This window comes from Cytophaga aurantiaca DSM 3654 (assembly GCF_000379725.1).
Classification (GTDB): domain Bacteria; phylum Bacteroidota; class Bacteroidia; order Cytophagales; family Cytophagaceae; genus Cytophaga; species Cytophaga aurantiaca.
In genome coordinates this window covers 1-115,343 of record NZ_KB903654.1, presented here as the reverse complement: position 1 = coordinate 115,343, position 115,343 = coordinate 1, and the positions used below count along the sequence as shown (strand labels likewise).

Here is a 115,343-nt window from a genome sequence, read left to right as displayed (position 1 = left end):
GACAGATAATTCACATTCTACGGGTCTAGGTTTGGCTATTGTTAAAACTATTTGTCAGTTATACGGTTTTCATATTTCATATTCCTATAAAGAAAGTACACATTCACTTATAATATTTTTTTAGAAATTCCAGAAATCTTACAACATTACGGTTTATTCTTGTGTATCAATTCACTTAAAATGTTATAATTATGAAAAAGATCACATTAATAACTGCTTTATTAATATCAGTATGGTCAGTACAAGCGCAAAAGATTGAACCGCAAAATGTCCCTGCATCGGTAACCCAAAGTTTTAATAAACTTTTTCCGGATGTGGTAAGTGTAAAATGGGAGCTGGAAGAAGACAATTATGAAGCGAAGTACAAGAAGAATGATATTAAATTTGAAGCTATTTTTTCAAGTACTGGAACACTCATTCAAACAGAAAAAAGTTTAAGTTCTCCGAATGACCTTCCTTTACCTGTGTTGAATGCATTGAAGAAAAATTTTTCTGGATTTACATACAAAGATGCTGAAATGGTAACTGCCGCAGATGGTGAAGTACTTTATGAGGTAGAAGCGGAAAATGCTTCTATTACTTATGAACTGTTGTATGATGCCAATGGCAATATTGTAAAGAAAGAATCTATTGAAGAGAATGGGAAGAAAAACAAATGATAAATAGCAGGATAAATAAAATGTGGAGCTAAAAGTTACGTTAACTCCACATTTTATTCTGTTATTCCAGAAATATTACAGAATCTGAATAAAGATTGCATGTATGTTAAGCTAAAAAGATTAAAAATAAAAAATGTTATTTTATCATTTAACAATGATAAGTATTGTACAAGCCCAAAGCATATAAAATAAAGATATTCCCAAATCCATAGTTGCCACCTTTTCAAAATTATATCCTCAAGTAAAAAACTCAGATGTTAAATGGAAGCTGGATAAGGGTAATTACAAAGCTGAAAACTGGCTTGCCACAGAAATAGAAATAACGCATAAAGATTTACCACAGCCAATAAAAGATTCTCTTAAAACAGATGAATTTAAAGATTGGAAAGTAACGGAAATTGAACAAGTAGAAAATGTTCAGCATAAGATACTATATGAATTAAATATGTTGAAAGACGGTAAAGAAAATGAGATCACTTACGATCCGAACGAAAATTTTATAAGTAAAGAAGAATAATAATTACAAGTTGTTTATTAGTAGTCGTTTTTAGTTACAAAGTAGTATTATGCTTTTAAAACAAACTGTCCTTAGCTGTATTTTATGGATGTCTACACTAGCATGTATGGCACAAAATGATTTGAGCTATTATATAAATCAAGCTGTATTAAATAGTCCATTAATACAGGATAATCAAAACCTTAGTGATGCAGCTAAGGCAGAAGCTGAAAGGCTAAAGGCATTTTATACCAAACCACAGATTACTCTAACTGCAAATTATTTGTTTGCTCCTGTTATTTCATCTGACAATGGTAAGAATGAATTGATTTTGAATCCTAGCGATCCGGTAAAATATAATGGTTACGATATGGCAGCCAGTAATGGTGGGGCGTATCAGGGATTACTCAACGTCAATCAGCCAGTTTTAAATGGTATAAGGGGACGTACAGCTTCCGAGCAGATATTAGTTACTTCAAAGATAAACGAAAATGCTATACGGCTTACTGCACACGATATAGAAAAATTTGTAACCGATCAATATATTCTTTGCATACAAGATTTGAAGCAAATGAATTATTTGAAAAGTTTAATAGCAATAGTGGAAGACCAAAAAAATATGATCTCAAAGTTGGCTGCTAATGGTATAGCAAAACAATCTGATCTAAGCTTAATTACAATTGAATACCAAACCCAGTTCAATGCATGGAATACATTCAATGCTACTTACCGCAGGGATTTAATGGATTTGAATATACTCTGTGGCATCAACGATACTTCTTATGTAATTCTGCCTGAAATAAACCTGAGTTTGAAACAAGAAGAAATTGCGTCTTCCGCTTTTACAGAAAGGTTCAGATTGGATAGCCTCAACCTGAGAGCAACACAAAAAATGTTTGACTTGAAATATAAGCCTCAACTAAACCTGTATGCAAATACTGGTTTAAACGGAGTGTATATCCCTTCTGCTCCCAATCGCTTTGGTGCAAGTGCTGGCGTAAGTTTTACTATGTTTTTGTATGATGGTAAACAACGAACAATTAATAATAAAAGAACAGAAATACTTATTCGTTCTACAGAATCCTATAAGAATATTTTCATTATCCAGAATACCGTTAGGAAAAGTAAAGCACTTACAGAAATACGGATGCTGGAAGAAAGAATGACAATCACCGAAGCTCAGTTAGAAGAATATAAAAAGCTGATGGATTATTATAGGCAGGAAGTTCGCAACGGCCAGCTTTCAGTTGTTATTTATATAAATGTTTTGAAGAGTCTGGCATTACTGCAACGTGATTATGTACTCATGCAGGCTAACAAACAACTTTTAATCAATACATATAATTATTGGAACTGGTAATGAATTATAATATGGATAGTATCAAAAAAGGTGTTTTATATATGAGTTTTTTGTGGTGTGGAATGACCATAATATCTTGTAAACACGAAGTGGATAGCACTGTAGAGAAATCTACACCCGGAGTTCCTGTGAATGTTGTTGCTGTTTCTAAAGGCAATATTGGAGAGGAGGTAACGTTGATGGCTACTTCAATTTATCTGAAGCGCAATCTTCTTACAGCACCTGTTCCTTCATTTATAATTGATGTAAGGATAAAGCTTGGAGATAAAGTGAATAAGAATGATGTACTGTATGTATTGGAAACTAAAGAAGCAAGAGCTTTTGGTGGTAATTATATTGGCACAGACAGCACATTGAGGGATTTTGGAAGGATTGTGATAAAAGCTCCTTCAGATGGTATTATAAGCACTCTTGACAAACAACAAATTGGTGATTATGTATTGGAAGGAAATCCGCTTTGCACGATAGCCGAAAGCCGGAATTTAGCATTCCAGATTAATGTTCCTTACGAATATGTTCATTTGCTCAAAAAAGATAGCTATTGCAGCATTCTTCTTCCCGACAATAAAGAGCTGAAAGCACGTATTGTAGCTCCTTTGACCAGTATGAATGTATTGGCACAAACGCAGACGTATCTTGCCAAACCAATAGAGACACTCTTTCTTCCTGAAAATCTGATCGCTTCTGTAAAGCTTACTACACGGGAGAAGAAGGGCGCTCAGTTATTACCTAATGCCTGTTTATTGAGCGACGAAGTAATGAAGAATTTTTGGGTGATGAAACTTATCAATGATAGTATAGCCGTAAAAGTAGTTGTGCAGCCAGGAATTAAAAACGACAAATATACAGAAATTGTTTCTCCTCAATTTATTACAGGGGAACGCATTTTATCTGAAGGAAATTATGGATTAGCTGATACTACACTGGTTAAAATTCAGAAAGATTAATTGTAAAATATACTTAAATGAAATATAGTATTCTATTCATGTTTGTTGTTTGTACGTTCTTCAACGCTGTTGCACAAGAAAGAAAACTAAAATCGGGAGAAGTTCCATCTCAGATAAGCAGCTATCTAATGCAACAATATCCGGCAGCCGAAGATATAGAGTATTATCATAAGAAAGAGAAAGACAGCACTTTTTACGAGGTTGAGTTTGAATTGTCAAATGCAGATTATAATCTGAAATTTTCAGTAGAAGGTGAATTATTGGAAACAGAAAAGGAAATAGATTTCGATGAATTAAGTCCTATTCTGAAAGAAAAAATATTGATTGTAATGAAGGATAACTTTCGAAAAAGTAAAATCGAAAAGGTGCAGGAGGTTGATCCAATAGGTATAAAGAGATATGAGGTTACAGCAAAGGTGAAGCATAAGGGTAAAAAAAATAATTTTGAAAATGGAGTTTATACATTGCTGTTTGATCAGGATGGTCGGTTACTGAAAATGGAACAAGAAGTACTAAATTCCATCGACTCAGTTTTTTAAGCATGAAAAACAAGTTGGTAATAATATTTATTTTATTGTTTTGTAATTGCTTAATTACATTTAGTCAAACTAACAACTTGCCGGGTATTATTCCATCCTTTTTTTATAAAGGAAAAGTTAACAAGCGTTTTGATTACAATATATTTACTTCATGTACCTTTATTCCGGTAAAGTCTGTGGAGCAAGGTAAGCAATACACGACAAGATTTTCTGAAGTTTTTCTTCAATCAAGTATTATTTATAAGTATTCAAAAGATGTGAATTTTGCTCTTGGTTACACATATATTGCAGGAAATAGTTTCAGTGAAAAAGTGGAAACGCAGCATCAGATATGGCAACAGGCTATTGTCGAACATCGCATATTCAAAGGGTATATGTTACATAGATTTCGCCTCATTGAAAATATTAATAATAAGCCTTCTATTTTATTGAATTATCAAATCGCATTCGAGAAGCCTTTGCAAGGTAGGGTTTTAGATGTAAAAGAATTTTATTTTTCTTTTTTTAACGAAGCATTTTTGAATGTATCGTCATTTCAAACAAAATTTTATACAGCCGATTGGGCTTTCATTGGAATAGGATATAAAACACCGAATGCCGGTAGGATTGAAGTCGGACCTTTGGTACAAACAATATTCAATTCTAATAATAACCATAGTACATTGTTCCTATTGCAGATTCTTTGGTTAACAGATTATACAATTCATAAACGTAAAAAATAATATGGAATCAAAAAGCTATTTTCAGATTTTATCAAAACCGATTCTGTTGGTTGGTGTTATGCTTTTGATAGGTGGTATATTTTCTTATACCCGTATGCAAACAGCATTATTTCCTGAAGTAAGCTTTCCTAAGATTACTCTTATTGTGGATAATGGTCAACAGCCTATTGACAGAATGATGATTACTGTTACGAAGCCGCTTGAAAGTGCCGTGCGGAGAGTAAAAGGCGTGAGCGTTGTAAAAAGTAGTACGAGCAGAGGAAGCTGTGTGATTGAAGTCTATTTTAAATGGGATGAAGTAGATATCTATACGGCCAAGCTTCAAATGGAAAGCCGGATCAACGAAATTAAAAATATGCTGCCACCGGGTGTAAATATTTCTGTGGAAGCCATGAATCAGTCGTTGTTTCCTGTGTATGGATATACATTAGAAAGTAAAAATCATAGTCTTATTGCTTTGAAAGACAATGCAAATTTGGTAGTAAGACCAGTATTTGCACAGGTCGATGGCATTTCAAATGTTGTAGTCAGAGGGGGTAAGTCAAAAGAATTGGTTGTTATTCCAGATGCTGTAAAAATGTCTAGCCTTGGCATTACACCTCTTGCATTGATCACTGTATTTAATAATAATAATTTTGTTCAATCCAATGGCTATCTGTCTGATTACAGGAGGTTATACCTAACTCTTACAGACATTAGGGTAATGGATGTCGATGATTTAAAAAATGTGGTAGTTAAAAATGATGGAAGCAGAACAGTAACGCTGAAAGATATTGCAACTATTGATATTCAGGAACAACAGGAGTTTATAGTCATTAATGCAAATGGAAACGATGCTGTAGTAATAGACCTTGTAAAACAACAAGGTGTAAATCTTATTGATTTTGCAGACAATATAGAAGTTAAAGCTGAAGAAGTTCGAAAATTGCTCCCTCCGGGTATCGAATTGAAATCGTATTACAATCAGTCTGCCTTTGTAGGTGATAGTATCCACAGTGTACTAAAAACAATTTACGAAGGACTGTTCTTGGCGATTGTTGTTATGATTATTTTCCTGCGTTCTTTCAGAGCCAGTCTTGTTGTTACACTTACCATTCCAGTTACTGTAGCGTTTACCATACTTATACTATATCTAACTGGAATTTCTATCAATATTATGTCGCTTGGTGCAATTGCGGCCTCTATTGGGTTGATTATTGATGATGCCATTGTGATTATAGAACAGATATACCGTGGACACGAAGAACATCCCGAGAAGAGTAAATACACTGTTGTCAGAGAAGCAATTAAAGATTTGTTTCCTGCTATGATTGGATCCTCGCTTGCAACGATAGTGATTCATTTCCCATTCCGTTTGATGAGTGGTCTTGCAGGAAGTTTTTTTAAAGAATTATCCGACACAATGCAAATCACCATGATCTGTTCTTTCTTGGTAACATGGCTTTTACTACCTGTATTGCACCTGATGATTGGATATAAAGCTCCTAAAAAAGCGCATCATAGTAATACTGGAGACACACATAAATTAGCCTGGCTGACATGGTTCTTTAACAAGCCCGCTTTTGCAAGTATATTTATCGCAATCATAGGCTTCTGGGCATTTACAGTCTTTGGAAAACTTGAAACAGGTTTTCTGCCTGATCTAGATGAAGGGACCATTGTTTTGGATTATTATACTCCTTCGGGAACTTCATTGGAGGAAACGGATAGAATACTTCGGGAAGTAGAAAAAATAATTATTACAAACCCTGATGTAGAAAGTTATTCCAGGCGTACTGGAATTCGCATGGCCTTCAAGACAGTGCCTGCTAATTTTGGAGATTATTCCATACAGTTAAAAAAGGACAGAACACATACTACTCCCGAAGTGATAGATGAATTGCGCAAGAAAATAGAAGTTTCGCAGCCTTCTTTAGCAGTATCCTTTGGTCAACGAATAGCTGACTTGTTGGGCGATTTGATGAGTTCTTCAAATCCTATTGAAATAAAAATATTTGGTAATGATCAAAAAATACTGGAAAAACTTTCTGTACAGGCTGAAGCAATATTGAAAGAAATACCTGGAGTAGAAGATATAAATAATGGCTTAGTAGTGGCAGGGCCATCTGTTGTATTCATACCCGATCAACAAAAACTTGCACAGTTTAAAATAAGCCTAGTAGATTTTCAGAACCAACTTTCGGCATATACAGGTGGTATTCCTTTAGGGCTCAATGCTAACGTGCCTATGCTGTCTCCCGCCCAAATGGCCATGGCCGGAGGTATTCAGGTAGGGCAGATACAAGACGGAGAGCAAATGCGAAGGATACTTTTGCGCTTTACAAACTTCAGTGATAATAGCCTGGAAAAAATTAAAAGTCAGCTTATTTTCCTGCCCGACGGTACAGTAAAACCGCTCTCGTTTTTCTGCGAAATAAAAATAATACCTGGTGATATTGAATTAAAAAGAGAGAATTTAAAATCGGACGCTATATTAACAGCCCGACTTAACGGACGCGATTTAGGTAGTACCATTAGTGAAATACAGGAAAAGTTTAAGGCAAAACTAGCACTTCCAACCGGTTATTCAATTGTGTACGGCGGGGCTTATGCAGAACAGCAGGCATCTTTCCATGAATTAATGCTTATACTCATTGGGGCTATTTTATTAGTGTTTGCTGTTCTGGTATTTTTGTTCAAGGAGTGGCTTATTTCAATCCTGATATTATTTATTTCTGTAGGAGGTATTACTGGCTGTATTCTTGCGCTTTACTATACTGGCATCCCGCTCAATGTAAGCAGTTATACAGGTATTATTATGATCGTGGGTATTATAGCAGAGAATGCAATCTTTACAGTCAATCAGTTTTTCTTTAATCTAAAGGAAACAGGAGATGTAGATCGGTCGATTAATTATGCCATAGCTTTGAGAATTCGCCCCAAGCTTATGACTGCAATAGGAGCGATACTTGCCTTAATGCCACTTGCATTAGGTATTGGTTTAGGAGCTCAGATGCAGCAGCCACTAGCAGTATCGGTAATCGGTGGATTTGTAGTAGCCATGCCTTTATTGTTGTTTGTGTTTCCAACAATGATGCGAGTTATTTATTATAGAAAGAACAAAAAAGTACATGAATAAATGATTCATTTATAGTAGAGATCAGATCTTGCTTTCTGGCTCATATCTGTAAATATTATTATAAATTAGATAGATTAACAATTATGATTAAGAAAATTGAAGCATCTAAAATAGCAGAGATTACTCTTTTATTTTGGTTAATGAAAATTTGCGCTACAACACTTGGTGAGACTGCAGGCGATCTTTTGTCCATGACACTAAATGTTGGCTATGCCATTAGCACACTTATATTATTAAGTGCCTTTGTGTTGATACTGATTGGACAGCTCTTTTCAAAACGCTATATTCCTATCTTATATTGGTCAGTCATATTGGCAACAAGTACAGCTGGTACAACAATGTCAGATTATATGGATCGTACCCTTGGTTTGGGTTATGCAACAGGTTCACTTATATTAGTAACAATTCTTATATTAATTTTATGTATATGGTATTTCACTGAAAAATCATTGTCAGTTACAAATATTAAAACATTAAAAGGAGAGTTGTTTTATTGGGCAGCAATATTATTTTCAAATACATTAGGTACCGCTCTAGGCGATTTTTTAGCAGATGATTCTGGGCTTGGTTTTTCTGGCGGTGCAATATTTATAAGTTCTATATTATCTATAATTGTATTACTGCATTATTTCTCCAAAATTTCCCCCGTTGTGTTATTTTGGATAGCATTTGTTTTAACCCGCCCCTTTGGTGCAACATTTGGCGATTTACTGACCAAGACACAACAACAAGGAGGGTTTGGCTTTGGAACAACAGGAACATCATTTATTCTGTTTGTTATACTTATCGGTTTTATTGTTTATGAAACCATTAAAAAAAACAAAAGTTTTAATACTGTTGAATAATATTTAATAGCTTTAATTTAAAATCGAATTAATTAGATAATAAAATGGAAAGATGGGTTATATATGCAATAGTATCCATGCTGTTTGCAGGCCTTACGTCAGTGTTGGCAAAATCTGGGCTTAAAGGAATCAGTTCTGATCTGGGTTTGGCGATACGCACAGCAGTTGTTTTTATTTTGGTTACCTTAAATGTTACTGTACTTACCGGAGTAAAAGATTTTTCTAATCTTACGAAGAATAATCTGATTTTTCTGGCGCTTTCAGGTCTTACAACATCGCTGTCGTGGATATTTTATTACCGTGCGATGAAGGAGGGCGAAGTATCCATGGTGGCTTCTATCGATAAGGCAAGTATTGTAGTCACCATTCTTTTATCGTTTCTTATATTGAAAGAACCGATGACCGCAAAGCTTTTGGTAGGTGGTGTCTTTATTTTAGTGGGTATGATGATTTTAATTTGGAAATAATCATACCTCTTAAATCGTATTGATTAGATTTCAGTTTAAGGTGATGTGTTTCCACCTCGAACCGCTCCGGTTTTTTTATAAATCGGTTCTGATGATTCCTGATAATTTAAACGAAAAGTTTATATGTATCAGATATTGTCAAAACCGAACATCTTTACCTCCTCAAGTGATTCTACTAAAAGTCTTACAAGCCGTTACATCATGTGTAGCAATAGGTATTAAAGTTTTTGCCTAATTTAAATTATGGCGATTTTCAATAAAATAACGAAACAAACCCTTCAAGGATTCGTTTCGTTATTTTATTGAGGTAAATGGCTCTTATTTATATTAATCCTTCAAGGGGGGCAGCATTATCATCGCAATCTACATTAGAGTGTGTTTTTTTTATCGTCAATATATTTGATTTTACATTTTTTTTAAAATTACCATTTCACAGTTAAGACATTTTGAAAATGTATAAAAAATAATTCTTGATAATTTTATAAAAAAACTTACGATATACAAAAGCTTTTTTATTTAGATCTCTATTATAACTTAATTTTTTGAATCCGTACCGCATTTAAAATTGCGAGTAGTGCCACGCCAACATCTGCAAATACAGCCTCCCATAAGGTTGCTAAACCTCCTGCGCCTAAAATTAAAACAATAGCTTTTACAGCAAATGCCAGCGATATATTCTGCCAAACAATGCGTTTGGTAAGCTTCCCGATTTTGATGGCAGAGAAAATTTTATAAGGCTGATCATTTTGAATAACGATATCTGCAGTTTCAATTGTTGCATCCGAGCCTAATCCACCCATTGCAATACCTGCATCTGCTAGGGCTACGACAGGAGCATCGTTTACACCATCACCAACAAATGCTATTTTCTTACCTTCGTTTTTAAGAGCCTGTACTTTTTCTACTTTACCTTCAGGAAGCAAATCTCCGTAAGCAGCATCAATACCTAAAGTCTTTGCTACAGCATCCACTACAGCCTGCTTATCGCCTGAAAGCATAATAGTCTTAATTCCTAGTCCATGCAATGCTTTAATCGCTTCTAAGGCATCTTCTTTAATTTCATCGGCAATAGTAAGGTAGCCTGCATATTTGCCGTCTATGGCCGTTACAACAATAGTGTCAGTGATGTTCTTAATCTGTTCGTCAAAGGAAATGTTGAACTTACTTAATAATTTAAGATTGCCTACTAATACTTGTTTGCCTTCAATTGTTCCTTTCAATCCATGACCTGCAATTTCCTCTACGTTTTCAGCATCAGGTAATTCCTTAATAGCAGCATAAGCAACTACTGCTTTTGCAATCGGATGGGTTGAATGTGTTTCTAATGCAGCGGTAAATTTTAAAAGACTGTCTTTATCTATGCCTGTAGGTTCTACTTGCTGTACCTTGAAAACACCCTTTGTCAGCGTTCCTGTTTTGTCCATCACAACCGTGTCAATTTCAGTCATGACATCTAAATAATTAGAACCTTTAAATAAGATACCATTTCGGGAAGCTAATCCAATGCCACCAAAGTAGCCCAATGGGATGGATACAACCAGCGCACAAGGGCAGGAAATGACAAGAAATACCAACGCTCTATACAGCCAGTCATTAAAAACATAATTATCTACAAAGAAAGATGGTACAACAGTAATCGCAATAGCAAGGAATACCATTACGGGCGTATACCTTCGTGCAAACTTGGAAATAAATAATTGAGTCTTTGCTTTTTTTGCTGTTGCATCCTGTACAAGCTCCAATATCTTGGATAATTTGCTGTCTTTGAAAAGGGCAGTAACTTTTACCTCAGATACTGTGTCTAGGTTTATCATTCCTGCTAATACAGGTTCCCCCTTATACTTATTGTCAGGCTTGCTTTCTCCTGTAAGTGCAGCGGTATTGAAGGATGCTTTTTCAGAAAGCAGTTCTCCATCTAATGCTATTTTTTCTCCTGACTTAATTTGAATGGTTTCACCAATAGCCACTTCAGAAGGATTTACTTTTTCTGCTTTCCCATTACGAAGCACATTTACTTCATCGGGACGTATGTCTAACAATGCTTTGATGGATCGTTTTGCTTTTTCCACCGCACTATCCTGAAATAGTTCGCCTATCTGATAAAATAGCATCACCGCAACACCTTCAGGATATTCCTTTATGTAGAATGCACCAAGTGTCGCAATACTCATCAGCATGAACTCATTGAAGAAGTCTCGACGCAGAATAGAGCGGTATGCTTTTTTTAGCACAGGCCAACCAATGAGCAGATAGGGGATAAGATAATATGCTAATCGGACATAGCCCTGAAAGAAATCCAATCTGTGAAATTTAGTTACTTGATGATCGACAATGATTCCTCCTATTAGTAATAGAAAAGAAATTATAGCTGGAAGATAATTCTTCCAGCTTTGAGGTTCTTCTTCTGAGTCCATGGCATCATGGTCGTGTCCATCACCTTCTTCGTGATCGTGTTTATCGGTAGCTTGCTCGACTTCTTTTTTGTTGTCAGATTCATCATCACAATTCTTGCAATTATCTTTATTCATTGTAGTAGAATTTAATGTAAATGATTTTAATTAATGAGAGTGACCTTCTTCTTCGGAATTATTCATTTTTGCAAGCAAGTCGTACGCCCCCTTGATTACAACTTCAGCATGATCTATTTCAAAACCTTCAGGTAATAACACTTCCGTAAATCCATTTTCTGTTATACCCTTTGTAACTTCAATAGCTCTGAAAGCAAAGCCCTCTGCATGTGGAGCTTCTCCTTCAGCATGTTTTTCTTCCGTGTGTTCATGGCCATGTCCATCGTCTTTAATAAAGATGTAGCTTTTTCCGCCAGCGTTTACAATAGCTTGCTCAGGTAGGGCAGTTGTTTTATTGTTTTCGCCAACTTCAATAAGTGCTTTCAGATACATGTTGGGCATTAGATTTGGGTCTTCCTTGTCTATATGTGCATGCACACGTATGGTTCTTTCAGGTGAGATCTGATGATTAATTAAATAAATGGATGCAGTGCGTTCTTTGCCACTTTCATTAACAAGAACGAATCTAAGTTTTTGTCCAATCTTTAATTTTGAAATATCTTTTTCAAACACGGTTAGTTCTGCATGTAAATGTTCTGTATCAACAATTTCACAGATTACATCCTGTGGATTTACGAATCTTCCAATGTTTACATTCACAGTTGTTACATATCCGTTTATAGGCGAATAAATATTTACAATACTTCGAATAGTAGATTTAGTTAAAGTTGAAGGGTCAATATTTAAAACTTTCAATTTCTCTTCTAGTCCGCCAATAGTAGCTTGTAAACTATTATAGTCTGAACTTACCTGTTGAAATGTTTTAGCAGAAGCCACATTTTCTTTGGAAAGTTCTTCCTGCCTTTTGTATTCCAATTCCAGAAATTTCAATTTTTGAATGCTTTCCAAATACTGTGTTTGAATTTCAATGAAATCCGTATTCTGAAGCGTGGCAATAACTTGTCCTTTCTTAACCCTCATACCTTGCAACAAATCGGTAGATTTTATAAAACCTCCCATGAGTGCAGAAACGGAAACCATGTTTTGTGGAGGCGCATCAAGTACACCATTTACAGAAATGGTAGAACTAAGATTTTTCATTTCTATTTTGCCTAATTCAATACCCGCCCGTGTAAATTGTACTTGAGACAATTCAACACTGCCTTCTTCATCGTGATGTTCTTCATGTGCAGTAGCTTCGTTTTCCTTCGTACCGCAGGCAATAAGCATGCAGCATGCTGTAATAAATAGTATTGTTTTTAAAATGATTGCTTTCATGTCTTTAATTATTTATTTCCAATAAGAAATTCAATGTTGATGATAGATTGATTGTATTGATTCAGAATTGCTAAGTAATTGGTTTGAATACTTAACACTCTACTTAAGCCTTGAGAAAATTCTATGTAGCCGATATTGCCGCTTTGATAATTTCGTAACGCATTTTGAGAGATAATCTGAGCGGTTGGCAAAGCATTCTGTTCATAATATTCTAAACTGGTAGCGAATTTCTGATACTCTTGAAATGCTTGCGCATATTGTCCTTGCAGATTTTTTTGATACAGATCAAAATTAGCTTGTGCTACACTCTTGAATGTTTCAGTAGCTTTTATTCGTGCCAACTGAGGTTTTGCCCATAGTGGAAAAGATACGCCTACAGTTATTCCCTGAAAACGGGTAGAGCTATTGGAGATTTCTCTGAGATCCTGATAATTGACAGTTCCATAAAGGGATTGATTAAAATATCCGATTGTTAGATCAGGCATCAATTTTGACTTTTCAACGTTTTTGCCAGCTTCTGCAACCCTTATCTGTTGGTAGAAATAACGTAAAGCAGGATTGTCCGTTATTGAATTCGAATCTGCGGAAATCGTTAGTACTCTTTTCTCGAGTATATTTCCAGTCGATGTAACTACATCGTTGCTGTTTAACAATGTTTGTAGTTGATTTTGATAAATAAGAATGTCTGCATTGTTCTGAGCAATAAGCGTTCTTACTTCAAAAAGTTGACTTTCCGCTGTTGCTTTTTCCAATATATTGCTTTCACCTGTTTTCAAACGCAGATCGGCAGATTTAAGGAAGAGAACGAATATGCTGTCTTGTCTTTGTAAAAATGCCTGTTTTGCTTTTGCATATTGAAGTGAATAGTAAGCCGTTTTAACATTTAACAATAGCTGATTTTGAGTTACCTGTTGATTGTATTCAGCACTTTTGGTTGTGGCATTATAATACTGTGCCTGCCTCTGCATGGTAGTAGGAAATGGTATGGTTTGCGAAATCATAAAGTTATTATCGTTATAATAACTGTTGTATTGCCCATACATGAGTGTCGCACTTGTTTTTCCTATATCCGTTGCAGTACCTTTTAATGCCTTATTGTAATCAATGCCATATTGAGCAGCCTTCATACCATAACTGTTTTGTACCGCTGTATTCATTGCTTGTTCTAATGTTATCATTTGAGGGGCTTGTGCTTTAGAAGAAATAGCAGGACAAATGAGCACTAACAATGTAATTACAATCAATGCTTCTTTCGGCATTTTTAATTTGAAACCATTTTCAGAAAGAATGTATAATATTGGCAATACTAATAGTGTAAGTAGGGTAGCAGATAACAACCCCCCGATTACTACTGTTGCTAAAGGCTTCTGTACTTCAGCCCCCGAACCATGAGAGAGTGCCATAGGGAGAAATCCTAATGATGCTACAGTTGCTGTCATAAGTACAGGGCGAAGTCTTGTCTGTGTTCCTTTAAGGATGATATCTTTTAGATCTGTAAGCCCACTCTTTTTAAGTGTGTTAAATTCGCCTATCAAAACAATACCGTTTAACACTGCAACTCCAAACAAGGCAATAAATCCAACACCTGCTGAAATACTGAAAGGCATATCCCGCAGCCATAATGCAAAGACACCACCTATTGCAGAAAGGGGAATAGCAGTAAAAATTAATACGCTTTGCTTGAAGGAATTAAAGGTGAAGTAAAGCAATATAAATATGAGTGCCATTGCAATTGGTACGGCTACTGATAAACGTGTTTTTGCTTCCACTAAGTTTTTAAACTGTCCTCCGTAAGTAAGATAATAACCTGGTGCAAGTTTTAACTCTCCTTGCACTTTATCCTGAATTTCTTTAACGATGCTTTCTACATCACGTCCCCGCACATTAAATGCAACGGTAATCCTGCGCTTGGTATCGTCTCTTTGAATCTGATTTGGCCCGATTTTGAAATCAATTTCGGCAACCTGACTCAATGGGATCTGTTGACCGCTCGCTGTTGTTACAAATAAATTTTGTACATCTTCTAAACTTTGACGATTTTCCTTGTTCATCCGTATTACTAAATCAAATCTTTTTTCACCTTCGTAGATAAGTCCTGCTGTTTCACCTGCAAAAGCTGCACTTACAACTCGATTCATTTCTTGAATATTTAATCCAAACTGTGCTACTTTATCTCTGTCGAACTTTACAACGATTTGTGGTAAACCCGTTACTTCTTCGATATACAAATCTTTTGCTCCTTGAATCGGCTGAATAAGCTTACCAAGTTTATTTGCCTGATCCGTGAGTATATCCAAGTCTTCGCCATAAATTTTAATAGCTACATCTTGTTTTGCACCTGTCATAAGTTCATTGAAGCGCATTTGTATGGGTTGCTGAAAACCAAAATTCACACCTGCAATTTCTTCTAATGCTTCCTGCATTTTGTTTGCTAATTCTTCTCTATCAGATGCAGCAGTCCATTCACTTTTATCTTTTAAAATAACCATCAAATCGCATGCTTCTATCGGCATAGGATCTGTGGGGATTTCACCTGAGCCGATTTTACCTACAACTTCTTTTACTTCATTCGGGAATTTCTTTGTTAATATTTCACCTGCTTTAAAAGAAGCATCAACAGTCTCCATCAGTGAACTACCTGTAAGAACACGTGTTTCAACGGCGAAATCTCCTTCATCCAATGTTGGAATAAATTCACCGCCCATATTTATGAATATGAAAATGCTGACACAGAAAAATGCGATCGACGTTACGAGTACAACGAATTTTCTTCTAAGCGCAAAATGAATAGCAGGAGAATAAATCCTGTAAAAGAAATCCATAATCTTGTCTGAGATATTTCTTTTATGCATAGGTTTTTTACTTAAAAATAATGCAGAAACCATGGGTACATATGTAAGTGATAATATGAACGCTCCTAATATTGCAAATGCAACTGTTTGTGCCATTGGTTTGAACATTTTACCTTCAATACCAACAAGTGCAAGAATTGGAAGGTATACAATGAGAATAATGATTTCTCCGAACGCCGCAGAGTTTCTGATTTTAGAAGCGGATTCAAATACTTCTTCATCTAACTCATTTTGCGATAGCTTGTGTGTGTATCCTTTTCCTGCAATATGATGTAAGGTTGCCTCCACAATAATTACTGCCCCATCAACAATTAATCCGAAATCTATTGCTCCAAGTGACATAAGATTGCCTGACACTCCGAAAAGGTTCATCATAGACAATGCAAACAACATGGCTAAGGGTATTACCGATGCTACAACTAATCCTGCACGGAAATTTCCAAGGAACAATACAAGCACGAAAATGACAATAAGAGCTCCTTCAATAAGATTTTTAGATACCGTGTGAATGGCTCTGTTAACAAGATTTGTTCGGTCAAGAAATGCTTCAAGTTCGAGACCTTCAGGTAATGTTTTTCGTATTTGCTCTATACGATCCTTTACATTTTTTATTACCTCATTTGAGTTCTCTCCTTTAAGCATCATTACAATACCGCCAACTACTTCGCCGTTGTCATTCCGTGTCATAGCACCATAGCGTACAGCATGTCCATAATCTACTGTGGCTACATCTCTTATAAGAATAGGTGTTCCATTACTCGTGTTTTTAACAACAATCTTTTTTATATCCTCAATATTTGTTGCCAATCCTTCTGTTCGGATAAAGTAAGCATTCGGTCGTTTATCAATGTAAGCACCTCCTGCATTTTGATTGTTTGTTTCCAATGCTGAAAAAACTTCACCCATAGTGATGTTCATGCTTCGCAATTTGTCTGGATCAATACCTATTTCGTATTGTTTAACATATCCGCCCAAGCTGCTTACATCTGCTACACCCTTAGTGCCTAATAATTGTCTGCGTACAATCCAGTCTTGAATGGTGCGTAGCTCCATTGGTGTGTATTTGTTTTCATATCCTTTTTTAGGGTGGATGACATATTGATATATTTCACCTAAGCCCGAGCTTACAGGCCCCATGGATGGAACACCGAGACCTTTTGGGATTTGATCAGTAGCAGATTTAAGCCTTTCGGATACTTGCTGCCTTGCCCAGTAAATATCTGTTTCATCGTTAAACACGATGGTAACAACTGACAGTCCAAAACGGGATATAGAACGTACCTCTATTAAGCCAGGAATGTTGGCCATATTGACTTCTACAGGAAATGTAATAAGTCGTTCAACCTCTTGGGCAGCAAGTGAGGGACTTGTGGTAATAACCATTACCTGATTGTTTGTAATATCTGGTACGGCATCTATAGGGAGTTTGGTTGCTGACCAGCATCCCCATATAATCAGTGCGATTGTAAACACACCGATTATAAGTTTATTTTTTATTGAGAAATGAATGATTTTATCCAACATGAGATTTTATTTAAAATGTATATGGAAGAAAACACAAGTATGTAGAACTATTGCCAATAATAGAATTGAGCATAGTAATACAATAGTTATAACTTTAATTACCCTAAAAAAAGTTATAGGTTTATTCTTAGACTTTTTCTTAGTCATAGAAATTATTACACGAATAGTTACAAACGCATCTGTGTTTTAATACAAATGATTTGATGAATTTGAAATGTTAAATAGGGGAGATACTTAAATTTTAGGCGGTTGCCAGAAAGAATAGTAATAAGAGGAAATGAAATCTATATGGTAAAAAGAAACAAAAATAGGCGTGTTTACCTTTTCAATTTTTTCAATGTTTACTGTTTTAGATATAAACATAAAAACATAGTTGCCACAGCAGGAACAAACACAAAAGGGAGAACATAAATCACTTTCATCTTCGCTGTGATCGTGTTTTTCAACGTTATTTTGAGTATTGGATATTTCTTCTTTGCATGTTATAGCATCTGAGCATGGCATCATAGCCAATATCATTATATAAACGCTAAATATAGATATCCAGAATCTCACTGTACAAATATAGTATTTTATCAATCGGAGGCAAATTTGATTAACTAACTTGTTTAAAATAAAAATATATAAGGCTTTTACAGCCCTTGGAGTCTATAGTCTTTATGATTATTATAAGGATAAAGCTGTATACACTTATCATTAAACAAGTATATACAGCTTTATTAGTTGTTGATTTACATTTTCATTGAACTGTCGGCTTTAATAGCAGCTTCCTTTTTTACCAGATCCATGCCGCATTTAGGACAAGTGCCAGGCTTATCTGATAGAACTTCGGGATGCATTGGGCAAGTATACTGCACAGATGATTCTGTGTTCATATCCATGTTTTCAGGCGATTTTACTTTTGTGTCGTTACTTTGACAAGATGTAATTACGAATGATAACATGAAAATCGTAATTATTGGCAGATAAATCTTTTTCATAGTATATTATATAGTTTTCATAGTTAAGGATTAACTTTTTCGTTGGTATTGGCAACAGCCCATAAGACTTTTATACGAAGCATCGGTAGCCTTTACTTTATCGGTGTCATGTCCTGCATCAGCTACGATTTTATGAATAGCATCAAGACTTATCATTTTAGGATCATAGACTACTGTAAGCATTTTGCTTTTTGTATCCCATGTTGCTTTTTTAACATTCGGATTTTTTAATAGTGCTGTTTCAATCCGTTTCTTACACATATCGCAGTTTCCATATACTTTAAACGTAGATGTTTCATCTTGTATCGCTGCGGATACCTGCAATGCAAATAGTGATACAACCAAGGCAAAGACAATTGATAGAATTCCTTTTTTAGTTTTCATGTTGTTTATTAGTTAGTGGTGAATAGTTTAAATAAGCTACGAAAGGAAGATACTCCCAATGAGTACAAATTACCTCATATTTATATTGACAACCCTTTTATCTTTATTAGGCGCATTGCTTCCATTTTCGCAGCTTATTCAATTAGCAAGAATTATATTTTACAGCATTTAAGTGGTATTTCATGTGCACAGTACTCTAATGTGCAATGTTGGCTTACGATGTTGGAGTTTGGATGTTTATAATCTCCGATATGAGATATTGCGGCACATTTTTCATTATAAATAGAGCATACTTCTGACGAGCTTATTTGAGCTAAGTGTTTAATCGTATGACTTTGATTTTTATAACTTATCTGAGCGATTGCTTTTACATCAACATTATTTGTTTGAACAAACGATTGATTCTTTTTAGAAGATGCCTCAAATTGGTTCTTATAATTGCCACTTACCTGAGCCTGAAGATGGATTGTAAAGAACATGAATATAATTGCGGATATTAATTTTATAAGTTTCATAAATTTGATTTTTAAATAGTGGGATAAATGATATGATGCCTTTTTTCGATTCACACCCTTGGCATTATAACAAAAACTATATTGTTATATGCGTTCGATTTAAAGGGGGAAATGAAAGGAAATAAAGAAGTGTGTAAGTTGAATACAAAAGTATTCCAACATACATTTACAATTGAAAAATCAGATAATAAGGGAGCGTATTTGAATGTATAAGGGCGTTTTGGGAGGCCCTGTTTCAAACACATAAAATTGACCATCATGTATGTTTACATCAGCATGGCCAACTACATGAATGCTATATAAAGGTGTTATTTCGGAACATGCTGAAAAATCGGGTATGCAAATCGTTGTTTGCGAAGATACCTGATCATCACCTATAGAAAAATATACCGTAGAATTCTGACAACAGTTTTTAGATACAATTATTTCACCACAGCTATCACATTTTTTAGCTGATGTGTCAAATAAGGATACGGATTCGACTTTGCCCATGCAATAATATGTATTTACCACCAGCCCTATATTAAAGGTGATGTAAAGGAACAAAAGCGATATGCAGAGAAGTCTTTTCATTGTATATACAAACTAACGTATTAGAAGGGAATTAGTTATTATAAAATGATTGCAAAGAATTATAAAATTTTGGGAAGCATTGAAATTAGAGTCACGCATTAGTACCAGATTTATATTAATTGCTTTTAAATGCACAAAACGTGAAGTTCTGTATCGTATTGAATGGTGTTACATGGTTTTCCTGAATACAGTTTAATTTCTTGAATCCATTTGCAAAAGATGTTTCCAATTCTTGTTCAGAATATTGTTTAATATCTAATCCGCTGCATTTGAGAGGGCCGTTCTCTGAGAATGTTCCGATGGTTATGTATCCATTGATGGCTTGTCTGGCAACTTCCAAATACGATTTTATTTGATTAGCTGTAGTAAGGAAATGAAAGGTTGCCCGATCATGCCATACGTTGTATTGTCTTTCAGGCTTGAACGCTGTAATGTCAGAAACAATCCATTGTACTTGTATAGCTTTATCACCTAGTCTTGCTTTTGCACGTTCAAGGGCTTTCACAGAAATGTCTAAGACGGTGATATCTGTATAGCCTTCTTCTAATAAAAAATCAACAAGTTTAGAATCACCACCACCAATATCAATAATGGACGCTGATTTGGGCAACTGAAAGTTTTTAATAAAATCCAATGAAGTTTTAGGTACTTCTTGTGTCCAACTAACTTCCTGAGCGCCTTTTGTGGAATATACATGATCCCAATGTGATTTTTCTTCTGTGTTCATCGAATGACTTTAATTTTAATAGCTAATCCATTATTGGTATAAATGGTTCCTCAAATTATATAAATATCTACACCACTAGCGTTTTGATGTTAGCAATATAATAATTCTGCATTCTATATTTTACAAGGCCTCCAAGAATATTATTACCTAACACGATTTGAAAATTTAAAGACTTTAATTCTATTTAACTTATTATAAACAAATAAGTTATGAATTCAGGTCAATATGCTTTTTCTCAATTAATTGCGTTATTATCTACAACCAGCTTTCGTACCTGTGTAAATAGATATAATGGAAATTATAAAGTAAAAGAATTTACTTGTTGGAAACAGTTTTTATGCATGATTTTCGGTCAGATTACACAAAGAGAAAGTTTAAGTGATACGATAATTTGTTTAGGTGCCAATGAAGATAAATTATATCATCTTGGCATAGGTAAATTGATTTCTAAGAGTACTCTTTCCAAAGCAAATGAAAATCGAGATTGGAGAATATTTGCTGACTACGCTATGGTATTGATTCGTCAAGCTAAAGAACTTTATGTCAATGATAATTTTTCCGACCTTACTTTAACAAATAATATATTTGCCATTGATGCAACTACAATTGATTTATGTTTAAATACTTTTTGTTGGGCAACATTTAAACAAACAAAAGCTGCAATAAAAGTTCATGTTCAACTCGACATTAAAACTTCAATTCCTGAATTTATTCATATTACTAATGCAAGTATTCATGAAGTAAATATTCTAGACAAAATTGTTTTCGCTAAAGACAATATCTATTTATTAGATCGTGGATATCTTGATTTTAAACGATTATATAAAATACACCTTAGCGATGCTTTTTTTGTCATTCGGAGTAAAGACAATTGTAATTTCAATAGAATTTATTCTAATGAATGTGACAAATCGAAAGGAATTATGTGCGATCAAATCATACGACTTTCAAGTCACTACCCATTAAAATATTATCCAATTAAATTAAGTCGAATAAAATATATTGATCCAGAGAGCTCTAAGACACTGATATTTCTTACCAATAACTTAGAAGTTAAAGCAACAGAGATTGCTTTGTTATACAAGAATAGATGGAAGGTAGAATTATTTTTTAAATGGATTAAACAACATCTAAAAATAAAATCCTTTTGGGGTCAAAGCGAAAATGCAGTTAAAACTCAAGTATGGATTGCTATAGCCACTTATGTATTAGTTGCAATAGCAAAGAAGAAATTTTGCATTCAAAATAGCCTTTACGAAATTCTACAAATATTAAGTATGAGCATATTTGAGAAAAAGCCTATCAATGCTATGTTTGAGAAGTATGAAATACAGAAAAACAACATGGATTTAGATAATCAATTGAGTATCTTTGAGTAATATCAAAACGCTAGTGTATCTACACAAATATTAACTCATAGAATTAGTAAACCATTTTTTAAAAGAATAAATCACTACTATAATTAATAACAAAGCTAAGGATAATATACCTGCATAGAGAAAATCTTCATGCGGAAATATATTTCCCAATAATCCAGCAATAGGGTAGGCGATTGCCCACCATAGATGAGAAAATGCAAAATGTGCACCATATACCTTTCCTTGTTGCTGCTCTTCAATATTTTCGCCAATTAATGTTTCGGAAGGCATTTCTGCAAGACTTTGTCCCAGTCCTGCAATCAGCCATAGAAATAATAAAATATAATAATCTACATAATTAGCAGCAATGATAGAAAACCCTAATACTAACACTCCGATTATTAAAGACTTTGTACGCCCTTTAGATTTGTCAATATTGCCCGCAACAAAAGCTGCTATAGCAGCACCTACTCCGAAGGCTGCCATAACCCAACCATAATAATTGTCTGTTAAATGAAAGTCATTTTTTATATGGCCTATTGTATTGACTAGAATCTCAGCTCCTGCTATAGCTGAAATGAATTCAATGATGAGTGCAAAGCGGATTAATTTATTAGAAAATAAAAGTTGAGTACCTTTAAAAACGTCACTCCATATGGAATGTGTTTGTTCATTTACTGTAACATCTTTGGTTTTGTTAAGTGAATCAGCAGGAAGCTTTAGAATAAGAATGCCTGCTATGATAAAGGATGCAGCATCTAAAAAGAATATATATCTTGCACCTAACCATACACTGACAATTCCAGCCAAACCTGGCCCCAATACACCTAAGAGCTGAAAGGTTGCTGTAGAAAGGCCGATAGCTTGCCTGTAATTCTCTTTATCTATTATATGCGGAATAATGGACTTATAGGTTGGAGTAAAGAAAGCATTGAATATGTTCAATAAAAATACTAATACATAAATTTGCCATTCAGCATCAACAAAAGGGAAGAAGCACACAATACCCATTCGGATAAAATGAGTAATATATAAAATCTTTTTTCGATCAATTTTATCTGCTACTACTCCTGCAAATGGAGCGAATAAAATAAAGGCAGAAACTCGTAACGTTAAAGCAATAGAAAGTATAACAGCCGATTTTTCTATGCCAAATTGATATGACAGCAAAGCTAGGCCTACCCATGTAAAAGCATCTCCTAAAAGGCTGATTGTTTCAGCGAAATATAAGGTTGCAAAGGTCTTATTGTGAAGAGATGCGAAGGAACTTATAAAAACTTTTCTTGCTTTCTTGGGAAACATTTAAAACTCTAATTAAAATGACTGAGTGCATAGATAGATAAAAAAATGTTAACAATTGAAATTCCTTTAACAGAATTTTAAATTTAAACCATTGAATTGTTGTAAGGATTAAATTAAGTCTTGATAAACTATCCCAAGTATATATATTCTTATAATTATTTAATCATCAGATTTCGGGAAAGAGAAGCTATGCACCCAATGGATGACCGTTATTCAAACTACGGTAAACAGCTTGGAAAGCCTAAGGGACATCGTATTCAACATATATTTAATAATGAAGAATTATTACCATGGAGGGTGTGCCGGTATCGTCCTACTTGGAGCACTTATGTCAGTATTGGTAAAATCAATGTTAAAAGTAATCAAGTCCTGATAGGGTTGGTGATGCGCACAGTAGTTGTTTACATTTCGGTCAAAAAAGTATAACAGTATATTCATAGGTATCAATACAAATTTCAAATAATTGATTATATAAAAGATTAACACACATAAGTTCTATCGGTTTTTAAATGTTATTGTTTTAGACTTTGTCAAATCAGTAATCAGATTAATAAAGAAGCTACAGGAAGTATAAAGATATAATCATCAGTACTATTATATTAAGTCTTTAAAGTATTTAGATTACGTATTTTTACGGATATAGTAGTATTTGATTTTTAATTAATTTTCGGATTAGATAATCAAAAAAAGAACTTGAATAATAACTATTTAAAGTTCTTTTTTTGATACATTACGTATGATGAATTCAATTTTAACCTTGTGATCAAAAGCTCAATTAAGCTATAAAGAATAGTGATATTTATTAAAATATTTTTGAATGATAAAAAAATAATACGATGATCCCATACGTTAACAATACAAACTATTTTACATGATTTGAGTTACTTTTTATTGTTTTTTTTGATAAAGGGTTAATGAAGTGACTTTTAGAATGAGGTAGAAATACAACCAGGCTATTTAAATATATTTTTAATTGAAATACAATTTGGAATTTTTCGACAACCTAATCGAGAATAATAGTGACGAAATCAAAGACGAAGTAAATACTATTATTGAGGAGATTAGAGAAACAGCTTTTAAACTACGAACAGAAGAAGAGATTAAGCTGTATATTCAGAATCATCAGTTCGCACTTATTGAATATAAAAAAAATGATTCAATATGTAAAGAATGCGATAAGGTTCTATATTTTTTAGAAACCAATTTTCAAAGGTTTACGAATGAAATGCTTGTTATTTCTGACCTTGGAAAACATAGTCTATTTAATCAATTTGCTGATTTTATAGAAGAAATAAAACATGCAATAAAAACGAATTTTAATGAACGGTTGTTTAAACATATAGCACCATTAATTGAACCAGAGAAATGCAAATACTGCACAATTCATTTTGTAAGTTATGTTTCCCAGTTCTGGAAAAACTGGCTAAGCGATTGTTCTTTATCAATTAATTCTCTAAAAGAAGATGTAGTAATAAGTTTTCTTATTTCACAAAATTTCAATTCGCCAACTTTTTTCAAATATATTGTAAGCGAAATAATAGGAGAGTTGCATCAGGAAGATAATCCATACGTCCAAGAGCAGGTATTATTAAGTTATACCAAACGTTTTAGTTCCATTCCAATAAAAATCGGTAATCCGTTTAGTCCAGAATATCCTAATATAAAACCAATATTGGATGAATGGATCAATATAGAAATTAAGCAATGCCGTAAAAAGCAAAAGAAATACAATCCCGAACAACAATCCATTCTTTCAAAAGGAGTGCACAAAATAGAAACATCCATGTCGGTTGCTCAAACCGCTTACCTATTTAAGTTATTGAACAAATCAGGAATTGTCACGAACAAAGTACAGATGGATATTCTCCATGTATTGAGTGAAAAATTTTGTTCAAAAAAGACAGATCAGATATCTTTTGACAGCCTTCATAACAAATATTATAATGTTGAAGATAGGACCAAGGAATCAGTGAGGGAACTTTTAGAGAATGTTATTAAAAGTATTGAATAAGTTGTTATTCTAATTTATTCCAATCCTTCATCAATCCATGCTCTTCAAGCAAGCATGTAAGCTCGTAGTATAGCTTTGCATTAAACCATTTCATCTCCAATAACTCTTTGGGTGGAATCTGTAATAATTTTTCAAGAATAGGGATATTGTGAAACGTAAAAAAGCGTTTCATACCGCTACTTATCGGTAATTCTTTATAGGGTATGTGTAAGATTTCAGTCGGTACGTCCATTGTAAATAATTTAACGGTTTGCGTCCCGGCATTGTTTTAAAAAAAATAGCGCGGGACATCGATACATTCCGTCTTAGAGGTACGACCAAGCACCCGCATCACAAGAACAACCAATGCCCACGCATAGCGTGAGCTTCAGTCTAATTCTCCTGTGATGCTTATTAAAATTGGTCGTTTTCTAAGTACAGTTAATTAGCTTATAGCCAACAATATTTATATATCTCTTTTTTCTTTAATTCATTCCATTAATTTTAATTATATACAAATATCCATTTTTTTTACCTCAAATAAAATAATTGCAAAAATGTTTACATGTATCTGCCTGTAAATCAATCAAGATTGCAAAGGGTTGTAGAACCCCTGTAACTGTTTTACTTGAGTATTTTTATCTCTTTTTGAGCCATACATTTTAAACATACAAATATGGCAGTAGAAATTATTACTAAAGAAGATCTTAAAAACTTCAAAACCGAACTTTTAAATGAATTAAAAGAACTTTTTTCCATCACATCCAACCAACAGAAACCCTGGTTAAAATCTCAGGAAGTGCGAAAGCTCTTAGCAATCTCACCCGGCACGCTCCAACACCTAAGAATTATCGGTACGCTTCCTTATACCAAAATTGGAGGCACGCTTTATTATAAACATGAAGATGTAATCCAAATGCTGGAGAAAAATAAGAAGCGTAAGTAGTAGAGCCAAATCATATTGAAAGATATGGCAATGAACTACATCAAGCACCTTAACAGAATCATGGAATTGTTTTATGAAGACAACAGGTTGTTGTCTTCTCACATAAGCATGTATATGGCCTTATTTCAGGTGTGGAATGCAAACCGTTTTTTGAATCCAACTTCCATAAACAGGACAGAGATTATGAAAGCGGCCAAGATCAATTCATTTTCTACCTATACTAAATGTCTTCGGGAATTGCATGAATGGCAGTATTTGGAGTACATACCTTCTCATAATCCTATGCATGGAACACGCATCAACTTTTACAATTTCTGTACAACTGATTGTACAACTAAGTGTACAGCTACTCGTACAGAAATTGTAAAACCAACTGTAAAACTACCTTATATAAACAATTCAAATAAAAATAAAGAGAGTGAAACAGTGCACCCACCAACCCTTGAAGAAGTTTTTATTTTTTTTAAAGAAAAAGAATTTCCGGAACTGGAAGCCGAAAAGTTTTACAACTATTTCCAATCCAACGGATGGAAAGTAGGAGGTAAAGCACCAATGAAAGACTGGCAGGCTGCAGCCCGCAACTGGATGTTAAACACCGCCAAATTCAATTCACATGACAGAACCAAGCAATCAAGTCAGCAACAGCTCAAAGCAGGAAACCTCCATACCGGAAATGATAAAGACTATTCAGAGCCTCTGTAACAGCAAAAGCATAGAAGAAATGGTTCCAAAAGAAAAGGACCTAAAAGCAAAAGCCATCAGTCCTTCAATCGAAAAAGGCAAGAAGCAGGCGAAGGGATATGACTTTGAGGAATGTATTACGTTCTTGAATAAAAAAGGCAAGGAGCAATTCGGAGAAAACTTTGCAATCAATCCCGCTGACTATGAAATTATTTTCAAACTGCTTGTTTATGCAATTAAAGACAGTGCTAACGCAGCAAGGTTTAATATAAGCCTAAGCAAAGGGATTCTGTTATCAGGTCCTGTAGGTTGCGGAAAAACAGCTTTAATGACCTTATTAAATAATTTCATCAATCAGTCCAATAGGCATGTGATGAGATCGTGTAGAGAAGTAAGCTTTGAGTTTATTCAGGACGGATATGAAACCATTCACAAATACAGTAAAAATGCCTTCAGTCGTAAAGGCGAGAATACCTGGCCACGCACATACTGCTTTGATGATCTTGGTACAGAAAACAACCTCAAATACTATGGCAATGAATGCAACGTCATGGCAGAGATTCTTTTAAGCCGTTACGATCTCTTTGTACAAAAGAAAATGATTACTCATATCACAACTAATCTTTCTGCTTCAGAAATAGAAAGTATGTATGGCAGCAGAGTAAGGAGCAGAATGAGGGAGATGTTTAATTTAATCTCATTCTCTATGGACTGTAAGGATAAAAGGAAATAGTATTTATTTCAATCCATATCGCAGCTACAATGGGATTTTTAAAAGCATTAAATCTAAAAGACAAAAATCAACATTTGATTGGAAAGTTTATCGAGGACAATGAAATGACAGCTTTAGCATATTGTGTCTAGGTGTGTTTTGATTGGTCGTAGCAAATGGATTGCGCATATCCTCGAATGTCTGAGAAAATAACCTGATAATGTGCTTCAAGTAATTCAGCAAAAAAGGACATAATGCTTTGTCGATCAGGACCACCTCTAATGGATCATCACTAAAGGTGGCCTGACCTTAAAGTACTTGCATATAATGGTGTCATATCGTCTCCGAAGTACATAAGCTTTTTATTTTTAAGCAATGTATTTGGTGTAATTATTTGTAAGTCATAAAGCATCTCCTTTAAAGCCTACTTTATTTAGCGCAATCTTAATTTCTTCACTAGTCAGAATTGAAGTATTGAAGGTTAAAACTTTATTCGGATCATTAGTATCTACATCCCATTTATCTATTCCTTCTAATGCATTTAAGATTGGAGTCACTTGGGCTACACAGCCACCGCAATTAATATTGGTTTTGAATTGAAGAGTTTTTATATTGCTTTGACAGTTAATTTCTTAATAAAGATACAACTTGACAGATCAGAATATCTTATAAAACTGAAATTAAGGTTTATAGAATCATTGAACATAGAAACGAGTAATTAATATCGAATAGATAAACCGCCACCACCGCCAAATCGGTTGTCATAACTCGCCATTAGAGAAATATTTCTAGATACAAAATATTTTAAACCAACAGACCAAGTAGTTTGAGAGGAATAGTTTTTTCCTGCATTGGTATTTATATCTTCTTTATTTAACAGTCCAACGTCAACTTGATATTCATATTTCCCATAAAGCATGGTTCTTGGGAAAATCATAAGATACCTGCTTAAGCTAATTTGCGGTCTAAGTTTACTATCGATGCGTACATCTAGATTAAACATATAGGGTGTAAAAAATCGTATCCCTGCAATCGCAGTTGTGGAGGCGCTTTCGATATTTTTAGGATATTTATTTTCAATATTTACCCCTGCAAACACTCTGAAGTAATCATACAAGTAACGCTCATAAGTTAATTCTGTTTCAAAATTTTTATTCCAACCATATTCTCCCTCAAATGTTAATTGGTTTCTGAGATTAGATACTACAAGATTTGTACCTGTCATATGCGAAGCAACATCTGTCATGCCCCAGAAATATAATTTATTTCCTTCTTTCATTAATTTTCTTAATGGATAACCATTCATTCTTGGATCGCGTGGCGTATCATAACTAAATACTCTCGCCATACCGGTAGACAAGTGATACAACACATGGCAATGAAAAAACCAATCTCCGTATTCATCTGGGTTCAATTCAATTGTTATTTTTTGCATCGGCGGAATATTTACCGTATGCTTTAACGGTGAGTATGCACCGTTGTTATTAATGACTCTGAAGAAATGACCATGGAAATGCATTGGGTGATGCATCATGGTTAAATTATTAATCGTTATTCGAACAACTTTTCCTTGTTCAATTTTAATTTTATCAGATTCCGATAAGGGTACACCATTTATACTCCAGATATAACGAGACATGTTACCTGTTAAATTTAATATCATTTCTTCAACAGGTTTTTCACTCGTATAAGAAGTTTTTACAGGAGATTTTAAATAATCATAATTGTATTCCGCAAACATGTTCATGCCCTTCATTGGCATTTTCTTTTTCATTTTTGTGGTATCATCCATTTTCATATCCATGTCACCCATATGTTTCATAGATGTTGTATCCATCATTTTTTTATCCATATCAGCATGACCCATGTCTGTTTTCATTTTCATACCCCAATTATGCATGATTTTTTTTGCGTTTTCATTTGCTGGATTTAATTTAATGGACGGTGCGCCCATGCGCATTTTCATTTCACCCATTTTTTTCATCATTCCAATTTTATCTGGCTTAGGCACAACAGCTGCTGCTAGTATTTTACCTGTACCTAAAAATGTAGAAGTCGTACCAGAGCCATCTTGGGCCATGGCGCGTATTTCAATTTTTCCTGAGGCAGGAATATCAACTATAAAGTCATACGTTTCTGCAATGGCAATAAATGTTTTATTGTGTTTTACAGGCACCACATCCATACCATCTGCTGAAATTAATATGGGATCATTTCCTCCAAACGTCAGCCAATATTGAGAAGAAGCAGAAGCATTTATTATGCGAACACGTATTTTATCTCCTGGAATAAATTCTGGATATTCATGACTTTTCAAACCATTTGATAAAAAAGCATTATAATATACATCTGCAATATCAGCGCTCTCCATACGTTGTCTCCAGAATTTTAATTGTGCTCCTAATGCACCTTGCTTGATAACTCGGTTTAATGGAGCAATGGTTTGTTTTTTTATATTATACCATTCATTGCCTCGCTTTAAATTTTTTAAAACGTATTTTGGCTCTTGATTCGTCCAATCGGAAAGCACCAACACAAGCTCTTTATTGTACTGGTGCGTTTTTTCTTTAGGCTCAATTACGAAAGATCCATATACACCACTTTGTTCTTGTAAAGCTGTATGCGAGTGATACCAGTATGTGCCATTTTGTCTGATGGGGAATTTATAAGTAAATGTTTCTCCTGCTTTAATTGGTGGTGTAGTAAGGTAAGGGACACCATCATAAAAATTTGGAATCAAGATTCCGTGCCAGTGTATGGAAGTTTCTACATCCATTTCATTGATAACATGAATCACTGCAGAGTCTCCTTCTGTAAATCGAAGGGTAGGTCCTGGAATGCCTCCATTTATGGTCATCGCAGGCATATCTTTTCCAGCTAAATTAACCATTTCATTTTTTATGGTAAGCGTATATTCTTTTATTGAACGTGATTCATTTTGCGCGTAAGAAAATTGCGGCGTTAATGTTATCGAAAATAGGCAAAAAAAATTACCTATTAAAAATATATTTTTAATCGAAATCATAATTATAAGTATTAAATGTTATTCAATAAATTATTTTAGAAGATTAAGTTACAAATCAACTCTCTTCTTAAATTTACAATTGAATAAAAAAAATGCATTATATAATATAAATTAAATGTTACATAATTATGGAATGAGATTATCTAATGATTTTCTTCCATGAAAGGTTAATAGTTTGAAATGTGAAGGCGTCGTTCCTGTAATGCTTTTAAATTGAGTAGATAAAGCCGCAAGGCTACTATAATTCAATTTGTCTGCGATTTCCGAAAGTGTTAATTCATCATAAGATAAAAGTTCTTTTACGTATTCTATTTTTTGCAGTATCACATATTTTTCAATCGTTACTCTTTCATTAGCTGTAAACAAAGAACTAATGTAAGAATAATCGTATCCTATTTCTTTAGATAAAAAACTAGACAATTTTGTTGAATGGTTAAAGTTAGGATTTTTTACAAGCTGAATGATATGTGTCTTTAAAGCTTCTACGATTTTGCCTTTTTTATCTTCTAATAATTCAAAGCCGTGACTTTTTAATTTTTCTTTTAATGTATAAACTTGATTGTTAGAAAAAAAATTATTTAAAATTACTTCGCCTAATTTAACTTTTTCAAATGAAAAATTTAGTTCATGCAAAATATCCTCGACTACACTAATGCACCGGGGGCAAACCATATTTTTGATATGTAATACATTATTATCAAAGTTCATATTATCTAAACGGTTATAGTTTTGGAGATTTTATTGAGTATTTGCTTACTGTCTCCAAATTTACAAAGTGCCTCACAATGGTTTCTTAAATCTGAGAAAAGGATATAATACACTGGTATATTATTAGATTTGATGGAAGGTCTATTTAATTGCATCAGTACTTCCTTTTCTCTTGAATCAGGAGAAATAAGATATAATGTCAAATCATTATTTATTATTGAACATGATAGGTCACACAATCTTAATATCCCTGAATAAATAGAGGTGCTTTTTTCAACTTCAAAAGCACAAACAATTTTATTTGTACCTTTTTCAAACCAAACTATATCAATAAGCTTAATAGTATTGTATATATCTTTTTCAACATTTATATCAGGAAAAGAATCTAAGCTTATAAAAGAAAAATTCTTTCCATCATGACATCTTCCTCTATCATTGGATGCACTGATTACATCGTATCCTAAGGCAACACCAATTTTTAAAAGATGATATTGCATTTCTGTATGAAAGTTTTCTTCTTTTTCTTCCTCAAGAATAGTAGAATGACGTTTTCTAATTTGTCTCTTAACCTTTTCTTTCTCTTCTAAAGAAATAATCTGCTGTTCGTTTATAATTATATTTTTTGATCCTATTTCAAACAGCATTCCGGCTATTGCACCAAGATCATTTGACAACATTGATTTATTTGCTTCATTTGTTTTTAAAATGTGTACACGCATTGCTAAATATTCCGACCATGATCCTAATTTTTTATTGTCCTGAAACAAATAATTAAATCCTTTAACAATTGCTGTGTTAAAGGGAGGGATAATAGTTGGATGTAGAAAGTATATTATATTCGCTACTGCTGGCCCTAATCCTTTTATTTTAAGTTGATCTAATTTTATAATTTCGTTAAGGATTTGGTCTTCTGTAGTAGCTAATAAACAATTTTCCAGAAATTGTCCGAAAAAAGTTTTATTTATTTCATTTTCATAAATATCTGGAATACGTAACTTGGGTTTCCAATAGAAGGGGTGTGCCGCACCTTCAAATATTTGTTTTTGTTCGGTGATACATGTCAAAATAAATTCCAACGGAGATCCTTTAAAATCATTGCCAAATCTATTTTCTTTAATTGCTTGTACTACCTGTATTACACCTCTTCTGATAGATCTAAAAGCTTTTAACCGTTCATCGTTATTAATAAACCATGTATTGTATACAGATTCATTATCTGCCTTATATTCTTTAAGTATATTTTCTAGATTAGTCTGTATCATTACTAATTATATTTGACTCATTATTAATTTAATGAGTATGCCCTTGATGAGAAGGGGACGGTTGTGTATAGGATGGCTTGGAAGATTTGTATTGATTTTTTTCAATATCTATAATGTCTGAACGTTTGAATTTTACTAAATATTTGTTGTCGTTGATAATAATCAATAATTCTCCTGATTTGAAGTATGACTTTTTCATGGAAATAGAGAAGGATGTTACATTTTTTAAATCGAATGATTCCTTTGTTTCCTGTTGATCGTATTTTAAATCGACTTCACCTTTTAAGGTTTTTATATCAATAGAATCTGATAGGGCAGAGGTTACGTAAAAGTTTAGTATTCCATCGCCTTTAAGTAATTCCACATAATAATCACCAGCCTTTTTTACAGTACCTTTGTGTATAGAATTTTGACTATAGCTGTAATTTATGTTTATAGTAAAAAAAACAATAAAGAAAATATTTTTAATCATAATTGTGCTCAGCAATAATTTAATTTTTCTAGTGCAAATGGAATACGTATTCTTATAGTTCTAATCAGAAAGAAGTTTTTATTAAACCAGCTTGTTAAGCGCTATAATTTATAGCCTTAATAAATTTTTTACGGTTAGTACTTTATTAATTATACATACTATTTCAATATACTTTTTATATTGTGTTTCTACAAATATTATAATTTAAGCGTATATCGATAAGTGGTTGATCGATCCGCCGCGGAGGAGACACAGCGGCAAAAATCGTTTCTTACATTTTACTCATATCATGACCTGCCATTGGATTTACACCTTTTTTAAAGATGAATTCACTCTGAAGTAAATACGCACCGGATACTACAACTTCATCACCTGCTTTTAATCCATGTAATACTTCTGTAGAATTGCTATTGGTTGCTCCAACTTGTACCATTTTAGATTCATAAGAACCATCGGTATTTTTAATCCATACTGTATTTTCATTTGCACCATTTAATACTGCATTTGAAGGAACAAGAATTGCTTTACTGCTTTCTTTTTGAAAGATAATGTTTGCTTGCATCCCTGGTTGTATATTGGATGAAGGATTTTCAAAAGCAATTCGAACAACTGTTACCGTAGAAGAAGGGGATACCTGTGGAAGAATTTCGATGATACGACCACTACTTTTTCCTTTCGCTTTTCCATCAAATTGCAGTTGAACTATTTTACCAATGGCATCATGTGTATTCATTTCATTTGCATAAAATTCCGCATCTATCCACAAGGTAGTATAATCAACCAACTCAAATATATTATCACCTTCCATTACAGTTCCACCTTCCGAGATATTTATTTTTTTAATCACGCCAGAGGCAGTACTAACAATTGGATACGGTATTAGAGGTTTCGATCGAACTTTTAATTGTTCAATTTGATGATTTGTAAGTCCCCAAAGTGAAAGTTTTGTTTGTGCGTTTTGATAAATACGTTTTAGCAATTCATCGTTTGGATTCTGCTCCAGCAATTTCCAGTTTGTAATAAATTCACTTTGTGTTGCAGTCAACATTTCAGAATACATTTCATATAGTATTTGACCTTTCATAACCGATACACCTGTTGTTTTAATAAACAGTTTTTCAACTCTGCCATCTAGACGCGCATTTACATACTGAATCGAACGTTCATTTTCTTTAACAACACCTGTAGCATAAATTTGGTTTTCTATGTTGTCAAAACCAATAACATTGGTTTGAATATTTGCTAATGCAATTTGTTCTGTACTTAATTTGATGGTGTTGCCTTGCAACTGTTCTGAAGAAATGGGTGTTAAATCCATGAAGCAAATGGGGCACTTACCTGGCTTGGTTTCCATAATTTGTGGATGCATGGAACAGGTATAATACGTTGTTACATCGTGCTCGTGGGACATGCCTTTTTCCTCTTGATTTGTACAAGAGAAAAATAGGAGCAATGGAATAAATAGAGTGATTAGATATTTCATAATTTAATTATTATCGGTTGAAATAAATGCTTCGCTATCTACTAAGTAGGAAGCTACAGGTGCAATGCTATCCGTAGTATTTAAGCCAGATAATACTTCAATCCATTCAAATGATTGTTTACCTGTTTGGATTTTATGTGCTTCATAAGCCAATTGTTTTTTAATAAAAACCGCAGCATTTCCTTTGCCTAATTGAACCACCGAAGCAGTTGGTATCCAAAGGTTTTTTTCTTTGTTATTTTTTGTTGAAATATAACCTCGGATCAGCGTGCCGATTTTTAGTTGACTGTGGTCGTTACATATCATATATACACGCACGGTATAAAAGTCTTCGGCATTGTTAAATGACTTTTCAATAAAATCCACTTTTCCTGAATAGGTGGTTGCGTTGATAATAATATCTACCGCATCTCCTTTTTGGATAGATCCAATATCAGAAGGTAATACTTTGAACAATGCCCAGATGCTTGATTCATCTGCAATGGTAAAAAGATCATCTCCTTTTTTTACATAGTCGCCCTCACGGATTAATTCAGTCATAGCAGTATTTGTGCCGCCGCCCATTGTTGTTGTGTTTCCTTGACTTGGGAAACTGAGTGCATGTGCTTCCATATCTGTATTGTCGGATACAAAATGAATATGTCCATTCGCATTTGCATAGATTGAAACTCTAGCATTTGCTTGTTTCGTTTTTTCTAAATTTGCAATGTCTTTTTCATTCATACCTAGATTAATCATCTTTGAACGAAGAGCTACTTTTGAAAATTCATCTGTAGCATCGTTTGTTTGTAGGATGAATAGATATTCATTTTGTGCCGTTAATAATTCAGGACTATACAAGTCTAACAGTTTTTGTCCTTTTTTTACGGCTTCAAAATTATATTTAACATACATCTTTTCAACTCGGCCTGAAACTCTTGCACTGATGGTGTTTACATAATTGGGATTGTAGGTAAGATAACCCAATGCACCAATTCGTCCACCATGATTTTCTGTTGAAGGAACAATAGCGGTAAGCTCAGAAAGTACAACCCGATTGGTTGGCTGAATTAATGTAGCCAATGTATCGATGCTATTTTTTTGAGGAATTAATACCAAATTCATACCGCACTTCGGACAAGTACCAGGTTTGTCTGAAGTTATTTCTGGGTGCATTGGACAAGAATACATCGCACTATGTTCATGCATATCATGATCCATGTTGTCCATTTTATCCATGGTGTTTTGTTTCCCCTTGTTGCAGGATGCAAACACTAATAGTATCAACAGTATGCGGAGCATCTGATTAATAAATTTGAAGTTGTTTTTCATATTCTGCCTGTAAGGTTAAGAGTTCTAATAAAATATCGTAATACTGCATTTGCGTCATTTGTAAATTCATACGAGCATCTAAGGTTTCAAATAACTCACCTGTATTTTGTGCATAGGCAATCATGGAAACATCGTAGGTTTTTTTAATGGCAGGTAACAAAATAGTTTCATACAATTCCAATTGATATTTGGTTGATTTTATTTCGTTTTGTAAACCATATAGTTTTCCTGTGGATTCATTGATGATTGCCGCTTTTTCATTTTGCATCGCTTTGATTTGATAATTCGCTGCAGTAACATTTGATTTGTACATCTTCGAAGACCAAGGTGCAATCGGTACAGTAACCATACCCATCAACGTAAACAGGTTAGGATTTCCACCAAAGGAAAACATATGGCCGTATTCAATTCCAAAGTCGGGTCTGCTTTTGTATAATTCTGCTTTCTGTTTTAGTTGCGTTACACGAATATTTTTGTCAATCGCTAATAGGTCGCTTCTATTGCTGATGATGTTGCTGGTATCCACAATCTGAGTTTCGTATTGCTGAATGGTTATCGTTGTATCTACAGTAAAAGAAATAGTTTTATCACGATTCATAAGTGTATTAATCATATACACTTTTTGATTGCGTTCGTTCTCCAACATAGAGCGATCTTTTTTTAGCAATGCTAATTGAGACTTTGCTTTGTATATACTTGCTAAGGATCCTTGATTGTAAGCAATATTTTTTTCACCCATCGTGATCATTACTTGTAGCGTCTTTTCAGCTTCTGTTAATACCTGCAATTTTTTATCGATAATCTGAATGTCATAGTAATTCATTTTCGCATCAGCTAACAACATATTTGCTTGGGCACGTTGGGTTTCTAATTCCACAGACGACATTGCTTGCATATACGTTTGGTTTGCACGTAACTTCGATGGATTCGGAATCATTTGTTTTCCTTGAATCATCAAGTTGCCCATGGCAGGCATTGTTGAATTCATGCCATCTACCGTTTGGGTTTGTGTTTTCCAATACGAAGTTTGATACGGCGTCATAAAGAATCCAAATCCTATCTGGGGTGCATCCCAAGCCTTTGCACCCGTTGCCATAGCATCGAACGATTTTGCTTGGTTAGCATACATTTCCAACATCGGATTGGATTGTATTATGGCAGATTTAATAGTATCATACGTTAGCACCTGTGCATTGGAAGAAACAGATACCATAATAAGCAGCGCTAGTCCAGCGAGTTTATTCTTTAACATCGAGCACATCAATTTTTCCATGTTTATTCAGTTCATAAATTTTCATTAATTCAAATACAATAGGAGTAACCAATAGCACATAAATAGTAGATGTTATGGTGCCCCCAATTAACGGGATGGTAATGGGCAACATCACATCACTACCTACTCCCGAAGACCATAAGATGGGTATTAAACCAAATAAGGAAACCGATACAGTCATTAATTTAGGACGCAAACGTTTAGCTGCTCCATCAATTACATAGTTGCGTACATCAAGATCCGTGATTGTCTCTCTTGAGTTTCCTTTCTCATGCACCAATTTTTCCATGGCCTCGTTCAAATATATTACCATCAGCATGGCCGTTTCTACTGCCATACCAAACAAAGCAATAAAGCCGACTGCAACAGCAACCGAAAGATTAACACCATAAAAGTAAACCATAAATACACCACCAACCAATGCAAAGGGCACTGTAATCATCGTAGATAATGCTTCTTTCATTGATTTGTAGGTTACATATAACACAATAAAAATAATGAGTATAACAACAGGTAAAATAAATTTCAGTGTTCTATTTGCACGAATTTGATTTTCCCATTGTCCGCTCCATTCAACATAGTAGCCTTTTGGCATTTTTGAAATCATTTTATTTAGTTGTGCTTGTGCTTCTGTTACAGTACTTCCCAAATCTCTCTCGCGTACATTAAACAGTACAGTTCCACGGAGCAAAGCATTTTCAGAGTTAATCATTGGTGGTCCATCAGTAATGTTTATGTCGGCAACGCTTGAAAGTGTGATGGTTCCAAATTGCATGGTCTGCACAGGTAAACGTTTCAGCTCTTCAATGTTTTCTCTATAGGCTTGAGCAAATCGTGCATTTACTGCAAAGCGTTGTCTACCTTCAATTGTTGTAGTGATGTTCATGCCACCAATAGCACTTTCAACAATCATGTTTACATCGTCTACAGTTAAACCATATCTGCCGATAGCATCTTTATTGATTGTAATGTCTAAATATTTCCCTCCAACAATGGGTTCTACATATAAATCTTTTACTCCATCAATATTTTGTATTGCAGTTTTAATTTTTTCAGACAACACATAAATGGAATCCAATTCTTGTCCGTATACTTTAATGCCTACATCGGTGCGCACGCCTGTTGAAAGCATATTAATGCGGTTGATGATGGGCTGTGTCCAACCATTCGTCACACCAGGTATCTGAAGTTTTCCATTCAATTCATTAATGATATCATTCTTCGTAATACCTGTGCGCCATTCTGAATGGGGTTTTAATAAGATAATGGTTTCAATCATGCTGATAGGAGAGTTGTCAGTTGCTGTGGATGCTCTTCCTGCTTTTCCCAATACATGATCTACTTCAGGTACAGATTTTATTAGTTTATCCTGAATTTGAAGAATACGTTTTACTTCTGAGTTTGAAACATCTGGTAAGGTTACAGGCATGAATAAGATAGAGCCTTCATCAAGTGGTGGCATAAACTCCGTTCCAATTTTTGTAAGCATAAGCCCTCCTATGACTAGTAATCCTAGAACTATACCTAAGATTGTTTTTCTCCAATTCAAACAAAAAACTAAAATAGGTGTATATACTTTTTCTAATCCACGTGCAATTGGATTTTTATCTTCCGATTGTAATTTCCCTTTTAATAAATAAGAAATTAATACAGGTGTTAAGGTGATTGCAAGAAATGCATCTACAATCAAGATGAATGTTTTCGTCCACGCTAATGGGTGAAATAATTTTCCTTCCATCCCTGTTAATAAAAACACCGGAAGAAAAGAAGCAATCACAATGATGGTTGAATAAAATACACCCGGCCCCACTTGTCTGGATGACTTTTCAATCAAATCCAAACGTTCTTCGTCTGAAAGCGGATCAACACTTTTGCTGAATATTTTCTTTATAATTTTCATTGTTTGGCTGATTAAAGAATGTTTGATTTTTTCTCTTGCTCTTCCGAAATATGTCGGTATGAATTTTCGACCATCACAATACCATCATCTACCACAACCCCTATCGCTAAAGCTATACCAGTAAGCGACATGATATTGGATGAAATGCCAAATGCTTCCAGTAAGATAAATCCAACAGCTACAGAAATTGGTAATTGTATAATAATGATTAATGCACTGCGCCAATGGAAAAGGAATAAAATAACAACAAGTGATACCACAATTAATTCTTCAATTAAGGTTCCTTTTACAGATTCAATAGCCTCTTCAATGAGTGTACTTCGGTCATAGGATACTTTTATGTGTACACCTTCAGGCAAACCTTTTTCTACTTCTTTGATTTTTTCTTTAATGGACTTAATTACCTGATCTGCATTTTCTGCATAACGCATCACAACAATACCACCAACTACTTCGCCTGTTCCATCGTAATCAAAAATTCCCAATCGCAAGTCGCCACCCATTTGAAGGCTACCGATATCTTTCACTTTTATTGGGATAGAATTTCGTGTAGAGACAGTTATGTTTTCAATGTCTTCTATATTTTCTATGTAGCCCAATCCACGTATGATATACGCCATATCGGCCATTTCAAATTTTCGTCCTCCTACATCATTGTTGTTAGCCTTTACAGCTTTCAATACATCCATTAAGGTAAGATTGTAGTATGTTAACTTGTGTGGATCAATAACAATTTGATATTGCTTTTGAAATCCACCAAAGGATGCTACTTCAGCAACGCCAGGTACATTTTGTAAGGCAAATTTTATGTACCAATCTTGTAAGGCACGTTGTTCGCCCAAATCAACATTTGGTGCATCTAAATGATACCAGAAAATATGCCCTACACCTGTACCATCTGGACCGAGGGTTGGAGAAACATCTTGCGGCAATAATTTCTGCGCATAGTTAAGCCGCTCTAACACTCGAGTACGTGCCCAATAGATATCTGTATTGTCTTCGAAAATGATGTACACAAAACTCATCCCAAACATAGACGTGCCTCTGATGTTTTTTACTTTTGGAATGCCTTGCAAGTTTGTTACAAGTGGATAAGTCACTTGGTCTTCAATTACCTGCGGACTTCTACCCATCCATTCGGTAAAGACGATTACTTGATTCTCCGATAAATCAGGAATGGCATCAATCGGATTTTTTTGAATCGAATAAATCCCCCATGCAAAGAGTGCTGCTGAAATAAGCAAAATAAGCAAGCGGTTTTTAAGCGAGAAGGATATAAGTTTTTCAACCATAGGTGTAGTGTTAATCTTGGGATTGCCCAAGTTTTTATGTGTAAAGCTTTCAGATTGTGGGTCATTGAACCGTTAACTTATCATATCTTTGTTCTTTCATTCGTAACTAATGGTTGACTGTTCCAATTCAGTCAACCATTTTTCAATATCCAATTTATCGCTTTTTGAAAGGATAGATTCCTTATGCATCAACATATACGATGGAAGAGGCATTTTATCATCTTTAATTTGGCTTAATATGGATTTTAATTTACTTTTTTTCTTTCGGTTCGAATAGTCTCCAAATTCACTAAAATTAAGTTCTGTTTTAGCTCTTTTTATGTGGCTTTCTAAAAACCCACTTACAGGTTGCATTTTATTATACAAGGGATATTTAGTGTTATTACTATGACAATCATAACAGGAATTTATAAGTAAATTCTTAATATTTTCTGGAGGTTTAAAAGTTTTAATAAAGTCGGAAGGCAATACAGCATCACTTTCGTTTTTTGTTGTAGGAATAAATTGAATCCCTACAAAAATGATAAGCAATAATATGCCAATTCTTTTAAAAACCTTTTTCATTTAATTAATTTGTTTTTGAACGCTTCCACATTTAAGCATTTTATTGCCAAAAAATGGATTTTCAATATCTTTGATTTCACTCAACCAAATAGCACCTTTCCCTCCGTTTGCCATAGGACAGAAATCTTGATAAAGTTGCTTATCAGTACCAACTAACGCTATTAAATCATTGATATCGATACTTAAACCTTCAAAATGTTCTCTTTGATGGTCAATCGGGCTTTTTATAATATGTTCTGCATGTCCTTTTGCATCGTCAATTATTTCCATATATTCTTTATGTTGACTACCTGTCAATTGTGTCATATCGAAATTGGAAAATGCAGTTAATAATGCTGTTGCTTCTTTTGCAGCACCATCTTTATTGTCTGTAACTAATGCATTTTTAATTTGTAAATAAGCATTAATTATCTCTGTAGATGCTGGATTTTTCATATCACTAGCTTCTATCACTCTATCTTCAGTTTTTGCAGTATTTTCGTGATCATGACTTGCATGGTCGTGGGTCTCTTCATTTAATTCTGCAGATACTTTTTCTTTATTTTCATTACAAGCAATTGTCAATATCATTGTTGCAATTGTTATACTTAGAATTACTTTCTTCATTTTTCTTCTTTTTATAATTGAATATTTTATTTTTTTATGAGCCATTGATAAATACTTTATTCATATTAACATGAGTTTAAATATTTATAAATGTTTTGACTTTTGAGTATAGATAGCTCTTTTGAAATTGAATTGTTATTTTGCTCTTTCGTATTTGCAGCATCCCGGAAGTTTATCATATGCGGCATCACTGGCTCTAACTTTATCGGTGTCATGACCTGCATCAGCTACAATTTTATGAATTGCATCCAGACTTACCATGTGTGGATCATAAACCACTGTAAGCATTTTTGTTTTAACATCCCATGTTGCCTTAGTGATGTTTTTATTTTTCATCAATGCTGTTTCAATGCGTTTTTTGCACATCTCACAATTACCATATACTTTAAATGTTGATGTTTCATTATGCACTACTTTTGCCGATACATTAAATGCAAACACGGAAATAATAAGAGCAAAGACGATGGATAAAATTCCTTTTTTAGTTTTCATAGGTTTATTATTTAGAGTTAGGATAAAACAATTGTAAATAAGCTACGAAAAGGAAGATGCACCCTATGATTACCAACAAAATCATATTTATAACCCTTTTACCTTTATTGGGATTCTGACTTCCATTTTCGCAGCAAGATTTCATAATTAATATTTTATAGTAATACCGTTTGGCTTAGTACCAACAGGAATTTCTTTCGTTTCAGTATGGTTCATTACATCTGCAACCGAAACAGAGTTTGCAGATTGATTTGTTATATATGCAGTCATTCCATCAGCACTAAAAGCAATAGCATGCGCTCCAGCACCTGTGGGGAATTCACCACCATGAGTATAAGTAGTTCCTGATTTTGTATACCAATGTGTTTTACCATTGTCAGGATCAGTAACCCAGAGTTCGCTCATAGCATTATTATAAGCAGCCATACCTGGCATAAACCCAAGTGATATAGTAGTTACTACAGACATATCAGAAACTTTGATAACTGTAATAGATTGGCCTGCTTCGTTATCAACATACATATTGCCGTCTGCGCCTGTCCATGCGCCTACAGGATCACCACCTACTTTAACCTGTCCCATAACCATCTTATCGGATACGTTGATAACAGTTACTGTATCCGATCCGCCATTAGCAACAAATGCCATTGAGCCATCCGAAGAAAAGGTGACTTCAGCGGGTTGCATCTTAACATTGATTGTATTTTTAAGAGAATAATTGTTAGCATCATATACAAGAACTTTTCCCATCTCTTCCATTTGCGATGTCCATATTTCTGTTCCATTTGGCGAAAATATCGCATTATGATTGCTAACCGGCAAATCTATTATTTTAGAAATAGTTCCGGTAAGGGCATTCACTATAGCAATCTTACCTGCCATGTTCATCATATTTCCAGCATGTCCACCGCTCATATCCATACCTGGTACACCAACGGCTAATTGAGTTTTTGAAGGATTTATATAAATATGGTGAGGCCAAGTAATGCCTGTGGACATATTGCCCATTCCTGCCATAGGCATAGTCGTTAAATCCAGCGTTGCACTTACTGTATTATCAGATAATTTGATAACTGAGATGGAATTACTTCCTCCATTTACTATGTAAGCAACGGAGTAATTAATATTAAGAGACTGAGAAGGATTCATATCCATTTCAGCCTTTTTTTTGCATGACATTACCAAAAAGGAAATGCCAAGCACAGCAAAAGCTAGCTTTTTCATTTTTTTAGACTTTGATAAGAGATTGAGAAAGTAATAAAGTATATACAATGATCACTATACAATAATAGCGTCCATGTACCTGATAAAAAATTAAAAATTAAATTATAAGGGAATGTAACGTAATGTAAATAGGTGTTTTGGGAGGGCCTGTTTCAAATGCATAAAATTGACCAGAGTGATCAATGCTATTTGGATAAACAGGCGCTTCTAACAAGAAGTATGAAGATGGTAATAGTGCATTAAAATATATACCGGGAAAATCAAAATTTGTTTGTGAACTTAGCTGATTGTCGTCACTTGAAAGTTGCGTTTGTGTGTCTTTGCAACAGTTTTTGGTCATTTTTTTAGACCCACAAATACCACAGCTTTTGTTTTCAATATTAGAAAAAGAGAGCGAAATTAATTTTCCACCGCAATAATGCTTATTCAATACTAAGCCTAGATTAAAGGCGAAGTAAATAATTAGAAGCAATATGGATATTAGTCGTTTCATCTATGACAAAGTAATACAATATAAAATATATAATTGTTATATTTTAATAGGAAAGAGTTACAAAACTTTTGGATATCAGCCTTAAAGAACGAAATTTAATAATAGTGGAAATAATCTAATTTATAATGGTTTACCTATAATATATGCTTGCATTATTATATGTTATTTGTAAAAATAAACAATTCTAAACTAAATCTTTTAACCCCATAGTTGTCGTTCTTCATTTTAACTTAACCAAGAATGATAAAATATAACAGATTAGGACTATATGATAGTGCAATAAGTATAAGGTTTAACATTATATGTGAATAAAATGATGTTCTTAAAATGATAACTGTCATTGAACTGGAAAATATTTCTCATTTACTGAAATTTAATAATCAATTAAGTTTGTAGCGTAAACCATTTTATTCAACTAAAACAAATTTATCATGAAAAATTTAAAAATATTAATACTCACCATGGTTGTTTTTTCACTTTCAATAAGTGGCGCAATTGCACAAAACTACAAATCACAATTTCCAGTTAAAGTAGATGCTTCTGGAGTTATAAAAGACAAATCAGGAACAACATTTGGTACTATTTCTATAGACAGCATTATTAAAAATCATAAAGGTGAAAAAGTTGCTTTTATTGACAAACAAGGAAATTTAGTTAATGCCGATGGTAAAATTTTAGGCAAAGCTGCTAAAAATGGTGACTTTCATAATATCAACGGAGAAGTAGAATATACAGTAAAGCCTACCAAGGGTGATCAGTGTGAAGTGTATGATAAATCAGGTAAGGTAGTTGCATATGTTCACAATAATTATAAGGCTCAGGCTGGCTGCCTTGCTCATTGCATGCAGAAGGATATGTTAATGAAGTAATTTAAATTCTGAAAAAATTATAAGTCTAAAGTAAAGGCAGTCAATTATAGGATGCCTTTACTTTTAGACTTATAAATACATTTCCAAGTTTGTATCTCCTTAATAATGAGAAAGCGTTATGTTTAAAAAAATACATTACGCTACACTAATACTAGCAATAGGTGGGCTTCAGCTTATTGTGATGGGATTGTACTTTGTTTTTATGCGACCTGCATTGCTCCCAGAAGATTTTAATTATATGGGTTCTACAAGGCAAAATATAGAACATATTATTCCTGGACTTTTGAATTGGACACAAAAGGTTTTCTGGGTAATGGGCGGCTACATTTTTACGACTGGTACATTGATTGTTTTTATTTCTTTTACTTCTTTCCAAGACCGCATTAAGGGGGTGTTTATTATTTTACTATTTGCAGGCATTAGTTCAATTGGTTTGATGACCGTAGTGAATTTCTTAATTGGTTCAGACTTTAAATGGTTGTTAATGATCTTTACACTTACTTGGGCAATAGCACTTACTCTTTACAAGCTTCACAAACTCTTTACAAGCTTCACAAATAAAATAATAATATGAAACATCACACTGAATCACCTAAATATACCTGTTCAATGCATCCTCAGATATTGCAGGATACACCAGGTAATTGTCCTATTTGCGGGATGACATTGGTTTTATTTAAACATGTTGATAATGCGAATGAAAACTCTCATAGGTCTGATAGGCATAATCTTTCAATGAGGCATGTAGGCGATAATCATGATTTTGCTAAAATTAAATCCAATATGGCTTAGATGAACTCTGTCATAATAAAGCTTATCGAATAACTCAATAACTGGAAAATAAAAAATTGTATAATCAAAAAAATATTTTTTTAGTATCAAATTATATTTAGTCACTATACCAAATTATTTCTTCTTAAATCATAACACAATTTTTAACAGTTTTAAATAAACTTCTGAATGTGTGAAATGTATAACTTATATCCTTGGTTATATAATGCTCGCTCTAATTAATGGGGTTACCTTGATGCTGTTGTGAAAATTTATTTATAACGCTAAATAGAAGAATTATGAGTCACGAAAAATTTAAAGTATGTATTGATGCCTGCAACGACTGTGCATCAGAGTGCGAACATTGTGCAACTGCATGTTCAAACGAAAAAGATGCTGCAAAGCAAGCAGAATGTATTGAGCTTGATCGCTATTGTGCGGACATGTGCCGCACGGCTGCTGCTTTTATGGCAAGGTCAGACAAACACACAATCGATTTTGTAAATAAGTTTTGCGATTTATGTGCAGAGATTTGTATTGCCTGTGCTACCGAATGTGAAAAACATACACATTTGGAACATTGTAAAAAATGTGCGGACGCATGTCGAAAATGTGCTGATGAATGTAGCAAAATGAGTAAAACAAACAACCTGCAAAACGCTTAAAAATTTTAATAATGATTTATGATGAAAATCATACCACAGTATGGTTTTCATCATTTTTAAAACAATCTGATTCATTCATCTTGTTTCAATTAAAATTTCATAAAAATGAAAAATCATATCTTTTGGATGATTATAGGTTGTACAGTCCCACTGTTACTTATTTTCTTATTGCCAATATTGGGTATAACGGGAAACTGGACCTTTCTGATTTTTATAGTTGGAATGTTTGCATGTCATTTATTAATGCCAATGCATCACGGACAACACAAAGAACATTCTGAAAGCACTAAAAAAGAAAATCATGAATCACATCAACATTAGAAAATTCGGTTTAGCATTCGGTTTAACAGGTGCATTGTTATACTTGGGCTGTGCATTGGTCATGCTTATATTAGGACACAACAGTTCAGTGAAATTTTTCAATACATTATTACATGGCATAGATGTTTCTTCAATAATCAGAATGAATATCTCAGCTATTGAAGTAATCTTAGGTCTTGTGCAAACATTTATTCTTTGCTGGCTCATCGGTGCTTGCATCGCTGGTATATACAATGCATCATTCCATAAAAAATAATAAACTAAATATACAAAAATGAAAACAACAACAATCTTATTTGCCGTTGCAACGATATTTTCGTTTACGCAATGCAGCAACAACTCTGTAAATGAAATTAGCAATGCAGATACTAGGGCAAAAGTAATTACAGAACTTATGGACAACGATGCCTACATGAAAGAAGTTATGGTTGCCATGAAAGCAAAACATGGTGAGGAAATTACCTCAGCTTCATTCGAAATGATGAAAAAAGATAAATCCATTGGAACAAAAATGATGGGTAATATGATGGATATGTGTATGGACGATACGGCTATGTGCAAAACCATGATGGGAAAAACTATGGAAATGTGCGACATGGATACATCAAAATGTAATATGATGATTGGTTCAATGAAAGAGCATCCGAAAAGTATGCAATCAATGAATGATATGGGTATGTGCGACATGAAAGGAATGGACATGAGCAAAATGAAATAAATTGTCGTTGTATCAGAAATAATAAAAAAACCTAAAAAACAAATATTATGAAAAAGGAATATACAATACAGGGAATGAGTTGTGGTGGTTGTGTGAGCAATGTAAAAAAAGCATTGTTGCAAGTACCAGATGTTACAGAAGCTGAAGTTCATCTGAATCCGCAAGGAGCAATTATCACTATGGATAAAGATATTGATGTTGACGAATTACAAAGCCAACTAAAAAAAGCAGGACATTATACAATTAAAAAAAATGTTTCAAACATATCCATATGAAAAAAGTTGAAAGGAAAGCCCTGAGGGAAAAACTGCTTGTAGCAATTAAAAAAGTAATTACGGTTAACAAAGCAGAACTCTCCACAAAAAATGAAAAGGATGTTAAAACATTCATTAAAAAAATTGTAAAAACAACGGATAAAAAAAGCAAATCCGTAGCTACAATATAAATTTTTAAACAAATAAATTAACTATTTAATAACTAAAATTATGATGTACGATGGTTATCACGTTTGGGGAATGCACCTTGTTTGGTGGTTCGTTTGGATAATGTTTATGATTTGGATTTTCGCAATGCCTTATGATGTTCCAGGCCAGCGAAAGAGAAAAGATTCCCCACTTGATATTTTGCAAAAACGATTTGCTTCTGGGCAAATTACGAATGAAGAATACCAGGAGAAGAAAAATCTTTTGTAAGTGATTTACAATAATTCTTAAGAACGAATATGTCAAAATAAAGAATGTGTGAATGATTTTAATTTTACAAAATTGAAAGAGATGTGCATTACGACATAAATGAGGATAATACATTATGAAAAAAATAAGAGTAGCAATAAATGGATATGGAGTTATAGGCAAACGGGTAGCTGATGCTGTATCCTTACAGGACGACATGGAGTTAGCTGGAATTTGTGATGTAGTTTCAGATTGGCGTATTAAAGTGACTGAGCAAAAAAAAATTCCTGTTTATGCTTTTAATGATGACTTCAAAAAACAAATGGTTGAAGCTGGTATAAAAGTGCTTGGAAATCTTAATGACCTTATTGCTAATTGCGATATAATTGTGGATTGTACGCCTAAAAGTATTGCAGCAAAAAACATAGAAAAATATCGGCAGGCAAAGTTGAAGTTTATTGTTGAGGGTGGTGAAAAGCATGAAGTAACAGGACATTCGTTTAATGCAGAAAATAATTACGAAACAGCTTTGGGACTTGATTGCACCCGTGTTGTTTCCTGTAATACCACTTCTATTGTCCGCACGCTTACTGCTCTAAAAACCGCTGGCTTACTTAAAAGAGCAAGGGGTACATTATTACGCAGGGCAACCGATGCCTGGGAAAGTCATTTGGGTGGTATCATGAATACATTGCTTCCTGAAAAAGAAATCCCAAGCCATCAGGGACCTGATGCCAATAGTGTTGATCCTTCCCTAGACGTTATTACTGCTGCTGTTAAAGTTCCGGAAACATTAAGCCATCTACATTACTGGAATATTCAGTTAACTAGAAATGCATCAAAAGAAGAGGTTTTTGATGCATTTAGTCGTTCTTCTCGCATTGCTATGATTGAATATGGTGATGGTCTGCCCGCTAATAATACCATTAAAGAGTTGATGCTTACAATTGGTCGCCCTTATGGTGATATGTATGAAGTGGTTATATGGAAAGATATGCTTACTGTAGTAAATGACGAATTATTTTATGCATATGTAGTGGACAACCAAGCAATAGTAATACCAGAGACTATTGATGCCATCCGAGCATTAACAGGCTTGGAAGAAAAAGCTGCGAACTCTATAGCGAAAACGAATGAAAGTTTAGGTATTAGACAAACGTTTTATTGAAATTGAATTCAGTTGAAAATTTGATAGATTCCCAATCGGTTCCAATGATTTGACGCAATAAACTCTTGGTGCCGACAGAGACTTAGAATTACTAACTGATATTTTCTCACCCTTTGATATGGTACCGTATCTTAAACTAAAAATCGGTTTACGATTGTTAATTTCGCCATTAAATAGGTAGTATTTGCTGTATAGATTTGAGGCGGATTTAAAGTAGGTAAAAAAAATATATAAAAATAAAATCAGTCTGTTAATCGTTTTTACAAGATTGAAAAGGTTTTTTGAAAGAGCAATTCTGGAAATCATACGTGAGTTATTTTACAATAGAATTGAAAAAAATATGAATAAAAAACCAGTATTTAACCTATTCAAATCGAAATAAAAATGACAGCACTCAGAAATATTCCTACTTTACCGACCGATAAATATTCTAAGAAAGAATGTAAAAAGAAACTTAAAGCTTTTCATGAAAAGCTTTTTGAACTTCAAAATATTTTTTACGCAGATGCGCGTTTTTCACTCCTTATAATTATTCAAGGTGTTGATACAGCAGGGAAAGACGGAACCATTCGCCATGTAATGACAAGCATGAATCCGATGGGCATACAGGTAAAATCTTTTAAGCAGCCAACGGAAGAAGAGTTGCAACATGATTTTTTTTGGAGGATTTATTCACACTTTCCTGCCAAAGGAATGATAGAGGTTTTTAACCGTTCATATTATGAAGATATTCTAGTTCCATCTATTATGGAAAAACTTACAAAAGAAAATCTTCATCATCGCTGTGAATTGTTTAATACCATTGAGCAGCATCTTGCTTTAAATAATATTCATGTACTGAAATTATTTCTACACATTTCAAAGGAAGAGCAAGAGAAACGGATTCAGGAACGGCTTACCCAGCCACATAAACGATGGAAATATGCAAAAGAAGATAAGAAGGCAGCAGATAAATGGAATGAATACATCCAGGTGTATGATATGCTAATAAAAAAATGTAATAACCATCCTTGGCACATAATTCCGGCAGATAAGCGTTGGTATCGCAACTTCGCTGTAGCAAAAATCATTACCGAACACCTCGAATCACTTAAACTCAAATATCCAAAATTATAAATCATGGAAGAACAAAAAATGAAGAACCCAGAAATGGATCATTCAAAAATGAACCATAGCAATATGAAACAAGGTAGCAATCCGACAATGGGACATGAAGGACACGACCACCATGCAATGATTGCCGATTACAAAAGACGGTTTCTGGTAGTGCTCATACTTACCATTCCAATCATGCTCTTATCAACCATGATACAAAAATTTATGGGAGTTGATTGGCAGTTTACAGGTTCACCATATATTTTATTTGGACTATCAACAGGTGTGTTTTTTTATGGTGGTTGGCCATTCTTAAAAGGATTTGTGAATGAAGTAAAAACAAAAAGTCCGGGCATGATGGTTTTGATTGCTTTTGCCATTACGGTTGCTTATATCTATAGCACTGCAATTGTATTTGGATTGAAAGGTGAGGATTTCTTTTGGGAACTGGCAACCCTTATCTTGATTATGCTTTTAGGACATTGGATTGAAATGAAATCCATTGCCGGGGCATCAAGAGAATTAGAGCTATTGGTTCAACTCATGCCAGCCGATGCGCATATGGTAATGTCCGATAAGGTTCATGATGTAAAAACGGATACCTTGAAAGAGAATGATATAATCCTTGTTAAACCAGGCGAAAAAGTTGCAGCGGATGGAATCATACTGGAAGGGGAAAGTTATTTAAATGAATCTATGCTCACGGGAGAATCAACTCCTGTAAAAAAAATAAAAGGAGATAAAGTAATTGCAGGATCAATTAATGGAAATGGTTCTATTAAGGTTACCGTTTCTCATGCTGCAAAAGATTCTTTTCTTTCTCAGGTAGTTAAATTGGTAGAGGACGCACAAAAATCAAAATCCAAAACCCAATTGATGGCAGATACGGCTGCGAGATGGTTAACCCTCATTGCAATTGTTTCTGGTATTTCTACATTTCTATTTTGGTACTTAACAGGTGAATCATTAGCATTTGCAATGGAACGTATGGTTACGGTAATCGTAATTTGCTGTCCACATGCATTAGGATTAGCTGTACCCCTCGTCGTAGCTAAGTCTACTGCTTTATCGGCAAAAAATGGTTTATTGATAAAGAATAGAACGGCATTTGAGAATTCAAGAAAAATTACCACAATAGTGTTTGATAAAACAGGTACGCTAACTGTTGGAAAATTTGAAGTGTCAAAAATTATTTCATTGAAAAGCGAACGGAATGAAAATGAAATCATACGTTTGGCATCAGCATTAGAACAACAATCCGAACATCCTATTGCAACTGGGATTCTACAAAAGGCAAAGGAGCTGTCAATTGTTATTCCATCAATAGAAAATTTTAATGCCATCACTGGTAAAGGAGTTGAAGCAACTGTAGAAAGTAAAAAGATACTGGTTGTTAGTCCGGGTTATTTAAAAGAAAACAATATTGAACTTCCTAAAGATTTTACAGCTAATGATACAGAAACGATAGTATTCGTATTGATGGACAACGAACTGATAGGATATGTTGCTTTGTCTGATAAAATTCGTCCTGAATCAGCAGAAGCTATAAAAACCTTGAAAGAAAACCATATCAAATCAATATTGCTTACTGGTGATAATAATAAAGTTGCTAAGAGTGTAAGTGAGACATTAGGGATGGACAGCTTTATTGCAGAGGTATTGCCAAATCAAAAATTAGAGAAAATCAAGGAATTACAAGCTAAGGGCGAGTTTGTAGCAATGACCGGTGACGGAGTTAATGATGCTCCTGCATTGGCACAAGCTGATGTTGGTATTGCAGTAGGAAGCGGAAGTGATATTGCAGCTGAAACCGCAGGGATAATTTTAGTAAATAGTAACCCGAAAGATATTGTGAGTTTAATTCTTTTCGGTAAAGCAACTTACCGAAAAATGATTCAGAATTTAATGTGGGCTACGGGTTATAATATAGTAGCATTGCCTTTGGCGGCAGGTGTTCTTTATAAGTTGAACATCATGCTCACCCCGGCAATGGGAGCAGGATTAATGATTTTGAGTACTGTTGTAGTTGCTATAAACGCAAGTTTATTAAAAGTTAAAAATGGAACAGGTGACAAGGTCAAAAATGATTAAGAGCCTTTAGTTATTGGTGAAGCAGAACCTGAAACAAAAGAAGCACCCAAAACCGAAGCAAAGGAGGATATAAAATCTAAAACAAAAGATGATTCTAAACCTGAAACTAAGGTTGAAGCTCAGCCTGAAGTTGGTCACGAAGATAAAGTAGAATCCGTAAAAGAAGTACCTGATGAAGAAAAACCTGCAATCAAAGATGAACCAAAAGCTGAGAAAAAAAAGGAGCCTAAGATTGAGTCAGGAGCTGAAATGCCTCCTTCTTTGACCAAAGAAATTGTTGACAAAGTTCATAATTTTTATGAGCAGCTAGGAAGAGATGAAGTTAGGTTGGTTCAGGAATGGGATGAAAAAGAACATAAAATTCCGAAAGTTGAAACTAATGTTGAGCCTAAACCAGAAGATAACGATGAATAGAAAGGTGGTTCTGCACTGGATGATAAAAAGTTATTTAAAATTGTTAAAGACATTGTGAAATGATATTCAGCTTCCAATAGTCGATATAGTTGCTTGATAAGATTATAGTTTTGTAACACTTTTTAAAATGGGATTCGTAGTAATTGATTAAATTTCAATAAATTATTAAATAATTGGTTCGAAATTCGGCTCCTCCAGTCTACGAATTAAAAGGTCTTGTGTGCAAACACAAGACCTTTTAATTTATACATTTGAAAAACTACCCAATACAAACCACGAGCTCAACTTCTTCGCCCGTAAAATAGGTGGTCAGTTTTATCGGTATTTCCAGCTTGAATTACATTTAGGGGAAAATTTTCTACCATTCATCTGCATGGTATCTTCGGCTTTTTGGACAAAAAATCAAAGATCTCAATACTTGAAAAAGAGGGTAAATAAAGACGAATGTTTCAATTTTGTTGTTAAATCTATATAGTACCATTATTTTCTTGAATTTGGCTATTAATATTTTTATAATCAATTACTTGTCATTTTAACTAAATAATTATTAAATTTACCTATTGACAAACGATAAACCCCAATTTTTAGGGTTTATCATATAATAAAAGGTAATGGCTAGAAGTACATATATATCTGAAAATCTAACACAACAGCAAATAGACTTCATTCTGATGCTGGATGAGGAAGAATTGGACATTTTTAGCTTACTCGACATAGAAGAATTGGTTGGAAAAAGATTCTCTGATGTGAATGAAATAGTAGAGAATCTCGTCCATAAAAAAATATTATCGAGAATAGAACGAGGTAAATATTGTAGAGCCAATTTCAGAGACGAACTAGCAATAGGAACTTTTGTAGTTCAATTAGGAGCAGTAGCTTATTGGACAGCATTGAATAGATATGGCTTAACCGAACAGTTTTCAAACACGGTATTTATTCAAACTACTCATTTAAAAAAAGATAAAAGCATTTTTGGTACATCATACAAATTTATAAAGATTGCGAACAATAAGAGAGTAGGTATTAGTAAAGAAGGCCATGGAAGTCATGAGTATTTTATTACAGACATCGATAAAACCATCGTAGATTGTTTTGATCTTCCTCAATATTCCGGAGGTTATGCAGAATTGTTAAGAGCATTCAATCAAGCCAAACTTTCTTCCGATAGTATGATTACTTACAGCAAAGCTATTAATAACATTGCTGCTACTAAACGGATGGGTTATTTGGCAGAACTGTTAGATAAACCAGGCTTAAAAGCATTCATTCGCTACGCCAAAGAACAAGTAAACACAAAGTACAACCTGTTCGATCCGCAAGGCAATGAAAAAGGCGATTTTGTGGCCGAGTGGAAATTACGATTGAACATTACCAAAGAAGAAATACTAGACATTACGAATAAACAATACTAATGATACTTAAACGAGAAATAGAAAAGCTGGCAGAAGAAAAGAGAGTAGCTAAAAGTACCATAGACAAAGACTGGGTATTGGGTCACTTCCTTGACGCTATATTCTCTATTCCGGAATGCAGAGAAAGCTTGATATTTAAAGGCGGAACTTGTCTGAAGAAATGTTATTTCCCGGATTATCGTTTTTCCGAAGATCTTGATTTTACTTCTGTTAATCCTGATTTTGTATTGGATAAAAAATTACTTGCACGAATAATGAAATTGGTAACGGAGCGAACAGGCGTTCCATTACATGTTCAGGAACTGAAACCTCTTAAACACAAAGATACATTAACGGGTTATGCTGCACTCATTAAATTCTGGGGTGCAGACCACATTAAAAATCAGGCGCCGCCAGCACCAGACCGATGGACAACCAGTATTAAGATTGAAATAATTTTATACGAAACCATGCTTTTCCCTGTGGTGCAAAAGCAGGTATCTCATGCGTACTCAGATACGTTATTGGATGCTACTCAAACAATACCTTGCTATGCAATCTCAGAAGTACTATCAGAAAAGCTACGCGCGCTTATACAGCGTTCTTACACCGCTCCACGGGACTTCTATGATATCTGGTATTTGGCCAACAATGTACAAGATTTGGATTGGACAAAAATTGCAGAAGCCTTTCACAAAAAGATGGCATTTAAAGGCCTTGAGTTTACCGGCATTGATCAAATGATTAATGCAGACAATGATAAAAGTTTACAGGCAGCCTGGAACAACAGCTTAGCGCATCAGATAGCTAAGGATCAATTGCCGGAATATGAAAAGGTAAAAGAGTACTTAGTGGAATTATTAGAAAAAATATTTTAAGATAAAATAAATATGTGGGCAGATAACGAAACATCAGAAGATTTACTAGGTTTCAAAGTACATGCAGATCTATTAATAGATGTCATAAATGATGACAAAGTTCTTCCTATCACAATTGGAGTTTTTGGAGATTGGGGAAGTGGAAAGTCTAGTATTTTAAAAATTATAACTGAACAATTGTCCGGAAAGGATGATGAGTTAAAGGATAATACCTTAGTCTTGTATTTTAACGGCTGGGTCTTTGAAGGGTATGATGATGCTAAAGCTGCATTATTAGAATCAATAATTGAAAAATTTGAACAGCATAAAACAATTGGCAATAAAGTAAAAGATAAAACTAGTAAACTGCTGAAATCTGTCAATTGGATGAGGGTTTTAGGTTTAGGTTTTAAAAATATTGCACTTCCAATTGGTACTGCATATTTTACAGGAGGAGTGTCTCTTGCTCCATTTCTTTTACAACAATTGTCAAGTTTATCCCCTAAAGATTTATCAGACAAGCTTGGAAGTCAGGGGGAAGAATTTCTAAAAGATATTATAAAAAAGCAACCGCAAGAAGATACTAGCACAACAGTAAGAGAATTTAGAGAAAATTTTGAAGCGTTGATTAAAGCTTCAGAAATTAAAAAGCTTGTTGTAATTATAGATGATCTTGATCGATGTACACCAGAACGCATTATAGAAAATCTTGAAGCCATTAAATTATTTTTGAATGTGCCTAAAACAGCCTTTATAATTGGTGCAGATCCTAGAATAGTTCGTCATGCAATAGAATATAGATATAAAACAGATGCAATTGAAAATTCTGAAGATCCCAATAGTAGAAATAAAAGAATAGTAAGCGATTATTTAGAAAAGTTAATACAATTGCCTTATAATCTTCCAAAACTTTCTGATAGTGAAGTCGAAACATATATGACTCTTCTTTTCTGTAAAAAAGAGTTAGAAGAAGATTTTAAAAATGTATATGAGGCATTTTGTATACATAGAGAAAAGGACAGACATAGTGTATTCGGCTTTGGAAATTTACAAGACATTATAAAACAAGAGCAAAAATCCAAATTAGGAGATAGTGTTTCACTGATAGCCTCCTTGTCTTCCATAATTACGGAAGGGTTAAATGGAAATCCTCGACAAATCAAGAGATTTCTAAATACATTTACACTGCGTAGAAAACTAGTAACAGTTGCTAAATTTTCAGATTTTAAAATAGATATTTTGGCAAAATTAATGGTTCTGGAATATTCTAATCCCGACTTGTTTAAAAAACTTTATGAGTGGCAGGCTACTCAACAAGGAGAGCCTAAAGAAATTATCGAACTTGAAGAGCTTGCTTCAAAAGACGATAAGGAAGAGATTAAAGAAAAAAAATATTCTGAATGGTCAAATGATAAGATCTTAAAATGGCTTAAAGTAGAGCCAAAGCTTTCTAAAGTTGATTTGAGAAATTACTATTGGATTTCAAGAGACCAATTGACTAGTACTATTAGCGGATCTTCTTTAATACCAGAATACATACGATCTCTCTATAAAAAATTAATAGGACATGGGTCGGGTAAAATTTTAACTACGACAGTAACAAAAGAAGTTAATACTATAAATAATCAAACTGATTTAGATAGCCTTTTTTCTCTTTTGGAAAAAGAACTTTTGAAAAATGCTAATAATGAATCAATCCATAAAGTGTTTATTGAATTAATGCAACAAAATATTATTAATGCTGTAAAAACATATACAAGGATAATTAAGCAAATTGATAACAAAGCAATTCCATATAATTTGCATAATGAATTAAAAACTGCACTCAAGAAAAATCCTCAAGTTCAGACAGCGATTGATGCGTTTACATCTGATTCAAAAATAGGTAAAGCTTTAAAACAAAACTAATGGGAACTACTCAAAGAATCAGTTCAGGCGTTAAGAACGAACCTAATTGGGGGAGTTTAACATCTTCTACTACAAGTGCTGCAAAAACAATAGAAAATATTCAAGAAAAGGAAAATGAGAAAGAAAGTGGTACACCAGAACAAATTGAGAAACAAGCTAAACAATATGCTAATCTGATAAAACGTAGAGATAATCATATAAAAGCGATATTTGATAGACTTGTTAGAATAGGTGGCGGTAGCAAAAATATAAGTTCGGGAAAATCAAGTGCAATAGGACGAGCAGGGTTAAGATCCTCAAAAAAAATGGCCACTTTTTTTTCAAGTGCTGGTGTTAATGGATTTGAATCTGCTTTAAAAGAAATTGGTTTCGATAGCTTAACTGGTAAAACAGTTCAAAATGTAATAGATTATTTAATTACCTATTGTACGAAAGATGCTGCTGTAGGAATGGATGAGACAGCTGCAAATAAAGCTATTTGCGAAGTATTAAGATCTATAGAAGTAAATGCTAATGATGATCTTACTAATCTAAATAGTCTTTTTAGTGGTTTTGCAGATGATAAAATGCTTTCAGATATTTTATGTAATTTTTTTGGTGTCTACATATTTGAATATCTTTCAGAAAGATTGGAAGAAAGAATTTCACAAATTCGAGGTGAAGCTATTTCAAAGGAAACATTTGATCTAATAAAAAAGGATATTATGGGTAGAGTAGCTCGATTAAATGAAAACAGAATAATATCTAATGTGGATTGGGCTGGAGAAGAAGGTAAAAATGAGATTGAAAAGATTTTTGATTCTATAATTAAAATTGAGGAATAATGAAAATAAACGTAAGTGTCCCTACGATAAATAGTAAGAATATAATAGAGTCAGACATTATTTGTTCGCAATTAAATGGTACTTCTAAAATTGAGATAGCATTTGAAGATTTATTGCCATATGTGAATCCGACTAATAAAAAAGCATTAGATTTTTTTTTGATAGCAAGTTTTATATATGGTATAGATCGTTTTATTGAAAGACATGCAAACTCTATAGATGGTTGGTCAAGAGAATTACATATTAGTTTACCTGTATATGAAATGCAAGCTTGGGCTACATCTACTTTGCATTTAGAACAGCTACTTTCTTTTTTAACTGGTGATCATTGGAAAATAGAATTTAAGGTTAATACATTAAACCTTCCCATTGTAACAATGCAGAATATCCCTAATGAATCTGCACAAATAAATTTATTTTCAGGTGGATTAGATTCATTAATAGGGGCGATAGATTTTTTGAAAGAGCATGATCAGGAAAAATTGATGCTCGTATCTCACTTTGATCCTCATATTAGTGCTCGGCAAGAACAAATAATACTTAGAGAAAAATTAAATGAAAAGTATCCTGAAAGATTTAGTTTTATCCCTTCAGTTAGTGTTAGTTTAAGTACTTCAAATATTGAGAAGGAAAAGACATTTAGAAGTCGCTCTCTTTTATTTATAGGAATTGCTCTATTAGCCGGTACATATAGCAATGCATCCATTATGGTTCCAGAAAATGGCACAGTCTCTCTCAACTTTCCTTTGAGTGCATCTAGACGAGGTTCATGTAGTACTAGAACGACTCATCCAACTTACTTAAAAGGTATAAATCAATTGTTAGATAAAATTGGCATTAATAATAAAGTTGAAAATCCTTATGATTTATGTACTAAAGGTGAAATGGTAAATAATTGTAAAGATCTAGATTTTTTAAAATTAGTTGTAATATACTCTAATTCATGTGGGAAAAGAGGGCATCGAGTCAATTGGAGTATTAAAGATAGAGATCATTGTGGCGTATGTATGCCCTGTATTTATAGGCAAGCGGCATTGCAAGACATTTTAGATACAACGAAATATGGAAACTCTATTAACAAAAATAATACTGGTAGAAAAGTGCAAACGCCTTTCTTACTTTCAAAACAAGGGCAAGACTTTAATGCTTGCCTTTCTTTTATTAGAAAAGATTTTTCGGATAACGAAATTAGAGATGAATTATTAACAAATGGTATTAATGACATAATAAAAATTGATGATTATGTAAATCTTATGAAGAGAACAAGAAGTGAGTTGAAGAAATGGATTAATAGTATAGGGAGTTCAACAATAAAAAATAAAGCAGGCATTCAATGATTGATACACACTGTCATATTGATATGTATAATAATCCTTTGCAATTGGCAAATGAATGTGAGCAGCTAGGTATTATTACAATTGGAATGACGAATCTTCCAAGTCACTTTGAGTTAGGAATTAAGCATTTAATTACATTTAAAAGAGTTAGGTTAGCTCTGGGGATGCATCCTTTACAAGCTGAATCACATAAAAAAGAATTTCCTAGTTTCATAAGAAACATATCTAAAACATCTTATATCGGTGAAATAGGATTGGACTTTTCAAAAGAAGGAATAGCTACAAAAAATATTCAATTAGATACTTTTAACAAAATTCTATATGAATTAAAAGGTAAGAGGAAAATATTGAGTATTCATTCTAGGAAAGCAGAAAAAGAAGTGTTAAGGTTACTTATTGAAAATAATATTAAGTCAGCAATATTTCATTGGTATTCTGGTCCACTTACTTTGATCGATGAAATTGTAAAAGCTGGTTTTTATTTTTCTATAAATACCGCAATGATAAAGTCAAAATCGGGACAAGAAATTATCAAACGAATTCCATTGAATCATTTGTTAACAGAAAGTGATGGTCCATTCATTGAGCATAATGGTATGCCAATAAGACCGAAAAATATTTCGATTATTTTTGAGTATTTAAGTAATAATAGATCTGTTCAAATTCAGGATATAGAAAAAAAAATTCATGAAAATTTTAGTCAATTAATTTCATCTCTTTCTGGTTAAATAATAGTCTATCAAAAAAATAAACTAAAAAGAACAGGTTCCAAAGGAGCCTGTTCTTTAAAATGTAATCATTAAACGCCAATCTAATGCTTACAAATGCAATTTAATTAAAACGCCTATTGAAAATCAATAGGCGTTAAGTAATTTTAAAATGCTTTACTATTTTTTAGGCTTGTGTATGGGTAAAGTAGGGTGCTTTGGTTTATTTGGTGGATCGACATGTCTTCTTCTGTCGTCTGTTCCATCTTCTTTCTTTGGCTTTGGTCCGGGTTTGATGTTATGTGCTAAGATTTCCATAATAAAAACTTGGCTAAGGGTTAAATAATAAACCTAAGATACTGAAAATATTATTGTTAGAAGCAATCCTCTTCAAAAACCTATGCACAGGCAAGGCATTAAGTCAAGCCACACAAACCCAACACACAAGCCAAAGCTTGTCTTAATCCCTCGCTTAATCACCCGCCCACGCAAAGGCAAACTGGCAACATACAACACAATTATTGTATGCTGATGTTCTATGTTGCCAGTCAGCCTTCCCACCCAATTCTGCTGGTAGCTGGCCAGGCTCTCATTGCGGCTTTCCTTTTGTGTGCAGAAACAGTTGCCGGGAAAACAAAAATACAAGAGGCACACAAAATTGCCGCAAAGGTCACCTGGCACATCTACCATCAGATTATCCATCACAACGCTACATTTACATAATGGGTCTTATACGAACAGCCGCGCGAGCCTCCCCGCAAATCCAAAGCTGTCATATAAGAACATTATGTAAAGTATCTCCAAGGGGCTTGTTGCCCCTTCAACCCCACGTGTGCAGCCTGTCATGCTTTTTGCGAATCCGCACGCCAAACGCTCCCGGGTGCGGAGCAAAAAATCCCGCCAGGCTGCACAAGGCGTGCTTCGCACAGATTAATAAGGCCATTAATATTTTCTCAAAGAAGTAATAGTAGTTTGGCCATAAACATTCCTTGTATGCGCTACTCGCTCCGCTCAGACAAGGCGCAAGCCACAGGCGTATGGCGTAAAAACTTTTAAAAATGCACTGGCGTAATTTAGCAAGGATAAAAAATAAATTGCAAGGGAAAATAAATCAAAAAGGCAACCTGAATTAAGGCATAAATCTTATATTTTATTGTTGCCTTTTTGCCCTTGCACTTTAATTTTTCCCTTGCTGTTGAACCTTCGGGGGGCAGTGCGCCAGTGCATTTTTAAAAGCTTTTACATTTGTTAGTTGGGGGGAGACAGAAGCATCCTTGCATTTACTTGAGTATTTCGAACAGTCTTTCCAGCTCGTCATACGTCCACAACTCGGGCTTATTTAACCGGCGATAAAAATTGGTTTTGGACATTTCGAGTTTTTCAAAGATGAACTTGTCTTTTAGCCCGGAGGCTTTAATCATTCCCTCGATTTGCTCAAGAAATTTTCTATACTGTCTTACGATCTCAATAGATTTTTTCATAGTCTGGAAAATTAAATATGCGGGCTGGCGCCCGCATATTTGTAAGGCTTAATTATGTTTAGTGCGTATTACCTTTATTACTTCTCTTATCAAAGCGTCAAGACCTTTCTCCGTTACATTCCCACTCGTATCAACATACCCATGCTTCAATAATGCATGTCTGCGTTTTTCTAATTTCTCAAACACGGTTGAATCGCCAGGGAAGGAAGTGGAAAGAATATCTTTATAAAACATACTCTTCAATTCAGGCCTTCGTTCGGTATTTTTAGCCAGACGTTTCTGTCTGGCTTCCTCCTGCAGCAATACTCTTTCAATTTGCAATAATCTATTATAGCGGTTCATCAATACGAAGTATTATTTGGCCTTTAACAAATTCTACTTGTACTTTCTTACCCTGTTCAAAACCCAAATCGGAGAGCCACTTGCCATTAAGACGTATTTCAGGGACAATACTCTCGCTATAGCGGTTTTTTCTATACAGAGGTCTTATCTTTAATTCTTTGCATTCCGCAACCTTGTTGCTTTCTGCTGTTACATTTGCTATCATTATTCTTGGCGTTTAATGATATAAATATACAAAAAGGTATCGATATATGGAACTAAAAAGTATTAAATAATAAGCCTATTTAGTAATTTATAATGGTTCTGAATAAGTACATTTACATGTATTAAGTAATGAGAAGAAAAATAGAAGAGTAGGCAAAATATAAAAAAAATAAGGAGGCGAGCGCCTCCTTATTTACTAATTAACCGTGTTATTTTTTTGAGTAATAGTGATACACCGAAACTGACTACTGCACCTATGGTGGCCAGCAAAACCGTCCTGGTCACATCTTCTAAATTTATATTAGCCATAATGCTCAGTAGAGTTCCGCCAATGGTTCCAAACACAGTGCCGTTGTGTCCGCTATGATTACTCATTTTCTACAGCAGTTTGACTAACCGCAGTGATAACACCGCCTGCCAATGTTAGATATCCTGCTACAGTAATTAAGGCGGCGGGCAAAGAGATCGGAGCAGCTAGGAGTGAACCACCAACAGCGGCAACACTTAAGCCTACAGCGCGCAGGACTTTGAAGAATTTAGGGGTAGGAGCTTTTGCTCTGTCAACAATATTCATGATTTTTAGGAATTTAATGATTTAACAGAAATTTTTAACTGGACTTCTTTTCCTTTATCTAGGATAGGAAAAACTAAGTCATTTATTTTTTTTACCGCTTCTCGAGAAAAGCTTCCTATGCCAGGGCTTTCTAATTTAGTAACTGGAGCAATACATCCCCGTAATTGTAGTTTCGCATTGTTTGCGGGATGAATTAAAATCAATTGTCTATTAGGTACTTTATAAAGTCCCAAATGCCATTGGAATTTTTCTACGAAGCGCTTTTGGAGTTTGTATACTCCTTCCGGAATGCAAGAAATATTGCGTTGGTTATTTAACCAAGGGAGTTCTATGGTATGACAAATCAATTGCCCGCCATACCATAATTCCCCATTGGTCCCATTAGGAAAATAACTTCTTAATAACTGAAGTTCCATTAGATAACCTCTACAATTGCCAGAGAGTTGAATGCACCGTTCTTCAATGAATACTGTTGTCCATTTACTTCCTGAAAGAATTCAATCTCAAGCAAATAAAATTGAAGACCAGTACCTACAGGTACAGCTGCAGGAACCAATGAAATATTACTTGAAGCTCCATCAAGAGGAAGATTTTCAGGAGGGCTAAACTGAATATCAAAAATGCCTGTTGCAAAATCTATATTTGCAAAAGCTCCTTTGATAGTACAATGAGTTGCTTTAGCCGGAGCAGCAATATCATTGATCGGCACCAGGTTGGGAATTGCTATTTCTCCCGTAGCAGTATTCACCGTGTATGGCTTGTATAAAATACTACCAAGGATTGCTTTCAAGTTGAAATTAAAGCCTTTTAAAATAGCCTTACCCTGAGCTGTAGCCAAACCACTGAAAGGTGTTCTTTTCCCTCGGGCGCTTGCTATATCCAGTTTTAGGATATCCATCATGGCCTTAGTCACTCTGGATGTTACTCTACTGTCAGAAGCACTTTGCATGAGTGCGCGCAACGTATCACGAAGCAATTTACCTGCAAGACCTGCAGCGCCAAATTCTTCACCGTTTTCTCTTGTCCGGATAAATGCAGGATCATTTGCAATACGATCACCGCTTACTCCACCTTTTTCGCGCACAAGATGCCCGTCTAAAGATGTCTTGTAAAAGGTCATACCTCCGATAGTACCTTTAAGTTTTAAAATTCCACTTTGTCTTGCCATAAGAATAATTTTTTAGTTAAACATATGGCAATAGTAAAGGCTTAAATTAAAGCATTCAAATGCTTGGTTCCGCTTAGGTACCTATTAGACACTTTGTTCCGAAATAGTCCATTATGCCTTATCAAAATAACTTCTAACTTTGTGTAAAGCTATGCTTCATGCATAGATGAAGCATAGATAAAGCATACATAGAGTATGGAATTAACGCGAAGTTGTATTTATCCTAAGGATGTGCAGCGGATTACCGGTAAAAGCGAGAGGTATTGTAGAAAGCTTTTAAGGAAGTTAAAAGCAGAATTGAAAAAGGACCAACATCAATTCGTAAGCATTGAAGAATTTGCAAATTATGTAGGCCTTGATGCTGAGCTGGTAAAAACGTACATCACCGATTAAAAACATCTGATTTTTCAGCTTCACATTATAGCAAATTGCTACATTTTTTTTGAGATAAATTGACCTCTTTTGTAGTTCTAATCTTCGCAATTTTGTACCTTTATATAGGTCATCTAGGTGATACCAAAACGTTCTATAACAGCACAAAAACATAGTGACCTATTCGGTTACCTGTTAAAAGTGAGTATTGTTAAAATAATGATTATCAACGATATTAAAGCTTGGGTTCGAATCTTGCCACCCCGACATTTAAAGAGTTTCAAGTTTTCTTGAGACTCTTTTTATTTATGTATGGCATAGTTGATTCTTCCCTAACCACAAATTAACTCGCTGTCTTGCCTTTTCTGGCCAACAACCAACTACAGTATGATGTTAATTACTTGCATTATCCATACAAGATAAATAACAGCATATGTTGTTGATTTTTAAATAATATCCCGACATATTTGATTCAGCCAATGCTATGTTATGAATACCATTTTTGAAAAACATCCTTATAAAATAATCCTTCAACATAAACCCGATCAGGCTGTGATTTCGTTGCTTAAGCATACGCTTTGGGGTACGAAGGAAACAGTCTATCAGCATCAGGATACAGAAGAGAATATACAGAAGGTTCCTGATCCCTTATTTTTTAGTTTGCAAAAACAGGATGAGGTAATCGGTACTTGTTGTTTTTCTAAAACAACTATGTCGGTGAATAATAACAAATATGACTTCTGGTACAGTAGATATTTTTCTATTGATAAACAAAAGCAAGGTGGAATCTTCGGAAGCATGATCTTAAAACATATCCGAAATTATTTCGAACAACATACTCTGGTCCAATCTGTTTTTTATGCGTATGTAGATGCTTCCAATATTCGCTCACAAAAACTTCTTAAGTACATTGGATTTAAAAAACTCCGGAGTTTTGAAACACTTACGTTCAGTAGATTATATCCTAAGAAAGATAAAAATGTATCCTTGATTGATTCAACAGATAAAGAAACAATGCTTGATCTGTTGAAAGAAAGCTATAAAGATTTTTTGCTGACTGATTTTACTCCGAAATTTTGTGATGATTCGTATTATGTTCTGAAAAAGGAAAATGAAATACTCGCAGGTGTTCGTGTACACACAGCACATTGGGTGATCCGGAGTTTGTCTGGTTTGGCAGGCAAAGTAATTATTAAAATTCTTCCGCACATTCCTGTGTTAAGAAGGTTATTTAATCCACGAGAATTTCGGTTCTTAGCTTTTGATGGAGTGTATATTAAAGACGGTCATGAAAAGGAATTGTTTGCATTGATGGAAAGCGTGTGTAGTTCTTTAAAAGTCAACACCGGACTCTTATGGATGGATTCCGAATCTGCTTTATATCATAAATTAAAAGCAGCGGGTAATTGGGGAATTATGGATAAACTGAAAGAAAATATTCCTGCACATGTTGTTGCTGCTTTTAAAAATATTCCGAAAGAAGAACTGGAAAAAATCAGCAGTTCTCCCATATATATTTCTGCAATGAATATTATTTAATATGCATTTGATTATTAGTTAAACCATTTTTTGTTGACAAGATGAATACGAAACCATATGGCCGATAATCCGGCGCTAATAAAGTTATGGAAACGGAAGCGTTGTTGTTGCACGAAACAATCTTTATGGGTAACTTAAAATTGTTTTATTAGAAAGTTTTTTAAATTAGGTGAAACAAAAGGAGAATATTTTTATTAGAAAAAATCAAACGGGCTTTATATGAAAAAACTTATTACACTCGCGTTATTTATTACTTTTTGCTCAAGTAGCGTATTCGGCCAAAGTAAATCAGATTTATTGTTGCAAATAGATTCTTTGAAGAAGGCAAATGTTTTACTGAAGAAAAATCTAGACTCTGTTTCGCAATACACAATCGTGTATAAAGAAATCCGTAAAAAAGTTGTACGCTATAATTTTAAGCCTGCCGATTTTCCTAAGATTCTGGATTCTATCTTAACGCGAAGAGATTCAACAGTGCTTGGTACCAAGCTGCTTCATGATTCTCTTAGCCGCGTCAATACTCAGAATCTTGCACAAAAAGATGAAATTGCTAAACTAAAATATTTTGTTGAAGAGTTTGGAGGGAACGAAGTGCAGCCTTCTAATGCAAAAGATTTAATGGGTGTTTGGGGACTTAATCTTTCCGGTTATAAAGTGATTGGCGACACTGCACGTAATGGTCTGGTAGTTGATAAGCTAACTAATACAGATAAATTGGTGCAAATAAATTTGATCGATACGGATTTTGCTGAAGTACAATTTACAAGTGGAAAAACAATAAAATGTTTTTATAAAATAAATTCCTTTAGTACCAACGGGGCGTATTATATTGATTTTAGTAAAGGCGATGATTTAAATATCAGATTGTACATTATTCAAACTGAAACAGGTATGAAAGTTTCTTATAAAGGAAAGGGAAATACGCTGTTATACGGTGTGATGAAGAGAATATAACAATTCCTCTGAATCAGGATTAAAGAGTATATTTATTTCTTTAATCCTGATTCAGACATTTTCAATGAATGTATTCCTTTTAGTTTGCAAAAAAATGGGTTAAATAAGCACCTGTTGTTTTTCTTATTGCAGGTTCATTGGCAGATAAATATGAAAGGTTGCTCCTTTACCTTTTTCTGATTCTGTAGTAATAAAACCATTGTGGTTTTGTGCGATCTTATTACAGATAGACAAGCCAATGCCTGTTCCTTCATATTCTGTTTTTGCGTGCAGGCGTTGAAAAACTTCGAAGATTTTTTCTTTATATGCTGAATCAAAACCAATTCCATTGTCCCGCACAGTCAGCTGTTGATACCACTCGTTTTCATGGGCATGTTCGTTGCCTGTATTTTTGCCAAGTATTGAAGAAGATGATATTTCAATAAGCGGAGGGGTATTTTCTTTGGTAAATTTCAGTGCGTTTGAGATCAAATTGATGAAGAGTTGTCTCAGTTGGAAAGGAATCGCATTCATTTCCGCAAGGGCATGAATTTCCAATGTTCCGTTTTTTTCTTTTAAACTATCCGTAAATTCATTTTTTATTTCCTGCAGCAGAAGATTGAGATTGGTGCGTTCAAAAATCCGATCTGCAGCGCTTGTTCGTGAATAGGTAAGCAGATCGTTGATTAACGTTTTCATTTTATGTGCGGATTGCTGAATGCGTTCAAAATACGTTTTACCTTCAGGTGAAAGCATTGTTTCATCAGAGTCCTGAATTCTGCTGACAAATGTTTGGATCTTGCGCAGGGGTTCTTGCAGATCATGACTGGAAATATAAGCGAAGGAGCGGAGTTCCTGGTTCATACTTTCCAATTCTAAATTGGCATTCTTTAATTCTTTTGTACGCTCTTTGATTCGTGCTTCAAGATCCTGAGCAAAGGTTTTCTGATCCTGAATGTCTGTACTGGTACCAACCCACATTTGGATCTCACCAGCTTTATTGCGTTGTGCAATGGCACGGCTCAGTTGCCAGCGGTATTCTCCAGAGTGTTTTTTGAATCGATGTTCGCATAAAAAATCTTCTCCGGTCTCAATGGCGTGCATCCATTTTTTAATGTTCTCTTCTCTATCATCCGGATGGACAATCTGAAGCCAGCCTTCTAAATAAATCTGAGTGGGAGTGAGTCCAGCATAATCAAAAACAGATTGATTGAAATAATTCAAATTTCCTGCCGTGTCGCCTGTCCATACAAATTGTGGCATGGAGTCTGCCAGCAATCTGAATTTCTGAACGCTGAGATTTAATTCTTCTTCGGCATTTTTCCTATCGGTAATGTTTTCCATTACCCCAATCAGTTTTTTTAAATTGCCTTCTTCGTCGTAAACGCCTTTGCCGGATGTTGAGACCCATCGCACGGAGCTATCTGCTGTTATGATTCTGTATTCTGCATCGTAATTACGTTTGCTGGTCAGCGCATCCAGCATATGTAAACGCGTAATTTCCTTATCGTCGGGATATGTTGCTGCACGGATGTGATCAATTGTTACATCCTGATTCGAATCAAATCCGAAGATCTCTTTACACAGTTTACTGAAATTTGCTTTTCCACTTTTGATATTCAGCTCATAGGTACCGAGCTGTGCAGATTGCAATGCAATTTCAAGTACTTCGTTAGCTTTGCGTATTTTTTCTTCAGCCAGTTTTTCTTCTGTGATATCTATTGTTGTACCGAACATTTTTTCAGGTACATTTTTATCGTCAAAAAACAATTTGCCACTGGCACGTATCCATTTGATAGAGCCATCTTGCATGATGATACGCAGTTCATAAAAAAGTTTAGATGTCTGGTATGCTATGTTGAAAGCTTTTGTACGAATACACAAATCATCGGGATGTACAAAGTTTATCAGATCCTGATGGTTCGGTTTATCTTGCGGAGCAAATCCAAATATTTCGAGATGTCTGTCTGAGTTAATAAATTCTCCTGTTTTTAGATCCACTTCATAAGTACCTAAGGAACTTGCTTCCACTGCAATATTTAATCGTTGTTCATTTTCAACGAGAGACTTTTTAGCGAGCACCTGAGCTGTTACTTCTGAACATACAACCATTATTCCCGGAACGCTATCTGCATCTTCCAGTGATTTATAAATAAAATTAAAATAGGCTGTTGCCGGAAAACCATTTCTATTCAGAATTACTTCTACTTCATTTCCTATAAAAGGAGTCCCGCTATTCAGTACACCGTTCAACATTTCACGTATACCTTGGCCTTCCAGTTCAGGTAATGCGTCAAATAATTTTTTGTCAATAAAATCCGATTGTTTATCTACCAATTCTAAATACAGATCATTGGCAAGTTCTATAACAAAATCAGATCCACGCAAAATACAGATTGCTACGGGAGCATGACTGAAGTGACTGCGCAGTTTGTTTTCGACATGGTGTTGTGTTGCTGAGAATGCTTCAGCTTGCTTGCTGATGCGTACATCCAGTTCGCGTAAGGTGGAATGAAGTTCTAAAAGTTCTTTGTAATTGTTCTTTAATAGTTCGTTCGATGCATCTACAGAAGAAGCTGGATAATTGCTCTGCTTTAATTTCCTTTCAATTGTTGTAAGTAACGATAGAATCGTATCAGCAATGCGTTCAATTTTAATGAGGCCACAACGTGCTTCTTCAATCTTCCCGTTTTTATATAAGCTTATTAATTCCTTTGCAAGAGCGTGGATAGTGGTATGAACATGTTCCAGCTGATGGGTTTCGGGAATATGTCCGTATGATTGCAGGGCATGCTCATAGATCCATTTGCCTAAGGAGCAATCAATATGTGAAACAACAGGCTGTTCGTCAATCTCTGCTCCATATAATATAGACTTTAACCTTGTTTTAAATAACAAATGGCGTGTTTTGGCCTGTTCAAAGTCAAGTTCTAAAGAATGCATGGATGAAAGAGTATAGCTTTATATAAAGCTATATATATTAAGCTATAGAAACAATAAATTGTTCTTTTGAAATTTGCTTCACTTCTTTCAGCCAATCAATCGTAAGCACTTTTTTTAAAATTTTCTTCAATTGATTAAAATTGTCGGGTTTGCGGATATAAAAATTAGCCCCTTCTTTGTACACTTTATTAACGGCTTCTTCCTGTACGGTTGTTGAAAATATAATAACCGGCAAGTGTTTCAATGTTTCATTTTTCTTTATTTCTTCCAGACACTCAAAACCGTTTTTTGTTGGCATATTCAAATCTAAAAAAATAACATCCGGTAGCGGAGACGGTGGAAGGTATAAGATATCCATCAATTCAATACCATTTTTAGCAATAGTCAAATTTACGTCGTTGCAGACTGCAGATAATGCATCCTGAAAAAAAAGACGATCGTCTTCATCGTCATCAGCCAGATAAATATTTTTTGATAAACACATGTTCAAAGATAATTAAAATTAAATCTATTACAGCTATAAAAATGCTGTATGATGCTATATGACTATTATACAGCGTCCATATAATCAATGTTTAAACATGTATGTTGTAGCTTATAAAGTATGTATCATTAAAAAAAATTAATACTACTATATTGATATTCCATGTCTTAAATTGAATGCTAAAAATAGACTAATAAGAATTGTCGATTGGTATAACCAGTATAGAATTTCCCAAACGAATTGTTTCTAGTTTGCCTTCGGGCGTAAGGATTTTTATTTCATTTATTAGAATAATTATCCGGTCAGCAGAATTGATAGAATTGATTGTTGTTAGATCAATGTTGTTTGCTTTGATTACTTTCTTATATAAAGTTGTTCCTTTTTTTGAAAATGTAATTTCAAAATCTGTAACGGCATACTGTGCATCAACACCAAATATTTCTGTTATAGATTCATTGGGCAATGCTTTTATAGAAATATTTTTAGGAATGCCAAATAAACTGTTTTTGATATCAATTTCTTTACCGCCTGTATATATATGAATACTTGGAGGAGGAAGGTCTCTTATGATGAATGTTGTTTCTGCTACAAGATTGGCATCTGAAAAGGCTTGTAATGTTAATGATGTTGCTGTTACATTTGGAATGATCGATAAGTAAAATTGATTGCGTTCTATGCTGTCAATTATAACTTTAGAATTACCGGCTACGAATGAAATTTTATCATTGGATATTTTGAGTTGATCACAAGGTAATTGCAATTTAACTGAAACTGAATTAGAGCAATTTCTATATAGCGTATGAGAGCTTTTTGTATAAATTGCTAAAGGAGCACTGTCTTGTGCAAAAAGGTTGATAGATATGAATGCGAATATACTGATCAAAAAAAGGTGTTTCATATAAATGATTTAAAGAATGAATTATAAATTATTGAATGTTCTATTTTTCTGAATAAGGAAGAAATAGAACATTCATTTTTTTAGATCAACAAGGTCCCCAACCAACGTCACCAAAGTCGGGCTTTCTTTTTTCAAGAAATGCATTACGGCCTTCTTTAGCTTCGTCTGTACCATAAGCCAAGCGTGTAGCTTCACCTGCAAAGATCTGTTGCCCCACCATGCCATCATCTGTTAGGTTCATCGCAAACTTTAACATCTTGATAGAAGTAGGAGACTTCGCTAATATTTCCTGTGCCCATTCGTATGCAGTACTTTCAAGTTCGTCGTGCGGGATCACAGCGTTCACCATACCCATATCAAATGCTTCCTGTGCGGAATAATTTCTTCCTAAGAAAAAGATCTCACGCGCTTTTTTCTGTCCAACCATCTTAGCCAAATAGGCTGAACCATAACCGCCATCAAAGCTGGTAACATCTGCATCGGTTTGTTTGAAGATTGCATGTTCTTTGCTGGCAAGTGTCAGATCACATACAACGTGCAAGCTATGGCCACCGCCAACTGCCCAACCTGGTACAACTGCAATCACAACCTTCGGCATAAAACGGATTAAACGTTGTACTTCTAATATATTCAAACGATGTCTGCCATCTTCGCCAACATACCCTTTTGCTCCACGGGCTTTTTGATCACCACCACTGCAGAAAGAATAGATTCCGTCTTTCGACGATGGCCCTTCAGCTGATAACAATACTACTCCGATAGAAGCGTCTTCATAGGCATCGTAGAGCGCATCATATAACTCAGACGTTGTCTTAGGTCTGAAAGCATTGCGCACATCCGGACGATTAAAAGCAATACGTGCTACGCCGTTTGATTTTTTATAGGTGATGTCTTCGAATTCTTTTACTGTTTTCCATTCAATTACCATAATGCAGTATTGTTATGTGGTTTGTAAAGATAGTTGTTTAGGATTCGTTAAAGTACAAATATTTGTTTAGTGTATATTTTTTTCACTAATTAATTGTCCTGCATTATTATAAAATTTCCAAACCCCTGATTCATGTCCATCCTGATATATTCCTTCTTTTTCTAAAATACCATTTTCATAATAAAATTTCCAAAGACCAGTTCTTGCATCGTTTTTGTTTTGGCCTTCACTAAATATATTACCATTCTTATAGTAATGTATTTCTATTCCTTGCCCATATCCATCGATTCTATAATCATTGCATTGGAGTTGACCATTTTCATACCATGAACGTACCATGCCGTGTTCATTATCATTTACAAAATAGCTTTCAGATTTTAATCTTCCATTTTTATACGTTCTATCATAACCGTTTAATAAACCATTTTTGTAATGCAATTCCAAAGTGAGTTTTCCAGTAGAATCGAAATTCTGAAATAGACTGTCTAATTTGCCATTTTTAAAAAATCTTATATGGCGAATATTTCCATTGTCGTAATATTCAATACGTTTTCCGTCGTTGTTACATGCTGAAATTAAAATACAACTTAATGAATAGATTAATATTTTATAGTACATAATTTATTATTGATTTATTAATACCTCACCAACGCACTCGCCCAAACAAAGCCACTTCCAAAGGCAGCCATGCAAAGGATATCACCGGATTTTAATCTGCCTTCCTGCACTGCTTCACTTAAGGCAATCGGTATAGAAGCTGCCGTTGTATTGCCGTACTTCTGAATATTATTGAAGACCTGATGATCTTCCAACTTCAATTGCTTTTGCACATATTCTGCAATACGTAAGTTTGCCTGATGCGGAATCAATAAACTGATATCTGTCGTCTGTAAATTATTTGCTTCCAATGCTTCCATAATTACTGCTGGGAATTTCTGCACGGCCTGTTTGAAAACTGCTTGTCCATTCATTACCGGAAGCAGCGCTCCATTCTCGATCATTTCAGGGGTTACACGTGTTTTGCTTCTGCTGCCCGGGTGTTCCAGCATCAGTTCTTCTGCATAGGTACCATCGGCATGTAAATGCGTAGAAAGGATGCCTTTGTTTTCGGTGGTTGCTCTTAGTACAACCGCGCCCGCACCATCCCCAAAAATAACGGCCACATTGCGACCACGATCAGACAACTCCAGAATGTTGGATTGAATTTCACTTCCTACAACCAATACTGTTTTATACATTCCTGTTTTGATGAATTGGTCGGCAACAGAGAGCGCGTAGATAAAACCCGCGCACTGCTGACGGATATCCAAGGCTGGAATGTTTGGTACTCCCAATTCGCGTTGCAATAACACACCTGCACCCGGGAATGCATAATCCGGACTCAAGGTAGCAAATACGATCAGGTCAATTTCTTTCGCTTCAACCTTTGCATTTGCCAAAGCCATCTGTGCCGCTTTTGCACCCATGTTTGAAACGGTGTCAACACCTTCTTTAAAGTAGCGACGCTCTTTAATTCCTGTACGCTCCTGGATCCATGCATCGGAGGTTTCCATGAAAGCTGTAAGATCGTTGTTGGTTACAATCTGTTCGGGTACATAATGTCCCGTTCCTATTAGTTGTGAATGGAGTTGCATCGTTAATATATATAAGCTGCTGTTTCTGGCGCCAGTCTTTAGCGTAAGCGGGACTGGTGTCTTCTGTTTTTGCAGTCTTTGACTGCATTTGTTTAATAATGGTGTAGTCAAAGACTACCAAATGGTGAGCACCAGTCACCGCTTCGCTAAAGACTGGCGCTAGATGCAGTGTTTTCAGTCGACACTAAATATGCCGTGGTTCGGTATGTTTGCGCAGCTGTGACTAATTCTGTGACTAATTCTGTAAGTAAAATGTATTTGCGCAAACTACCAACCACTTCTTTCCAAGGCGTCGATATGTTCATAAAAAAACCGATGCACGAATGCATCGGTTTTAAATTTATTCTATATCAGAAATTATTTCTTTTTCTTGATCACGCGTTGAACTGCTTCAACAATATGGCGGTCTTTCAAACCATACTTCTCCATCAATTGATCCGGAGTTCCACTTTCACCGAATGTATCCTGCACGGCAACAAACTCAATAGGAGTAGGAAGGTTGCTTGCTAATACGCGCGCAACGCTTTCGCCCAAACCACCTAAGATGTTGTGTTCTTCAGCAGTAACTACACAACCTGTTTTACCAACAGATTTCAAAATTGCTTCTTCATCCAATGGTTTAATTGTATGGATATTGATGATCTCTGCATCAATGCCAAGTTCTGCTAATTTTTCACCGGCAAGAATTGCTTCCCAAACCATATGGCCTGTAGCGATGATTGTAACGTCTTTGCCTTCGTTTACCATCCATGCTTTACCGATCTCAAATTTTTGATCGGGAGCAGTAAATACAGGCAATGCAGGACGACCGAAACGTAAGTATACAGGTCCTTTGTGATCTGCAATTGCAATCGTAGCAGCTTTTGTTTGATTGTAATCACATGGGTTGATTACAGTCATGCCCGGAAGCATTTTCATCAAACCGATATCTTCAAGGATCTGGTGTGTTGCACCATCTTCACCCAAAGTTAAACCTGCGTGTGAAGCACAGATTTTTACGTTCTTATCAGAATACGCAACCGACTGTCTGATCTGGTCATAAACACGACCTGTAGAGAAGTTTGCAAACGTAGCAGTGAATGGAATTTTACCACCAATCGTCATACCAGCAGCTATGCTGATCATGTTTGCTTCAGCAATACCGATCTGGAAGAAACGTTCCGGATTTTGATTTTCGAAGTCGTTTAATTTTAATGAAGGAGTCAAATCGGCACATAGTGCAACTACGTTTGGATTTGTTTTTCCTAATTCTGTCATCCCGTCACCAAATCCGGAACGGGTATCTTTCTTTTCTGTAAATGGATATTTTTTCATTGTTGTAAAGTCTTCTGTTGATATGGATTAATAATCACCTGATGTTTCTAATAACTGCGTAAGAGCAGATGCTAATTCAGCATCGTTTGGTGCAGTACCATGCCACTTGTGTGAACCCATCATATAATCTACACCGGCACCCATTTCAGACTTCATTAAAATCATTGTTGGTACGCCAGTACCTTTGTTCGCCTGTGCTTTAAGAATCGTTTTCTCTAATTCTGCAAAATCATGACCATCGCATGAAAGTACATTCCATCCAAATGCTTTGTACTTAGCTCCAAGATCGCCTAGTGACATAACTTTGTCGCATGGACCGTCGATCTGCTGCCCGTTGTAATCCACGAAACCAATCAGGTTATCTAATTTTGTATGTGGTGCATACATTGCTGCTTCCCATACTTGTCCTTCCTGTTGTTCGCCATCGCCCATCAATACATATACGAAGCGATCGTCTTTATTTAATTTTTTAGCCTGTGCTGTTCCACAACCTACAGATAGGCCTTGTCCCAATGAACCCGATGCCATACGCACGCCTGGTAAATGAGAGTGCGGAGTAGGGTGACCTTGTAAACGGGAGTTGATCTTACGGTGTGTAGCCAATTCAGCAACCGGGAAATAACCAGAACGTGCTAACACGCTATACAACACAGCGGAGATGTGTCCGTTTGAAAGATAAAAAATATCTTCACCGATGCCATCCATCTTGAAGTTTTTATCGTGCTTCATCAATTTGAAATATAAAAGTACCAATAGATCGGTACAGCCTAATGCACCGCCCGGGTGACCGCCTTTGGCACCGTGTACCATACGTACAATATCTCTTCTTACTTGAGATGCAACTTTTTTCAGTTCTGTGTATTCTGACATGATTATTGATTTTCTATTTTAAAATTTGTGCTGTATGTTCGTCTGTTTTTACTTTTGAAATGACTTCTTCAATTTTCCCTTTTTCATCGATTATGAATGTTGTGCGAAGCGTACCCATATATGTTTTGCCATACATGGATTTTTCACCCCAAACACCATATTGTTCGTGAATGCTTTTGTCTTCGTCTGCAATCAGAGGAAAAGGAAGTTCAAATTTTTCGATGAATTTTTTATGAGACTTAGCACTGTCGCTGCTTACGCCAATAACTACATAACCTGCTTTTAACAATGCTTTGTAATTATCCCTTAAGTCGCACGCCTGTTTGGTGCAGCCAGGTGTATTGTCTTTCGGATAAAAGTATAAGACTACTTTTTTACCAGCAAAATCTTTTAAGCTGATGGTATTTCCGTCTTGGTCTATTCCTTTAAATACAGGGGCTTTATCGCCAGCCGTTAATGTCATAATGTTTTTTTATAAGTAGAAGTATTGCCGGCATTGTCTGTTATTTCCAGTACAAATTCTCCTTTTAATACTTCCGTCGGATCTTTAAACTCCGACCAGATCAGTCCGGTCTTATGTTCGTAGTACATCATTACCCATTCGCCATTCAATGTAGCATAGATACTATCGATACCCGATCCGCGGTCAAAAATACTAAAATTTATGCGTTTTGTTGTGTTTGATTTGTAGGTAATTACAGGTGGGATAGAATCTTTTAATACAGTGAATTTTCCAAGGTATTTTAAGTTATGCACAAGGTTATCCTCCTGCCAAACGCCACCTTCATATTTTTTTGATACAGAGTTATTTATGCTGTAGAAGTAGCAGCGTTCGTTTTTGTTGGCTGCTATTTCAGGGCAAAATGTAACTCCAATAGGTCCATAAACGGGTTCCGTCGGATTGTTGATCTCAAACGTTTCCTGTCCGTTTATAATCAGGTGTTTCTTAACCCGCAGATAAAGTGTATCAAATAAAGTAGAATCGGAGAACTGTATGGTTAAGTTATCCACAACCACCTTTTTCTTACCTGGTGAAACCATTTCCACAAAATCGTAGATCGCAGTATAGGTTCCTGCTTTGGAAGAATCAGGTAAACCTGTTCTCAGATCGTATACATACACGGGTGATTGATTGATGTAGTAAGCAGGAGAGATCTTAGCGATTTTATTTTTGAAATATAGAATTGCTGGTTCTGTGTTGTTTGCAGAGCCGGTAATTTTTAAGGTGTTTTCATAAATATGAAAATCAGGAACCGGTGTTGCAGGCTTGGTAATTTTAGGAGCCTGCTCTTGTTTGCCTTTAACAGTAAATGACAACGAAGAAGCATTTCCATTCGAATCGTATATGCGGAGATCAATTTTATGGGATGCTGTATCTTTGATCAAAATTTTTCCTTGTAAGGGATTCATTAAATAGAAATTCAGATTATTTCCATCAGCAACATAACATTTTTGAAAATATTGTCTTTTTAGAATATACGTTTCGTAATCAATGTGTACGTTGATGTATCTGCTTTCATTGAATGCATAGGTTTCTAAGTTGTGATAAAAAACTTCTTTGCCATCTACTTTCAATTCAATACAGTTAATGCCATACACATTATGTGTTTCGTTCATTTTATCATGAACTTTAATTTCAATGCCCAACAATCCTTTTGCATTGATCGGTTGTGTGATGGTGTATTTTCCAGTACTTACCAACTGTGCTGTATACTCTGCACGCCCTAATTCACCATTGATACGTGAGTCGATATCCATTGTGCGTATAGCAACTTTGTCGAACGTAGGTTTGATGTTGTCAACGATTTCTGTGAAGCCGAATAGGGCAGGGTTCAATACATTTTCTCTGCTGTCACGAATTTCGAAATGCAAATGGGGGCCGCCACTGCCGCCTGTATTTCCTGACTTTGCAATGATATCCCCTTTTTTAACAGGAAGTGTACCTGCGGGAATTACAATATCGATATCGGTTTCTTTTCGTGCATACAATTGTTCCAGTTCGTATGCATGTATTGTTGCATTGAATTTATCAAGATGCGCATACACCGTAACCAGTCCATTGGGATGTGTAATATAAAGTGTATTACCATAACCATTTGTAGAAACACGCAAACGAGACACATAGCCATCTGCACAGGCATAGACAGGTAGGCCGATTTGCCCATCTGTTTTAATATCCATACCGCCGTGAAAATGGTTGGGACGCAATTCGCCCATGTTTGCCGCCAGGTAATTCCGTTGTCCGGGTTTGATCGGAAACATAAAATATCCTTTTGGGTATGCACTCTGACTCTGCGCAAGCAATGGGGCAGAGAGGCATGTACTTAATAAAATAATTAATATGTATTTAGCGAATTTCACAGGTAAGCATTTTTTTATTTTCCAGAAATCCTTCTAATGTATCACCGATAGCAATAGAACCGACACCTTTTGGTGTTCCGGTATAAATCAGATCTCCCTTTTTTAATGTGATAAATTGAGAGATGTATGCAATAATATAATCAATCGTAAAGACCATGTCCGCTGTAGTTCCTGTTTGGCGTATTTCCCCATTGATCGTTAATGAAAATGAAATGTTTTGAACATCCGGATAATCTGATTTCGGAACAAATTCAGAAACAGGAGCAGAGCCGTTGAAACCTTTTGCCAATGTCCATGGCAAGCCTTCATCCTTTGCCTGCTGCTGCAGATCGCGCGCCGTGAAGTCAATACCCAAACCTATTTCGTCGTAATATTTATGAGCGAATTTTTCCTGAATGTTTTTTCCTTCTTTCGAAATTTTAACAACCAATTCAATTTCGTGATGAATATCTTTTGTGAATGTTGGAAAATAAAATGCTTCATTATTTTTCAACAGTGCTGTGTCGGGCTTTAGAAAAATAATTGGAGCTGATGTTATAGCATTATTTAATTCTTTTACATGCTCGATGTAATTTCTTCCTATGCCGATTATTTTCATAAATTATTTTTATATATTCATTCAATACAAAAATCTTATATTTGAGTTTAAATAACATACTATGTGGATAAGTAAGAAAATATTTTTTATTTCAACAGCTTTGGTAGTAACAGTTGGAATATATACAGCATGTAAAAGTGTTGCTGTAACCGGTCGTAAGCAATTGAGCCTGGTTCCGGAATCGCAAATGATTGCGATGAGCACTGAACAATATGCACAGGTTATTAAACAAGGTCCGTTGAGTACAAACCAAACACAGGTTGCTATGATCAAACGTGTTGGAAATACCATCAAAACTGCTGTTGAGAAATACATGGCCGATCAGGGTCGCAGCAAAGAATTGGAAGGCTACAATTGGGAATTCAATCTGATACAAAACGATACCACGGTAAATGCATGGTGTATGCCGGGTGGCAAAGTAGCTTTTTATTCGGCGATTTTGCCGGTGTGTGTGGATGAAACAGGTATAGCAGTTGTTATGGGACATGAGATTGCACATGCCATTGCTCACCACGGTAACGAGCGTATGAGCCAGCAGATCGTTGCTCAGGTCGGGGCTGAGGCAGTAGATGTTGCTTTGTCAACAAAATCTGCAGCAACAAGACAAATGTTTGATTTGGCATATGGTGCAGGTGCACAGTATGGTGTGATGTTGCCATTCAGCAGAAAACACGAATCGGAAGCAGATAAGATGGGACTTGTATTTATGGCAATGGCGGGATATGATCCGCATAAAGCAATCGATTTCTGGAAACGTATGAGTCAGGTTTCGGGCGGACAAGCTCCACCGGAGTTTATGTCCACACACCCTTCAGATGCAAGACGTGTAGCAGATCTGGAAGCTTTTTTGCCGGAAGCATTAAAGTACTATCATCAATAATACAAATACCTTTTGCCGTGGTTGTGTCTTTTCGACCAACCACTAGCTAAGTACTATCACAAATAATTGAGTCTGTGATTCATAATATGGCCCTGACTTTCTATAAAAGTCAGGGCTATTGTTTTATTGTATAAGCAATTATCAGGATATTTCTGTAATTTACCTGAGTGTTTAGATTGTGGCATTATTTTAGCAATCAGGCAACATAAATAGCATTAACGTTATGAAAAAGAACCGTGGCATATTTTTACAGACAATGGCAGTTGTGCTTGTAGTTGTTTGTGCTTCATTTGTATCGGATGTAGCAGAAAGACCTGTAGCTCCCAATTTTACCCTCGAAAATACTGAAGGTGTTAAAGTAAGTTTAAGTGATTATAAAGGCAAAGTTGTTTACATAGATTTTTGGGCAACGTGGTGTGGACCTTGTATGCAGGAAATGCCGCATTCAAAACAACTCCGAGAGAAATTTGTTGGTAACGACAGTATTGTTTTTATGTATGTATCTGTTGATAATGACGATAATATCGATGGGTGGAAATCTGTAGTGAAAAGAAAAGACATTGTAGGGGTAAATTTAATTGCACGTAATGGAGGTGAAGAAGAGCGTGTAGGCGAACGTTACGGTTTGCAATACATACCCAAATTTGTATTGATCGATAAAAAAGGAAGAGTAGCAACGTATAAAGCTCCGGCACCTTCAGAACCGAAGGCTGAACAATTGATCAAACAGTTATTAGCAGAATAAAAAATGTGTATCTTGTGCTTCCTTCGGGAAGCATTTTTTTTGTAAAAATGTTTCTCAAAAAGCTATAAAAACATTCATTGCTTAGTTGATTTATGAAAGATTACAACAAACTATTAAGTTGGCTGTTAAAAGGTTCAGCGGCCGTTTTTTTAGGAATTATTTTTTTATTGGTATTGGTCTACTTAAACCCGTTTAACTTATTTGGCGCTATTCCCAGTATTGATGTACTGGAGAATCCGGAAAGCGATCAGGCTTCTGTGGTGTATTCCAGTGACGGTAAAATATTGGGTAAGTTTTATAATGAAATAAACCGCAACGATGTTGAATACAAAGAACTTCCGCCGGTATTGATCAATGCATTGATTGCAACTGAAGATTCGCGTTTCTATGAACACTCCGGTGTAGATATTAAAGGTGTTATTGCAATCGTACCATCTTTGTTGATGGGAAAGAAAAGAGGTTCAAGTACCTTGACACAGCAGCTTGCTAAAAATTTATTCAGTCTTAGGAGTGCAGATGAATACACAGGTGTATTGGACAATGCAGTGGTTCATAAAATTAAAGAATGGTTTATTGCGATTCAATTAGAGAAGTCGTATTCCAAACAGGAAATTTTATTGATGTATCTCAATACGGTTGAATTTGGAAATAGATCATTCGGTATTCGTTCTGCTGCGAAAAAATATTTTGGCAAATCAGTTTCAGAATTAAATCTGCAGCAAGCAAGTTTATTGATCGGTATGTTAAAAGGTCCGTCGTTGTATAACCCGCGCAAGCGACCTGAACTCACCTTAAATAGAAGAAATACGGTATTGGATCAAATGGTCAAATACGAATATTTATCGCTTGCAGAAGCAACGATTGCAAAAACAAAACCCTTAGGAGTGAAGTTTCAGGATGATGGAGAAACATCCGGTTTGGCACCGCATTTTAGAAATTATTTAAAGAAGATCATGTTCAATTGGTGCAAAGAACACAACATGCACCTGCTTGAAGATGGTTTGAAAATATATACAACCATCGACAGTCGTATGCAAACTGCTGCGGAAGAAGGCATGCGTAAGCACATGGCATTTTTACAAAAGGAATTTAATAAGAGCTGGTCTAAGACAGATCCATGGACTGCTACTGAACCGGATCTGTTAACACGTCTTGCAAAATCAAGTATACATTTTAAAGAATTTAAAGAAGAAAACAACGGCAACGAAGCATTGGCAATGCTGGATATGAAAAAGAAAGTTTCAATGCAGGTATTTACCTGGCATGGAGCGGTCGACACAATGATGTCTCCTTTAGATTCTATCCGTCACTCGTTAAAATTATTGCGCACAGGTTTATTTTCAATGGATCCCAAAAGTGGATACGTACGTGCCTGGGTAGGTAATATCGATTATGCTTATTTTCCTTTTGATCATGTGCTGCAAGGCAAGCGTCAGGCGGGTTCTACGTTCAAACCTATTTTGTATGCCTATGCAATGGAAGAGAAAGGATTGACTCCGGATTCTAAATTTCCGGATGCACCAATCAGTATTCCCATTCCCGGCGGTTCACCGTGGACTCCAAACAATAGTAATGGGAAGTTCTCGAATGAAGAACTGACATTGAGACAAGCACTGGCACGTTCTGTAAACTCGATCAGTGCACAGCTTATGAATTTGGTAGGACCGGATTCTCTTGTTGCATTTGCAAAACGCATGGGAATAAAAAGTGAGCTTGAACCAACACCTGCATTATGTCTGGGTACAGGTGATGTTACCCTGTTTGAGATGGTGAATGCCTACAGTGTTTTCGTAAACGAAGGCATCTGGACGCAGCCCCAATTTTTACTTCGCATAGAAGATAAACATGGAAATGTATTGGAAGAATTTAATACGAATAGCCGTCAGGTGATCAACGAAGAAACAGCTTATAATATGATCGAACTATTAAAAGGATCGGTTGAAGAAGCAGGTGGTACATCCGTAGATTTAAGAAGTAAATTTAACTTACAAGGAGAACTTGGAGGTAAGACCGGTACAACACAGAATTCAGCAGATGGTTGGTTTATGGGTATTACACCAAATCTTGTAACCGGCGTGTGGGTTGGGGGTGAAAAACGTGTGATCCGTTTCAATACTATGACGTATGGACAAGGTGCGCGTATGGCTTTGCCTGTATGGGCGTATTATATGCAAGGTGTGCAGAAGGATGGATCGATTGGTTATCCGGCTTACTTGTTTATGAAACCGGATGGGAAGACAACGGATGCTACACCTGTAGGAGATCATTTATTGGATGAAGAACTGCTGCCGGACGAATTGCCTCATAATGAAGATCCGGAAGTGGAAGACGGTTTTTAATTAATATTTTTTATGAGCAGTGAAAAAAGGAAGTGGATATCAATTGTAATAACAGTTCTTATAGCTGGTATACTTACAGCTCTTGGTATTTATGGAATTGGTCAATATGGCCTGGCACTTTTTATTCTAACGCCTGTATTCATTGGTGCTGGCTCAACAATTTTATATGGATACAAAACCTCATTTGTAAAAAATAAAAGAATTGCTGCAAAAGTTGGATTTACTGCTTTAGGAATATTCACAGCAGTTTTAGTTGTTTGTGCAATTGAAGGAATTATCTGTATTGCAATGGCTGCTCCCTTTGGATTATTGTTTACATGGATTGGAACATTGATTGGTTATTATGTAATCAACCAAAACAACGTAAATTCCTTTTCTGTATTTTTACTTCTACTGATTTGCATACCCTTGGTTTCATTTGCAGAGAAAGATATTTCTCCTGCATATCATACCGTAACAACAAGCGTAGAAATTAATGCACCCATTGAAAAAGTATGGACGAATGTTGTTGAATTTCCTCAATTAAAAGAGCCTGCGGAGTTTCTTTTCAAAGTGGGGATTGCGTATCCAATCAATGCAAGAATTGAAGGAGAAGGAGTTGGAGCGATCAGGCATTGTACATTTAATACCGGAAGTTTTGTAGAGCCGATTACCAAATGGAATGCTCCAAATCTATTGCAATTTGATGTGGTCGAGCAGCCTGTACCAATGAAAGAACTCAGCTTCTGGGATGTAGATGCACCTCATTTACACGATTACTTTGTTTCTAAAAGAGGTCAATTCAAATTGATTTCAGTATCAAAAAATAAAACATTATTGGAAGGTACAACCGTTTATTACCATAACATCAGACCGGTATTTTACTGGCAATTATGGAGCAACACCATCGTTCATAAGATTCATGAAAGAGTATTGAATCATATAAAATCAAATTCTGAAAAGAATAGTTGAGTTGTTATTTTAAATCAACTTAATTCTATGAATTTAAATCAAATTACATTTCCTGTTTTAGATGTTGAACGTTCTATTGTTTTTTATAAAACGTTGGGTTTTAAATTAATTGTAGAGGCTTTACCCGAGTATGCACGGTTTGAATGCGACGAAGGTAGTTCAACATTTTCATTGCATAAAGTAGATGTATTATCTACAGGTGAAGGTATATGGATTTATTTTGAATCAGCAGATCTGGACAAGCGTGTTGCTGAATTACAAACGAAGAATATCACATTTGAAGAGTTACCAAACGATAAGCCCTGGTTATGGCGTGAAGCCAGATTGAAGGATCCGGATGGGAATCAACTTATCTTATACAAAGCAGGAGAGAATAGATTAAATCCGCCCTGGAGAATTAAAGATTGATAATAAAAAGACCTCTGAAAAATCTTGCTTCAGAGGTCTTTTTATTATGTATAGTAATGAAGTTTATTTTCCGCCAAACAAATAAGCTACACCGAATGTGATGTTTCTGTTGTATAGTTTTCCATTCTCACCTCTTGTATCTTCATAGGCAGAATCTTTGTAATGAGGTTCTAAGTTTGTTAATCCTAAACCATAATTAGCAGTAAATACGAAAGAAGTGTATTGAAAACCAAGACCAAAATTCAAACCGAAATCCATAGAATTCAAGTATAAATCACTGCTAGTACCAGGATCTTTTTTCATTTTAATTGAGCCATCAGTATTACCGAATGGAGACTCTACTTTGTACTTTCCACCTAAACCCAATGCAGCATAAGGTCCTGCAAATGCTTGTATTTTAAACTTGTCATTAATCGGATATTGTCCGATAAAGTTTAATGGCAATGACAAATAATTTGTAGTTATTGTAGCAGTGGCATCACTACTGTTGCTTTTAAATTTAGAACCAACATTGTTGAATAACAATTCAGGTCTGATCGCAAAATAATCATTGATTTGTGCATTTAACATTCCGCCAATCTGAAATCCCACTTTGTTGGAAGGATTATCAAAACCAAGATCTCCATCAGAATAAATGTGTGCAAGATTTAAACCGACCTTAGGTCCCACAGAAATTTGAGCCATTGAGTTTTTTGCAGAAAGTGATGTAGCTACTATAAGTGCTAATAAAATAATTTTTTTCATAAAGAAAAATTTTAACGATTTAATAAAAGTCAATAAAGCTACATGTAATTTATCAATTCGCCAGTAGGAGTGGCTCAAATATATGGTGAAAAAATATATCCATTTAATTAGATTTTATGGATATGTACATAAAAAAACAGCACCAAATATAAATTTGATGCTGTTTAATTCAATTTAGTATGCTTGTCAAGCTATAGCTGTTTTAATGAGCTACAGCAAGGTGATATTATTTACCACCAAATAAATAAGCTACACCGAATGTGATGTTTCTATTGTACATTTTACCGTTATCACCTCTTTGATCTTCAGATGCAGAATCTTTGTAGTGTGCTTCAAGGTTAGTTAATCCTAAACCATAGTTAGCAGTAAATACAAAAGAAGTGTATTGGAAACCAAGACCAAAATTCAAACCGAAATCCATAGAATTCAAGTATAAATCACTGCTAGTACCTGGATCTTTCTTCATTTTAATTGAACCATCAGCATTACCGAATGGAGACTCTACTTTGTACTTTCCACCTAAACCAAATGCAGCATATGGACCTGCAAAAGCCTGGATTTTGAAGTCGTCACTTACCGGATAAGAACCTACAAAGTTAAGTGGGATAGATAAATAGTTTGTGTTCAATGTATATGTAACACCACTACCTTCAAATTTTGAACCTACATTGTTAAATAACAACTCTGGTCTGATTGCAAAATAATCATTGATTTGAGCATTTAACATACCCCCAATTTGGTAACCAACTTTGTTTTTAGGATCAGGTAAACCAACCGCATCATCAGCAGCAATGTGTGAAAGGTTTAAACCAATTTTAGGACCAACAGAAACCTGAGCCATTGCGTTTCCTGTAACAAGCATTGCACCTAATACAAATGCGGATAGAATAATTTTTTTCATAAATAAAAAACAGTTAAAATGTTTTAAAATGGGTTAAAATGTTATTTAATTCAAACAGATATTAAATACGGCATAAATGTATAAAAAGTTACATCTAGAATCAAAAAAAAATATAATTATTGATAATAAGATTACACTACCTTCTTATTAAAGAAATTGTTATGTGTATCTTTATAAGATCAAATAAACAAATATCACTACAAATAGGTATGTCTTTCTCGTCTCTTGGATTATCTCCGGCAATTTTAAAAGCATTGGAAAAACAATTTTATAATACACCATACCCAATTCAAGAGCAGGCTATACCATTCATTTTAAAAGGGAAAGATATTTTAGGTATCGCACAAACAGGCTCAGGTAAAACGGCTAGTTTTGTTTTGCCTATTTTACAATTGCTTCAAACAAAACCCTTAGGTAAAAACAGACATATTAGTGCTCTTGTATTGGTGCCTACAAGAGAGCTGGCCTTGCAAGTCGGAGAAGTTTTTAAAGCATTTAGCGATGCATTGCCTAATCGTATAAAAACATTGGTGGTATTTGGTGGTGTATCTATTAACCCGCAAATGATACATATGCAGGGTGTTGAGGTGTTAATTGCAACACCTGGCCGTTTATTGGATTTAGTGGATTCAAAAGCTGTTTATTTAAGTGATGTTGAAATACTGGTGTTGGATGAAGCCGATAAAATGCTGAATCTGGGTTTTAAAGAAGAAATGGCAGCAGTGTTTAAACTACTCCCTAAGAAACGGCAGAATTTACTGTTTTCTGCCACACTTGGAAAAGATGTAGATACGATCACTGAATTTTTATTGCATGATCCTGTAAAGATTGAAATTGTAGCTGAGGAACAAAACATAGATTTGATACAACAAGTAGCTTATGCAGTAGAAGACGAACGTAAAGGTCCTTTATTACGCTACCTCATCAAAGAACAAAAGATGAATCAGGTTTTAGTCTTTACTTCTTCGGTACACCGTGCAGATGCAGTTGTTGAAAAGCTAAAGGCTAATAATATACTGGCTGCAGCATTGCATAGTAAGAAGAGTCAGGGTGCACGTTCGGATGCATTATACCATTTCAAATCCGGTAAGATTCATGTATTGGTGGCCACCGATCTGATGTCCCGAGGGATTGATATACCTTTTTTGCCCTTTGTAATCAATTATGAATTGCCACGTTCACCTAAAGATTACATTCATCGGATTGGTCGTACGGGCAGAGCAGAATCATCCGGAATAGCAATCAGTTTGATCAGTGAAGAGGAAAAGCATCACTTTGGGGTGATTCAAAAGAAAATGAAAAAAAAGGTTGAATTATTGAGTACGGATGAAATTGAGTTAAAAGGATATTAATTTAATTATCATATCCTTTTAACTCTAAGTGTTAATCAAACATGCTTCCGCCGATATATGAATCATTTATAAATCCTGTAAAATACATAGCAATTGCCATGCATATTAAAGCTGCAATGAAAAATAATAAAAGCTTTATCACATCTTTTTGCTGTGCTATCTTTTCTTTCAATTGGTGTTTGTGCAGGATCTGTATAATTAAATATTCAGCCTTTAAATGTGCATGATTGTCTTTTATATAATAATCGTAAGCTCCATTGTGCATAGAGTCTTCTATCACTTCAATACTTTCTTTGCCAGTAAATAATACCACTTCAGCGCTAGGGGCAATTTTTTTTAAATCCTTTAAAACTTCAGAAGATTGTTTTCCGGAAGGTTGCAATTCATAATCTAAAAAGATGAGCGCAGGTTCTAATTGCATATACTCTATACACTCTTCAGGGGTAGAGAATAAAAGAAAGGTATAATGACTGTGTTTAGCTAAATGGTTTTTGATTTGATTACCATGTTCTAAATCCTTGTCGATTATAAAAATGGTATATTTCTTTTCCTTCATAATTCAATTGGTTTCTTTGAAACTTTAATTGAATTCGAGTTAGGCAAACACGTGTTTTTTTAAAATGATGTATGTCAACACAGAATATGACTTATGTGGCTTTTCTTAAAAATACCTATTTGGTCAAGTTTGATAGGATTTAAAACAGTGTTTGTTTTTAATGAATAATCTATATATTAATAAATATTTTTATTTTTTAATATACTTATTATTAGTATTTTGAATTAAAAATTGTATGTTTTTTTACTTTTATTTGATTTAAAGTAATGTAATTTTTTAATTGAAAGTAAACCTTTTTTTGTGCGGATCGTTAATAGTTATAGAAGCCGCAGATAAGTAATAAAAAACACCTGATTTACATGTTTGCGACGGATAAAAGATTTTTAAGATCTTTTAAGATATTTTGATTTTATATTTTTAAAATATTTTATTTATTTTTTTTAACTCACAAAAAAGGCAAGTATTCCATTTGAATTGTTTCAGATGAAATGCTTGCCCTTTTTATTTTCTTGTTATCTGAACTATTGTTGCGATAACTTTATTGCTGCTGCGGAAATAGTAGTTCCGTTAATTCTTTTTAATTTTTTTAATTCTGAAGGAGTGCCTTCAACTGTTTCTATCTGATCGTCCCGATTGAAGGGGCCATTATCGTAATCTAAAAACTTTATTGTAATGATATCATTTGCTGCTGTATAAAAATTACTGCTGGAATTGGTACCATTTATAGTCAATGAATTTTTTTCAGCGGGAGAGAAGTAGATCAGTTCTTCTCCGCACCATATCTGCCAATAGGGATCAGGTAGTCCGCTGCCTATCAACGTAAAATCATAGGAGGATGCTTTTTTCTTTTCTGTTTTAATTTTCACATCCGTAATGGATATCGTATTTACTTTTAGTTGCGGAGTGTTAACGGCTGTTGAATACGTTTGTGAATAGATGGGATTGCTGCCCATACGTTCGATGTGTTTTGTTTCAACTCTATTTGTATCAACTGCAAATTTTATCGGATATACCAAGAGAGAAAAAGTTAAAGGCTGTTTTCCTGCAGCTAATTCTAATTTTCGATACGGGATATCAATTTGTATACCGCGGGACGAAGGATGTGAAAATACAATGTTCTTATCCGGATATACTACCTTTCCGGAAAGTTCGGGCAAATAGGTAGTCAAATATGAAAATGATTTTCCAGAATTTCCTTTACAAACAACATCTACGAGCAATGCATCAAAACCGTCTGCATGTATTTGATCCAGTATGTGTTTGTTGACCGTCATTATAAAATAGGTACGGATTCCCTGTTCTTTTTTATTTACTCCGGTATCTGCTGCAAAATTGGTTATGCTAAGACCTTCCAGTTTTTCTGTACTGCTGGCATGTACAATTAAATTCCCGTCTTTATAAACAGATTTGATTGTGGTGTTTTCTTCTTTCTGTTCCAATTGTTTATCAGAAGAACACGAAAAAAAATAAAACAGGAAGGGGAGCGAAAGAAGATATTTACTCATTTTTTTAGTATAAATCACCTACCAATATACTAAGTGAATATGGATTCACCTTCGATTAACGGATTTTTTATTCATATATCTTTATAAAGACTTGAAAAACAGATTTTAAAAATATTTACTAAAAAATTTGGCAAATATAAAAATGTGTATTAATTTTACTAAAAATATTAACAGTATGACAACAAAACTAGTATATTTGATTCGCCGTTGCAGTTCTACTCAATCAAGTGTTCGGGTAGGCATATCTTGTCAATCAAATGATAACAGCTACTTCCGTTCAGTAGAAATGGATACAACAGGCATGAAAATGAGTGATGTGTTAGCAGCATTGAACAATCAGTTTACACTGAAGACCGTCGCATAACTTAAAAAGATCTACTATGAGTTTAGTTAGTGAGAACATTAAATTTTTCAGAAAGCAATTAGGTTTTACGCAGGAGCAGCTTGCACAGCGCATAGGTATTAAGCGTTCGCTACTTGGTGCGTACGAAGAGGGCAGAGCGGAACCGGGACTTGAAACATTAACAGTCATGGCACGCTTGTTTGATACAACGGTAGATCTGTTGATTTCTGAAACATTAAGTGATCCGACTAAACGAAAAGAAGCCCTTAGTAAAGATATTGAAGGTAAAAAGCTTCGTGTCCTGGCTATCACAGTAGATAAAGACGATAAAGAGAATATTCAGTTGGTACCTGAAAAGGCTGCAGCCGGTTATTTGAATGGCTATGCAGACCCTGAATATGTGGCAGAGCTACCTAAGTTTTATTTGCCGATCTTCAGTGGTAGCGGTACATACCGTGCCTTTGAGATCAAAGGTGATTCCATGTTGCCTTTAGCAAGCGGAAGCTTAATCGTTGGCCAATATCTAGAAAACTGGAATTCATTAAAAGATCAGCAAACATATATATTGGTTACGGTGAATGAAGGTATTGTTTATAAACGTATTCAAAACAATATTAAGAAAACGGAAACCATAAAATTAATATCAGATAATCCTGCCTATGAGCCATACGATGTGCATGTAGAGGATGTCTTAGAGATATGGGAATCGAAGGCCTATATCAGTACAGACTTTCCGAAGCCGGATATGTCTGTAGAAAAATTATCTGCAATAGTAAGCGGCTTGCAAAAGCAGATGAACAAGTTATCGAACGATTAGTTTCTAGACGAGAAAAGTATTGAGTACAGAGTACTTAGTATAAAGACGACTTAGATTTTATAGTCGGTTCTTATCCGAAAAATTGGTTATTCAAAAAAAATAATCTCTTTCTGGTTTTGTTTAGCATAGAAGTACTTTGTACTCCGTACTCTATACTAAGACTTTTTTTAATCCATTTTTTCAACTCGACTAAAGTGCTTACCGAGGTCAGATGCATTCTCTCATCTGACACTCGATGCACGATTAATCAAATATTTCTTCTAAGACCTTTAGTAATGTTTCTTTTTGTTCTTTGCTTAAAGAAGCAGATGCATTTTTAATGTCGTACCATGAACCATCGCTTGGATCCGTGTATATTCCTGCTTGATTAGGTACTTTGTTTGTATGCTCGCCTTCCAGAAATTCCTGTAAGTAATACAGTTTTAATAACTGCTGAATGGTCGTCCATTCAACAGAACTATTCTTTTCACCTATATTTAAGTTTGCTGTTTTATTTGCAAATGAAATCTGCAATTTTTGAATGGAAGCTTTATCGGTATCCTTTTTACAAAAACGTATTGTTAATGGCTGTTCCCATGCAGCAGTTTCATATATGGCTTGTGTAATTTCCTGAATAAAATAATCCCATTGGATTTCGTTGCCATATGTTTCAATTGATTTGCCATCTACATGCAGAATACATTCGTTGGCTGAACTTGCTTTATTACCTTTGGGAAGAGCTATAATCTGTTTTATGCTGTCTAGCCAGTTCAGGTCTAGTTTTCCCGTCCAGCTTTCATTGTCATCGCCTGTAAAGCCTTCTTCCTCTAATTCTTCAACGCTGAAATCTTCCCGGTCGGTATAGGTTAGTAAATAATCGACTTGTAAAAAAGTTTCTGTTGCATTGATTTTTAGGGTTTTAGTATAGCAGAAAGGTGCTGGAACATCTAAATAATGATATTCTATCGTAATGTTTTTAAAATTCATGGCAACTTATTATTTTTATAATCGGGAATTATCAAAAATTCTAACCAACTTAATATTTAAACAAAGTTACATTTTCAAAACGACTATTTAAATTTTTATATTTGAAATCAAATGAGACACGATGTAAGAAGCGTTTGTCTAATTGAGGAAAGATATAGCAGAATCAAACAACAATGAATATCCTAACTGAAAAATTAGTAGAATTAGCTGAAGACGAAGCAGGTATTAAGCTTCAGGAAAAAGAGATTGAACTCGTAGTAGAAGATTCAGATTTAGTTATTAAAATTTGGGGAGAAGAGTTAATTGCTACAGAATACATCGATGAAAATGATTTCGAAGATGGAGATTTTGCAGATGAATTGATCGGAGCAATTAAAGATGAGTATTACGATTTTAGAGAACGTTTGATCGAAATGAAATTAGACTCTCTGAATCTTGCACATACAGATTTGCTGAAAGACAAAGTGATCGATATTTTATCAAAGTCAAAAGTTGATTCCAGTTTGTTGGCTATTTTAGATTTCGAATTTATTGATGTAAGCTCGAAAGACAAAGACTTGGGCTTACCAAATGTAGCGCTTCGAATCACAGATTTTGAAAAGGTTGAATGCGACTATCCGATTGATGTTGCAAAAAATCCGATTGTTCTGGACGAGAAAAAGATTGCAGATGAATTTTTGAAAAAATACAGATAATTCATATTTCAAATAGATTAAATAAAAAAACTTCCCGTCTCGACCCAGATAACTATCGGGGTCGAGACGGGAAGTTTTTTATTTAATGAAATGAAGAAAATATGTTTTATACATGCGTTGTACAAACCATTTTATTCTGCGTTTCCTGCTGCGCTCTTTGGTTGAAATGGTTGAAGATAATAAACCGTTATGTGAGCCTTGCTCTGTAATGGCTGGATATGCCCAATACATTTTTACAACATTGTTTTTAATTAGTGTGTTGTGCCACCAATCAATTACTTCATTGCATTTGTGTGTCTGCAGATCCGCTAACATTTGATGTGCCGCTTTATTGTCTATTAAGTAAGCACCTGCACATCGGCCTTGTGTAGCAGGATATAAAAGCTGCTTTTTGTTAACGAGTTTGTATGGAGGAAATCGCAGAGAGGTATTTTCAAGAGAGATAATAAAACCAGGCTCTAAGCTATTTGCTTCTTCAACAATTCTAGAGATGTCTTTTTTAAAATCACCAATAAAAAACGGATCGTTTTCGAATATCAGTGCATAGCGGTTAGTGTTTTTTACCACCGCTTCATAACACAAGATGTGATTTAAGGTGCAGGACAAAACTCCGTTTGACAGTTTATCTTTTATGGTAGGCGTAAAGTACTTGTTCAATAATTCTTCTTTAAACAAACTGGGGTCGCCGTCTGTCATAAATACATGCTCTAAGCCATGTGCTTTAAACAGTGCGTTTACATGGTTCTCGTGTATTTCATAGCCGCTTTTGGCATGCACAACATATATTCCTTCAATACCAATGGGCTTTAACATAGAGTAAAAATAGTAAAAAATAAAGTTTTATTCTTCAATTCATCGAAACATTCTGAAGCAATTCTGAGCAAATTAAATGATTGTTATTTCGTATAAAATGAGTTAAAAACCTGTATTTTTGGGGTATTGCTTTATTCAGGATTAATCATATTTATGAAACAAATTACGTTAATTGGATTGTTGTTTGCCATGCTTTGTCAATACTCGTATGCGCAGGATTCTACCGCTACAAAAAAGAAAAAAATGCATGGGACATTTTATGTAACATGGGGATATCACAGAGACGCTTATACACGCAGCGATGTACATTTTCAGGATAATAAAACCGATGATTATGATTTTGTGATGCACAATGCGAAAGCGCATGACAGTCCGGATATGGATAATTTTTTCAATAAACCTCTTACCGTTCCTCAATATGTATTTTATGGCGGATACTTCTTCAACAACAAAGGAGACTGGGGTATAGAAGGGGGCTGGGATCACTTAAAGTATATTGTTACCGAAGGACAAACGGTGAATATGACCGGAGAGATCAGAGGCATACAGTATAATCAGGATACAACGGTGACTGCGCCATTCTTTCATTATGAACATACAAATGGAAATAATTATCTAACCGTTAGTCTTGTTAAAAGACAGGTATTGTATAAATCGTTGAATACGCATCATAAGGTGAGTGCGTTGTTTAAAGCAGGTGGTGGTGTATTGGTTCCAAAAACAGAATCTTATGTACTTGGAAACCATAGAGACGGACCGTTTAGAGTTGCTGGTTATGTGTTTACGTTAGGAACAGCTGTTCGCTATGATATTTACCGCTACTTCTTTTTAGAAGCTGCGGTGAAAGGTGCCTACGCACGCTATACACACGATAAAATTTATGGAGAAGGTGTAGCTAATCAGAATTTTTTTTCTGCTCAGCTTATCTTAGCAGCTGGTATTAATATTCCGTTGAGCAAAGATTAATTGAACTGGAATTAAAAATAAAGGGATAGATTTTTATAAATCTATCCCTTTATTTTTTGCAGTGATTTTTTTCTGTCGATTTTTCCTGAAGGGGTATACTCGAATACAATGGTATGAATATCTTTAGGAACGTGGTATCTGGGCAGTACTTCGCTTAATTTTTTGAATAGATAATCGTGTTGCGCTGAATCGATGGCAATGCGATCTACAGCTAAAATTAATCGGTCACCTAATGCATTGTCTGCAACTCCGCCCACAAAGAAGGCAGCATGAATATCTAATTCTGAAAACAACACATCGATTATTTTTTCAATCGGCTCAACCTGAATTTTAACACCTCCGGAATTTACAGTGAAATCCATTCTTCCCTGAAATATAAAATGTCTATCGTCTAACAGCTCTACACAATCATTGGTTTGGATCCATTCATTGTTACTCACTGCAGCTTTGATCTTAAGGCATGAACGCTCATCAATGCCTGCTTCAATATGTTCCAGCAAAGTATATGATTCCGCTGTTACAGGATGAATGCTGCGCAGGGCAATATGCGAAACGGTTTCGGTCATGCCATACGATTGCCATACAGCACAGCTTAGCGAATGCTGTATTTGTTTGAACAGTGCATCGGTGATTGTGCTTCCGCCGATCAGCAAATGTTTTAGTTTATTGAGTACAGCTATTTTTTCCGGCTGGTGTGTTAATACCTCAAACAACTGTAGTGCAGCAATCGGCATAAACGCATAGTCAATCGTAGTATCTAAATCATCTAACTGTTTACTCGGCGGAATCACATACAGATCCAAGCCGCCGATCATACTGCGATACAGCATCATTTGTCCGCCGATGACATGAATGCTCAATGGACAACATACGGCGTCGCCCGGCTGCAGATTAAAAAAATGTAAGGTAGCTGTGGCGCTTGCTTCGATCTGACTGCGCTGAATGTGTATGATTTTAGGTGTTCCTGTCGAACCGGATGTTTTTAATTCAAACTCTTGTTTGCCTTCCAGCCACAGCTTGCAATAGGTAAGGGTTTCAGCCGTATAGCTATTTGCATGTATGCCATTCCATAAAAGAATTTCTTCCGTTGTAAAACGTTCATTCAAAATATGTAAGCGGAATGCTGGCATGCGTATAAATCTTATAAATTAATCGGTTGAATAGCAGCGTATTTATGATATTTTATCTGAAATATCGCATCTTTTATGAGATACCTGTACAGAACTTTCTATTTTTGTTTGGCCCTTAGATATTTCTATTCCTTCAAACGAATAATTACGAACTGATGAAAGTTACTCAAATGTATAAGAACTTCCTTGAAAATGAAAAGGCAGGAGGTATTGTATTGATTCTTGCTACGATTGTTTCCTTAGTGCTTGCTAATTCTTCGCTGGGACATACATACATCGGTTTTTGGGAAATTTCTATCGGATCACATACTATAGAACATTATGTGAATGATGGTTTAATGACCATCTTCTTTTTGTTAATTGGTTTAGAACTGGAGCGCGAAGTGTATGCGGGTGAACTTTCAAACTTTAAAAAAGCGCTGCTTCCAATTGTTGCAGCCTTGGGTGGTATGCTTGTGCCCGCAGGCATTCATATGTTCTTTAACGTGGGTACTCCATTTCAATCGGGATCAGGAATTCCAATGGCTACCGATATTGCTTTTGCTGTTGGGATATTATCTTTATTGGGAAACAGAGTACCGCTTTCATTGAAAGTATTTCTTACAGCACTGGCAGTGATTGATGATCTTGGTGCAATCTTTACCATTGCAATCTTCTATTCTAAAGGAATTGATCTCATGAATCTTGGTATTGCCGGAGCTATTTTAGGAATTCTCTTTATACTGAATCGACGCAATGTAAATGTACTATGGCCCTATCTATTGGGTGGTGTGGGTATGTGGTATTTCATGCTGCACTCGGGTGTGCATGCAACCATTACAGGAGTTATTCTGGCTTTTGTAATTCCATTTGGAAAAGGAGATCCGGACTCTATTTCTATAAAACTAGAACACTTTTTAAGTAAACCGGTAGCGTTTATTATTCTTCCCGTTTTTGCATTGGCCAATACCTGCATCCTTATTGATAACAACTGGACTGAAGCGTTGTTGAGTTCAAACAGTATCGGTATTTTCTTAGGATTGGTTGTGGGTAAACCCCTTGGTATTACATTGTTCTGTGCCATTGCTGTATGGACAGGTATTTGTTCCATACCTAAAGACTTGAAATGGATGCAGATACTAGCAGTTGCCTGTTTGGGAGGCATCGGTTTTACGATGTCGATCTTCATTACCCTGCTTGCCTTTGACGACCATGCTATTATTTCCGGTTCTAAAATTACGATCATGCTTTCATCGCTTACAGCAGCCATGATAGGTTTGATCTGGTTAAAACTGACGCTTAAAGAGCCGATTTCAAAGGAGGCGCAGGAAGAACTTTAAGTAGAATCCGGTTCTACTTTTATTTAGAGTTTCTAATTCAAATAGAATTTCCTATTTTAGAATGCTGAAAAATAGCACGTTCTTATTGAAGTGATTTTACAAGAACAAATTGAATGAGTAAAGAACAAAATAATAAGCAAATGATTTTAGGAATTGATGTTGGCGGAACTTCGGTAAAATTTGGTTTGGTTACTCCTGAAGGTGAGATCCAGCACGCGACCCGTTTTATGACGGCTGATTGGGTGAACGGAATTGGTTTTGTTGAATCCATGAAAAAAGAAATCGGAGAGTATTTAAAAAAATATCCGGTTGTAAAAGGTGTTGGTATCGGCTGGCCGGGCTTGCTTTCATTGGATAGAACGAAAGTAGTATTGTTGCCAAACATTCCATCGATCGTTAATGTACCGATTGTTGAGATCCTTCGTTCTGAATTTCCTCAGATCCATTTTAAAATTGAAAACGATGCGAAGTGCGCTGCGTTGGGAGAATATTATTTCGGTTCGAACAAACAGCGTATGCAAACATTTTTATTGCTGGCATTGGGTACAGGAGTTGGTTCCGGTGTGATGATGAGCGGCAAGTTGTTTCTCGGCGGCCGTGGTAACGGTACAGAGGTTGGACACATGCTTACAACAAGAGGGAAGTCCTTAGAAAATCAGGTTGGTATCAATCACCTGATCGCATATACAAAAGAACAGCTTGCATTAGATACTGCAAAGAAAAGCAGTTTACATAAAGAAGCAGAATTGTCGCCTAAAGTAATTGCGGATCATGTGTCTAAAGGAGATGCATTGGCTATTGCTGTGTGGAACGATATCGGTACAATCATTGGTGAAAGTCTTGTAAACATTGTACGTGTAATGGATATCAATAACATCTTATTAGGTGGCGGTATCTCAGGTGCCTTTGATTATTTTGTTCCAAACTTGAAAAAAGCAATGTTACAGCATTTGCCAACCTATTATACAGATGATATGTATATCGGTAAAGCTACGTTAGAGAACGATGCAGGTTTGTTAGGTGCTGCAGGTTTGATCATGGAAGCTATCTAATTAATATAATTATATAGAAAATGCCCGTGGAGAGACGGGCATTTTTGTTTTTATATTTTATACTTCTTTAAGCTATATTTTAACTTTTAATTCAAAATACCAAATGAAAAAGAATATCTGTTATGTATTATTAAGTACAACAATTTTGTTTTTTGCATCGTGCACAAAGAAAAATGATGATGCTGCATTGCCTAAGTCAGGAACAACACAAACAAAGACAAATGCGAATCTTCGTTTAAGCAACGCTGATGCTATAATGGAGACTCAGGGTACTTATACAAGAACGACTACTTACGACCCAGCTGTTTATATACCCGATAGAAGAAATACTTCGGCTTTTCTAAATATGCCGGATAATGGTTTTACGATCCGATATTTTCCCAAATCCAAGTCTGAACCTACGCCACTCATCATTGCAATCCATGGGGGAGGGTTTATAGGAGGATATCCATTTGAAATTCCGGTTACCGTACCAAATGCAGTAGCTGGTAGCAATCCAGCAGTTAGCAATCCATATGATGTTATAACGCTAGAACAATTAAATGAACAAGGCTATGCTTTGGCGAGTATCGAATATACATTCATGAATAGCAATAAAAAGGTGAAAAATGCAGATGGTACATTATCAAATCTTTCAGCCAAAAATACCTTACAGGATTGTAAGGATTTCTTAGACTATATAATTGCACATGCTGAGCAATATAATATTAATCCCAATAAAATTATTTTGTTAGGTACATCGGGAGGTGCTTCGGCCTCACTTTGGTTGGGACTGGATAATACTAAAAATTATGCGAATAATATAAAGGGTATTATTGCAATGAGTCCGCAGGCTACATTAAATATTCCAACCTGGAGAGACAAAGTATTTATTCCGACCGGACAGACTGCTGTTTTTGACAAGTATTATAACCCTTATAACCCAGATGCGAATTTTGGCGGTTATAATCAAAATCAATATTATAAACTGATGTATGGTACAAACGATGTCACTAAAATTAATGAATATTCTGATGCGAATAATTTAAATTTTTTAGGGATGATTGATAGTTCTGATCCGGAATTGCTGTTGGCGTGTTTTTATGATGGTAATAAAGAAATCGTTCATAGTTATGCGCATGTATTAGCATTAAAAGTAAGAGCGTCAAACAGAGGATTGAAAGCTAGGATCGCATACATTAATTCTACTTATAATAATAATTATTATTATTATGACCCTTCTGAAAATGCCATACAATTTTGTATTCGTAAATTTCAATAGTTATTAGAAAATATCATATATAAAAATGCCCGTTGCGAGACGGGCATTTTTATATATGATATTTTAATGAACTCTTAAGCTATATTTTAACTTTTAATTCAAATACTAAATGAAAAAAAACAGTCTATTATTTATCGTTGCAATTTTACTTTTTCTGTCCTGTACAAATAAAAAAAGTGATCCGATATTACCTAAACCAACTGGAATATCTAATCCATCGAGCCCGTCAAATATAAATTTAAGAACAGGTACGCTTAGCGATTCAATATGGGGGAATTATCCTAATCCCAATAATCCTACTCCGAATAAGCACAACGAATTTTTCATTAGATGTTACCCTTATGGTGCACCTAGACCTTTAATAATTACATTTCATGGCGGTTTTTTTAAATATGGTGATAAAAAACAATTTGACTTGCCATTGAATATCGGGCCCGTATTTAAAGATTTAATTACAGTAAAATATTTAGAGAATAATGGATTTGCTTATGCCGGAGCTAATTATCGTGTGTTAGGTAATGCTGCTGATCCTTCTGATGATAACTTAAGGATTAAGGATTGTTTGAATGATTGTAAAGCATTTGTTGAATATATGAGAGATAATGCAGTAAAATATAATATCGATCCGAACAAAATCATAGTAATGGGTTATTCTGCTGGAGCTAGCGCCTCACTTTGGCTAGGTTTACAAAATGGTGCCATTTCAGGAATTACCATTAAAGGTATTGTTGCATTAAATACTCAGTCAACATTGAATATTACTGAATGGGGGACGAATGTATTTTCTGTGAATGCACCTAGTACTGGAGATTATAATAATTTTTATAACTCTTCAACTGGTAAAGAATTTTTAATAAATTCTTCTTTAGACTATTATGGGACTACGAATGTTTTTGAAATATATCACAATTCAAAAATAAATAATTTAAGTTTATATAATTTAATTGATAGTAATGATCCGGAATTATACATGGCGACAGATGCAACAACTGATGCTTACGGAAATGCCGATATTGCACATCATTATGCGCATGATTTAACTTTGATTAATCGTTCAATCGTAGAAGGTCATAGAGCTAAAATCCTTTATACTGCCCGGCCTCTATATGTAAATCCGAATTTCGAATCGGTGATGCAATTTTGTGTTAGAATATTTCAGTAGTTTATTCAAACAAAAGTGTCCGTTGAAAGACTGGCATTTTTTGTTTTAATGTTTTTTAATTAATAATCTTTGAATATGAATAATAAGAAATTACTTCAGATATTATTTTTTGTCTTTTTAGCAATAGGTTTTGGTTTGTATTTATTTCCTGCTACGAAACCATTCGGAAGACTGGTACTTTGTTTTATTCAGCCTATTATAGCTCTTTACTATATTTCTATTTTTAATAAAGAAAAAGAGCAATATACAGATGTACTGGTGCTTCAATACCCATTATTACTAATGATGCAAATTACATTTGTCTGTATCAGTATTCTTTCTTTATTTTCTATCATGCATTGGCCATTTTTCGGACCTATCTTTGTTCAGACTGTTGCAGTCTCTGTGATAGCGTTGATCCTTTCGATCTTGTATCTGATATTAAATAGAAAGGTATTACAAACAACTTTTCTTTTTGAAGTCATTGTATTGGCATTACCCATTTTGATTTTTATGGGCGGATACCAGCCAGATACAGTTAATAAAAAAGAATATGTTACAGAACTCAATGAGCAATATATAAGCCTCAATAAAATTGAATACAGTTTATATAAGAAAGCAAAAAAGGATAGTTTAGTGGATTTGTCTATTGTGAATAAGATAGCCTCAATAAAATTAAATATAATTGATCAGCATGGTGGAATGAATGAAGATGGTTATATAAAAGGGAGCCTGGATCGAGTAGATCAAATGCGTTGGAGTGAAGATATAGCATTGTTAAAAACAGACTCAATGCCTTACAAATTAAAACTTAAATTAATAACATCAGGAATGTTAATTGAACATCTGAATGCATTAACAGAGCTTCAGATTGAGATTTTGTTGAAAGAGAAAAAATGATTTTTTCAATTGATTACATCGTAAAATTATAGTCGCTCCTTGACGGAGCTCCGTGCGTTTATTTTTAGGGTAGGTGTTTTTCTACAGATATCTTATCCCGCTGGGATAATCGTTTCTCTAACAACTACTGTTTCTATTCCGTTTCTATCCGTAGAGTTAGCGCAGCGCTCTACAGATGTATAATTAAGTAGGGTCTCTGACTCTTTTATTTTAATTCAGAATCTCAAAGTCGATTTGTACTTAGTACTCCGTACTTTTTACTCTATACCTTTTTGTCTCGTAACTAGCACCTAGTAACTGGAAAACTATCTCATCTCAAACACACCACTTTTAATATGCATACGTTCACTTACTTCACCAAGGTATTCATAGACCCAACATTCCATATCATCGATGCGGATATGCCTGCGTACATAGTCTGATGTTATAGGTACGAGATGTTTTAATTTGATCGCATATTCATCCTGTGTGATTGCATCTTCGTATTGATCGATCGTTTCAAGTAAGACAGGAGAGTTGATGCGGTAGATCTCACCAAAGACAAGATTGTCTCCGCCAAGGCGTAATGCAGGATACCAATCCTTTAAATACATGTCACCTTTAACAACTGCATGACACAGCCATTCTGTATTTGAATGAAATACAGAGGTGAATGTATTCAGGTCCTTATAGGCCTTTTTTAATGTGCCGTATACAAAGATGTGCATAGATGAATGTAGCGAAAAAAATATATAAAAGCAGTAGAGACGCAATTTATTGCGGAGCATATTTGATTATTATGCCTCTAAAAGTGGATTGCAAATCCTTTTTATCTGGCTTCCGGATTACAAATCCGGAAGAGCTGTTTTCATGTAGAATGCTCAGGCTGAAAGCCTGAAATACTAAAACTTGGGGCATCGCCCCAAGATATCAAACGCTTACTCCCCAATCCTAAACCTTTTACTCTCGCCGTTCCATTGGTTTCTAATGCGCCATTCGGAAGGGAAATAATTGTTGAATCTATTGGGCATGGCTTTGATCCATCCCAGCGGCACGCCTTGATAGCACATGATGTTCCAGCCTTTGGATTCCTGCTCTAACACAAATTCCTCTTTGCTTAGATACTTGATTGCTTCGTCGTAACTGAGCTCAATGGAGGTAAACAGTTCTTTGTTCAAATGAATGGAAACGGCCACAGCACTATCCGGCAAAAAATCTTTTCCTTTTAAAATACCAAGCGGTGTACCCGCACGGAATATTTTCAAACACATGCTGATCTGTTCCAAGGCATCTTTAAATGTTTCGGAGAAACAACGGAATTCTTCTTTATGTAAAAAAACGTAGGTGTCTTCTTTCGTTAATATATTTTTAGTGATCTCCGGGATCACTTGTTTTTGCTGTGCTTTGCGGTCTTTCGTCCACTTCTCGCGCTTGCCCGTATGATTGGTCCATTCCGCTGTTTCCGGTTTACGGATCACAGATGCAAAGAAGCCTTCGCCTGTAACTTTATGCGGATAGAAACGATAAAAGTTGATTCCGTTTTCATTTCCGGTTTCAATGCCTTCAAAGGAAGGAATGGTTAATTCTACACCTTCAGCCTGGTATTGTTCCTGCATCCAACGCATGTTGTCTTCGTTCTCTTTGCGATTGAAGGTGCAAGTTGAATAGATAATTATTCCTCCGGGTTTTAATGCCTGCCAGATGTCACTTAAGATGCGTTTTTGTCTGCTGCAGCACAAGTCTACGTGTGCTTCGTCCCATTCGTTCATGGCAGCAGGATCCTTACGGAACATGCCTTCGCCCGAACATGGCGCATCTACAACAATGATGTCAAAGAAGGTACCCAGTCGGTCAAAGTCGGCTGGATCATTATGCGTAACGATGACATTGTTGTAACCCCACTTTAATAAATTCTCATCTAAAATGTGGACACGCGTTTTGATCACTTCATTGCTTACCAGCAAATGCTGTTCGTTCAATACATCACAGATCAATGTTGATTTGCCACCAGGTGCGGCACACAGATCCAGTACAGTAAGTTCTTCTTTGTCTTTGATACAAGCTTCTAAGAGAGGAGCTAAAAACATAGAGCTAGCTTCCTGCACATAGTATGCACCGGCATGAAAGAGTGGGTCGTACGTTACCGTAGCTTCTTCGTCAAGCCAATAGCCTTGCTTGTTCCAAGGGACAGGTGTTAGAGAAAGGGAGTTGTTCCATTTGTGCGGATGCACACGGATACTGCGTCTGGAAGGCTGTAGCAATGCCTGTTCAAACGTAGCATAGTCATTACCCAATAAGCCTTCCATTTGTGTAATGAAGGGAAGGGGTAATTTTATATCAGCCATGTACTAATCGAATAAAGAGAAAGTCTCGCCCGGATAAATTTTAGGCGCTTGAAGCAGGCAATCCGGAGAATCGTTGGCAGCAGCGTTTACAGCTTTGTGTGCCTTGTACGACAACATGCTTTGCGGATCGTATGGTTTTAGTAAGCTGCTGATCTGACTGTCGGTAATGCTTTCAGAGATCCATAAACGTTCCAGATCTTTGCGCAGCATCACAGGCATACGCTCATGAATTTCGCTTACCAATTTATTTGCTTCCGTTGTAATAATGGTAACGGTATTTAAAATCTCGCCTGTATCCTGATTTTCCCAGGAATCCCATAAGCCTGCGAAGCAAAATAATTCTTCGCTGCTTAGAGTAAAGCGGAATGGTACTTTTGCTTTGCCTTCTTTTTTCCATTCATAAAAACCATCTGCAGGAATGATGCAACGCTGATCTTTGATGCAATGTTTGAAGGGAACTTTTGATGTGATGGTTTCGCCACGTGCATTGATCATGTTGGCTGCAGTAGATGCATCCAGCGACCAGCTTGGGATCAAGCCCCAGCGCATGAAACTGATTTCATTGGGATTTCTGCTCGTGATAACGGGCAATTGCTGCAAAGGCGCAATGTTGTAACGGGGCTTAAAATTAGCCGGTGCACTTACATTGAACCGCTTTGCGATTTCTTCTTTACTTTTTGCTATTGAAAAACGACCACACATATACTTGCAAGTTAGAGATATTGTTGAACAAATTCAACGCATCTTTCTTCCGACCAATAAAAGCCGGTATTATTAAATTGTGAAAAGCCGCAATGTCCTCCGGTTTCCGGAATTTCCAGAAAGAAAGTATCCATCTGTTTGGCTTCTTCAATGGGATAACACTCAGGAGTTAAAAAAGGATCGTTTGCTGCTGTTATTAATAGCGTAGGGAGCTTTATATCCGGAATAAAAAAGCGGCTGCTGTTTAATCTCCAATATTCCTGAGCACTTTTAAAGCCATGCAAGGGAGCAGTATACATTTCATCGAATACCAGGAATGTGTGGATATCTTTTAGTTTGCTGGTATTAAGTTGTGGATAACGTGTAGCTTTCTCCTGTATTTTTACCTTCAATGATTTCATAAAGCGCGCCATATACACCCGGCTTTGCCATTTGGCCAGATGTACTGCACCCGAAGCCAGATCGCAGGGGACGGAGAACGTAACGGCACATTTTAAGCGCGGATCCAGGTCGTTTTTCTGTTCTCCCAGGTACTTTAATGTAACGTTTCCGCCCATACTAAAGCCAACTAAGACAAATTGTTGATAAGATCCAGGGTATACAGCCAGATTTAATAGCAATCGCAGGTCGTTGGACTCGCCGCTGTGATAAAACCGTAGTAAGCGGTTTGGTGCAGGACTGCAGCCTCTGAAGTTCCAGGCCAGTACGTCCCAGCCTTCAGCCAATAAACGTTTCACCATCCAGCGGAGGTAGCTGCTCTGTGAGCTGCCTTCGAGTCCGTGAGAGAGAATGAAGAGCTTATCCGATCCTTGTCTGTACCAATCCAGATCCAGAAAGTCACCATCTGGCAACTCCAGACGTTCATGTTCTGCTAGTACCTGAGCATCAGGTCTGAATAACGCAGGGTAAATGGTTTCAAGGTGTTTATTCGGAAGGAATAACGGACGTTTGTATGTGGATGAAATGAGAGGCAAGGGATAAACTATGTTTTTACTTTATAAATAAACAGAATTATGCGATATTTGTCGGTATTTCAAAGATAAACAAAAACTATGTCAACTGTTTTACGTCTGGCAATCCAGAAGTCGGGAAGATTGAGTGAAGAATCAATCAAATTAATTAAAGAATGTGGTATCGAATTCAGTAGTGGTGGTGGCACCCTTAAATCAGTTGCACATAATTTTCCAATTGAAGTTCTATTTTTAAGAGACGATGATATTCCGGGCTATGTAGCCGATGGCGTTGCCGATATAGGTATTGTAGGTGAAAATGTTGCGGTTGAAACACGCAAGAAATTAACAACGGTTCGTCAGCTTGGATTCTCTACCTGCCGTTTGTCTATTGGTGTTCCGAAGGGAATGGAATTTACAGGCAAAGAAAGCCTGAACGGTATGCGCATAGCAACATCGTATCCGAACATCTTATCGGATTATTTGTTTGAGAATAATATCAAAGCAAGTATTCATGAGATCAGTGGTTCGGTAGAGATTGCTCCGGGTATTGGTCTGGCAGATGCGATCTGTGATATTGTTAGTTCAGGAAGTACATTAATCAGCAATGGGTTAAAAGAAACGGAAGTTGTATTCCGCTCTCAGGCAATATTGGCTGCTTGTCCGCAGTTAAGCGCAGACAAACAAGCGATCTTAGATGAATTGATGTTCCGTATTTCTGCAGTTAAAAATGCAGAGAAAACAAAGTACATCATGTTGAATGTTCCGGATCACGCGATCAAAACGGTTACGAATTTATTACCGGGTGTTAAAAGTCCGACTGTAATGCCATTGGCAGAAAAAGGCTGGAGCTCGTTACACTCTGTAGTGAAGGAAAGTGATTTCTGGGAGATCTTAAGCAAATTAAAAGAAGCAGGTGCAGAAGGAATTCTGGTACTGCCGATTGAAAAGATCGTGAAGTAAGTTTATTAAGTTTTAAGTTCTAAGTAATAAGTTTTAAGATATCGTGAATTAAGTTTTACGTTTTAAGTAATAAGTTTTAAGATATCGTAGATTAAGTTTTAAGTTCTAAGTAATAAGTTTTAAGATGTCGTTAGGCTGTTTTAAAACTTATTCTTTTTAAAACACTATTGCATAGAGACAAAAGATAAAAGTTACATGTTAAGTTTACGATAAGCACTTCTTAAAACATAGAACTTAAAACATATTACTTGTTAGCATCGACTCTGGCGCAAGTCTTAGCGCAGCGGGACTAGTGTCTTTTATTTTGCAGTCTTTGACTGCGATTCTTAATTATAAATAATGTAGTCAAAGACTACGGAATGCTAGACACCAGTCTGAAGACTGGCGCCAGTGAGAACGAAACATTCGATTAACATGTTAGCCTCACGATACGCATTCTTAAAACGTATTACTTAAAACTTATTACTTAAAGATGATCGTCTATAAATATCCTGCAACAGCTGATTGGTCAAGCCTACTTAAGCGCCCTGTAATGGAAGCGGTAGAGTTGGAGGGACGTGTGCTTGCTATTTTGAAAGAAGTGCAGGAGCGGGGCGATGCAGCCTTGATCGATTTTGCTTTGAAGTTTGATGGTGCTGCACCGAAGTCTTTGTTGGCAACAGATGCAGAGATTGCAGAAGCACAAGGATTGGTTTCAGAAGAATTAAAAGCAGCGATTCAGGTTGCGAAGAATAATATTGAGAAGTTTCACACGGCACAGAAAGAAGCGGAGATCCGTGTAGAGACGATGCCGGGTGTGAATTGCTGGAGAAAGAGCTTACCGATCGAAAAAGTAGGTTTGTATATTCCGGGTGGAACGGCGCCGTTGTTCTCAACGATCTTGATGTTGGGTGTGCCAGCAACCATTGCCGGTTGTTCGCAATTGGTATTGTGTACACCACCGAATAAAGAAGGAAAAATTCACCCTGCCATTTTATATACAGCACATTTATTAGGCATTAAAACTATTGTGAAAGCAGGCGGTGCGCAAGGCATTGCAGCGATGGCATTTGGTACGGCTTCGGTTCCGAAGGTATATAAGATCTTCGGTCCGGGGAATCAGTATGTAACTACGGCCAAACAATTGGTAACAAAATACGGTGTGGCAATAGATATGCCGGCTGGTCCCTCTGAAGTTGCTGTTGTAGCGGATAAGAATGCCAATGCAGCATTTGTTGCAGCCGATCTATTATCGCAGGCTGAACACGGTGCAGACAGTCAGGTTGTGCTGGTGAGCGACAGCGAAGACTTTATCAATCGTGTGCAGACGGAAGTTGCAGCACAACTTGCAAAGTTGTCACGCAAAGATCTTGCTGCAAAAGCACTGGACAACAGCAAAGCATTTTTGGTAAAAGACATGAACGAAGCCATGGAGATGATCAATCTCTATGCTCCGGAACACTTGATCTTGCAGGTTGAAGACTTAGATGCATTGGTTGCGAAAGTGGTAAATGCAGGTTCGGTGTTTATTGGTCCATATACGCCCGAATCCGCAGGGGATTATGCATCGGGTACAAATCACACCTTGCCAACGAATGGATACGCTACAGCCTACGCAGGCGTGTCTTTAGATTCATTTATCCGTAAGGTAACATTCCAGAAGATTACAAAAGAAGGATTGCAGAAAATTGGTCCGGTGATTGAGACCATGGCTGCTGCGGAGATGCTGGATGCGCATAAGAATGCGGTAACGGTACGCTTACAAGAGATTGCTAAAAGCTGAAAGCCTAAAGCCTAAGGCGAAAAGGGCAGTAGGTCATATTTGTAGAGACGCGATTTATCGCGTCTTTTTTTTGTCTGAACCGCTGATTCATCTGATTAAAATGATTTCTCTGATGCCGACTTCGCTGGCGCAAGCATTCGCTTGTGCCTAATTTAATGTTCCAATATGCATTCGATTATTTCCCACGGCTAAAGCCATGGGCTATGCAGGCAGGCTCATGTTGTGCATTTTGCTTTTATACTGTCTTCATAATGCTCTTATACCTATTTGATATGTGTATCACGATATACATTCCATACTCATTTAATACTGATCTGATACTTATTAACATGGTAGTTCCATACTAATGATCGGGTACTTCCATACACTTGTCATACGAAATTCATACTTACCTAATACTTAACGCATACTTCAGCCATACTGCTCTGGCGCAAGTCTTAGCGCAGCGGGACTTGTGCCTTCTATTTTTGAAGTCTTTGACTGCTTTTCTTGTTATTGATCATACTCGCTGGCGCAAGCATTCGCTTGTGCCTCATATATTTTCGTACTGTTCCTATACATACTTGATACTTATCCCATACAAATCCCTGCCTAATACCATACTATGTGCATACATGGTTCATACTAGGTTCATACACTGCTCATACATACCTCATACTATGTTCATACTGTTCTCATACTATCGGCATACTACCTTCATACTTCCCTCATACTTCAGCCATACTTAACTGGTACATTATTGGGAGGATTTTGTGCTGAAAAAGGGTTACAGGCAGCAGATTATTCCTGTATATGCTTTACAGGTTTATTCGAATTCCTAAAATAGCTTTACGCCTTTCATTTAATTCCTAAATGGGCTTTACATATTTTTTGATTCTTATTTTAAACTGTATATTTAGTTTCCGCAAGCTACTTTTGAAGGGAATATATTTTTGTTAATTGACTTTTACATTCAATAGTGATAAAAATAATTTCATCTGAATACTGTAGCGGTATATGAAATATACATGCACTTGATGTAATGCTATTGTACCAAATTGGGGAAGTTAGTAGCACTTGGGTGCATATATCAACTAGTTAGCATTAATTACTATAAATATAAAAATGGCAATTCCAAAAGTTTTTGTTAGCTCAACCTGTTATGACTTAATTCAAATTAGAGATTCTCTATTTGAATTTATTAAATCATATTATTATGAACCGATATTAAGTGAAAAGGGAGATGTGTTTTTTCATCCAGACTTACATACCCATGAAAGTTGTTTGAATGAACTGGAAAATTGCCAATTATTCATTTTAATAATTGGTGGACGCTTTGGAGGCAGTTATAAATTTGACACTTCAAAATCTATAACAAATGCCGAATATGAGGCAGCTAAAATAAAAAAAATACCAATATTCACTTTCATTCAACGAGAGGTGTACGAAGACCATCGAGTATATCAGAAGAACAAGCATAATAAAGCATTGATAAAAAAAATCAATTTTCCTTCAATCGAAAAACAAGAATATGCTGTAAAGATTTTTGAATTTATTGACAAGGTAAGGCTTTCAGATTTTAATAATAGTTACTATGCATTTGAATTTGTTAATCAAATTAAAGACCACTTGGGCAAACAATGGGCTGGACTTATGTATGATTTTTTAAGCAATCGTTCTAAATCAAATGACCAACAAATTGTCAATCAAACGCTAGATAATTTGACTTTAATCAACAGAAAGACAGAAGAGCTTGTTGAAAATATTTACAAACAACTTAAACCCCAGGAAGCAGTTGCTGAAATTGAAATTGCAGATAAAGTAATGGGTGGGGCAAAATTCTATAGCAGAGTTTTTAGACTTTATGAAATTAAGAAGTTTAAATCATCGATTGAAGTAGTTTCCAAAATTGATCCTAAAAAATTCACATGGTATGATTATTTAAGGGAGACAAAAGAGTTTGAAATAGTTCAGAACTCAAAAGATGGTCTCGATATGTCAACTGATTATCCTAACGTAATTTCATGGTTGAAGATTACTGATGAAGCACGTTACTGGGATGCTCAGATTAAGAATGGCCAATATGAATCCGAAATTAAGGATGTAGTGAACTTGTACGAAATACTAAAAACACTTAATGTTTCAGAAAGAAAGAAAGCACTTCAAATCACTACTTCTAATAATTTATGAAAATCACTACTGCTAACAATAGCTAGTAATTAGTTTAAGTTCAGTTTTTAGGAAACGTTAGTGCGTTAAAACCGCATGAATTATTTTATATTAAGGCATGCTTTTAGTAGTGGTTTGGAAACTGATAAGCATTAACATTTGACCCAATTACCAGCAACATCGTTGTACCATATAAGAAACAATGAACCAGAAAGTATTCATAAGCTATTCCCATGAAGACAAGAAATTTGTTGAATGGCTAAAAAATAATCTTAAAGATTTAGGACTTGATATATGGTTTGACCAACAAGAAATAAACCTTGGAGATAGTATTAAAAATAAAATAACTACTGGTATTCAATCCAGTAGTACTTTTATTGTTGTACTTAGTAATTCTTCTAAAAATTCAAGCTGGGTAAAATATGAATTGAATTCTGCATTACTTCTGAATGCAATAAATAAGGGAGTAAAGATTATACCAATAAAAATAGATGATTCTGAAGTTCCTTCTGATTTAGCAGGATATTTATACGCTGATTTTTCTACTAATCGAGAACAAGGACTTGAATTATTAAAGAAGACACTTTTACAAGAAAATAAAGTAGATTTTGAATTTCAAGATTGGTTTGAATTTAGTCCCCAAAAATTTGAAGATTTAACTTATGATTTATTGAAATTGGAAGGATTCAATCTTCAAAGGACTCCACCAATTAGAGATGGAGGATATGATTTTATTGCAAAGACTACAAATGTTCTTGGTGTCGAAGAAAAAATAATCATTGAATCAAAATTCTATAAAAGTAAAATATCAATTGATTTACTAAGAAAACTATATGCAGTTGCATTGGTTGAGAAAGTCAATAAGGTTCTTTTAATTACAAGTTCGGAACTTACTAATTCTTCAAGAGAATTTATAATGAATTCAGCACCCAATATCACTGTTTGGGAAGGTCATCAGTTAATACAAAAATTATTTCTGTATCCTGATTTAGTTGAAAAGTATTTTACCAAAAGCACACCGATAAGAAAAAAATCCTTAAAGTTAATAGATAAAGAATTAGCGAAAATACAAGTTCTGATAAAACGATTAGATGAATGCCCAGAAGGAAAACCTGGATGGAAAACATATGAAGATATTTGCTTAGATATTTTGAATTATCTTTTTGTTCCTCCTCTTGGTAAACCTAGAATTCAATCTAGAAGAGAATCTGGAATTGATATTAGAGACGCCATATTTCCAAATCGTAATAGCAATGAAAATTGGAAATTTATTCGAGACGATTATGACGCGAAGTATATTGTTTTTGAATTTAAGAATTATTCTGAAAATGGTAATGAAATAGATAAACAAGTATTACTTCAAGTTGACGATTATTTAAAAAAGACTATTGGGCGCTTTGGAATTGTATGTAGCAAAAAAGCACCAAATAGAAGTGGATTAGAAAAGAGGAAGGATATTTTCATAGAAAAGAATAAACTAATTCTCTTTTTAAGTAATGAAGATTTAAAAGAGATGCTTTTAAGGAAACACAAAAAGATAGACCCATCAGATGTAATTATAGATTTGATAGATGATTTCAATCTCAAATTTTAAAATAAAATGGTGTACAACAATGTATGAAAATAATAGCCAGTTCATTAGTAAAATCAAGGGCTGTAGGCCGTTTCACCTTTCTTGTAATTTGACAGGTAAGTCACTCGCAGTCAGCTATTATTCTTATACTAACCGTTTTGGGCAACACTATGAAGACGTCGATCAGAACTAACTTTAAACAGATAGAAATAAAAAATAAAAAATAAAAAATGCTAGACCAAGAAAATATATATCAACTCATTTTCAAGGAGCAATGGACTGACATTTTAGATTTGCTTTACACTGATAAAAAGGATATCTCAAACGACACATTGTTGCAACAAGCAGCAATGATTTTTGAGCAAGAGTTTTTTAAGAAAGTTAGTGACTACCCAATTGAACAAAAGGAGATTGAAGATAATCTAGATACTTTATATATTCTTTCCCACGGGAAATTTTACCTACTCGCCAATCATAATTATCGAACTCTAATCATTGAACTTGTAAAACGTAAGCCGTTAACTGAGGCGATTAATTATGCAAGGCATTTTCCTGATGAGGAAATTTGTAAAGCAACAATCAATAAATTTGAACAACTAAAAATAAAAGACGAAGATTTAAAACTTCAACGACCAACAAATATAACGATGAATTGGATTGAAATATATAACCGACTATTTGAACTGATAAATATACAAGGGGACACGGCTACATATTATTCTGGACCAAGGTTCATTAATACGGTAAGAGAGTTTGAACCTTACTTTCCCGACTACACACAATTCATTGAACTACGTAATCAAGAAGGAAAAAGTACAAGCAGGAAAATTTTCTACTACGACATTCTTCTGGAAATGAAGGAAGAAATGCGATTAAAAATTGTTAACCGAATTCTTGAAATATTAAAACCTCATAAACCAGATCAAGTTGAAAAGATTGAAGAACTTTTAGGAAAGCCAATTATAAGGAAAGAAGTTATTGAAAATTCTGAGGTAAAAAAAGGAAAATCGGGAAACCCTATAGTTTTTATTTCCTACTCTTGGGATGACGAACAACATAAGGAATGGGTTTTAAATTTGGCAAATCGTTTATGCTCAGACGGAATAGATGTAATACTTGACAGATTTTATTTGAAAGCTGGAAAAAATCTTCCTCATTTTGTTGAGCAATCAATAGAAAAATCAGAAAGGATAATTATTGTCTTTACTCCTAATTATAAATTAAAAGCTGATAAAAGAGTAGGTGGAGTTGGCTATGAGTATTCAATTATGAACTCTGATTTATACAATAATCAAACTGATAATGAAAAAGTAATTCCTGTTTTGAGGGCAGGAAGTCAAGAAGAAAGTATTCCTACGTTTATGCAACAGTTTATTCACATTGATACAAGAAACAATGTAAATTTTGAAAATAGCTATGTTGATCTACTAAGGGAAATTTACAATGAACCTGCCATCCAAAAACCTAAACTTGGAGCAAAACCCACCTTTGAAAGGAAAACAACTGAAGAAATTGAGAAACCTCTACTTGGTGAAAGGCCTAATTTCAAAAAAGAAATTACTGGTTATATAAACCCTGACATAGTAGCAAAACTTAAATTTAATGACACTCCTATTTTAACTCTTACAGACGGAAGTAGTATAAATGCAGGGACAATTAGAATTGAAGAGAATCATTTGGTTCACTATACGAGAAAAGGAATTATGGAAATTTTCAAACCAGATATGACTGAAGAGGAGAAGAAAATTTCAACTGAGTTACAATCTAAATCAGAGGAGTATTTGACAGAAAATAATTACATAACATGGACACCTTTAGACACTATAATTGGTATTAACAGGTGATAGAATAAAAACAAAGGAAAGCACATAACAATACATACAATTTATAGCGGTTCGTTTGTAAGAAAATAGTTGAGCTCTTTCATACTCCGCCCAATTCCTGCGGAATTCTGATGGTAAAATAGAATATGAATTTCCGTAGCAATTTGTCTACTCTGTTTCTTTGAAATTCTTACTTTAAATACAGTAACAAATATAATGTTAAACTGATAGTTAATTTTTCATCAAATGATAATTGTATGAATATAGAAAACTTGCTTAATCAAGTAACAATTATAAATAAAAAAAATACAGAAATTTTAGATGCTACTGGTGGGCGGTTTAATATGTTTCAGATATGTGGGGTTAATCATTATGAAAATACCCATTCTGCGATTATTTCTGAGTTTTTAAACCCCATTGGAACACATGGATTAAAGTCGAATTTATTAAAGTGTTTTATTGAATCGCTCGGCGATTTTTTTTCAATTAAAAATTTTAATTTTGAAAGTGCGAGAATCCGTACCGAACATTCAACACGACATGGACGCATCGATATTCTGATCGAGGACAATCAGCGTAATGCGATAATCATAGAAAATAAAATTTATGCAAAGGATCAACCTGAACAATTAAAAAGATATGACAAGTATGCTCAAATGTATAGAAATGGCTACCAAATAATGTATCTCACATTATTTGGAGATCAGGCGTCTTTACAAAGCGGAGAAGGAATATCTTATTTATCAATTTCATATAAAGATCATATAATTAACTGGCTAGAAGAGTGCGTGGCAATATCGTCGCGCTATCCTATTGTAAGAGAAACAATAGTTCAATATATCAATCATTTAAAGCAGTTAACACAGCAAGATATGAATATGAAAAATAAAACCGAAATCACTGAAGTTCTATCTAAAATAGAAAATCTGCGTGCTGCAAAAGTAATTTCACAAAATTACTCTGCAACGTTTGATTACCTTTCTGAAAAGTACTTTAATCCTAAAATGGAAGAATTAGCAAGGCAACAAGGATTGGAATATCACTTTGAAAACAGTGGGGAATCATTTATAAACTTTTATTTTACAAAGTTGAGTTGGCAAGGAAAATATTGGATAGGATTTACTTTTGAAAATAACAGGTGTTTCTATGGGATATGTAATAATCCCAATGTTTACAGGATTCCCGATGAAACTATAAAAATAATTCACCAAGAGTTAGAAACTTTAAATGTTAGTTCTTATAAAGAAAGTAATTGGTGGCCTTTTTATTCTTACTATACAAATTTGACTCTTGATATGTGGGAAAACGACATTATAAAGGACAACTATTTCTTCGATGATTGTAAAGAAAAAATTACACAGCTACTAATAGTATTAGAAAAAATAGGATTGTAATTTCATCGTGCGACAGCCTAACAGCGGCTAACCAAAATTGCTGATTTTATCTTACTGTGGTCTGTGGCATATATACCACTCACTGAAAGATTGAGTCAAGAAATGAACTTTGTAATAAATTATGATTGATCTAATACTTATGTTAACATCATACATTTGTGCGTGTTCGGGTCTAACCACGGTGATTCAAGATAAAACGTAATAGTAAGCATCATTATGGATTTAAATAAATTTATCAAATATCGAATTGAATACATTCAAAAGAAAAAAGAAGAACTTGATTATCTTTTATCTTTTGAGATGCCTGAATTTAAAAGTGTAGAATTTTCATCTATTGATATTGATGATGAATATGCTAAAAATCTACTTGACAAAGTAAATATAAATAAAGACTCAAAAATTATTTATTATATAAAAATCAATTCAAAAGACAAAGCAACTCAAATAATTGATCTTGTCACTAAAAAAAAGAAAAATAAGAAAGTAAAGTTACCCCTTGTTAATAGTAAAAATAACAATAGTGATATTTTATATGTAGGAAAAACCAACTCAAATTTCCCTAGCAGATTTAAAAGTCACCTTTGCTTGACGAATCCTTCTACATTCGCATTACATTTGGAACATTGGAAAAAAGATCTACCTCTACATTTAACTTTATGGTTTGCTGAAATTACTCTTGATGAAGATAAATACATGGAGCAGTTGGAATCTATTTTGCATGATCAATTAAAACCTATCCTTGGAAGATCAGGACATTAATATACAATTATAATATATTTAGTATTATTCCTATTAAATTAAAATGGCAGAGTTTTTAACAACAAATGGTACGTCTTACCACATTGAAAATATTATTATTGAAGCAAAGAGCAAGTTAGTTTTAATTTCACCTTATCTTCAAATTTCAAAAACATTTTACGAGCGACTTAAAGATGCTTCAAATAAAAATGTGGCTATTAAAATTATTTACGGCAAGGATGAACTTAAGCCAAATGAAAAAAATTCACTTGCTGAACTAAAGAATATTGAGCTGTTTTATTTTCAAAATCTTCATGCGAAATGTTATTTGAATGAAAATAAAATGGTTATTACTTCCATGAACATGTATGAATTTTCAGAGAAAACGAATAGAGAAATGGGAGTTTTGATTGATCGTAATGTAGATAAAGACCTTTTTGATAAAGCCGTTGCTGAAACCTTATCTATATTGCAATCTGCAGAACCTGTTCACTTAACCAGATCTGAGCGGCAAACAATAGCTCCAGTTAAATCAAATACTTCGGGACAAGCCAAGCAAAAATATCAAAAGCAAATCAGAGGGTATTGTATAAGATGTGAAACAAGAATCGATTACAACCCCGAAAAACCATATTGTCCAGATTGTTTTTCAATATGGGCTCAATTTGAAAATCCAGATTATAGAGAAAATGTTTGTCATCGTTGTGGTGAATATGATGAAACAAGTATGAATAAGCCACAAGATAGAGATTGTTTTAGTTTATGGCGAAAAGAACAAATGTAATTAAGATGATTAGATGATAATTGAAATTTTTAAGTGTTAAGATTGAGATATAACATCACACAGCAGTAGGTGGTTGGTCGAAAAGACACAACCTTTAGATTTACGCCGTAGTAAAATTCCAAGAAATAAGAATTCATATTTATCAAAGCGAAAGACGGTATCAACCGTCCTTCTGCAGTGATACGATTCTGTTTGGGTATATTTTTATTCTAAAGAATTCTAAATAAATTAATTAAAATAACCACCGGCAAAGGTGAACTATGGCGCAACTAGGTTAGACCTATCCGTGGATTTAGTCCTTTGCCGGCTTATTTGAACAGGCATCAAATAGAAATTTGAGTTCGCGGCTCAGTAGTAAGGT

General features: G+C 35.0%; 112 protein-coding genes (1 of these 112 running past the window's edge). 59 read left to right on the top strand and 53 right to left on the bottom strand.

Translation table 11 applies throughout. From position 1 onward, the window contains the following. The 9 genes from A3EE_RS0113680 to A3EE_RS0113640 form a co-directional block, all read left to right on the top strand. Positions 1 to 124 carry the final stretch of a sensor histidine kinase gene (locus A3EE_RS0113680; RefSeq protein ID WP_018344013.1) on the top strand. The gene continues 1,157 nt to the left of window position 1, outside the view, so only the last 124 of its 1,281 coding nucleotides appear in the window; its start codon lies beyond the left edge, outside the window; the stop codon is at positions 122 to 124. 67 nt (positions 125 to 191) lie between these two features. Further along, positions 192 to 659 carry a PepSY-like domain-containing protein gene (locus A3EE_RS0113675; RefSeq protein WP_018344012.1) on the top strand — a complete coding sequence of 156 codons (468 nt, stop codon included), beginning with the start codon at positions 192 to 194 and terminating at the stop codon, positions 657 to 659. Between the two features lie 566 nt (positions 660 to 1,225). Continuing rightward, the gene (locus A3EE_RS0113670; RefSeq protein ID WP_083921276.1) at positions 1,226 to 2,515 is read left to right on the top strand and encodes a TolC family protein; all 1,290 of its coding nucleotides are present in this window, start codon (positions 1,226 to 1,228) and stop codon (positions 2,513 to 2,515) included. 11 nt (positions 2,516 to 2,526) lie between these two features. Next, a complete protein-coding gene (locus tag A3EE_RS21460) occupies positions 2,527 to 3,462 on the top strand; it encodes an efflux RND transporter periplasmic adaptor subunit (protein WP_157447029.1) in 936 nt (311 codons plus the stop codon). Between the two features lie 17 nt (positions 3,463 to 3,479). Next, positions 3,480 to 4,001 (top strand): PepSY-like domain-containing protein, encoded by a 522-nt coding sequence (locus A3EE_RS0113660; protein WP_083921275.1) that lies wholly within the window; start codon positions 3,480 to 3,482, stop codon positions 3,999 to 4,001. Positions 4,002 to 4,078: 77 nt separating this feature from the next. Next, entirely contained in the window at positions 4,079 to 4,723 is a 645-nt protein-coding gene (locus tag A3EE_RS0113655; RefSeq protein ID WP_157447028.1) for a DUF2490 domain-containing protein, read from the top strand. A 1-nt stretch (position 4,724) separates the two neighbouring features. Next, positions 4,725 to 7,841 (top strand): efflux RND transporter permease subunit, encoded by a 3,117-nt coding sequence (locus A3EE_RS0113650; RefSeq protein WP_018344007.1) that lies wholly within the window; start codon positions 4,725 to 4,727, stop codon positions 7,839 to 7,841. 83 nt (positions 7,842 to 7,924) lie between these two features. Then, positions 7,925 to 8,686 carry a COG4705 family protein gene (locus tag A3EE_RS0113645; RefSeq protein ID WP_018344006.1) on the top strand — a complete coding sequence of 254 codons (762 nt, stop codon included), beginning with the start codon at positions 7,925 to 7,927 and terminating at the stop codon, positions 8,684 to 8,686. A gap of 44 nt (positions 8,687 to 8,730) precedes the next feature. Beyond that, the gene (locus A3EE_RS0113640) at positions 8,731 to 9,153 is read left to right on the top strand and encodes an EamA family transporter (protein WP_018344005.1); all 423 of its coding nucleotides are present in this window, start codon (positions 8,731 to 8,733) and stop codon (positions 9,151 to 9,153) included. A gap of 527 nt (positions 9,154 to 9,680) precedes the next feature. Here A3EE_RS0113640 and A3EE_RS0113635 read toward each other — a convergent pair. The 9 genes from A3EE_RS0113635 to A3EE_RS0113590 all read right to left on the bottom strand — a co-directional run bounded on the left by A3EE_RS0113635 (position 9,681) and on the right by A3EE_RS0113590 (position 20,493). Next, complete coding sequence (locus A3EE_RS0113635; protein ID WP_018344004.1) at positions 9,681 to 11,681, bottom strand: heavy metal translocating P-type ATPase; 2,001 nt, start codon at positions 11,679 to 11,681, stop codon at positions 9,681 to 9,683. 30 nt (positions 11,682 to 11,711) lie between these two features. Continuing rightward, positions 11,712 to 12,938 (bottom strand): efflux RND transporter periplasmic adaptor subunit, encoded by a 1,227-nt coding sequence (locus tag A3EE_RS0113630; RefSeq protein ID WP_018344003.1) that lies wholly within the window; start codon positions 12,936 to 12,938, stop codon positions 11,712 to 11,714. 8 nt (positions 12,939 to 12,946) lie between these two features. Further along, positions 12,947 to 17,314 carry a CusA/CzcA family heavy metal efflux RND transporter gene (locus tag A3EE_RS0113625; protein WP_018344002.1) on the bottom strand — a complete coding sequence of 1,456 codons (4,368 nt, stop codon included), beginning with the start codon at positions 17,312 to 17,314 and terminating at the stop codon, positions 12,947 to 12,949. A gap of 234 nt (positions 17,315 to 17,548) precedes the next feature. After that, positions 17,549 to 17,869 (bottom strand): DUF6660 family protein, encoded by a 321-nt coding sequence (locus A3EE_RS22280; protein WP_425386834.1) that lies wholly within the window; start codon positions 17,867 to 17,869, stop codon positions 17,549 to 17,551. Between the two features lie 176 nt (positions 17,870 to 18,045). After that, positions 18,046 to 18,258: a heavy metal-binding domain-containing protein gene (locus A3EE_RS0113610; RefSeq protein ID WP_169334025.1), complete on the bottom strand. Its 213-nt coding sequence runs from the start codon at positions 18,256 to 18,258 to the stop codon at positions 18,046 to 18,048. A 66-nt stretch (positions 18,259 to 18,324) separates the two neighbouring features. After that, a complete protein-coding gene (locus A3EE_RS0113605) occupies positions 18,325 to 18,678 on the bottom strand; it encodes a heavy-metal-associated domain-containing protein (RefSeq protein ID WP_018343998.1) in 354 nt (117 codons plus the stop codon). A gap of 152 nt (positions 18,679 to 18,830) precedes the next feature. Continuing rightward, on the bottom strand, positions 18,831 to 19,193 hold the full coding sequence (locus A3EE_RS0113600; protein ID WP_018343997.1) for a hypothetical protein: 363 nt from the start codon (positions 19,191 to 19,193) through the stop codon (positions 18,831 to 18,833). A 180-nt stretch (positions 19,194 to 19,373) separates the two neighbouring features. Next, positions 19,374 to 19,766: an HYC_CC_PP family protein gene (locus A3EE_RS0113595; RefSeq protein WP_425386833.1), complete on the bottom strand. Its 393-nt coding sequence runs from the start codon at positions 19,764 to 19,766 to the stop codon at positions 19,374 to 19,376. Positions 19,767 to 19,881: 115 nt separating this feature from the next. Next, positions 19,882 to 20,493 (bottom strand): class I SAM-dependent methyltransferase, encoded by a 612-nt coding sequence (locus A3EE_RS0113590; RefSeq protein ID WP_018343995.1) that lies wholly within the window; start codon positions 20,491 to 20,493, stop codon positions 19,882 to 19,884. A gap of 209 nt (positions 20,494 to 20,702) precedes the next feature. On the opposite strand from A3EE_RS0113590, the gene A3EE_RS0113585 reads away from it, so the two are divergent. Continuing rightward, positions 20,703 to 21,872: an IS4 family transposase gene (locus A3EE_RS0113585; protein ID WP_018343994.1), complete on the top strand. Its 1,170-nt coding sequence runs from the start codon at positions 20,703 to 20,705 to the stop codon at positions 21,870 to 21,872. 30 nt (positions 21,873 to 21,902) lie between these two features. On the opposite strand, the gene A3EE_RS0113580 is transcribed toward A3EE_RS0113585, so the two are convergent. Further along, positions 21,903 to 23,153, bottom strand: a complete 1,251-nt coding sequence (locus tag A3EE_RS0113580) for an MFS transporter (RefSeq protein WP_018343993.1) — start codon at positions 23,151 to 23,153, stop codon at positions 21,903 to 21,905. Between the two features lie 985 nt (positions 23,154 to 24,138). On the opposite strand from A3EE_RS0113580, the gene A3EE_RS0113570 reads away from it, so the two are divergent. Next, on the top strand, positions 24,139 to 25,164 hold the full coding sequence (locus A3EE_RS0113570; protein WP_018343991.1) for a hypothetical protein: 1,026 nt from the start codon (positions 24,139 to 24,141) through the stop codon (positions 25,162 to 25,164). Between the two features lie 4 nt (positions 25,165 to 25,168). Here A3EE_RS0113570 and A3EE_RS0113565 read toward each other — a convergent pair whose 3' ends face one another. Continuing rightward, a complete protein-coding gene (locus tag A3EE_RS0113565; protein ID WP_018343990.1) occupies positions 25,169 to 25,396 on the bottom strand; it encodes a hypothetical protein in 228 nt (75 codons plus the stop codon). 423 nt (positions 25,397 to 25,819) lie between these two features. Here A3EE_RS0113565 and A3EE_RS0113560 point away from each other — a divergent pair, with 423 nt between their 5' ends. The 3 genes from A3EE_RS0113560 to A3EE_RS0113550 are packed head-to-tail and all read left to right on the top strand — an operon-like array spanning position 25,820 to position 27,503. Then, positions 25,820 to 26,089: a helix-turn-helix domain-containing protein gene (locus A3EE_RS0113560; protein ID WP_018343989.1), complete on the top strand. Its 270-nt coding sequence runs from the start codon at positions 25,820 to 25,822 to the stop codon at positions 26,087 to 26,089. A gap of 30 nt (positions 26,090 to 26,119) precedes the next feature. Continuing rightward, the gene (locus A3EE_RS0113555; RefSeq protein ID WP_026209775.1) at positions 26,120 to 26,791 is read left to right on the top strand and encodes a hypothetical protein; all 672 of its coding nucleotides are present in this window, start codon (positions 26,120 to 26,122) and stop codon (positions 26,789 to 26,791) included. Continuing rightward, a complete protein-coding gene (locus A3EE_RS0113550; protein ID WP_245553846.1) occupies positions 26,703 to 27,503 on the top strand; it encodes an AAA family ATPase in 801 nt (266 codons plus the stop codon). Before A3EE_RS0113555 ends, A3EE_RS0113550 begins: the two co-directional genes overlap by 89 nt. 697 nt (positions 27,504 to 28,200) lie before the next feature. On the opposite strand, the gene A3EE_RS0113530 is transcribed toward A3EE_RS0113550, so the two are convergent. The 14 genes from A3EE_RS0113530 to A3EE_RS21875 form a co-directional block, all read right to left on the bottom strand. After that, the gene (locus A3EE_RS0113530) at positions 28,201 to 30,507 is read right to left on the bottom strand and encodes a multicopper oxidase domain-containing protein (RefSeq protein ID WP_018343983.1); all 2,307 of its coding nucleotides are present in this window, start codon (positions 30,505 to 30,507) and stop codon (positions 28,201 to 28,203) included. Between the two features lie 126 nt (positions 30,508 to 30,633). Then, positions 30,634 to 31,215 (bottom strand): helix-turn-helix domain-containing protein, encoded by a 582-nt coding sequence (locus A3EE_RS0113525; RefSeq protein ID WP_026209772.1) that lies wholly within the window; start codon positions 31,213 to 31,215, stop codon positions 30,634 to 30,636. Between the two features lie 5 nt (positions 31,216 to 31,220). Continuing rightward, positions 31,221 to 32,477 (bottom strand): hypothetical protein, encoded by a 1,257-nt coding sequence (locus tag A3EE_RS0113520; protein ID WP_018343981.1) that lies wholly within the window; start codon positions 32,475 to 32,477, stop codon positions 31,221 to 31,223. A 28-nt stretch (positions 32,478 to 32,505) separates the two neighbouring features. Continuing rightward, entirely contained in the window at positions 32,506 to 32,949 is a 444-nt protein-coding gene (locus tag A3EE_RS0113515) for a hypothetical protein (RefSeq protein ID WP_018343980.1), read from the bottom strand. A gap of 271 nt (positions 32,950 to 33,220) precedes the next feature. Further along, on the bottom strand, positions 33,221 to 34,432 hold the full coding sequence (locus A3EE_RS0113510; protein ID WP_083921274.1) for an efflux RND transporter periplasmic adaptor subunit: 1,212 nt from the start codon (positions 34,430 to 34,432) through the stop codon (positions 33,221 to 33,223). Positions 34,433 to 34,435: 3 nt separating this feature from the next. Further along, complete coding sequence (locus A3EE_RS0113505) at positions 34,436 to 35,743, bottom strand: heavy metal-binding domain-containing protein (RefSeq protein ID WP_018343978.1); 1,308 nt, start codon at positions 35,741 to 35,743, stop codon at positions 34,436 to 34,438. Next, complete coding sequence (locus A3EE_RS0113500; protein ID WP_026209770.1) at positions 35,718 to 36,995, bottom strand: TolC family protein; 1,278 nt, start codon at positions 36,993 to 36,995, stop codon at positions 35,718 to 35,720. The genes A3EE_RS0113505 and A3EE_RS0113500 overlap by 26 nt, the downstream gene beginning before the upstream one ends. Continuing rightward, positions 36,982 to 38,916, bottom strand: a complete 1,935-nt coding sequence (locus tag A3EE_RS22195; protein ID WP_018343976.1) for an efflux RND transporter permease subunit — start codon at positions 38,914 to 38,916, stop codon at positions 36,982 to 36,984. Before A3EE_RS22195 ends, A3EE_RS0113500 begins: the two co-directional genes overlap by 14 nt. Before the next feature lie 11 nt (positions 38,917 to 38,927). Next, entirely contained in the window at positions 38,928 to 40,208 is a 1,281-nt protein-coding gene (locus tag A3EE_RS22190; protein ID WP_026209769.1) for an efflux RND transporter permease subunit, read from the bottom strand. A gap of 96 nt (positions 40,209 to 40,304) precedes the next feature. Further along, a complete protein-coding gene (locus A3EE_RS0113485; protein WP_018343974.1) occupies positions 40,305 to 40,772 on the bottom strand; it encodes a heme-binding domain-containing protein in 468 nt (155 codons plus the stop codon). Next, positions 40,773 to 41,423, bottom strand: coding sequence for a DUF3347 domain-containing protein (locus A3EE_RS0113480; RefSeq protein WP_018343973.1), 651 nt, complete (start codon positions 41,421 to 41,423; stop codon positions 40,773 to 40,775). Positions 41,424 to 41,513: 90 nt separating this feature from the next. After that, on the bottom strand, positions 41,514 to 41,870 hold the full coding sequence (locus A3EE_RS0113475) for a heavy-metal-associated domain-containing protein (RefSeq protein WP_018343972.1): 357 nt from the start codon (positions 41,868 to 41,870) through the stop codon (positions 41,514 to 41,516). Between the two features lie 147 nt (positions 41,871 to 42,017). Next, the gene (locus tag A3EE_RS0113470; RefSeq protein ID WP_018343971.1) at positions 42,018 to 43,094 is read right to left on the bottom strand and encodes a YncE family protein; all 1,077 of its coding nucleotides are present in this window, start codon (positions 43,092 to 43,094) and stop codon (positions 42,018 to 42,020) included. Positions 43,095 to 43,191: 97 nt separating this feature from the next. Further along, a complete protein-coding gene (locus A3EE_RS21875) occupies positions 43,192 to 43,587 on the bottom strand; it encodes an HYC_CC_PP family protein (protein WP_157447025.1) in 396 nt (131 codons plus the stop codon). Between the two features lie 431 nt (positions 43,588 to 44,018). Between A3EE_RS21875 and A3EE_RS0113460 the strand changes: the two genes are divergently transcribed. The 19 genes from A3EE_RS0113460 to A3EE_RS0113360 all read left to right on the top strand — a co-directional run bounded on the left by A3EE_RS0113460 (position 44,019) and on the right by A3EE_RS0113360 (position 59,415). Further along, on the top strand, positions 44,019 to 44,456 hold the full coding sequence (locus A3EE_RS0113460) for a DUF3659 domain-containing protein (protein WP_018343969.1): 438 nt from the start codon (positions 44,019 to 44,021) through the stop codon (positions 44,454 to 44,456). A gap of 118 nt (positions 44,457 to 44,574) precedes the next feature. Beyond that, on the top strand, positions 44,575 to 45,030 hold the full coding sequence (locus A3EE_RS0113455; protein ID WP_018343968.1) for a hypothetical protein: 456 nt from the start codon (positions 44,575 to 44,577) through the stop codon (positions 45,028 to 45,030). Then, on the top strand, positions 45,027 to 45,248 hold the full coding sequence (locus A3EE_RS22135) for a heavy metal-binding domain-containing protein (protein ID WP_018343967.1): 222 nt from the start codon (positions 45,027 to 45,029) through the stop codon (positions 45,246 to 45,248). The genes A3EE_RS0113455 and A3EE_RS22135 overlap by 4 nt, the downstream gene beginning before the upstream one ends. 278 nt (positions 45,249 to 45,526) lie before the next feature. Next, positions 45,527 to 45,892, top strand: coding sequence for a four-helix bundle copper-binding protein (locus A3EE_RS0113445; RefSeq protein WP_018343966.1), 366 nt, complete (start codon positions 45,527 to 45,529; stop codon positions 45,890 to 45,892). A gap of 301 nt (positions 45,893 to 46,193) precedes the next feature. Beyond that, complete coding sequence (locus A3EE_RS0113435; protein WP_018343964.1) at positions 46,194 to 46,469, top strand: DUF5676 family membrane protein; 276 nt, start codon at positions 46,194 to 46,196, stop codon at positions 46,467 to 46,469. Positions 46,470 to 46,487: 18 nt separating this feature from the next. Next, positions 46,488 to 46,931: a hypothetical protein gene (locus tag A3EE_RS0113430; RefSeq protein ID WP_018343963.1), complete on the top strand. Its 444-nt coding sequence runs from the start codon at positions 46,488 to 46,490 to the stop codon at positions 46,929 to 46,931. Between the two features lie 47 nt (positions 46,932 to 46,978). Next, positions 46,979 to 47,206: a heavy-metal-associated domain-containing protein gene (locus A3EE_RS0113425; RefSeq protein ID WP_018343962.1), complete on the top strand. Its 228-nt coding sequence runs from the start codon at positions 46,979 to 46,981 to the stop codon at positions 47,204 to 47,206. Next, on the top strand, positions 47,203 to 47,376 hold the full coding sequence (locus tag A3EE_RS21870; protein WP_018343961.1) for a hypothetical protein: 174 nt from the start codon (positions 47,203 to 47,205) through the stop codon (positions 47,374 to 47,376). Before A3EE_RS0113425 ends, A3EE_RS21870 begins: the two co-directional genes overlap by 4 nt. A gap of 40 nt (positions 47,377 to 47,416) precedes the next feature. Further along, positions 47,417 to 47,623, top strand: a complete 207-nt coding sequence (locus tag A3EE_RS0113415) for an SHOCT domain-containing protein (RefSeq protein ID WP_018343960.1) — start codon at positions 47,417 to 47,419, stop codon at positions 47,621 to 47,623. 115 nt (positions 47,624 to 47,738) lie between these two features. Then, a complete protein-coding gene (locus tag A3EE_RS0113410) occupies positions 47,739 to 48,770 on the top strand; it encodes a type II glyceraldehyde-3-phosphate dehydrogenase (RefSeq protein ID WP_018343959.1) in 1,032 nt (343 codons plus the stop codon). Positions 48,771 to 49,154: 384 nt separating this feature from the next. After that, the gene (locus A3EE_RS21715) at positions 49,155 to 49,886 is read left to right on the top strand and encodes a PPK2 family polyphosphate kinase (RefSeq protein WP_018343958.1); all 732 of its coding nucleotides are present in this window, start codon (positions 49,155 to 49,157) and stop codon (positions 49,884 to 49,886) included. A 3-nt stretch (positions 49,887 to 49,889) separates the two neighbouring features. Further along, positions 49,890 to 51,956, top strand: coding sequence for a copper-translocating P-type ATPase (locus tag A3EE_RS0113400; protein WP_018343957.1), 2,067 nt, complete (start codon positions 49,890 to 49,892; stop codon positions 51,954 to 51,956). Between the two features lie 261 nt (positions 51,957 to 52,217). Beyond that, on the top strand, positions 52,218 to 52,370 hold the full coding sequence (locus A3EE_RS21865; RefSeq protein ID WP_157447024.1) for a hypothetical protein: 153 nt from the start codon (positions 52,218 to 52,220) through the stop codon (positions 52,368 to 52,370). Between the two features lie 611 nt (positions 52,371 to 52,981). Beyond that, positions 52,982 to 53,782, top strand: coding sequence for a type IV toxin-antitoxin system AbiEi family antitoxin domain-containing protein (locus A3EE_RS0113385; protein WP_018343955.1), 801 nt, complete (start codon positions 52,982 to 52,984; stop codon positions 53,780 to 53,782). Continuing rightward, complete coding sequence (locus A3EE_RS0113380) at positions 53,782 to 54,639, top strand: nucleotidyl transferase AbiEii/AbiGii toxin family protein (protein WP_018343954.1); 858 nt, start codon at positions 53,782 to 53,784, stop codon at positions 54,637 to 54,639. Before A3EE_RS0113385 ends, A3EE_RS0113380 begins: the two co-directional genes overlap by 1 nt. 12 nt (positions 54,640 to 54,651) lie before the next feature. Further along, a complete protein-coding gene (locus tag A3EE_RS0113375) occupies positions 54,652 to 56,526 on the top strand; it encodes a KAP family P-loop NTPase fold protein (protein ID WP_018343953.1) in 1,875 nt (624 codons plus the stop codon). Beyond that, positions 56,526 to 57,350, top strand: coding sequence for a hypothetical protein (locus A3EE_RS0113370; protein WP_018343952.1), 825 nt, complete (start codon positions 56,526 to 56,528; stop codon positions 57,348 to 57,350). The genes A3EE_RS0113375 and A3EE_RS0113370 overlap by 1 nt, the downstream gene beginning before the upstream one ends. Next, positions 57,350 to 58,687 carry a Qat anti-phage system QueC-like protein QatC gene (qatC, locus tag A3EE_RS20680; RefSeq protein ID WP_018343951.1) on the top strand — a complete coding sequence of 446 codons (1,338 nt, stop codon included), beginning with the start codon at positions 57,350 to 57,352 and terminating at the stop codon, positions 58,685 to 58,687. The genes A3EE_RS0113370 and qatC overlap by 1 nt, the downstream gene beginning before the upstream one ends. Continuing rightward, positions 58,684 to 59,415 carry a TatD family hydrolase gene (locus A3EE_RS0113360; RefSeq protein WP_033418044.1) on the top strand — a complete coding sequence of 244 codons (732 nt, stop codon included), beginning with the start codon at positions 58,684 to 58,686 and terminating at the stop codon, positions 59,413 to 59,415. The genes qatC and A3EE_RS0113360 overlap by 4 nt, the downstream gene beginning before the upstream one ends. A 159-nt stretch (positions 59,416 to 59,574) precedes the next feature. Here A3EE_RS0113360 and A3EE_RS21985 read toward each other — a convergent pair whose 3' ends face one another. The 6 genes from A3EE_RS21985 to A3EE_RS0113315 all read right to left on the bottom strand — a co-directional run bounded on the left by A3EE_RS21985 (position 59,575) and on the right by A3EE_RS0113315 (position 63,163). After that, positions 59,575 to 59,712 carry a hypothetical protein gene (locus tag A3EE_RS21985; RefSeq protein WP_018343949.1) on the bottom strand — a complete coding sequence of 46 codons (138 nt, stop codon included), beginning with the start codon at positions 59,710 to 59,712 and terminating at the stop codon, positions 59,575 to 59,577. Between the two features lie 1,211 nt (positions 59,713 to 60,923). Then, entirely contained in the window at positions 60,924 to 61,217 is a 294-nt protein-coding gene (locus tag A3EE_RS0113340; protein ID WP_018343946.1) for a hypothetical protein, read from the bottom strand. Then, entirely contained in the window at positions 61,204 to 61,422 is a 219-nt protein-coding gene (locus tag A3EE_RS0113335; RefSeq protein ID WP_018343945.1) for a SymE family type I addiction module toxin, read from the bottom strand. The genes A3EE_RS0113340 and A3EE_RS0113335 overlap by 14 nt, the downstream gene beginning before the upstream one ends. Before the next feature lie 366 nt (positions 61,423 to 61,788). Next, positions 61,789 to 61,995 carry a hypothetical protein gene (locus tag A3EE_RS0113325; protein WP_018343944.1) on the bottom strand — a complete coding sequence of 69 codons (207 nt, stop codon included), beginning with the start codon at positions 61,993 to 61,995 and terminating at the stop codon, positions 61,789 to 61,791. Positions 61,996 to 62,000: 5 nt separating this feature from the next. Continuing rightward, positions 62,001 to 62,411, bottom strand: a complete 411-nt coding sequence (locus tag A3EE_RS0113320) for a DUF5675 family protein (RefSeq protein WP_018343943.1) — start codon at positions 62,409 to 62,411, stop codon at positions 62,001 to 62,003. Next, positions 62,411 to 63,163 (bottom strand): hypothetical protein, encoded by a 753-nt coding sequence (locus A3EE_RS0113315; protein ID WP_018343942.1) that lies wholly within the window; start codon positions 63,161 to 63,163, stop codon positions 62,411 to 62,413. Before A3EE_RS0113315 ends, A3EE_RS0113320 begins: the two co-directional genes overlap by 1 nt. A 195-nt stretch (positions 63,164 to 63,358) precedes the next feature. Between A3EE_RS0113315 and A3EE_RS0113310 the strand changes: the two genes are divergently transcribed. From A3EE_RS0113310 to A3EE_RS0113300, 3 genes are all read left to right on the top strand, one after another. Beyond that, on the top strand, positions 63,359 to 63,556 hold the full coding sequence (locus A3EE_RS0113310) for an SMC-Scp complex subunit ScpB (RefSeq protein ID WP_026209765.1): 198 nt from the start codon (positions 63,359 to 63,361) through the stop codon (positions 63,554 to 63,556). A gap of 468 nt (positions 63,557 to 64,024) precedes the next feature. Further along, positions 64,025 to 65,074, top strand: a complete 1,050-nt coding sequence (locus A3EE_RS0113305) for a GNAT family N-acetyltransferase (RefSeq protein WP_018343940.1) — start codon at positions 64,025 to 64,027, stop codon at positions 65,072 to 65,074. A gap of 219 nt (positions 65,075 to 65,293) precedes the next feature. Then, entirely contained in the window at positions 65,294 to 66,028 is a 735-nt protein-coding gene (locus A3EE_RS0113300; RefSeq protein WP_018343939.1) for a hypothetical protein, read from the top strand. Between the two features lie 123 nt (positions 66,029 to 66,151). Here A3EE_RS0113300 and A3EE_RS0113295 read toward each other — a convergent pair whose 3' ends face one another. From A3EE_RS0113295 to A3EE_RS0113245, 11 genes are all read right to left on the bottom strand, one after another. Then, positions 66,152 to 68,950 (bottom strand): PAS domain-containing protein, encoded by a 2,799-nt coding sequence (locus tag A3EE_RS0113295; RefSeq protein WP_018343938.1) that lies wholly within the window; start codon positions 68,948 to 68,950, stop codon positions 66,152 to 66,154. Positions 68,951 to 68,987: 37 nt separating this feature from the next. Beyond that, positions 68,988 to 69,434, bottom strand: a complete 447-nt coding sequence (locus A3EE_RS0113290) for a response regulator (protein WP_018343937.1) — start codon at positions 69,432 to 69,434, stop codon at positions 68,988 to 68,990. Between the two features lie 190 nt (positions 69,435 to 69,624). Further along, on the bottom strand, positions 69,625 to 70,332 hold the full coding sequence (locus A3EE_RS0113285) for a GldM family protein (RefSeq protein ID WP_018343936.1): 708 nt from the start codon (positions 70,330 to 70,332) through the stop codon (positions 69,625 to 69,627). 85 nt (positions 70,333 to 70,417) lie between these two features. After that, complete coding sequence (locus A3EE_RS0113280) at positions 70,418 to 71,260, bottom strand: 1,4-dihydroxy-2-naphthoyl-CoA synthase (RefSeq protein WP_018343935.1); 843 nt, start codon at positions 71,258 to 71,260, stop codon at positions 70,418 to 70,420. 66 nt (positions 71,261 to 71,326) lie between these two features. Beyond that, positions 71,327 to 71,878 carry a toxin-antitoxin system YwqK family antitoxin gene (locus A3EE_RS0113275; protein WP_018343934.1) on the bottom strand — a complete coding sequence of 184 codons (552 nt, stop codon included), beginning with the start codon at positions 71,876 to 71,878 and terminating at the stop codon, positions 71,327 to 71,329. Positions 71,879 to 71,895: 17 nt separating this feature from the next. Next, entirely contained in the window at positions 71,896 to 72,894 is a 999-nt protein-coding gene (locus A3EE_RS0113270) for a 3-oxoacyl-ACP synthase III family protein (RefSeq protein WP_018343933.1), read from the bottom strand. Positions 72,895 to 73,251: 357 nt separating this feature from the next. Next, a complete protein-coding gene (locus A3EE_RS0113265) occupies positions 73,252 to 74,208 on the bottom strand; it encodes a transketolase family protein (RefSeq protein ID WP_018343932.1) in 957 nt (318 codons plus the stop codon). 27 nt (positions 74,209 to 74,235) lie between these two features. Beyond that, the gene (locus A3EE_RS0113260; protein ID WP_018343931.1) at positions 74,236 to 75,078 is read right to left on the bottom strand and encodes a transketolase; all 843 of its coding nucleotides are present in this window, start codon (positions 75,076 to 75,078) and stop codon (positions 74,236 to 74,238) included. Positions 75,079 to 75,091: 13 nt separating this feature from the next. After that, a complete protein-coding gene (gene bcp / locus A3EE_RS0113255; protein WP_018343930.1) occupies positions 75,092 to 75,541 on the bottom strand; it encodes a thioredoxin-dependent thiol peroxidase in 450 nt (149 codons plus the stop codon). Continuing rightward, entirely contained in the window at positions 75,538 to 77,439 is a 1,902-nt protein-coding gene (locus tag A3EE_RS0113250) for a M23 family metallopeptidase (RefSeq protein ID WP_051081617.1), read from the bottom strand. Before A3EE_RS0113250 ends, bcp begins: the two co-directional genes overlap by 4 nt. Further along, positions 77,426 to 78,037: a fumarylacetoacetate hydrolase family protein gene (locus tag A3EE_RS0113245; RefSeq protein ID WP_018343928.1), complete on the bottom strand. Its 612-nt coding sequence runs from the start codon at positions 78,035 to 78,037 to the stop codon at positions 77,426 to 77,428. Before A3EE_RS0113245 ends, A3EE_RS0113250 begins: the two co-directional genes overlap by 14 nt. 61 nt (positions 78,038 to 78,098) lie before the next feature. On the opposite strand from A3EE_RS0113245, the gene A3EE_RS0113240 reads away from it, so the two are divergent. The 5 genes from A3EE_RS0113240 to A3EE_RS0113220 all read left to right on the top strand — a co-directional run bounded on the left by A3EE_RS0113240 (position 78,099) and on the right by A3EE_RS0113220 (position 83,360). Next, the gene (locus A3EE_RS0113240; protein WP_018343927.1) at positions 78,099 to 78,917 is read left to right on the top strand and encodes a M48 family metallopeptidase; all 819 of its coding nucleotides are present in this window, start codon (positions 78,099 to 78,101) and stop codon (positions 78,915 to 78,917) included. 223 nt (positions 78,918 to 79,140) lie between these two features. Further along, complete coding sequence (locus tag A3EE_RS0113235) at positions 79,141 to 79,662, top strand: TlpA family protein disulfide reductase (protein WP_018343926.1); 522 nt, start codon at positions 79,141 to 79,143, stop codon at positions 79,660 to 79,662. Positions 79,663 to 79,754: 92 nt separating this feature from the next. Continuing rightward, positions 79,755 to 82,001 carry a penicillin-binding protein 1A gene (locus A3EE_RS0113230; RefSeq protein WP_018343925.1) on the top strand — a complete coding sequence of 749 codons (2,247 nt, stop codon included), beginning with the start codon at positions 79,755 to 79,757 and terminating at the stop codon, positions 81,999 to 82,001. Between the two features lie 12 nt (positions 82,002 to 82,013). Beyond that, positions 82,014 to 82,952, top strand: a complete 939-nt coding sequence (locus tag A3EE_RS0113225) for an SRPBCC family protein (protein WP_018343924.1) — start codon at positions 82,014 to 82,016, stop codon at positions 82,950 to 82,952. A 27-nt stretch (positions 82,953 to 82,979) separates the two neighbouring features. After that, on the top strand, positions 82,980 to 83,360 hold the full coding sequence (locus A3EE_RS0113220) for a VOC family protein (RefSeq protein WP_018343923.1): 381 nt from the start codon (positions 82,980 to 82,982) through the stop codon (positions 83,358 to 83,360). A gap of 63 nt (positions 83,361 to 83,423) precedes the next feature. Here A3EE_RS0113220 and A3EE_RS0113215 read toward each other — a convergent pair whose 3' ends face one another. Both A3EE_RS0113215 and A3EE_RS20675 read right to left on the bottom strand, forming a co-directional pair. Next, a complete protein-coding gene (locus tag A3EE_RS0113215) occupies positions 83,424 to 84,104 on the bottom strand; it encodes a porin family protein (RefSeq protein WP_018343922.1) in 681 nt (226 codons plus the stop codon). 226 nt (positions 84,105 to 84,330) lie between these two features. After that, complete coding sequence (locus tag A3EE_RS20675) at positions 84,331 to 85,005, bottom strand: porin family protein (RefSeq protein WP_018343921.1); 675 nt, start codon at positions 85,003 to 85,005, stop codon at positions 84,331 to 84,333. Positions 85,006 to 85,214: 209 nt separating this feature from the next. On the opposite strand from A3EE_RS20675, the gene A3EE_RS0113205 reads away from it, so the two are divergent. Beyond that, on the top strand, positions 85,215 to 86,357 hold the full coding sequence (locus A3EE_RS0113205) for a DEAD/DEAH box helicase (protein WP_018343920.1): 1,143 nt from the start codon (positions 85,215 to 85,217) through the stop codon (positions 86,355 to 86,357). 31 nt (positions 86,358 to 86,388) lie between these two features. Here A3EE_RS0113205 and A3EE_RS0113200 read toward each other — a convergent pair whose 3' ends face one another. After that, positions 86,389 to 86,913: a response regulator gene (locus tag A3EE_RS0113200; protein ID WP_018343919.1), complete on the bottom strand. Its 525-nt coding sequence runs from the start codon at positions 86,911 to 86,913 to the stop codon at positions 86,389 to 86,391. Positions 86,914 to 87,434: 521 nt separating this feature from the next. Further along, positions 87,435 to 88,418, bottom strand: coding sequence for a hypothetical protein (locus A3EE_RS0113195; RefSeq protein ID WP_018343918.1), 984 nt, complete (start codon positions 88,416 to 88,418; stop codon positions 87,435 to 87,437). A 175-nt stretch (positions 88,419 to 88,593) separates the two neighbouring features. Between A3EE_RS0113195 and A3EE_RS0113190 the strand changes: the two genes are divergently transcribed. Together A3EE_RS0113190 and A3EE_RS0113185 are read left to right on the top strand one after the other, a co-directional pair. Beyond that, on the top strand, positions 88,594 to 88,782 hold the full coding sequence (locus A3EE_RS0113190; RefSeq protein WP_018343917.1) for a hypothetical protein: 189 nt from the start codon (positions 88,594 to 88,596) through the stop codon (positions 88,780 to 88,782). Positions 88,783 to 88,798: 16 nt separating this feature from the next. Further along, positions 88,799 to 89,578 carry an XRE family transcriptional regulator gene (locus A3EE_RS0113185; RefSeq protein WP_018343916.1) on the top strand — a complete coding sequence of 260 codons (780 nt, stop codon included), beginning with the start codon at positions 88,799 to 88,801 and terminating at the stop codon, positions 89,576 to 89,578. Positions 89,579 to 89,821: 243 nt separating this feature from the next. On the opposite strand, the gene A3EE_RS0113180 is transcribed toward A3EE_RS0113185, so the two are convergent. Next, on the bottom strand, positions 89,822 to 90,544 hold the full coding sequence (locus A3EE_RS0113180) for a hypothetical protein (protein WP_018343915.1): 723 nt from the start codon (positions 90,542 to 90,544) through the stop codon (positions 89,822 to 89,824). A 173-nt stretch (positions 90,545 to 90,717) separates the two neighbouring features. Here A3EE_RS0113180 and A3EE_RS0113175 point away from each other — a divergent pair, with 173 nt between their 5' ends. After that, entirely contained in the window at positions 90,718 to 91,239 is a 522-nt protein-coding gene (locus A3EE_RS0113175) for a hypothetical protein (RefSeq protein WP_018343914.1), read from the top strand. Positions 91,240 to 91,317: 78 nt separating this feature from the next. On the opposite strand, the gene A3EE_RS0113170 is transcribed toward A3EE_RS0113175, so the two are convergent. Then, entirely contained in the window at positions 91,318 to 92,052 is a 735-nt protein-coding gene (locus A3EE_RS0113170; protein ID WP_018343913.1) for a glycosyltransferase family 25 protein, read from the bottom strand. Between the two features lie 153 nt (positions 92,053 to 92,205). Here A3EE_RS0113170 and A3EE_RS0113165 point away from each other — a divergent pair, with 153 nt between their 5' ends. Then, positions 92,206 to 93,018, top strand: a complete 813-nt coding sequence (locus tag A3EE_RS0113165) for a hypothetical protein (protein ID WP_018343912.1) — start codon at positions 92,206 to 92,208, stop codon at positions 93,016 to 93,018. A 41-nt stretch (positions 93,019 to 93,059) separates the two neighbouring features. On the opposite strand, the gene A3EE_RS0113160 is transcribed toward A3EE_RS0113165, so the two are convergent. Then, positions 93,060 to 94,148 (bottom strand): AMP-binding protein, encoded by a 1,089-nt coding sequence (locus tag A3EE_RS0113160; protein WP_018343911.1) that lies wholly within the window; start codon positions 94,146 to 94,148, stop codon positions 93,060 to 93,062. A gap of 155 nt (positions 94,149 to 94,303) precedes the next feature. On the opposite strand from A3EE_RS0113160, the gene nhaA reads away from it, so the two are divergent. The 5 genes from nhaA to A3EE_RS0113135 all read left to right on the top strand — a co-directional run bounded on the left by nhaA (position 94,304) and on the right by A3EE_RS0113135 (position 99,821). Continuing rightward, entirely contained in the window at positions 94,304 to 95,467 is a 1,164-nt protein-coding gene (gene nhaA / locus A3EE_RS0113155) for a Na+/H+ antiporter NhaA (RefSeq protein ID WP_018343910.1), read from the top strand. A gap of 113 nt (positions 95,468 to 95,580) precedes the next feature. Continuing rightward, positions 95,581 to 96,519 (top strand): ROK family protein, encoded by a 939-nt coding sequence (locus tag A3EE_RS0113150; RefSeq protein ID WP_018343909.1) that lies wholly within the window; start codon positions 95,581 to 95,583, stop codon positions 96,517 to 96,519. Positions 96,520 to 96,622: 103 nt separating this feature from the next. Then, positions 96,623 to 97,780 carry an alpha/beta hydrolase gene (locus A3EE_RS0113145; RefSeq protein ID WP_018343908.1) on the top strand — a complete coding sequence of 386 codons (1,158 nt, stop codon included), beginning with the start codon at positions 96,623 to 96,625 and terminating at the stop codon, positions 97,778 to 97,780. Between the two features lie 109 nt (positions 97,781 to 97,889). Further along, on the top strand, positions 97,890 to 98,942 hold the full coding sequence (locus A3EE_RS0113140; RefSeq protein ID WP_018343907.1) for an alpha/beta hydrolase: 1,053 nt from the start codon (positions 97,890 to 97,892) through the stop codon (positions 98,940 to 98,942). Positions 98,943 to 99,017: 75 nt separating this feature from the next. Further along, positions 99,018 to 99,821: a hypothetical protein gene (locus A3EE_RS0113135; protein WP_018343906.1), complete on the top strand. Its 804-nt coding sequence runs from the start codon at positions 99,018 to 99,020 to the stop codon at positions 99,819 to 99,821. Positions 99,822 to 100,126: 305 nt separating this feature from the next. On the opposite strand, the gene A3EE_RS0113130 is transcribed toward A3EE_RS0113135, so the two are convergent. The 4 genes from A3EE_RS0113130 to A3EE_RS0113115 all read right to left on the bottom strand — a co-directional run bounded on the left by A3EE_RS0113130 (position 100,127) and on the right by A3EE_RS0113115 (position 103,821). After that, positions 100,127 to 100,528, bottom strand: coding sequence for a gamma-glutamylcyclotransferase family protein (locus A3EE_RS0113130; protein ID WP_018343905.1), 402 nt, complete (start codon positions 100,526 to 100,528; stop codon positions 100,127 to 100,129). Between the two features lie 210 nt (positions 100,529 to 100,738). Continuing rightward, positions 100,739 to 102,145 (bottom strand): methyltransferase RsmF C-terminal domain-like protein, encoded by a 1,407-nt coding sequence (locus tag A3EE_RS0113125; protein WP_018343904.1) that lies wholly within the window; start codon positions 102,143 to 102,145, stop codon positions 100,739 to 100,741. A 3-nt stretch (positions 102,146 to 102,148) separates the two neighbouring features. Next, complete coding sequence (locus A3EE_RS0113120) at positions 102,149 to 102,847, bottom strand: SOS response-associated peptidase (protein WP_018343903.1); 699 nt, start codon at positions 102,845 to 102,847, stop codon at positions 102,149 to 102,151. An 11-nt stretch (positions 102,848 to 102,858) separates the two neighbouring features. Continuing rightward, positions 102,859 to 103,821, bottom strand: coding sequence for a YheT family hydrolase (locus A3EE_RS0113115; RefSeq protein ID WP_018343902.1), 963 nt, complete (start codon positions 103,819 to 103,821; stop codon positions 102,859 to 102,861). A 78-nt stretch (positions 103,822 to 103,899) separates the two neighbouring features. Between A3EE_RS0113115 and hisG the strand changes: the two genes are divergently transcribed. From hisG to A3EE_RS20655, 8 genes are all read left to right on the top strand, one after another. Further along, positions 103,900 to 104,760 carry an ATP phosphoribosyltransferase gene (gene hisG / locus A3EE_RS0113110; protein WP_018343901.1) on the top strand — a complete coding sequence of 287 codons (861 nt, stop codon included), beginning with the start codon at positions 103,900 to 103,902 and terminating at the stop codon, positions 104,758 to 104,760. A 472-nt stretch (positions 104,761 to 105,232) separates the two neighbouring features. Further along, positions 105,233 to 106,522 carry a histidinol dehydrogenase gene (gene hisD, locus A3EE_RS0113105; protein ID WP_018343900.1) on the top strand — a complete coding sequence of 430 codons (1,290 nt, stop codon included), beginning with the start codon at positions 105,233 to 105,235 and terminating at the stop codon, positions 106,520 to 106,522. 1,104 nt (positions 106,523 to 107,626) lie between these two features. After that, positions 107,627 to 108,691, top strand: coding sequence for a DUF4062 domain-containing protein (locus A3EE_RS20670; protein WP_018343899.1), 1,065 nt, complete (start codon positions 107,627 to 107,629; stop codon positions 108,689 to 108,691). Between the two features lie 181 nt (positions 108,692 to 108,872). Then, positions 108,873 to 110,264 (top strand): TIR domain-containing protein, encoded by a 1,392-nt coding sequence (locus A3EE_RS21455; RefSeq protein WP_018343898.1) that lies wholly within the window; start codon positions 108,873 to 108,875, stop codon positions 110,262 to 110,264. Positions 110,265 to 110,473: 209 nt separating this feature from the next. After that, positions 110,474 to 112,087 carry a toll/interleukin-1 receptor domain-containing protein gene (locus A3EE_RS21450; protein WP_018343897.1) on the top strand — a complete coding sequence of 538 codons (1,614 nt, stop codon included), beginning with the start codon at positions 110,474 to 110,476 and terminating at the stop codon, positions 112,085 to 112,087. Positions 112,088 to 112,323: 236 nt separating this feature from the next. After that, complete coding sequence (locus tag A3EE_RS0113085) at positions 112,324 to 113,460, top strand: PDDEXK-like family protein (RefSeq protein ID WP_018343896.1); 1,137 nt, start codon at positions 112,324 to 112,326, stop codon at positions 113,458 to 113,460. A gap of 216 nt (positions 113,461 to 113,676) precedes the next feature. Beyond that, positions 113,677 to 114,219, top strand: a complete 543-nt coding sequence (locus A3EE_RS0113080; protein ID WP_018343895.1) for a GIY-YIG nuclease family protein — start codon at positions 113,677 to 113,679, stop codon at positions 114,217 to 114,219. A 43-nt stretch (positions 114,220 to 114,262) separates the two neighbouring features. Beyond that, positions 114,263 to 114,982 carry a phospholipase D family protein gene (locus tag A3EE_RS20655; protein WP_018343894.1) on the top strand — a complete coding sequence of 240 codons (720 nt, stop codon included), beginning with the start codon at positions 114,263 to 114,265 and terminating at the stop codon, positions 114,980 to 114,982. The last annotated feature ends 361 nt before the right edge of the window (positions 114,983 to 115,343 follow it).

Coding starts and splice junctions, on each gene's coding strand:
- A3EE_RS0113675 (WP_018344012.1), top strand. CDS start 192: ATGAAAAAGATCACATTAATAACTGCTTTATTAATATCAGTATGGTCA.
- A3EE_RS0113670 (WP_083921276.1), top strand. CDS start 1,226: ATGCTTTTAAAACAAACTGTCCTTAGCTGTATTTTATGGATGTCTACA.
- A3EE_RS21460 (WP_157447029.1), top strand. CDS start 2,527: ATGGATAGTATCAAAAAAGGTGTTTTATATATGAGTTTTTTGTGGTGT.
- A3EE_RS0113660 (WP_083921275.1), top strand. CDS start 3,480: ATGAAATATAGTATTCTATTCATGTTTGTTGTTTGTACGTTCTTCAAC.
- A3EE_RS0113650 (WP_018344007.1), top strand. CDS start 4,725: ATGGAATCAAAAAGCTATTTTCAGATTTTATCAAAACCGATTCTGTTG.
- A3EE_RS0113645 (WP_018344006.1), top strand. CDS start 7,925: ATGATTAAGAAAATTGAAGCATCTAAAATAGCAGAGATTACTCTTTTA.
- A3EE_RS0113640 (WP_018344005.1), top strand. CDS start 8,731: ATGGAAAGATGGGTTATATATGCAATAGTATCCATGCTGTTTGCAGGC.
- A3EE_RS0113635 (WP_018344004.1), bottom strand. CDS start 11,681: ATGAATAAAGATAATTGCAAGAATTGTGATGATGAATCTGACAACAAA.
- A3EE_RS0113630 (WP_018344003.1), bottom strand. CDS start 12,938: ATGAAAGCAATCATTTTAAAAACAATACTATTTATTACAGCATGCTGC.
- A3EE_RS0113625 (WP_018344002.1), bottom strand. CDS start 17,314: ATGTTGGATAAAATCATTCATTTCTCAATAAAAAATAAACTTATAATC.
- A3EE_RS0113610 (WP_169334025.1), bottom strand. CDS start 18,258: ATGTTATCATTCGTAATTACATCTTGTCAAAGTAACGACACAAAAGTA.
- A3EE_RS0113605 (WP_018343998.1), bottom strand. CDS start 18,678: ATGAAAACTAAAAAAGGAATTCTATCAATTGTCTTTGCCTTGGTTGTA.
- A3EE_RS0113600 (WP_018343997.1), bottom strand. CDS start 19,193: ATGAAACTTATAAAATTAATATCCGCAATTATATTCATGTTCTTTACA.
- A3EE_RS0113595 (WP_425386833.1), bottom strand. CDS start 19,766: ATGAAAAGACTTCTCTGCATATCGCTTTTGTTCCTTTACATCACCTTT.
- A3EE_RS0113590 (WP_018343995.1), bottom strand. CDS start 20,493: ATGAACACAGAAGAAAAATCACATTGGGATCATGTATATTCCACAAAA.
- A3EE_RS0113585 (WP_018343994.1), top strand. CDS start 20,703: ATGAATTCAGGTCAATATGCTTTTTCTCAATTAATTGCGTTATTATCT.
- A3EE_RS0113580 (WP_018343993.1), bottom strand. CDS start 23,153: ATGTTTCCCAAGAAAGCAAGAAAAGTTTTTATAAGTTCCTTCGCATCT.
- A3EE_RS0113565 (WP_018343990.1), bottom strand. CDS start 25,396: ATGGACGTACCGACTGAAATCTTACACATACCCTATAAAGAATTACCG.
- A3EE_RS0113560 (WP_018343989.1), top strand. CDS start 25,820: ATGGCAGTAGAAATTATTACTAAAGAAGATCTTAAAAACTTCAAAACC.
- A3EE_RS0113555 (WP_026209775.1), top strand. CDS start 26,120: ATGAACTACATCAAGCACCTTAACAGAATCATGGAATTGTTTTATGAA.
- A3EE_RS0113550 (WP_245553846.1), top strand. CDS start 26,703: ATGACAGAACCAAGCAATCAAGTCAGCAACAGCTCAAAGCAGGAAACC.
- A3EE_RS0113530 (WP_018343983.1), bottom strand. CDS start 30,507: ATGATTTCGATTAAAAATATATTTTTAATAGGTAATTTTTTTTGCCTA.
- A3EE_RS0113525 (WP_026209772.1), bottom strand. CDS start 31,215: ATGAACTTTGATAATAATGTATTACATATCAAAAATATGGTTTGCCCC.
- A3EE_RS0113520 (WP_018343981.1), bottom strand. CDS start 32,477: ATGATACAGACTAATCTAGAAAATATACTTAAAGAATATAAGGCAGAT.
- A3EE_RS0113515 (WP_018343980.1), bottom strand. CDS start 32,949: ATGATTAAAAATATTTTCTTTATTGTTTTTTTTACTATAAACATAAAT.
- A3EE_RS0113510 (WP_083921274.1), bottom strand. CDS start 34,432: ATGAAATATCTAATCACTCTATTTATTCCATTGCTCCTATTTTTCTCT.
- A3EE_RS0113505 (WP_018343978.1), bottom strand. CDS start 35,743: ATGAAAAACAACTTCAAATTTATTAATCAGATGCTCCGCATACTGTTG.
- A3EE_RS0113500 (WP_026209770.1), bottom strand. CDS start 36,995: ATGTTAAAGAATAAACTCGCTGGACTAGCGCTGCTTATTATGGTATCT.
- A3EE_RS22195 (WP_018343976.1), bottom strand. CDS start 38,916: ATGAAAATTATAAAGAAAATATTCAGCAAAAGTGTTGATCCGCTTTCA.
- A3EE_RS22190 (WP_026209769.1), bottom strand. CDS start 40,208: ATGGTTGAAAAACTTATATCCTTCTCGCTTAAAAACCGCTTGCTTATT.
- A3EE_RS0113485 (WP_018343974.1), bottom strand. CDS start 40,772: ATGAAAAAGGTTTTTAAAAGAATTGGCATATTATTGCTTATCATTTTT.
- A3EE_RS0113480 (WP_018343973.1), bottom strand. CDS start 41,423: ATGGCTCATAAAAAAATAAAATATTCAATTATAAAAAGAAGAAAAATG.
- A3EE_RS0113475 (WP_018343972.1), bottom strand. CDS start 41,870: ATGAAAACTAAAAAAGGAATTTTATCCATCGTCTTTGCTCTTATTATT.
- A3EE_RS0113470 (WP_018343971.1), bottom strand. CDS start 43,094: ATGAAAAAGCTAGCTTTTGCTGTGCTTGGCATTTCCTTTTTGGTAATG.
- A3EE_RS21875 (WP_157447025.1), bottom strand. CDS start 43,587: ATGAAACGACTAATATCCATATTGCTTCTAATTATTTACTTCGCCTTT.
- A3EE_RS0113460 (WP_018343969.1), top strand. CDS start 44,019: ATGAAAAATTTAAAAATATTAATACTCACCATGGTTGTTTTTTCACTT.
- A3EE_RS0113455 (WP_018343968.1), top strand. CDS start 44,575: ATGTTTAAAAAAATACATTACGCTACACTAATACTAGCAATAGGTGGG.
- A3EE_RS22135 (WP_018343967.1), top strand. CDS start 45,027: ATGAAACATCACACTGAATCACCTAAATATACCTGTTCAATGCATCCT.
- A3EE_RS0113445 (WP_018343966.1), top strand. CDS start 45,527: ATGAGTCACGAAAAATTTAAAGTATGTATTGATGCCTGCAACGACTGT.
- A3EE_RS0113435 (WP_018343964.1), top strand. CDS start 46,194: ATGAATCACATCAACATTAGAAAATTCGGTTTAGCATTCGGTTTAACA.
- A3EE_RS0113430 (WP_018343963.1), top strand. CDS start 46,488: ATGAAAACAACAACAATCTTATTTGCCGTTGCAACGATATTTTCGTTT.
- A3EE_RS0113425 (WP_018343962.1), top strand. CDS start 46,979: ATGAAAAAGGAATATACAATACAGGGAATGAGTTGTGGTGGTTGTGTG.
- A3EE_RS21870 (WP_018343961.1), top strand. CDS start 47,203: ATGAAAAAAGTTGAAAGGAAAGCCCTGAGGGAAAAACTGCTTGTAGCA.
- A3EE_RS0113415 (WP_018343960.1), top strand. CDS start 47,417: ATGATGTACGATGGTTATCACGTTTGGGGAATGCACCTTGTTTGGTGG.
- A3EE_RS0113410 (WP_018343959.1), top strand. CDS start 47,739: ATGAAAAAAATAAGAGTAGCAATAAATGGATATGGAGTTATAGGCAAA.
- A3EE_RS21715 (WP_018343958.1), top strand. CDS start 49,155: ATGACAGCACTCAGAAATATTCCTACTTTACCGACCGATAAATATTCT.
- A3EE_RS0113400 (WP_018343957.1), top strand. CDS start 49,890: ATGGAAGAACAAAAAATGAAGAACCCAGAAATGGATCATTCAAAAATG.
- A3EE_RS0113385 (WP_018343955.1), top strand. CDS start 52,982: ATGGCTAGAAGTACATATATATCTGAAAATCTAACACAACAGCAAATA.
- A3EE_RS0113380 (WP_018343954.1), top strand. CDS start 53,782: ATGATACTTAAACGAGAAATAGAAAAGCTGGCAGAAGAAAAGAGAGTA.
- A3EE_RS0113375 (WP_018343953.1), top strand. CDS start 54,652: ATGTGGGCAGATAACGAAACATCAGAAGATTTACTAGGTTTCAAAGTA.
- A3EE_RS0113370 (WP_018343952.1), top strand. CDS start 56,526: ATGGGAACTACTCAAAGAATCAGTTCAGGCGTTAAGAACGAACCTAAT.
- qatC (WP_018343951.1), top strand. CDS start 57,350: ATGAAAATAAACGTAAGTGTCCCTACGATAAATAGTAAGAATATAATA.
- A3EE_RS0113360 (WP_033418044.1), top strand. CDS start 58,684: ATGATTGATACACACTGTCATATTGATATGTATAATAATCCTTTGCAA.
- A3EE_RS21985 (WP_018343949.1), bottom strand. CDS start 59,712: ATGGAAATCTTAGCACATAACATCAAACCCGGACCAAAGCCAAAGAAA.
- A3EE_RS0113340 (WP_018343946.1), bottom strand. CDS start 61,217: ATGAACCGCTATAATAGATTATTGCAAATTGAAAGAGTATTGCTGCAG.
- A3EE_RS0113335 (WP_018343945.1), bottom strand. CDS start 61,422: ATGATAGCAAATGTAACAGCAGAAAGCAACAAGGTTGCGGAATGCAAA.
- A3EE_RS0113325 (WP_018343944.1), bottom strand. CDS start 61,995: ATGAATATTGTTGACAGAGCAAAAGCTCCTACCCCTAAATTCTTCAAA.
- A3EE_RS0113320 (WP_018343943.1), bottom strand. CDS start 62,411: ATGGAACTTCAGTTATTAAGAAGTTATTTTCCTAATGGGACCAATGGG.
- A3EE_RS0113315 (WP_018343942.1), bottom strand. CDS start 63,163: ATGGCAAGACAAAGTGGAATTTTAAAACTTAAAGGTACTATCGGAGGT.
- A3EE_RS0113310 (WP_026209765.1), top strand. CDS start 63,359: ATGGAATTAACGCGAAGTTGTATTTATCCTAAGGATGTGCAGCGGATT.
- A3EE_RS0113305 (WP_018343940.1), top strand. CDS start 64,025: ATGAATACCATTTTTGAAAAACATCCTTATAAAATAATCCTTCAACAT.
- A3EE_RS0113300 (WP_018343939.1), top strand. CDS start 65,294: ATGAAAAAACTTATTACACTCGCGTTATTTATTACTTTTTGCTCAAGT.
- A3EE_RS0113295 (WP_018343938.1), bottom strand. CDS start 68,950: ATGCATTCTTTAGAACTTGACTTTGAACAGGCCAAAACACGCCATTTG.
- A3EE_RS0113290 (WP_018343937.1), bottom strand. CDS start 69,434: ATGTGTTTATCAAAAAATATTTATCTGGCTGATGACGATGAAGACGAT.
- A3EE_RS0113285 (WP_018343936.1), bottom strand. CDS start 70,332: ATGAAACACCTTTTTTTGATCAGTATATTCGCATTCATATCTATCAAC.
- A3EE_RS0113280 (WP_018343935.1), bottom strand. CDS start 71,260: ATGGTAATTGAATGGAAAACAGTAAAAGAATTCGAAGACATCACCTAT.
- A3EE_RS0113275 (WP_018343934.1), bottom strand. CDS start 71,878: ATGTACTATAAAATATTAATCTATTCATTAAGTTGTATTTTAATTTCA.
- A3EE_RS0113270 (WP_018343933.1), bottom strand. CDS start 72,894: ATGCAACTCCATTCACAACTAATAGGAACGGGACATTATGTACCCGAA.
- A3EE_RS0113265 (WP_018343932.1), bottom strand. CDS start 74,208: ATGAAAAAATATCCATTTACAGAAAAGAAAGATACCCGTTCCGGATTT.
- A3EE_RS0113260 (WP_018343931.1), bottom strand. CDS start 75,078: ATGTCAGAATACACAGAACTGAAAAAAGTTGCATCTCAAGTAAGAAGA.
- bcp (WP_018343930.1), bottom strand. CDS start 75,541: ATGACATTAACGGCTGGCGATAAAGCCCCTGTATTTAAAGGAATAGAC.
- A3EE_RS0113245 (WP_018343928.1), bottom strand. CDS start 78,037: ATGAAAATAATCGGCATAGGAAGAAATTACATCGAGCATGTAAAAGAA.
- A3EE_RS0113240 (WP_018343927.1), top strand. CDS start 78,099: ATGTGGATAAGTAAGAAAATATTTTTTATTTCAACAGCTTTGGTAGTA.
- A3EE_RS0113235 (WP_018343926.1), top strand. CDS start 79,141: ATGAAAAAGAACCGTGGCATATTTTTACAGACAATGGCAGTTGTGCTT.
- A3EE_RS0113230 (WP_018343925.1), top strand. CDS start 79,755: ATGAAAGATTACAACAAACTATTAAGTTGGCTGTTAAAAGGTTCAGCG.
- A3EE_RS0113225 (WP_018343924.1), top strand. CDS start 82,014: ATGAGCAGTGAAAAAAGGAAGTGGATATCAATTGTAATAACAGTTCTT.
- A3EE_RS0113220 (WP_018343923.1), top strand. CDS start 82,980: ATGAATTTAAATCAAATTACATTTCCTGTTTTAGATGTTGAACGTTCT.
- A3EE_RS0113215 (WP_018343922.1), bottom strand. CDS start 84,104: ATGAAAAAAATTATTTTATTAGCACTTATAGTAGCTACATCACTTTCT.
- A3EE_RS20675 (WP_018343921.1), bottom strand. CDS start 85,005: ATGAAAAAAATTATTCTATCCGCATTTGTATTAGGTGCAATGCTTGTT.
- A3EE_RS0113205 (WP_018343920.1), top strand. CDS start 85,215: ATGTCTTTCTCGTCTCTTGGATTATCTCCGGCAATTTTAAAAGCATTG.
- A3EE_RS0113200 (WP_018343919.1), bottom strand. CDS start 86,913: ATGAAGGAAAAGAAATATACCATTTTTATAATCGACAAGGATTTAGAA.
- A3EE_RS0113195 (WP_018343918.1), bottom strand. CDS start 88,418: ATGAGTAAATATCTTCTTTCGCTCCCCTTCCTGTTTTATTTTTTTTCG.
- A3EE_RS0113190 (WP_018343917.1), top strand. CDS start 88,594: ATGACAACAAAACTAGTATATTTGATTCGCCGTTGCAGTTCTACTCAA.
- A3EE_RS0113185 (WP_018343916.1), top strand. CDS start 88,799: ATGAGTTTAGTTAGTGAGAACATTAAATTTTTCAGAAAGCAATTAGGT.
- A3EE_RS0113180 (WP_018343915.1), bottom strand. CDS start 90,544: ATGAATTTTAAAAACATTACGATAGAATATCATTATTTAGATGTTCCA.
- A3EE_RS0113175 (WP_018343914.1), top strand. CDS start 90,718: ATGAATATCCTAACTGAAAAATTAGTAGAATTAGCTGAAGACGAAGCA.
- A3EE_RS0113170 (WP_018343913.1), bottom strand. CDS start 92,052: ATGTTAAAGCCCATTGGTATTGAAGGAATATATGTTGTGCATGCCAAA.
- A3EE_RS0113165 (WP_018343912.1), top strand. CDS start 92,206: ATGAAACAAATTACGTTAATTGGATTGTTGTTTGCCATGCTTTGTCAA.
- A3EE_RS0113160 (WP_018343911.1), bottom strand. CDS start 94,148: ATGCCAGCATTCCGCTTACATATTTTGAATGAACGTTTTACAACGGAA.
- nhaA (WP_018343910.1), top strand. CDS start 94,304: ATGAAAGTTACTCAAATGTATAAGAACTTCCTTGAAAATGAAAAGGCA.
- A3EE_RS0113150 (WP_018343909.1), top strand. CDS start 95,581: ATGAGTAAAGAACAAAATAATAAGCAAATGATTTTAGGAATTGATGTT.
- A3EE_RS0113145 (WP_018343908.1), top strand. CDS start 96,623: ATGAAAAAGAATATCTGTTATGTATTATTAAGTACAACAATTTTGTTT.
- A3EE_RS0113140 (WP_018343907.1), top strand. CDS start 97,890: ATGAAAAAAAACAGTCTATTATTTATCGTTGCAATTTTACTTTTTCTG.
- A3EE_RS0113135 (WP_018343906.1), top strand. CDS start 99,018: ATGAATAATAAGAAATTACTTCAGATATTATTTTTTGTCTTTTTAGCA.
- A3EE_RS0113130 (WP_018343905.1), bottom strand. CDS start 100,528: ATGCACATCTTTGTATACGGCACATTAAAAAAGGCCTATAAGGACCTG.
- A3EE_RS0113125 (WP_018343904.1), bottom strand. CDS start 102,145: ATGGCTGATATAAAATTACCCCTTCCCTTCATTACACAAATGGAAGGC.
- A3EE_RS0113120 (WP_018343903.1), bottom strand. CDS start 102,847: ATGTGTGGTCGTTTTTCAATAGCAAAAAGTAAAGAAGAAATCGCAAAG.
- hisG (WP_018343901.1), top strand. CDS start 103,900: ATGTCAACTGTTTTACGTCTGGCAATCCAGAAGTCGGGAAGATTGAGT.
- hisD (WP_018343900.1), top strand. CDS start 105,233: ATGATCGTCTATAAATATCCTGCAACAGCTGATTGGTCAAGCCTACTT.
- A3EE_RS20670 (WP_018343899.1), top strand. CDS start 107,627: ATGGCAATTCCAAAAGTTTTTGTTAGCTCAACCTGTTATGACTTAATT.
- A3EE_RS21455 (WP_018343898.1), top strand. CDS start 108,873: ATGAACCAGAAAGTATTCATAAGCTATTCCCATGAAGACAAGAAATTT.
- A3EE_RS21450 (WP_018343897.1), top strand. CDS start 110,474: ATGCTAGACCAAGAAAATATATATCAACTCATTTTCAAGGAGCAATGG.
- A3EE_RS0113085 (WP_018343896.1), top strand. CDS start 112,324: ATGAATATAGAAAACTTGCTTAATCAAGTAACAATTATAAATAAAAAA.
- A3EE_RS0113080 (WP_018343895.1), top strand. CDS start 113,677: ATGGATTTAAATAAATTTATCAAATATCGAATTGAATACATTCAAAAG.
- A3EE_RS20655 (WP_018343894.1), top strand. CDS start 114,263: ATGGCAGAGTTTTTAACAACAAATGGTACGTCTTACCACATTGAAAAT.